Annotated in this window: 76 protein-coding genes and 1 pseudogene (2 of these 77 only partly in view); 13 read left to right on the forward strand and 64 right to left on the reverse strand. The window is 38.6% G+C overall.

Annotated features, from left to right (window positions below; translation table 11 throughout):
- The 5 genes from LVD47_RS00825 to LVD47_RS00845 all read left to right on the forward strand — a co-directional run.
- Positions 1 to 1469 carry the 3' portion of a metallophosphoesterase family protein gene (locus tag LVD47_RS00825; RefSeq protein ID WP_236973614.1) on the forward strand. It extends 28 nt beyond the left edge of the window, so only the last 1469 of its 1497 coding nucleotides appear in the window; the start codon falls outside the window, past its left edge; its stop codon occupies positions 1467 to 1469.
- 71 nt (positions 1470 to 1540) lie between these two features.
- On the forward strand, positions 1541 to 2863 hold the full coding sequence (locus LVD47_RS00830; RefSeq protein ID WP_236973615.1) for a purple acid phosphatase family protein: 1323 nt from the start codon (positions 1541 to 1543) through the stop codon (positions 2861 to 2863).
- A 474-nt stretch (positions 2864 to 3337) separates the two neighbouring features.
- Positions 3338 to 4111, forward strand: a complete 774-nt coding sequence (locus LVD47_RS00835) for an endonuclease/exonuclease/phosphatase family protein (RefSeq protein ID WP_236973616.1) — start codon at positions 3338 to 3340, stop codon at positions 4109 to 4111.
- Between the two features lie 458 nt (positions 4112 to 4569).
- Positions 4570 to 5136, forward strand: a complete 567-nt coding sequence (locus tag LVD47_RS00840; RefSeq protein ID WP_236973617.1) for a hypothetical protein — start codon at positions 4570 to 4572, stop codon at positions 5134 to 5136.
- Between the two features lie 17 nt (positions 5137 to 5153).
- Positions 5154 to 5675: a hypothetical protein gene (locus LVD47_RS00845; protein WP_236973618.1), complete on the forward strand. Its 522-nt coding sequence runs from the start codon at positions 5154 to 5156 to the stop codon at positions 5673 to 5675.
- A gap of 177 nt (positions 5676 to 5852) precedes the next feature.
- On the opposite strand, the gene LVD47_RS00850 is transcribed toward LVD47_RS00845, so the two are convergent.
- Both LVD47_RS00850 and LVD47_RS00855 read right to left on the reverse strand, forming a co-directional pair.
- On the reverse strand, positions 5853 to 6077 hold the full coding sequence (locus tag LVD47_RS00850; protein ID WP_236973619.1) for a hypothetical protein: 225 nt from the start codon (positions 6075 to 6077) through the stop codon (positions 5853 to 5855).
- Between the two features lie 458 nt (positions 6078 to 6535).
- Entirely contained in the window at positions 6536 to 7726 is a 1191-nt protein-coding gene (locus tag LVD47_RS00855) for a hypothetical protein (RefSeq protein ID WP_236973620.1), read from the reverse strand.
- 983 nt (positions 7727 to 8709) lie between these two features.
- Here LVD47_RS00855 and LVD47_RS00860 point away from each other — a divergent pair.
- Entirely contained in the window at positions 8710 to 9687 is a 978-nt protein-coding gene (locus LVD47_RS00860) for a c-type cytochrome (protein ID WP_236973621.1), read from the forward strand.
- A 173-nt stretch (positions 9688 to 9860) separates the two neighbouring features.
- Positions 9861 to 10790, forward strand: a complete 930-nt coding sequence (locus LVD47_RS00865) for a DUF6340 family protein (RefSeq protein ID WP_236973622.1) — start codon at positions 9861 to 9863, stop codon at positions 10788 to 10790.
- A 4-nt stretch (positions 10791 to 10794) separates the two neighbouring features.
- Here the strand turns inward: LVD47_RS00865 and nagA are convergent, their stop codons facing one another.
- From nagA to LVD47_RS00890, 5 genes are all read right to left on the reverse strand, one after another.
- Entirely contained in the window at positions 10795 to 11991 is a 1197-nt protein-coding gene (gene nagA, locus LVD47_RS00870; protein WP_236973623.1) for an N-acetylglucosamine-6-phosphate deacetylase, read from the reverse strand.
- Positions 11992 to 12054: 63 nt separating this feature from the next.
- On the reverse strand, positions 12055 to 12804 hold the full coding sequence (locus LVD47_RS00875) for a glucosamine-6-phosphate deaminase (RefSeq protein ID WP_236973624.1): 750 nt from the start codon (positions 12802 to 12804) through the stop codon (positions 12055 to 12057).
- 67 nt (positions 12805 to 12871) lie between these two features.
- Complete coding sequence (locus LVD47_RS00880; RefSeq protein WP_236973625.1) at positions 12872 to 14227, reverse strand: Gfo/Idh/MocA family protein; 1356 nt, start codon at positions 14225 to 14227, stop codon at positions 12872 to 12874.
- 16 nt (positions 14228 to 14243) lie between these two features.
- Positions 14244 to 14999, reverse strand: a complete 756-nt coding sequence (locus LVD47_RS00885) for a 3-keto-disaccharide hydrolase (RefSeq protein WP_236973626.1) — start codon at positions 14997 to 14999, stop codon at positions 14244 to 14246.
- Positions 15000 to 15005: 6 nt separating this feature from the next.
- Positions 15006 to 16052 carry a Gfo/Idh/MocA family protein gene (locus tag LVD47_RS00890; protein ID WP_236973627.1) on the reverse strand — a complete coding sequence of 349 codons (1047 nt, stop codon included), beginning with the start codon at positions 16050 to 16052 and terminating at the stop codon, positions 15006 to 15008.
- Positions 16053 to 16361: 309 nt separating this feature from the next.
- Here LVD47_RS00890 and LVD47_RS00895 point away from each other — a divergent pair, with 309 nt between their 5' ends.
- A complete protein-coding gene (locus LVD47_RS00895) occupies positions 16362 to 16769 on the forward strand; it encodes a CBS domain-containing protein (RefSeq protein WP_236973628.1) in 408 nt (135 codons plus the stop codon).
- Positions 16770 to 16811: 42 nt separating this feature from the next.
- Here LVD47_RS00895 and LVD47_RS00900 read toward each other — a convergent pair whose 3' ends face one another.
- Positions 16812 to 20153, reverse strand: a complete 3342-nt coding sequence (locus LVD47_RS00900; protein ID WP_236973629.1) for a transglutaminase family protein — start codon at positions 20151 to 20153, stop codon at positions 16812 to 16814.
- 486 nt (positions 20154 to 20639) lie between these two features.
- Between LVD47_RS00900 and LVD47_RS00905 the strand changes: the two genes are divergently transcribed.
- Genes LVD47_RS00905 through LVD47_RS00915 form a run of 3 tightly spaced genes read left to right on the forward strand, consistent with a single transcriptional unit; the run spans position 20640 to position 23831 of the window.
- Positions 20640 to 22097, forward strand: a complete 1458-nt coding sequence (locus tag LVD47_RS00905) for a circularly permuted type 2 ATP-grasp protein (RefSeq protein WP_236973630.1) — start codon at positions 20640 to 20642, stop codon at positions 22095 to 22097.
- Position 22098: 1 nt separating this feature from the next.
- The gene (locus LVD47_RS00910) at positions 22099 to 23031 is read left to right on the forward strand and encodes an alpha-E domain-containing protein (protein ID WP_236973631.1); all 933 of its coding nucleotides are present in this window, start codon (positions 22099 to 22101) and stop codon (positions 23029 to 23031) included.
- 38 nt (positions 23032 to 23069) lie between these two features.
- On the forward strand, positions 23070 to 23831 hold the full coding sequence (locus LVD47_RS00915; protein WP_236973632.1) for a proteasome-type protease: 762 nt from the start codon (positions 23070 to 23072) through the stop codon (positions 23829 to 23831).
- A 32-nt stretch (positions 23832 to 23863) separates the two neighbouring features.
- Here LVD47_RS00915 and LVD47_RS00920 read toward each other — a convergent pair whose 3' ends face one another.
- From LVD47_RS00920 to LVD47_RS01175, 52 genes are all read right to left on the reverse strand, one after another.
- A complete protein-coding gene (locus LVD47_RS00920) occupies positions 23864 to 25072 on the reverse strand; it encodes a Gfo/Idh/MocA family protein (protein ID WP_236973633.1) in 1209 nt (402 codons plus the stop codon).
- A 545-nt stretch (positions 25073 to 25617) separates the two neighbouring features.
- Positions 25618 to 26382, reverse strand: a complete 765-nt coding sequence (locus tag LVD47_RS00925) for a sialate O-acetylesterase (protein WP_236973634.1) — start codon at positions 26380 to 26382, stop codon at positions 25618 to 25620.
- On the reverse strand, positions 26379 to 27740 hold the full coding sequence (locus LVD47_RS00930) for a hypothetical protein (protein ID WP_236973635.1): 1362 nt from the start codon (positions 27738 to 27740) through the stop codon (positions 26379 to 26381). Before LVD47_RS00930 ends, LVD47_RS00925 begins: the two co-directional genes overlap by 4 nt.
- A gap of 9 nt (positions 27741 to 27749) precedes the next feature.
- The gene (locus LVD47_RS00935) at positions 27750 to 29189 is read right to left on the reverse strand and encodes a neutral/alkaline non-lysosomal ceramidase N-terminal domain-containing protein (protein WP_236973636.1); all 1440 of its coding nucleotides are present in this window, start codon (positions 29187 to 29189) and stop codon (positions 27750 to 27752) included.
- Positions 29190 to 29196: 7 nt separating this feature from the next.
- Positions 29197 to 30492 (reverse strand): hypothetical protein, encoded by a 1296-nt coding sequence (locus LVD47_RS00940; RefSeq protein ID WP_236973637.1) that lies wholly within the window; start codon positions 30490 to 30492, stop codon positions 29197 to 29199.
- 28 nt (positions 30493 to 30520) lie between these two features.
- Complete coding sequence (locus LVD47_RS00945; RefSeq protein WP_236973638.1) at positions 30521 to 31909, reverse strand: neutral/alkaline non-lysosomal ceramidase N-terminal domain-containing protein; 1389 nt, start codon at positions 31907 to 31909, stop codon at positions 30521 to 30523.
- 166 nt (positions 31910 to 32075) lie between these two features.
- The gene (locus tag LVD47_RS00950) at positions 32076 to 33449 is read right to left on the reverse strand and encodes a neutral/alkaline non-lysosomal ceramidase N-terminal domain-containing protein (protein ID WP_236973639.1); all 1374 of its coding nucleotides are present in this window, start codon (positions 33447 to 33449) and stop codon (positions 32076 to 32078) included.
- 28 nt (positions 33450 to 33477) lie between these two features.
- Positions 33478 to 33840: a high-potential iron-sulfur protein gene (locus tag LVD47_RS00955; RefSeq protein WP_236973640.1), complete on the reverse strand. Its 363-nt coding sequence runs from the start codon at positions 33838 to 33840 to the stop codon at positions 33478 to 33480.
- Positions 33841 to 33871: 31 nt separating this feature from the next.
- Positions 33872 to 35956: a PVC-type heme-binding CxxCH protein gene (locus LVD47_RS00960; protein ID WP_236973641.1), complete on the reverse strand. Its 2085-nt coding sequence runs from the start codon at positions 35954 to 35956 to the stop codon at positions 33872 to 33874.
- On the reverse strand, positions 35949 to 36737 hold the full coding sequence (locus LVD47_RS00965; RefSeq protein WP_236973642.1) for a ThuA domain-containing protein: 789 nt from the start codon (positions 36735 to 36737) through the stop codon (positions 35949 to 35951). The genes LVD47_RS00960 and LVD47_RS00965 overlap by 8 nt, the downstream gene beginning before the upstream one ends.
- Before the next feature lie 3 nt (positions 36738 to 36740).
- Positions 36741 to 38024, reverse strand: a complete 1284-nt coding sequence (locus LVD47_RS00970; protein ID WP_236973643.1) for a neutral/alkaline non-lysosomal ceramidase N-terminal domain-containing protein — start codon at positions 38022 to 38024, stop codon at positions 36741 to 36743.
- A gap of 124 nt (positions 38025 to 38148) precedes the next feature.
- A complete protein-coding gene (locus LVD47_RS00975; protein WP_236973644.1) occupies positions 38149 to 39282 on the reverse strand; it encodes an alpha/beta hydrolase in 1134 nt (377 codons plus the stop codon).
- 150 nt (positions 39283 to 39432) lie between these two features.
- Positions 39433 to 41250 (reverse strand): RagB/SusD family nutrient uptake outer membrane protein, encoded by a 1818-nt coding sequence (locus tag LVD47_RS00980; protein WP_236973645.1) that lies wholly within the window; start codon positions 41248 to 41250, stop codon positions 39433 to 39435.
- Between the two features lie 23 nt (positions 41251 to 41273).
- Entirely contained in the window at positions 41274 to 44438 is a 3165-nt protein-coding gene (locus tag LVD47_RS00985; RefSeq protein WP_236973646.1) for a SusC/RagA family TonB-linked outer membrane protein, read from the reverse strand.
- Positions 44439 to 44831: 393 nt separating this feature from the next.
- Positions 44832 to 45848 (reverse strand): Kelch repeat-containing protein, encoded by a 1017-nt coding sequence (locus LVD47_RS00990; protein ID WP_236973647.1) that lies wholly within the window; start codon positions 45846 to 45848, stop codon positions 44832 to 44834.
- 275 nt (positions 45849 to 46123) lie between these two features.
- Positions 46124 to 46924: a ThuA domain-containing protein gene (locus LVD47_RS00995; protein WP_236973648.1), complete on the reverse strand. Its 801-nt coding sequence runs from the start codon at positions 46922 to 46924 to the stop codon at positions 46124 to 46126.
- 2 nt (positions 46925 to 46926) lie between these two features.
- A complete protein-coding gene (locus LVD47_RS01000) occupies positions 46927 to 47715 on the reverse strand; it encodes a ThuA domain-containing protein (protein WP_236973649.1) in 789 nt (262 codons plus the stop codon).
- 90 nt (positions 47716 to 47805) lie between these two features.
- The gene (locus LVD47_RS01005; RefSeq protein WP_236973650.1) at positions 47806 to 49518 is read right to left on the reverse strand and encodes a RagB/SusD family nutrient uptake outer membrane protein; all 1713 of its coding nucleotides are present in this window, start codon (positions 49516 to 49518) and stop codon (positions 47806 to 47808) included.
- Between the two features lie 36 nt (positions 49519 to 49554).
- Positions 49555 to 52647 carry a SusC/RagA family TonB-linked outer membrane protein gene (locus LVD47_RS01010; protein ID WP_236973651.1) on the reverse strand — a complete coding sequence of 1031 codons (3093 nt, stop codon included), beginning with the start codon at positions 52645 to 52647 and terminating at the stop codon, positions 49555 to 49557.
- 312 nt (positions 52648 to 52959) lie between these two features.
- Positions 52960 to 54402, reverse strand: a complete 1443-nt coding sequence (locus tag LVD47_RS01015; RefSeq protein ID WP_236973652.1) for a hypothetical protein — start codon at positions 54400 to 54402, stop codon at positions 52960 to 52962.
- A 300-nt stretch (positions 54403 to 54702) separates the two neighbouring features.
- On the reverse strand, positions 54703 to 55815 hold the full coding sequence (locus LVD47_RS01020; protein WP_236973653.1) for an alpha/beta hydrolase: 1113 nt from the start codon (positions 55813 to 55815) through the stop codon (positions 54703 to 54705).
- A gap of 69 nt (positions 55816 to 55884) precedes the next feature.
- Positions 55885 to 57027, reverse strand: coding sequence for a dienelactone hydrolase family protein (locus tag LVD47_RS01025; protein ID WP_236973654.1), 1143 nt, complete (start codon positions 57025 to 57027; stop codon positions 55885 to 55887).
- Between the two features lies 1 nt (position 57028).
- Complete coding sequence (locus LVD47_RS01030; RefSeq protein ID WP_236973655.1) at positions 57029 to 58798, reverse strand: RagB/SusD family nutrient uptake outer membrane protein; 1770 nt, start codon at positions 58796 to 58798, stop codon at positions 57029 to 57031.
- Positions 58799 to 58813: 15 nt separating this feature from the next.
- Entirely contained in the window at positions 58814 to 62293 is a 3480-nt protein-coding gene (locus LVD47_RS01035) for a SusC/RagA family TonB-linked outer membrane protein (RefSeq protein WP_236973656.1), read from the reverse strand.
- Between the two features lie 41 nt (positions 62294 to 62334).
- On the reverse strand, positions 62335 to 63327 hold the full coding sequence (locus tag LVD47_RS01040) for a FecR family protein (RefSeq protein WP_236973657.1): 993 nt from the start codon (positions 63325 to 63327) through the stop codon (positions 62335 to 62337).
- Between the two features lie 1306 nt (positions 63328 to 64633).
- Complete coding sequence (locus LVD47_RS01045; RefSeq protein ID WP_236973658.1) at positions 64634 to 65239, reverse strand: RNA polymerase sigma factor; 606 nt, start codon at positions 65237 to 65239, stop codon at positions 64634 to 64636.
- Positions 65240 to 65465: 226 nt separating this feature from the next.
- Positions 65466 to 68576: a heparinase II/III domain-containing protein gene (locus LVD47_RS01050; RefSeq protein WP_236973659.1), complete on the reverse strand. Its 3111-nt coding sequence runs from the start codon at positions 68574 to 68576 to the stop codon at positions 65466 to 65468.
- Positions 68577 to 68589: 13 nt separating this feature from the next.
- Positions 68590 to 69456, reverse strand: coding sequence for an isochorismatase family protein (locus LVD47_RS01055; RefSeq protein WP_236973660.1), 867 nt, complete (start codon positions 69454 to 69456; stop codon positions 68590 to 68592).
- Between the two features lie 39 nt (positions 69457 to 69495).
- Positions 69496 to 71064, reverse strand: a complete 1569-nt coding sequence (locus tag LVD47_RS01060; RefSeq protein WP_236973661.1) for a hypothetical protein — start codon at positions 71062 to 71064, stop codon at positions 69496 to 69498.
- Positions 71064 to 72131 (reverse strand): DUF5017 domain-containing protein, encoded by a 1068-nt coding sequence (locus tag LVD47_RS01065; RefSeq protein ID WP_236973662.1) that lies wholly within the window; start codon positions 72129 to 72131, stop codon positions 71064 to 71066. The genes LVD47_RS01060 and LVD47_RS01065 overlap by 1 nt, the downstream gene beginning before the upstream one ends.
- Before the next feature lie 26 nt (positions 72132 to 72157).
- Entirely contained in the window at positions 72158 to 74005 is a 1848-nt protein-coding gene (locus LVD47_RS01070) for a RagB/SusD family nutrient uptake outer membrane protein (protein ID WP_236973663.1), read from the reverse strand.
- Positions 74006 to 74025: 20 nt separating this feature from the next.
- Positions 74026 to 77553 (reverse strand): SusC/RagA family TonB-linked outer membrane protein, encoded by a 3528-nt coding sequence (locus LVD47_RS01075; protein ID WP_236973664.1) that lies wholly within the window; start codon positions 77551 to 77553, stop codon positions 74026 to 74028.
- A 46-nt stretch (positions 77554 to 77599) separates the two neighbouring features.
- On the reverse strand, positions 77600 to 78580 hold the full coding sequence (locus LVD47_RS01080) for a FecR family protein (RefSeq protein ID WP_236973665.1): 981 nt from the start codon (positions 78578 to 78580) through the stop codon (positions 77600 to 77602).
- A 113-nt stretch (positions 78581 to 78693) separates the two neighbouring features.
- On the reverse strand, positions 78694 to 79287 hold the full coding sequence (locus LVD47_RS01085) for an RNA polymerase sigma factor (protein WP_236973666.1): 594 nt from the start codon (positions 79285 to 79287) through the stop codon (positions 78694 to 78696).
- Positions 79288 to 79625: 338 nt separating this feature from the next.
- Entirely contained in the window at positions 79626 to 81164 is a 1539-nt protein-coding gene (locus LVD47_RS01090; protein ID WP_236973667.1) for a sulfatase, read from the reverse strand.
- Positions 81164 to 82585 carry a sulfatase-like hydrolase/transferase gene (locus tag LVD47_RS01095; protein WP_236973668.1) on the reverse strand — a complete coding sequence of 474 codons (1422 nt, stop codon included), beginning with the start codon at positions 82583 to 82585 and terminating at the stop codon, positions 81164 to 81166. The genes LVD47_RS01090 and LVD47_RS01095 overlap by 1 nt, the downstream gene beginning before the upstream one ends.
- Before the next feature lie 19 nt (positions 82586 to 82604).
- Positions 82605 to 84029, reverse strand: a complete 1425-nt coding sequence (locus tag LVD47_RS01100) for a sulfatase-like hydrolase/transferase (RefSeq protein WP_236973669.1) — start codon at positions 84027 to 84029, stop codon at positions 82605 to 82607.
- A gap of 20 nt (positions 84030 to 84049) precedes the next feature.
- Entirely contained in the window at positions 84050 to 85507 is a 1458-nt protein-coding gene (locus tag LVD47_RS01105) for a sulfatase-like hydrolase/transferase (RefSeq protein WP_236973670.1), read from the reverse strand.
- A gap of 24 nt (positions 85508 to 85531) precedes the next feature.
- The gene (locus tag LVD47_RS01110; protein ID WP_236973671.1) at positions 85532 to 87298 is read right to left on the reverse strand and encodes a RagB/SusD family nutrient uptake outer membrane protein; all 1767 of its coding nucleotides are present in this window, start codon (positions 87296 to 87298) and stop codon (positions 85532 to 85534) included.
- An 18-nt stretch (positions 87299 to 87316) separates the two neighbouring features.
- The gene (locus LVD47_RS01115) at positions 87317 to 90787 is read right to left on the reverse strand and encodes a SusC/RagA family TonB-linked outer membrane protein (RefSeq protein ID WP_236973672.1); all 3471 of its coding nucleotides are present in this window, start codon (positions 90785 to 90787) and stop codon (positions 87317 to 87319) included.
- A gap of 161 nt (positions 90788 to 90948) precedes the next feature.
- Entirely contained in the window at positions 90949 to 91947 is a 999-nt protein-coding gene (locus LVD47_RS01120; RefSeq protein WP_236973673.1) for a FecR family protein, read from the reverse strand.
- 228 nt (positions 91948 to 92175) lie between these two features.
- On the reverse strand, positions 92176 to 92451 hold the full coding sequence (locus LVD47_RS01125; protein ID WP_236973674.1) for a hypothetical protein: 276 nt from the start codon (positions 92449 to 92451) through the stop codon (positions 92176 to 92178).
- Positions 92452 to 92763: 312 nt separating this feature from the next.
- Positions 92764 to 93357 (reverse strand): RNA polymerase sigma factor, encoded by a 594-nt coding sequence (locus LVD47_RS01130; protein WP_236973675.1) that lies wholly within the window; start codon positions 93355 to 93357, stop codon positions 92764 to 92766.
- 504 nt (positions 93358 to 93861) lie between these two features.
- Complete coding sequence (locus tag LVD47_RS01135; RefSeq protein ID WP_236973676.1) at positions 93862 to 94647, reverse strand: amidohydrolase family protein; 786 nt, start codon at positions 94645 to 94647, stop codon at positions 93862 to 93864.
- The gene (locus tag LVD47_RS01140; RefSeq protein WP_236973677.1) at positions 94637 to 95548 is read right to left on the reverse strand and encodes an amidohydrolase family protein; all 912 of its coding nucleotides are present in this window, start codon (positions 95546 to 95548) and stop codon (positions 94637 to 94639) included. The genes LVD47_RS01135 and LVD47_RS01140 overlap by 11 nt, the downstream gene beginning before the upstream one ends.
- A 48-nt stretch (positions 95549 to 95596) precedes the next feature.
- Positions 95597 to 96970 (reverse strand): neutral/alkaline non-lysosomal ceramidase N-terminal domain-containing protein, encoded by a 1374-nt coding sequence (locus LVD47_RS01145; RefSeq protein WP_236973843.1) that lies wholly within the window; start codon positions 96968 to 96970, stop codon positions 95597 to 95599.
- 96 nt (positions 96971 to 97066) lie between these two features.
- Entirely contained in the window at positions 97067 to 99730 is a 2664-nt protein-coding gene (locus LVD47_RS01150; RefSeq protein ID WP_236973678.1) for a heparinase II/III domain-containing protein, read from the reverse strand.
- 946 nt (positions 99731 to 100676) lie between these two features.
- On the reverse strand, positions 100677 to 102698 hold the full coding sequence (locus LVD47_RS01155) for a pyrroloquinoline quinone-dependent dehydrogenase (protein ID WP_236973679.1): 2022 nt from the start codon (positions 102696 to 102698) through the stop codon (positions 100677 to 100679).
- A 534-nt stretch (positions 102699 to 103232) separates the two neighbouring features.
- Positions 103233 to 104594 carry a DegT/DnrJ/EryC1/StrS family aminotransferase gene (locus tag LVD47_RS01160; protein WP_236973680.1) on the reverse strand — a complete coding sequence of 454 codons (1362 nt, stop codon included), beginning with the start codon at positions 104592 to 104594 and terminating at the stop codon, positions 103233 to 103235.
- Between the two features lie 17 nt (positions 104595 to 104611).
- On the reverse strand, positions 104612 to 106363 hold the full coding sequence (locus LVD47_RS01165; protein ID WP_236973681.1) for an amidohydrolase family protein: 1752 nt from the start codon (positions 106361 to 106363) through the stop codon (positions 104612 to 104614).
- A gap of 29 nt (positions 106364 to 106392) precedes the next feature.
- Positions 106393 to 107547 carry a right-handed parallel beta-helix repeat-containing protein gene (locus LVD47_RS01170; RefSeq protein WP_236973682.1) on the reverse strand — a complete coding sequence of 385 codons (1155 nt, stop codon included), beginning with the start codon at positions 107545 to 107547 and terminating at the stop codon, positions 106393 to 106395.
- 383 nt (positions 107548 to 107930) lie between these two features.
- The gene (locus LVD47_RS01175; RefSeq protein WP_236973683.1) at positions 107931 to 109190 is read right to left on the reverse strand and encodes a sialidase family protein; all 1260 of its coding nucleotides are present in this window, start codon (positions 109188 to 109190) and stop codon (positions 107931 to 107933) included.
- 480 nt (positions 109191 to 109670) lie between these two features.
- Between LVD47_RS01175 and LVD47_RS01180 the strand changes: the two are divergent.
- Positions 109671 to 109928 (forward strand): annotated as a pseudogene (locus LVD47_RS01180) (transposase); the annotation flags it as partial.
- On the forward strand, positions 109929 to 110114 hold the full coding sequence (locus LVD47_RS01185) for a hypothetical protein (protein ID WP_236973684.1): 186 nt from the start codon (positions 109929 to 109931) through the stop codon (positions 110112 to 110114).
- A 44-nt stretch (positions 110115 to 110158) separates the two neighbouring features.
- Here the strand turns inward: LVD47_RS01185 and LVD47_RS01190 are convergent, their stop codons facing one another.
- From LVD47_RS01190 to LVD47_RS01205, 4 genes are all read right to left on the reverse strand, one after another.
- The gene (locus LVD47_RS01190) at positions 110159 to 111340 is read right to left on the reverse strand and encodes a sialidase family protein (RefSeq protein WP_236973685.1); all 1182 of its coding nucleotides are present in this window, start codon (positions 111338 to 111340) and stop codon (positions 110159 to 110161) included.
- A gap of 233 nt (positions 111341 to 111573) precedes the next feature.
- Positions 111574 to 113007: a glycoside hydrolase family protein gene (locus LVD47_RS01195; protein WP_236973686.1), complete on the reverse strand. Its 1434-nt coding sequence runs from the start codon at positions 113005 to 113007 to the stop codon at positions 111574 to 111576.
- A gap of 11 nt (positions 113008 to 113018) precedes the next feature.
- Positions 113019 to 114479: a glycoside hydrolase family protein gene (locus LVD47_RS01200; RefSeq protein ID WP_236973687.1), complete on the reverse strand. Its 1461-nt coding sequence runs from the start codon at positions 114477 to 114479 to the stop codon at positions 113019 to 113021.
- Positions 114480 to 114491: 12 nt separating this feature from the next.
- A protein-coding gene (locus LVD47_RS01205) for an aminotransferase class III-fold pyridoxal phosphate-dependent enzyme (protein WP_236973688.1) crosses the window boundary here: on the reverse strand, positions 114492 to 115343 show its final stretch. The gene runs 1494 nt beyond the window's last position; 852 of the gene's 2346 nt are visible here — the last part of the coding sequence; its start codon lies off the right edge, out of view; its stop codon occupies positions 114492 to 114494.

The following is a 115343-nucleotide window of genomic DNA, read 5'->3' on the forward strand; positions in this document are numbered from 1 at the left end:
TCACCATTACTATAACATTCCTTCTTCTTTCTCTATTTCCTTCCTTTGGAAAGATTGTTTATCCCTGGCGTGCTGTTCCGGCCTTCGCGGAACAGAATAAAGGGTTTGTAATCCTGTTTAATAATACAACTTATTCCGATATAGATTCTGTGATTTTGTCCGGCCCATTCAACCGTGTTTTACTGAAAATAGATTCCATTTCGACAGGAAGATTTACATATGATCTTTTCACAAAAGAAGATGTCAACAACAAAATTTGGGTCCGTGTTCCGGAATCAACCCCTGAAGAATTATACGATTTAAAGGTTTTCAGTCATGGAGAAGTTTCTATATCGCGAAAGTCGGTAAAGGTTCTCAAAGAATTTAAATCACCCCATTTTTTTATACATATTTCTGACACTCATGTATCCCGACAATGGGAAGGAACCGGAGAAGCCGGATATGCTAAAGAATTGGAATTACTCGATAAATTTATTGAAGTGGCTAATATCATTAACCCTGATTTTACAATTGTTACCGGAGATATTATACATCATTATAGTCGCCTGGATGCTGACTCATTAGGTTGGGGAGGAAACAAGTTATACGAAGCAGATCAAAGACCTTTGGTAGAGGAAAAATACAGAAATTATTTTGAGGGATCTAAAGGATTTTCAGGAGTACAGGCATTGAATGGACCGGTCTTCAGCTTGCCGGGAAACCACGATTCGTATGGAGTTTCAAGGAAGGATCACTTAGCAATGGCGAGACAGTGGAATGCTTTGTGTGGGAAACGAGTCTATGGCTTTTCTTATGGTCAAACAAGAGTCCTCGCAGCAGATGACTATCTGGGAGATCCCGTAGTAGACATTCCGGATGCTTCCCCCATGTCCGGGCTGCAGGGAAAAATTCTCGATTCATTTCTTATAGAAAATGGTCCGGGAACTGTAAGAATCATGGCGCAACACAGACCGGACCGTATCGATACTTCTTTTTTGGATAAACGCAAAATCAACATATTATTAAACGGACACAGACACAACCCTCATCACGAATACGTAGGCTCCACACCTACCTTAAGCATTAGGCCGGGTACCGTTTGCAGAAGTGGAGAAATTGAACGTTGGAAAGAAAATTTGGGCTTTTTTCGCATCTTTTACATTAACGGCGACCAATTTGAATTTACATCCCCTTTAAGATTTTGCGAAGATCCAACCGCTCCACACGAAGAACTAAAACTTAATCTTACACTTGACTTCAAACAAGATAACAACGGAACTAATAGTAGAAATGAAGCCACCATAGAGAACCATTTTTCTGTAGATTTGCCACGTTGTAAAGTCCGCTTTGTGATGGGAAAGGCAAACTATCATATAGACGGTGGAGTAATTCAACAAATAATTCACACCGATGATAAAACAATCGTTGATGTGTTAACGGATGTGCAATCAAAATCCATAAAGAGAATAAATATTTATCCCGAACAATAAAAATCAATAGATGCCAGGTCAACATTGATATACTTATACTGGATGCCATTAAATTTTTCAAGTAATTGATCATGAAAAAGTTTCTATTCTTAGTTATTATACTCTCGAATTTTAATTCCTATATTATAGGAAACAATACGAAAGGTTTATTAAAGCAACCCCTGGGTATATTCCTTACCTGGCAACAGGATCCCACCACGACCATGACGATTGACTGGCATGTGGAGTCCGAAGAAACGCGGGAGTCCGTTTTTAGATATCGAATATCCGGGGAAAATAGTGCATGGACCCTGGATACAGCTAGTCAATATCCATTTCCCTTTTCAGAAAGGACTATTCAAAGGATAGAGGTTACAGGACTGAATGCAGGAACTGAATATGAATTTAAGTTAGGCGATTACCAGCGTATTTACAAATTCAGAACTATGCCTGAAAATAATTTCAGACCAATTCGATTCGTCGACGGTGGCGATGTGTCCACAGGCGAAAGATTTCGAACAATGAATAAAATCGCGATGAAATACGATCCCGATTTTATTATTTGGGGAGGGGACCTGGCCTATGCCAATGCCAAAAAGGATAACTTGAAAGCCTGGTATAAATGGTTTGACGGGATTAAGGAAGATCTGATAACGGAAGATGGACGGGTAGTGCCTATCGTTCTTACCATTGGGAATCACGATGTCACCAATCACCATTATCCATATGCCGAAAGTACAATGAAAGAAAAAGGTATGTGGTATGATTTTATAAAACAGGTAAAGAGCAACCAATTTCCCGAGTCAACAACAGAATGGCGTAATGAAAATGCACCTTTTTATTATGGTTTATTCGCTTTTCCGGGGCACCCGGGTTATGGAGTATTGGATTTTGGAAGCTACCTGAGTTTAATATGCCTGGATAGTTCTCACAGCAACCTGGTAAGTGGTAAACAGACGGATTGGCTGGAAAATGTATTGCAACAAAGGGCTGGAAAAATGGCACATATAATTCCCTTTTATCACAAACAGGCCTATCCTTCGAAACGAGTTCATCCCGGAGGAGTAAGAAGTCAATTTTGGTCCGTTCAAATATTTAAAAACTGGGTCCCGTTATTTGAAAAATACGGGGTAAAAGTGGCTCTTGAGCACGACGATCACACTTTCAAAAGAACCTATCCCCTATTGAAAGATAGAATAGCCCCCTCTGGTATTGTCTATATTGGAGATGGGGCATGGGGTGTCGATCCCGAAACTCCAAAGACTCCAGACGAAGTTTGGTATTTGGAAAAGACAGCGAGCATGAATCACGTAGTAGTAGTGACTCTACAGGGACCTTTCCAGCATTTTTTGATGATCAATAATGAAGGGAAAGCGATTGATGAGTATCCGGAGACACCGAAAGTTTCACAGTAAAAATTAGTACTGCCGGAATTCGATGCAATTTTTAGATTTCATACCAGTTGAAAACAGTAAGGTTCAACCGCAGAAAATGATTATATAGCAGACTTATAAAGTTCTTTAGTAAAAAAATCACCGAATTCAATAGGCAAGGATTTTCTGATAAAGACACATACTCAAGGGGGAAGGTGAATGCACTGCGTTGCCTTCCCTTTTTTTATCCCAATACAAATACGGTCAAGATTCCGCCATAGACCCCATACGTTCAGTCAGTGGGAAATACCTATATCCATAAATGTCAGGATGCAAACCCGGAACATTCACAGAACTCCTCATCCGATACCATAATCATTTGTTAAGTTCAGATTATTATTTCTATTTTATAATAAACAACTGTTGAAATATAAGATGTCAAAAGCTTAATATTTTAATTCACAAAAGAAATCAGTTAATTTGCATGAATTAGTTGAGATAAAATTACAATGAATTATGAAATTCATGTTGACATTATTCTTTATAGTGGGTTCTTTTTTTCTGCAAGCACAAGAAACTACAGACACCCTAAAAATCTTATGTTACAACATCCGATTTGGCGAAAAGGCTTCCCTGGAAGAATTAGCAAAATATATAAAAAGTGAAGATCCCGATTTAGTTGCACTTCAAGAAGTAGACTGCCGCACACATCGAGATCGTGCTCCTGCCCAGAATGGTAAAGATTTTATGTCGGAATTGGGCTATTTGACGGGTTTGATGCCTTCTTATGGAAAAACAATCCCTTATAAGGGAGGATATTATGGAATTGGTATTTTGTCACGGTTCCCTTCAGCCTCTATTCAAAGAATTTATCTTCCAATGACCAATGGCGGAAAAGAACAACGCGCTCTACTTATGGCAGATGTAGAGATAAAAGAAGGAAAATACATCACCTTCGCCTCCACCCATCTGGATTATATTAATTCAGATGTTCGTTGGGCTCAAGTCAGCAAATTGAATAAGGTATTAAAAGAAGCATCTTATCCCGTAATAGTAGCAGGTGATTTTAATGCCCGACCGGAATATACTGAAATATCTGAGGGTATGGGAGAGTGGAAATCGCTATCCAACACAGACCCCACAGCGTCAGCAGAATCGCCCAAATACAAGATTGATTATATTTTTGGGTATCCTGTAAATGCCTGGAAATTAATTGAAACGAAGACTCCTAAAATTCAATTATCTGACCATTTGCCAATAGTTACTTCCGTCTCATTGAGGATTAATTAAGCGTGCGAAGCAGTGCTTTCACCATCAACATATAATGCAAAATACCATCCAAACTAATGGCTGCATTATATTGATCCAAATTAGTTTATAAGTATTCTCATATAAATTCTACACCCTCGCATCTGCTAACCGTCGCCAGTAGCCGGACAATGGTTTTGGTCACCGGAGACCAAAGCCTTGTAACGCCTATTCTGAAGCTTTGGCCTATATAAACATAGGTCATATACGGAGGGAGACGTTATGAAATTCTATTTAAACTTATTCCTCTTACCCTTTTCCTATTGACATTCCCAAAGCAGGAATTTTTACACATCGTATTGAAAATCACCTTTTTAGGTGAGAATTTAATCTAATTTTTGTCACAACTTACCATCGTAGAAAACACTCCAAGGGATTCAATACCAAATAGATTACAAAATATTAAACGGTATAATTTATTAACCTTCAAATTTCTTACTATGAAAAGTTTAAACAAAATTATTTTGGGATTATCAGTTTTGCTTTTTTACAGTATACATGTATTCTGTCAGGAAGGCTACCAATCTACTATTATTCGAAATATAGAGATGTTGGATGTAGGGCCTGTCCAATTTTTTGATGAGGCAGATGCCATGTTTGATAAGGTAATGAAACCCGTTGTATTGAACAAGGGACAACTCAAAACCAGAAAAGACTTTGTATTCACGAAAGTAAAAGGCCTGGAAAAAACAAATCGAAATTGGCTAAAAAAGAACGGTTATACCGCTACGGATGACTTGTGGATCGTCGTACCGGAAATTATTTCTTCAAAAGGAACCATTGATATAAAATCCCTGATTGATGGAGTTGGTGGATTTCAGTTGAAATTGGATACGCCAAGTGCTAAACTGAGTTGTGGAATAGCATGTGAAGGCCACGAATGTGTGGAAAAAAAATGTGGCAACCTACCCAAAAGAAGATGTATTTCATGCTCCGGATGTTGTGAAAGCCATAATGGTATTGGGGGCTCTTCTTATTTAATTCCTTCTTACGAAACAATTAATTGACTACTAAACTTTTAATTATGAAAAATGTATTATTCTATTTCTTAATGCTTTTATGTACCACCCTATTTTCTCAAAGGAACACCTCAAATATTTCGTATTCAAGTTTTCTTAAAATCCCTGGAAAAGTATTAGAAAATATAGGTTCTAATGATATTCCAACTTATGTCACGAAGACCTCAAAGGGATTAAAATTGGGTAAGAAATATAGATTTGTTATTTTAGGGAACCATAGCCTGGTGGTTACTGCAGAATATGCTACAGCAGAATATGAAAATGACTACCAAACATTCTTTGCTATCGTATCAAAATCCAGAAAAGCGGACGGCTCCATGTTCGTGACCTATTGCAGCTGTGGAAGCAATACTTCCGTAAGCGAAGGAGATGGCTGTTTCTATGGAAAGGATGGGGAAGGCACACCTACCTGTACAGGTGGATGTTATGGTCCTGAGAATACAGGCAAGAACTGTTCTTTCACGCAGGTTCATTATCCTCCTGTTGGTTCAGGGGCTTCGCCTCGGGCAAGAGAAGTCTCATTTTAGGTTTTGAATTATACATTCAGTGTTTTACCATAAGAAAGACATCTTCTCAATAACGATTTATGGCAACACTTATACCAAATTTAATAAACCGCAAACAATATTACTAAGCCCCAAGCAAAACGAACAATTACATTGGGGCTTATTTTCCAGGCTTCCTTTCAATATTTCAACCCCCTTCTACTTCTCAATGCTGCAAATGTCTACCCGGCCAATTTTTTGTAAGATTAAATTGAGCCTTCCGAGGGACTTAAAATACAAAAAACGGTCATTGTCTTCATACTTATCAACACAAAGAATTATTGTTTGCTTAGGTTTCCCGCTATTTGTGCTTTTTAATCTTCCGCCACCGAGGTCAAATCCGGAAACTCCATTTACGTTTCCCATTTGAATGCCTTCTTGCACAATAAATTCATTTTGAGACTGGCTTTCTTGTGTGTAAGAATAACTAAACCCTATGAAAACCAAAATCAGCGATAAAGTTATTTCGATTCACATAATTCTAAACTCGGTTCGATGGATTTTTAGAATTCAGAGCACTTGAACATAGGCAGGTTCGACTATAAGAGGCGAATACATAGTGGACCATTTAGAGCTCCTTGTGAGAAGTGGATCACTGTTTTCAAGTGGGAATTCCATATTCCCTATTCTCAAACCTGGATCGAAAACGCGAATCTATTGCATTCCCTCCCTTCTTTTTATTCCGATTAAGCTTCAGGTAATTATCTTGTATACTCCCTTTCCGCTCCCTCTGAACCTACAACGACTCCTCAAGCTCAGATTAATTCTAATAATCCATCTAAAAGTAGAAGTAACAGTTGAATGCGAAAACACCTATGAAGATGGATTTGATCATTACTATATTACCGCATAAGGCAGGTAACATTGGCTACCGGTAGTAACTTTTTAAATTTTAAATTTTGATCCAGCCGGGTACGTAAAGAAAAGTTCAGGAGTATGCCGTTACTCAAACGAAAATCACCACCATACGTAAGGTTCCACTGAGAAACGCCCACCAGAGCTTCGTCAAATTTTGTCCAGCCATTTCCGAGATCCCTCGCATATTTATCAGCAAATAATTCATCCTCTGAAAACCCATTCTCACTTAAATTCTGAATAGATTCATATACTAATTCTCCATAAAAACTAAATCGATATCCACCAAAACGATAACTCAACCCAAGCATGAAATCCCGATTCTCTCCTATGGTTTTCAATTTTGCTATTCCGGTAAGCAATCCATTGTTTCCGATCCCTTTTGAACCGTTTATCCACATTCCAATACCAGCCTTTTCGATATTAAATGAGTCCAGATCATTGTTATATGTGCTGACCCTTCCAAAAGCAATGTCCACTGCATCACTATTCCAATTGGCCTCCATATATTCTCTTTGGATATCAATCAGACGCAACTTTTGATCTCTTCTCGCTACATTTAATAATTCACGAGCTTTAAAAATCTCTTCCCGAATTAATAAACGAATTGCACGTGATGAGGCCGTATCAAGCTCTGATTTTAGATTTTCAATATTTTCCTTGATAGGCCTTTCTATTTCAGCTAATTCATTGGCCATGTTTTTTATAAGTAAAGGGTCTGCAAGGGGGTCTTTTTCCCGGTACACATTTAATTTTACGGAATATGCGAAGTGATTGAGTCCATCCATTTTTGCGGTACCGAATGACAGGCTTAATGAAGATAGTGTTTTCATAAATGGTGTTGCTTTTCGATAAGCATCCAAGCCCTTTCGGTCATAATACAAGACCCAAAGTGGTTGTGCCTCCAGGGCAAGGTCAGGTGCCAGATTATAATTCTTTATTCTCCAGTCCACCTTAAAATCTTGTACCACACCGGGGCGGGTTACCATTTCAGGTGTTACACCTAGCAGGGAAAAAGCAGGTGTGGATGGAATATGAAATTCGGATTCTCTGATCATCTCTTCTGATGCGGATTCGACAACTTCATAGTAGTCATCGAACCCATCATCTTGTGCAAATAAAGGTTGTAGGATCACCGTAAAAAATATTACAGCAGCTATTGTAAACCAGTTTTTCATGACAATTCTGTTTTAATTTCAGACACATAAAATTAATTTTTAAGCTACCTCGAATTGCCACCTTAAGGGGTGATTTAGTTTTTACTTATTACATTGTAAAAAGTGCTTTGTACAAGCTACAGTGTTATTCCTTTTGAAATAAGACGATGCCATACCAAAGATTCTCTATGATTGTCGAGTGAACTTGGAAGAACCATTGTTATGCAATATCGAAAGTCCAGAAGCGCAATTTGCAAAAGTTTTATTCGCTGAATTACTCCCCACCACTTATTACCGTTCAATTATCACAGAAAACTTGATGGAATTGTTGACTATTTGACGTGCGTATTTATAACCCTGCTTGCTTGTTTTTTTTACAATTATTAACCCTCCAGATAACAAATCCCTGGGGTTCCCTGTTCAGCTACTGTAGGGTTATTATTACCTCTTTCTTACACTCAATAAAAAAAATATTGTGTTATTACTTCCAATTCTATTATTCTTCAAAACGCTTAAAATTTGAACAGTATCAATGTCGTAATAAACAGGTTCATGTAATAGATCTTTAGGTCTGCATTGCATCCTAAGCCACCATCTATATTTGCCGTCCAAATAAAATATTCGATGTAAATTTCATTGAAATTATTCTGTTTTAATCCACAAAGCTGAACAATTCAATTCTCAGTGGACTATATATGAGGTAGATTTTAAAATCACAGAAGGTAAATCTATCCAACTATACAGTTGTCATTTAAATCATTGAAATAGGTATATCCATGTGTATTTATTCTACTGTTATGTAAGATCTATGGATAATATTCAAATAAAACTAATTAAATCAGGAAATAGACTTCCTGCAAAAGAAATAATTTTTAAAATAATACATGTCTTTATAATATTAAATGATATTTAAATTCATTTTTCGTCTATATGTAAAATATAATTTTGCCTTTTAGCATTTTATTGCTAATTTGTACCAATTTTAATCCTTAAAATTAACCCTAATGAATCGCATTATTAAATATTTACTTATTGGATTAAGTGTAATTGCTCTTCTAATTGGAATTGGATTACTCTTCCTGGTTTTAAAAAAACCAAATGTGGGTCCTGCACAGGATATGACCATAGAAATCACTCCCGAAAGAGTAGAAAGGGGAGAATATCTGGCAAATCACATAATGTTGTGCATGGATTGTCATGCACAAAGAGATTTTTCGCTTTTTGCGGGGCCACCCAAACCGGGAACACTGGGCGTAGGTGGAGAGATTTTTGACCATTCAATGGGATTTCCAGGTACTTTTATTTCCCGGAATATTACACCAGCTGGCTTAAAAGACTGGACCGATGGAGAATTATTCCGCCTTATTACTACTGGAGTTAAAAAGGATGGAAGCGCCATATTTCCCGTAATGCCTTACCCAAGTTATGGAACTATTGACCCGGAAGATATTAAGTCTGTAATTGCATATATTCGGAGTCTGGATCCCATAGAGGCAGAGCACCCTGTTTCACAAGCAGATTTTCCTATGAATTTGATTATTAAAACAATGCCTAAAGAGGCTGAGTTTAGTACAATGCCTTCTCCTTCGGATAAAATATCTTATGGAAAATATTTGGTAAAGGCCGCTTCTTGTGGAGATTGCCATACAGACTTTGAAAAAGGAAAATATGTAGGTGAATTTTTGGGTGGAGGAAGAGAATTTAAATTTCCGGACGGTAGTATTTTACGATCATCAAACCTTACTCCTGATGAAACGGGTTTAGGAGCCTGGAGTAAAGCACAATTTATTAATACATTCAAAAAATATGTAGACTCCACCTATCTGCCTCAAAAAATAGAACCGGGGAGCTTCCAAACTATAATGCCCTGGATTATGTATGGTGGTATGAAAGAAGAAGATTTGGGGGCAATATATGAATACCTCGCGTCCCTGGATCCAGTTGAAAATGTAGTAATTAAATATGAACCGGCAGGAAATTAAATTTGAACCTAATTTAAAATTTAACTTTTAAAGCAATTTGTATTAATTTAACTCCCGAATAACCAAATAAAAATTTAATGAGATTTAACATTCTCCTTCTTTTTCTATTTTTTTGTGCAAGTATATTTATTTTTTCGTGTTCCTCTACAAGGACATATAAAAGGGTAAATAACGTGATATACCCAGAATATCGTTTACCAGACGACACTAAACAATTGGTTTTACTCAATTCTATCCAGGAAAAAACCCCCAGAAATTCTTATACCAGGGAACGCTTTGCCTCCACAGGAGATACAGAAGAAAGGACGGATTATGAATTTGGGGCTAAAGGGAAATCAGGATATATGATAGATCGTTTGGAATCTGCTATGAAGCGTGGTAATTTTTATCTAATAAAAGAAGCTTCATCATCAACAAATGAAACCGTAAAATGGGATAAAAACAATGTTGAAAATTATGCAGGGGATGGAGATGTTTTGGTAGTATTAGAGAATTTCACCTCTGACTACGATTTTAATTCAAAAAAGATTAGGAAACATCAGCTGGATCAATCTGGTAATGATTATTATGTTAATGCACAAGAGGCAAGCAGGCTTTACAAAGTTAATAGTCAATGGGGTGTATATGATGGTTCTACAGGAGAACAATTATTTGACCTTCATGATTCGGGCGAAAAGTTTATTAAAACACAAGGTCTTCAAAAGGATCAAACAATTGAAAAACTGGACAGCATTTCCCGGGGATTGGAGCGTTTTTTAATAGACTCTATCGCTCAATCATTTTCAAGAATGATAATGCCAGAGAAAATCTTTGATACCTGGAGTTATTACCGTAAAGGTTCAGATGCGTTGGAAGAAGGCAACAAGTATATGGAACTAGACAAACTGGAAGATGCAGAGTCAATATACCGACGTGGTATCAGGGGAGCCGATGAAGAAGAAAAAGCAAAATTATATTACAACATTGCAATTATAAAAGATATCATGGGTGATCTGGAAGCGGCCTTTAACTATGCCGAAAAGGCAGTGCTAACAGATGATAAGTCTCTTCATAAATCATTTTATGAAAAGGTGAAATTAAAAAAAGAGATCAGTGGGCGCTAGTAGCTCAGGTATTTTCTTTTTCATACACAATTGTTCCATTGACCATAGTCAAAGACACATTAATAGTATCGTCAAACAAAATAATATCAGCGTCTTTACCAGGCAACAAAGAGCCCTTTTGCTGGTCGATCCTCATGATTCTAGCTGGGGTCAGACTAGCCATTTTCACCGCATCTATGAGTGAGACATCAGCCTTCTGAATCATTGTACGGATTAAGCGGTCCGCAGTGGCCACACTTCCTGCAAAAGCGCTTCGATCAGGCAATTTAGCCACACCGTCTTCTACTATGACCTTCAGACCGTCTTCTTTTGTTCCCAAAATACTGGGCCCCTCAGGCATACCTGCTGCTCTCATGGCATCGGTGATCAAGGCGGTCCGGTCTGTCCCTTTGATCTTTAATATTAATTTTAATAAGGATTCCGGCAGATGTATACCATCCGCAATTATTTCTACATCAATGGCATCAAATAAATAGGTAGACTCAATTGATCCTGAATACCGATATGCATTTCGCCTTGTAACCCCTGACATCGCCGAATAAAAGTGCGTTGCCAGGTCGAATCCGGCCTCGTGAGCTTTCACCATATCTTCGTAGATAGCATCCGTATGGGCTATTGCAGCTAATACACCATTTTGACGCATGAAGATGGCAAATTCCAGTGCCCCAGGCAATTCCGGAGCTATACTCCATCTTTTAATAAAAGGATATTTCTCAATTGCATATTTGTATTCTGTCGGGTCTGGATTTCGAATATACCTTGGATCCTGAGCCCCTCTTTGGTTCATTGCCAAATAAGGGCCTTCTACATGAACACCCAAAAATTGGGATCCCTTCTTATTTGCTTTATCCGCTTTTTCATATTGATCAAGTGAATGGAGAAAATCTTCCCACTTACCAGATAAAGTAGTAGGATACATCCCCGTAGTACCGTATTGAGCATGGGTATTTGCAATTGTCAAGTATGATTCTACTGAGCCATCCATAAAATCACAATTACCTCCTCCATGAATGTGCAAATCAATAAACCCGGGTGAAATATACTTACCCTTAGCGTCTATTTCCAGTGCGTTCTCACATGAAATTTTGCCTTTTTCTACAGCCTTTATTATACCTTCTGAAATCAGGACGGAACCATTGGTTATTTTTCTATGCGAAGTAATGACCGTTCCATTGTATATTAATATTGGCTTATTGTACATTTTAAATGTGAATTATCCTTGCTAAAAGTATTATTTACAAACTCCTAAAATTACAAATATTATCTATGAACTCATTTGAGTTTCCCATACACTCGCTGATGCTTTATCCAAATACAAATAACAATTTGGATGAGATTGTAAGATACTGGCAGGTACTATCGGGTCAATTTCCCCTTCAATAGACTGGGCTACTGCCTCGGCCTTTCGTTCATCAGGCACACTACATATTACATTTTCGGATTTCATAATTTGGTGCACAGACATCGATATCGCTTTTGTAGGGACAGCCTCCAAAGACGGAAACCAACCTTCATTCATTTGTTGCATTCGGCAAGGTTCATCCAAATCAACAATAATATAAGGATCTTTGGTTTCAAAGTTGGCTGGAGGATCGTTGAAAGCCAGGTGACCATTTTCGCCTATTCCACACAAAACAACATCAATAGGATGATTGGAAATTAAGTCATTTAAACGTTTACATTCATCCTCAGGATTAGCCTCTCCATTGATTAAATAATAGTTTTTCAAAGGAGGAACTTTATCAATAAACCTTTCTTTCAGATACTTTCTAAAACTTGCAGGGTGCGTAATCGGAATGTCAAGATACTCATCCAGATGGAACATAGTTACCTTCCCCCAGTCAATGTCAGTGTCTTTTATTAAATAATCTATAGTTTGAAACTGGCTTGTGCCTGTTGCCATTATTATATTTGCATACCCTTTTTCAGAGATGGCTTGTTTGATAAACGCAGCAGCTTGCGATCCCGATAGTTCACCAAGTTGTTCTTTATCCTCTGCAATTTTGATATTCATAATTTGTTTTCATTTAAATGAGATAATTAGGTGATATATAACATAAATTGACCGACAGATCTCCCTACTAAAGTGTTGGCTCCCAACCCTTTTCATAATCTCTCGACCAAAGTTTTTTGGCTTTTTTATTGTTCTTTATATGGCCATTACTTGAATCAATATCTAGCGCTCCTCCGGATCGGGCAGCTATATTTCCCAATTGACAAAGCAAGGTACTGATATGTCCTCCATGAATTCCGGCATTCAATTTTTCTCCTGATGTAATGCCGCTAAAAAAGTTTTGGATATGCATTGCATCCAGTAATTGTGAAGGATTTGCTTTGTTCCGCGGATCCACTTCTATATCATTTTTTACATCTTTGACAAGATTATTCTTTAGGTCGTAAATTTGATACGAATTACCTCCTGTTATTTTCAAGGATCCTTCCTCCCCATAAAACATTACACCCACACTACTCCCTTCAATATTCCTGCCATTACAGCTTCTTCCTTCCCAGGTCATTAAAGTATTATTATCAAATGTAAGGTTGATTACTTGAGTATCAGGAGTTTCCCAATCATCATCATATCTATAGCGTCCTGCTGATGAAGTTACATTATTTGGAAATTCCACTTGAAGCCCCCATCTCATCAAGTCGATCATATGTGTACCATTATTCAATGCTTCACCTGTACCCCAATTCCAAAGCCAATGCCAGTTGTAGTGTATTAGGTTATCTTTTAGTGGTACACGTGGAGCCGGACCTTGCCACAATTCATAGTCCAACCAATCCGGTGGGGTAATTACTTTACCTACCCCAATTGGTCCCCGGTTATTAGAGTACCAACCCTTTGCAAAATATGGCCTTCCAATTACTCCATTGTGAAGTGAATTGATGGCTTCTTTCACATTGGGCCACGATCTCCGTTGATTTCCCATTTGGATTACATTGCCGTACTTTTCAGCGACCTTAACCAGTAATTCTCCTTCATGGGGATTGTGGCTACATGGTTTTTCCAGGTAAACATGTTTCCCTGCTTTTGAAGCTAAAATAGCGGCTGGAGCATGCCAGTGATCAGGGGCGGCAATTACCAGTGCATCCATTTCATCCTGCTCAAGTGCATTTCTAAAGTCAGGGATAGCTGTTGGTTTGGAATTTTGTATTTTATTTACTGTATCGATACATTTATCGGCTGCACGTACATCAACATCAGAAACAGAAATGATTTGGCAATTATCTTGCATAGCATAATTTTTTGCCAATGCAAGCCCTCTGCTATTTACTCCCATCATTCCAACCAAAATCTTTTCATTGGAACCGAGAATGTTATTATACGATCGGGCTGAAACTCCCGGAAGGGCGCCACCGATAGTAAATGCAGCAGTCCCCAATACAGAGTTTTTTATAAATGACCGTCTAGAATCTTTAATTTTATCTTTCATCTCTATAAGATTTTAATTACAGTTTTCGAATTTTTATATTTCTAAACCAGGCTTCACTAGTGTGGTCCTGGAGGACTATATGGCCTTTGCGTTTATGGTGAAAACCCGGGATGTCTTTAAACTTACTATTTTTATAAGCTTCTTCCAATTCCGGAGAATCAAATTCGTATTCTACCACTTTGTTTCCGTTTAACCAATGTTCTACTTTTCTACCTTCAATTTTTATCCTACTTGTATTGAAAGAACCAATCTGTGAAGGATGAGCGTTACTTGCCGGAAGCAAATCATAAAGCGAACCCGTATATTGAGAAGCTTTTAGTTTTCCACTGTATTTTTCATCTGCATCGTCCAACATTTGATATTCAAACCCCAGTGCGGAATGCCTAGAGCCGCTATTTATGGACATTTCTTCGGAAACATTGTATTTCAACCCGCTATTGCCTCCTTTAAAAATCTTCCAATCAAAAACCAATTCATAATTCTCAAAGGATTCAACGGTTATAAGATCTCCACCTTCCATAGGCTGGCCATCTTTTCTTTCAGGGACATTACCACGGTCTACTTTTTTTAGGATACCTTCTTCAATCTTCCAAAAATGAGTAAATACGGTATCACTTCCCAGCGTATTCCACCCGTTAAAAGTTTTCCCGTCAAAAAGCATGATCCATTCTTCGCTTTCTGATTTATCTTGACGGTCAGAATTTGAAGATTTACATCCCGGGAGTTGAACCGTTAAGACAATTAGCAATATGAGGCGAAATGCAATTTTCATTTGACCTTATTTCATGGCTGCCTTTTCCATAACCTCTTTTATAGAAACTGCCATACCGCTTCTCTTTTTGCTTTCGTCCGCCGCTGTCATAAATGCACAAATTTCAAGTGTCTCGTCAGGGGTTACAGGTACTTCTCCCGTTTCAAAGTACTTCATTACGTCTTTCAGCAAAGGAACATATCCATTGTACGGACCTAATTCTTTTTGACCATCTTCCCCAAATGCCATTCCGCCATAACCTCCTTTACCGTCTCGAATTCCCCGGAACACCCCAATTCGTCCACCTTGCCATACGCCGGTTATCACATCAGTGCCATCAGTATGTACTCTATAAACTTCCTGACATCCCGTACCCATTACCGTAAAGAGGGTCTCCACACCGTGGATTCCATACCAGTACATGTCAGGATGTGTTTTTTCCAGCTTGGCCGGACTAAATGTATTTGCTCCTAACACTTGACCTATTGCTCCGTTCCTTATTTCTTTGGCGCCTCCAATGTATCGAAGGGATGAAGCAGAGAATGTAGGAATCCCATGCTTGTCAGCGGCCTCATATATTTTGATTGCATCACTGAGGGATGCTGCAACCGGTTTATCGATAAAAACTCTTTTACCAGCTTCAAAAACTGGCAATGCCTGTTCCAGGTGCCTTCTTCCATCATTAGTCTCCAAAAGAATCACATCGGTTTTATCTAAAAGCTTATCTATAGAATCTACAATCTCAACACCCAACTCCTTAACATCTTTAGTATATCCGGGGATTCTACTGGTACTTGATTCGATATCTTTGCTACCATATGGATAGGCCGCAGTTACTTTATATCCCAATAATTCCGGATCCTGGTCTTCCGTATTGAGGGATTTCGCAAAGGCTATGCTATGGGATGTATCCAAACCTATAATACCAATGCGTTTACCTTTTTTAGCATTAAGCTGTTTCATATTATGAAATTTATTGGTGTTAATAAGGAATGGGGCAGTTGTCACTCCAACAGCTCCTATACCAGCTGTTTTGACAAAGTTCCTTCGATTGAATGATTTTTTATGTGTCATAATTTAAAATTTACGGTAACGTTACCGAATATAGATAATAATTATTTATGAACCAATATAAAGGAGGAAAAATATCTAGATTTAATTAAAATAAAAATAAAATTATTCTACAACCACGACCACTTATCATTGCTAATCAATTATTTACAAGCACACATTAGCTCGCTTAGCCATTCTTCTATTCTGTAAACCAAATGGACAAATCTTGCTAGAATATGAGGATTTTTGAATTAAAATATGCTTGAGCGATACAAAACTTTACGTACTTTTGGTTATTAGTATTTACACATATAAAAATAATATCCTTCTATGGAAATTTTAACGGCTCCTGTTTCAAGTATTATGACAAAGGATTTAATTACTATTGGTCCGGAAGATCCGTTGACGAAGGTAATTTCCATTTTCAAGCGGGAAAGGATTCACCATCTCCCCGTAATTGATGAAGGGAAAGTGGTTGGAATTGTAAGTAAAAGCGATGTACATTATTTTAAAAAGGGATTTTGCCATAGTGAAGGAGAAGATTCCCTTCCGGATGATTGCAGGGTTAAAAATATTATGACCACGGGATTGGCAAAGATGGAACCCGATGATCGAATAGAAGTAGCTTTGGAAGTGTTTAAAGAAAATTTATTTCATGCAATATTAGTTACAGAGGACAATCGGCTTAGAGGAATTGTTACTACTTTTGATATTATAAAAGCTGTATCCGAATCTTAAAAAAAACGGTATATTCATATTCGCAAGAAGTATTCTAATAATCTAAGTTCTTCTTAGATCAAGCGTATGGGGAAAATCCTTACTTACCGGAACCTCTTTAATGTCCATTTCCTCTTTAACTTCCTTATTTGTCGTTACATAATTAGCGTTTTTCGTTTGATCCTGAAATATATTCCTGGAAATATTCTGGGGGCTATGATTAAAGTCCCAAAACCGAGTAGCCCTCCTACTCTCTGCCTCAAGGTTATTTACCGGGAAAGTTTCGTAATTTCTGCCTCCCGGATGTATTACATGATAAGTACACCCCCCAATCGACCGGTCATTCCAGGTGTCATATATATCAAACACCAGTGGTGAGTTTATTCCAATCGTAGGATGGAGGGCAGATGGCGGCGCCCATGCTTTATACTTTACAGCCGCTACATATTTACCTGAATAAGAAGTTTTGATCAGGGGAACTTTTATAGAGTTACAAAGTACCAGATACCTTTCCGGATTAAAGTCTTCAACAAGAATTTCCAACTTCTCCACAGAAGAATCTACATATCTCGAAGTCCCGGAGTTGGACATTTCTTCGCCCAAAACAATCCAGGGTTCAATAGCCGCGCGCAAAGTCATATGAATTCCTTCAATTGTCACAGTCCCATGTATAGGAAACCTAAACTCCAAGAAGACGTCAAACCATGATTTGTCAAATGAAATGCCGGAATGGTTTAAATAATCTATCACCTCTGAAATATCCTCCTTAACAAATTGATGTAGCATAAACCTGTCGTGCAAATCGGTACCCCAATTTATAAGTTTGTTTTTATAAGGATTCCTCCAAAAGGCTGCCGTTAAAGACCGTATCAATAGAAGTTGTACAAGACACATTTCTTTGTGGGGGGGCATATCAAATCCCCTCAATTCTAGTATTCCCAGTCGACCGCTTGTGGAATCAGGGCTATATAGTTTGTCAATACAAAATTCTGCTCTGTGTGTATTGCCGGTAATATCGGTTAGTAAGTTTCTGAAAATACGATCTACAATCCAAAACGGAGGATCTGTAAAACGTTCCAATTCCCGAAAAGCAATATCCAATTCATACAAAATGTTTGCCCGACCTTCATCAACACGTGGCGCCTGGCTCGTTGGCCCTACAAAACGAGACGAAAACAGATATGAAAGACTCGGATGGTTTTGCCAAAAATTAACAAATGACCGTAATAAATCTGGCTTTCTCAATAAGGGGCTTTCCGCCGGAGTAACACCTCCCAAAGTAATATGATTTCCACCTCCGGTGCCGGAATGGATTCCATCGAGCATATATTTATTCGTTCCCAAACCGGTATTTTCAGCGGAAGAAAAAAGAACCTCATAAACCTCTAACAACTCTTGCCATGAATGAGCTGGGTGGATATTTACTTCTATTACTCCCGGATCCGGTGTAACTACTAATGTTGATATGTCCGGATGGAATGGAGGCTGATACCCTTCTAATATTATAGGAAGGTCCATTTTTTTTGAAGTAAATTCTATGGTTTGAATAAGGTCATAGAATACTCCGGGATCTTCAATAGGGGGTAAAAACAAATGTAAATTTCCATCAACCACCTGGGTACATAAAGCGGTTTTGAAGGGAGGGACTTTGTCAAAGCTTTCATTATCCTTGCTATTTTCTGTTCTTTGGAGAATTCTATCTTCGATTTCTGATCGTTCCGGAAGAGGTGAAACGCCTTCGAAATGATTGGGTGGAAGAACGACATCATCTTCAGAAGAAAGAGAGTCAATACGGTTAAGGGGTAATCTTAAACCTAATTGTGAATTCCCGGGAATTAGAAATAACTTCTTTCTTCGAAACCTCCAATGACAACTTATCCAGGACTTTTTAGAATACTCCCACCTTACAGGTAATACATATCCAGAAGGGTTTTCTAAACCTTTTTCCAAAAGTTCCAGAAGGGTTTTTCTTTCGATACTGGTTTTTTCTGAATTCTTATCATCGTCAAAATCAAAAGGTAAGTTATTTTTTTCCCAGAGGTAATAATATTTGTCTTCATATGCGGTAATTACATTTTCCGGATTTATACCCAGGTTAATAGATGCATTTTCCAAAAATTCTTGCGCGACATTATCAGCATTTTTTCCCTTTGTATTGGGGTCTGCAAATAAACCCTGATGGCTCCAAAGGGGTTGTTTCTTTTTATTCCAGAAAATCGCATATTGCCACCTGGGTATTGGTTCTCCGGGATACCATTTACCCTGGCCTAGATGCAAAAACCCATTGGATGCAAAGTGATTCTGTAGTTTTTGCGTAAATTTAAAGGCCAGTTTTCTTTTATCCTTTCCATCTGCAGCACTATTCCATTGGTCAGACTCCATATCCGTATTGGATATAAAAGTAGGTTCACCTCCCATAGTCAATTTAACTCCTCCAATTTTCAACATTTCATCTACCTGATGTCCAACCGCAAGAATTTTTTCCCATTGTGCCTTAGAATATGGTTTTGTAACTCGAGGGGACTCATATATTCGCTCTACTGAATTAAAAAACTCAAACTGAACCTTTGCCTGACTCGTCATTCCACTTACAGGTGCGGCACTTTCAAAGTGTGGAGTACATGCGAGAGGGATATGCCCCTCACCGGAAAAAAGGCCGCTGGTAGCGTCCAGTCCGATCCACCCTGCTCCGGGAATAAAAACCTCTGCCCAGGCATGTAGGTCCGTAAAATCTTCTTCGGGACCTGAAGGACCATCGATAGCCTTTACATCTGCCTTTAATTGTACAAGATACCCAGAAACAAAGCGAGCTGCTAATCCAAAGCTGCGAAGAAGTTGGACCAACAACCAGGCTGAATCCCTGCATGATCCTAATTTTTTTTCCAGCGTCTTTTCACAGGTCTGCACACCTGCTTCCATACGTATTGTATATTGAATACGGTTGTAGATTTTTTGGTTTATTGAAACTAAAAAATCTACGGTATTTTGATTTTCTAAATTTCTGCATTCCCGGATAAGTTCACTAAGAAGTGGTCCGGATTCCATGATTTCCAAATAAGGTTGCAATTCCTTTTCTAAATGAGGAAGATACGTAAAAGGAAATACCTCGGCGTAATCATCAAGGAAAAAGTCAAAAGGATTAATAGAAATCATATCTGCCTGTACTTCTACATCTATTCTGAACTCCTTTGTTTGCTCGGGAAATGAAACTCTCGCCTGGAAATTACCAAAAGGATCCTGCATCCAATTGATAAAATGATTTGCAGGATGTATATTCAGCGTATAAGAAAGAATTTTCGTACGAGAATGTGGAGCTGGTCTCAAACGAATAGTCTGAGGCCAAAGCTTTACATTTCGGTCATATATATATTTGGTTTGATGTCTGATGGCTACATGAATACTCATTGATTGACGATTGATATAATGAAAACAAGTAATCGGAAATATTTGAATTGAAATAGCATAATCTTCTAAATATCGGATTTGGAACAAACAAATTTAATTAAATTGAATAGGACCGTCTTTAAAATAGATATAAGAATTAAGAATTTCAACCTGCTTTATAAAATTTATTAAAAGATGTTGATTTCACAATCCAAAAATTTTAAAATAAAAAATAATTTTGTAAAAACTTGCATTTCAAAACCAACAGTTTAAATTATAATATTTTCAGAATATAGTTTCAAAACATTGGAGTTGCACAAGTGGCATATTTTTTTTATTTTAACAATTTATCAATTTAATAATAATCACAATACTAAAAGTATATTGGTTTTTGATTACTTTAGGATAATTCCCATTGACATATGTTTGAAGGGGAATTGCCAAACAGATAGTCCTTAAAGTTAACCTTGAATCTAAAACTATAATTTAAAAAGTTGTCCCAAATAGATGATAGACCTCCTGAATAATTACAGCGCCAATTCCGAATTCTACGATGAAGTAGTTGTTGACCGGGAAAATGAGAGTCACACGTATAAAGATTTTTTGAACCTGCTTTCAGGGATACAATTGGAAGAGTTTAAATCACTTAATGAAAATGCCAAAGTAACCTTTTTAAATCAGGGAATTACCTATGCTTTATATAATAAGACAGAAAGTGTGGAACAAATATTTCCGTTTGACCTTATTCCCAGAATTATTAACCATTCGGACTGGATAAAACTTCAACACGGAGTAATTCAAAGGAATCTGGCACTAAACTTATTCATTAAGGACGTATACAACGAAGGTAAAATTTTAAAGGATAAAGTAATTCCTGAGAAATTGATTAAATCGTCAAAGCATTACTGTAAATATATAGAAGGGTTTGTACCCAAAAAAGAAGTTTACTGCCATATCTGTGGTACCGATATTATACAGCATTCTGATGGAAATTTTTATGTTTTGGAAGATAATCTGAGAAGTCCATCCGGAGTAAGTTATGTATTGACCAACCGTATGGCTATGAGTAAAGTACTACCGGCCGCTTTTGATCGCACTACGATCGAACCGGTTTCAGAATATACCGATCGTTTACTGGAGATGTTATGGAATGTTTCAGGACGCAGCCTGGGTGATATATTTTGTGTTTTATTGACCCCGGGATCTTACAACTCAGCTTATTTTGAACATACATATCTGGCTCAAAAAATGGGCATCGAATTAGTGGAGGGACGGGATCTTTATGTAGAAAACGACCTGGTTTACCTCAAAACCATCGGGGGGAAAATACGCGTTGATGTCATTTTACGTCGAATTGATGATGATTTTTTAGATCCGGAGGTCTTTCGTTCAGATTCAATGTTAGGTGTTAAAGGCTTAATGAAAGCATATGTCAACGGCAATGTAACCATTGCCAATGCACCTGGAACCGGAATCTCTGATGACAAGGCCGTATGCGCATATGTACCGGATATGATAAGGTATTACCTGGGTGAAGATCCTATTCTTAGTAATGTCCCTACCTATATATGTGAGCGACCGGATGAATTGCAATATGTCTTAGAAAATATTGAAAAACTGGTAGTAAAACCGGTAGATATGTCCGGGGGATACGGGGTGTGTATTTGTGATCGGATGTCTAAAAGGGAAATAGAGGTTTTGAAAGAAGAACTGAAAAAAAATCCAAGGAATTATATTGCACAACCTAAAATGAACCTCAGTACGCATATGACTTATATAGAGGATGAAGATTCGGTTCAACCCAGACATATAGATTTGAGGACATTTACTATTCTTGGCGGGAATGAACCATTCGTTCTGAAAGGTGGGCTCACACGGACCGCCTTGGTAAAAGGAAGCATAATCGTTAATTCTTCTCAAGGTGGTGGTTCTAAAGATACTTGGGTACTTAAAAATAAAATTTGAAATGCTAGCCAGAGTTGCTGATAGTTTATATTGGATTGGACGATATGTAGAAAGGACTGAACATTGTGCAAGATATTTAAACGTACAATATTATTCTACTCTTGAAGCCCCTATGTCACAAAATAAAGATTTTAATCTCCGGTCTATTATGTTTATGGCAGGGTCCGAATTTACTTTTGAAACGGATCTTGTAGAGAAAGATGTTTGGCAAAAGGTGATTTTTGACGGGAATAATCCTGATAGTATTATTGGAATTGCTAAAAGTGCGCGTGAAAATGCCAGGAGCATCCGTAATAACATTTCAGCAGAACTATGGGAATCCATTAATCGGTATTATTTATTTTGTAATTCCATTCGGGAAAGTAAATTCAATTATGGTAAGATCTTTTCGTTTACTGAGGACATCAATATAAACATGGCTCTTATTAAATCTAATATTCACAATACACTATTGCATGATGATCCGTGGAGCTTTATATGTCTGGGTATCTATGTAGAAAGATCGCTTCAGGTTTTGAGAATATTTAAAAGTAAAATCTCTGATAGTATCATACTAAGCGACAATGGAGCCAATCAATCTTTACTACAATATCAATGGATTACCCTGCTAAAATGCCTGGAGGCGTTTGATATTCACAAAAATTATTATAAAGGATTTCTTTCGCTCAAATCAATATCTGAGTTAATCTTGAGCAACGCTGCTTTTCCCAGGTCTTTGAAGTATTCTACATTGAAATTATTAAATACCCTTTCCAGGATTTCTGTAAAACCGGAAGGATATAGTGCAATGTATGAAAGAATTGAATCGAAAATAACTGAGCGATTAAATTTCGACAAATTCTCAGAAGAAGAAAGTGTACTAACTTTTATTACCGAAATGTATGCAGACATCTCTGTTTTCCATAGTGAAATAAATAACCTGTATTTCCGATAAAAAAATTTCGTTAAATTAGCATGCTAAATTATTAAAAGATGACCTATTGTTTGGGAATACGCGTCAAGGAGGGTCTGGTCGCTATAGCAGATACACGAATAACATCCGGCTCTGAAACAACCACAGCAAAAAAGATATCTTTGCATTCTAATAAACATGGTTCTTTATTTTTAATGACCTCCGGACTCCGGTCAATTAGAGATAAAGCAGTCACCTATTTTGAAGAAGTCCTCGATGAGAAAGGGCATGAATACGAAAAAATGTATAATGTAGTAAATGCTTTTGGCGCCCAATTAAGAAGAGTGGCTTCGGAGGACAAAGAAGCATTAGCTGCATCCGGATTGAGTTTCAATCTATTCACCATTGTTGGTGGTCGTCTTCTTCAGGATAAAGAACATAAATTATATCTTTTGTATCCTGAAGGAAACTGGATCGAAATAGGAAAATCCTACCCGTTCGCGATTATTGGGAATAGTGGATATGGCAAACCGGTTTTGAAAAGAGCTTTGAATTACGAGTCTTCTTTAAGATTTGCACTTAAGACCGGATTTTTATCTTTTGACTCTACCCGGGTTAGTGCTAATGATGTTGGCTACCCTATAGATGTAGTAATATATAATAACCAATCGGGTGAAATGATAGAAAGAAGGTATGAAGAATCTGATTTGAAAGGTATTTCTTCGCTTTGGGCCGAAAAACTTCAAACAATCATCAAAGAAATCCCGGAGGATTGGATAGATGATATCAATTCCTTGTCTAAAAACTCAAAGGACCAAATGTTTATCTCTTATGATCAATAAAAAGTAGTGTGGTAATTTTCGTACTCATTATTTTATAATTTCACTACCTTATCCCAATATTGTGTTGTCTCTGTTCGCATAGCCTCGTTGGCCATGTGTACGGCTATAGCCGTTTCTTTCCCTGTAGTAATATTTGAGGCGGGTAGTTTGCCCTCTGTAATGGATACGGAAAACTGTTCAAGGGCGTGTTCTGTAGGAGCTTTTCCACCATCATCATATTCAAGAACTTCCCCCTCGGTATTAGAATCCATAGGAATCGTAGCTCCTGTCACACCATCTACCGTACCAATTTCCCGGGTAACCGGCTCCCGGTAAATAGTTGTTTTGCTTCTGTTGACAACCATTGTTCCATCCGTACCCAGGATGCGAATTAAATAACCGTTGTAACCATTAGTCAATATACTACTTACATTGGATTTTATTCCTCCGTCATATTCGTATATAGCTCTAACGTTGTCATATGTCTCCCTTCCGTCTTTCCAATAATCTATTCCTCCAAAGCCATTCACTTTCATCGGCGGTGCCCCAACCAGCAAATTAACCACGTCGATTTGATGAGCTGCTAATTCAGCCATCAACCCCCCAGAGAATTCTCGATACATCCTCCAGTTAATAGTTTTTTCGAGTTTCGGATCCGGAACAGGTCTCCGCCAATCAGCGTTTCTGTGATATTGGCTTTCGTAATGTAGCACCTTTCCAATCCACCCTTCGTCTATCGCTTTTTTGATTTGGTAGTACATATCAAAATAACGATACTGATGCCCTACCTGAAGAATTTTTCCGTACTTATTGACAAGTTTTTCTATTTCCAACGTTTCTTCAATGGAATACGCCATTGTTTTCTCTACATATACGTGTTTTCCAGCCTCCAGGGCATATTTGACCATAGGGAAATGCAAATGGAGAGGGGTAGCAATTACCACTCCATCGATATTCTTGTCAGAAATAAGTTCTTCATACTCCGAAAACGCTTCAATATTCTGATCCAACTTTTTAACCTCATTTGTTTTCTCAGGAAAGATATCGCAACAGGAAATAAAATTAATATTGGAAGTTGAATCCAGAATTCTAGCCAATCCCATCCCTCTGCTTCCACATCCTATAAGGCCAATGTTGGGTTTGGAAAGATTATTAATTTTCATTCCTGATGAAAAAAATGATGGCATCAACGACACGCCCAATCCCAGAACTGAACTTTCTCTAATAAATTTCCTTCTCCCTAAATAATTTTTAGCCTTCATACGATATATACTTTTCGGTAACGTTACCGAAAAGTAGGAAATCTTTGATAAGAATGCAAACAATTGCTTTGCTATTTTTAAAATCGTTTCAATTCAAATAATAAAGTGGTAACTAATTATCTCCAGTAGTGCTATTTTCTTTTCCTTTTTTAGGGGAATTGTGGGGGGGGGGTAATAAAAGATGACTGCTTCGACCTCATCTATAAAAAATTTCTAAATTTTATAGTGTTGAAATGAATCAAGAGCGTTTTCAAAATTAGCTTTTGAAGCAATGCAGAGCCATTTATTTCCAGTTTGAGGTCGAAGGAGGCGACAAATAACGTGCCTGGTAAAACACTTCCGAAAGAAAATGTAGTGCAATCGGTGAAGAGCCGGCAGATACTTTTTCCGGTTGGGTTCCAGTTATAGCTATGTGACCGAGAGACAACTAAGTTCAGGATAAAATCTACCTGCAAAAGGCCCAAGTATTTAATTTCATCATACTCTAGGATAAAAGGTCGCTATACAACCTATTATTTCGTGAACCAGAATAGTGTGCCATCTCACTATTTTTGCAACTTCCTCATTTTTTTGGCGAGTCGAGACCCGAACTTTTGTGATGATCCAGCAGAATAATGAGTTCCATCCCCTTTATCCGTCAAGCCCTTCGAGGAAGCAATTGCAGTATGTGGAATCTCCTGAGGCACTTCTTTTAAAACTTTATTGATATTTTGGTATTGCTCTTTATACCGGGGTAGCTGGCCTATAGCAATAGGTAAATTAGCATTCCCTACCAAAACCCTTGTTCTTAGAATGAGATCTTCCAGGTCTTGTAAATAATGTTCCGCTTTATCGGGGGCACTATCTGATTCTCCCTGTTGCCATACAATCCCTTTAATAACACCGTACTTCATAGCTTCCAGAATTCTTATTTTAGCATCTTCCCAAGGATGCGTATTTGTTCGATCATCATATGCTCCGGGTTTCCAATGCTGAATTGAAGAACCTCCAACAGCACAGGGGACCAAACCTATTTTTACATTTTTATTTGCCTTCGCCATAGAAATACCGAATGCCAACCCAGGTCCTACTCCTACAACTTTTGGCTTGTCAAAATGCAACGGATGCTTTGCCAACACCCAATTATTATCTTTATTCAATGTTAAAACCCTTTCATGTTCTACTTTTTCAAATTCTTCCGTTATTACCCCCCTACCGGCCATATTTGACTGTCCCATCAGGATATAAATGTGGAAATCAGGGTCAGGATTTTGGGCATTTGTTAATAAATTTGTCGAGAGTATTAATAAAAACGATAGCAGGATCTTCATTTTAAAACTTTTTCAATAGCGTTCAATAATACTTTTTCGGATTCAGGACTTACGCGTGAGGCCCGTTTTGATGTTTCATAACCACCCTGGGAATAAGCAATTTTTGTACCGATATAACCAGGGCCATATTCTTCGTAGGCTGCTGTACAAATATGCTGTTTGGGCTGAAATTTCTGAGCAGCTAATTGGTATTCTACAAAAATTTCTCCGGGTAAATTTAATAATTGCACATCCCCGATTTTCAGCGCAGAAATCGTAACCCGATGTCCTTTCGTAGTCCTTTGCCACCAGGCTAAGTGTTTTGCAGCTGATAACCTGGGCAATTCCGGATCTTCCAATTCGCCCGACACCCTTTTTGCCAATTCTGCTTCGACCATATAATCGGCAAGAGGAAGTGCAATGTTGGTGGTCTTCCATTTTACATCATCTCGGTTAATCTTATATTTTTTGGTTTTTTCCCATGCTTTATTCATCCCCATTTTAATGCGAGAAGCCAGTATTGGCCGCATTTCTCTTGAACCATCATTGTATTTACCCGCTGCAATATTCCCGGCAGCTCCTGTAAAATGAATATGTGGAAAACCAAGGTCATTTTCCTGCTGATTCCTGGCGATTCCCACAAACTCACATGTAACATCACCATCCCCATAGTAACTCTGCGGATGGGTGGCATAATATGTCAATGCGACTACAGGAGTTTTACCATTCCAAAAGGAAACAGATTTTAAATACGGGTCAATTGTTCCTTCAGGAGCAGCGATAGCGTCGGGATCAGTCATTTTACTCCACCGAATGATTTCAACTTTGCCGTCAGCCCCTAAAATTCTCCGATTTGAGGCCACTTTTTCTACTTTTGCTTGCCCAAAACCGACGTGAGTTATCGGTTTCATATTCATTCTCGCCTCTTTGACCGCCAAGGCAACATTATTAATTGTAGTATGCAGGAATGCAGTATCAAAATGTTTTTCACTCAATCCATATTCATCAAGTATGGCAGCAGTAGTAAAATCACAACGTACACCATCGTGCTGATGTAATGCATGAACACTTACATTTTGTGGAATAGTGCCTGCAGCACTAGCTAATTTTTCTCGAAAGACGTCCTGACTCCTATTGGCAATTCCAATCCAATCTACTGCACAAAGTACTACGGTTTCATCACCTGTAGATATAACAATCCCCCTTGCACTCAAAGGGTCCTGGATAGAACGAGCTGGTGCATATGCTACCGGACTTCCAATAGGAGGAGTAGCGTCTACATCGAAATACCCTATGGAAACTCCCGATTGAGCCATTGATCCTGTCGGCAATAAAAATCCGGATAAAAAGATCAATATAGAAAAGCAGATATCCCTCATGATTCAAAATTATTTTGCTAATGACCTTTGGATTAAAGGGATATTATTCTCACGAGCTAATTGAGTAACAGCATTCAATATATCCAATTCAACTGAAGATTCCCAAACTGAAGGAAATCCTTTGTGATATTGTGATGTTTTCCCTTCATATCCTCCCTCTTCTAATATTCTTGAACTTGGAATATATGCACAATTTGCATCATTCGAATACCCAAAAACAAAGGTATTTCTCCCTAAAATTTCTTTAATCCGTATGGAATATTCGATTACTGTCTCCCCTCCTAATCCTACAATTTTCTGATCTCCTAGGTTCCATATTTGTACCGGGTAAGGATATGATTCTATTAGCGATTCTCCCCGATCAAGTTTTTCGATCATAAAATCGGCCCATGTATCAAAATATTTATTTTCATTTTGCGTCCTGAATTCCTTTAGCTCTGACATCGACGGGGGGTTAGATAATTTAAGATCAATTTCTTTATATGCTGTGGTAAGTTTTGGCTCCAGGTGAGTCATGTCCTCTTGCAGTGCCTGAACCACAGAAGCTGCTAACGTCTTGCCATACTGTAGGGCCAGGGATTCCTTCCTTCTGGGCAAAGGGTTTTGATCTCCACCACAACCCTGGAAGAACATTACCGTTGCATCGGGAAACTCTTTTTGCAATTCTAATTGGGCAAATCCTGGATAATCACCAGACCATTCATATCCGCTTAAAACGGTAGCATGACAGGCATACCCGAATAGAACCGTTTTGACATTACCCGATTCATCTTCTACCTTAAGGACCGGCACGGCATAATCATTCGGCCCATTGAGATCCGATTGTTGCCATAGTGTTGATTCTGTATTATTTCTTCTATTTACCTGAAAACGAGCCGTTCCTTCCCCAGAATAAATTTGAGACGGTGCCAGATTTTCCATCGCATCCCCCACTAGTGCGATTATTTTATTAACCAGGACTTCGTTATACAATTTTACTTTTTCAATCTCCTTTTCCGGCATAGTATAAGAGGAAGGCCTGAACGGATCAAACATATAGGGACCTGAATGTGTATGTGAACTATTAATAATAATTTGATTTTTTGAAAGACCAAATTTATCATTGATTTTGTCTCGCATCCGATCTGAAAGATGCTTCGGTATTCCGACCAGGTCAGCTGAAATAAAAACTCCGATATTCTCCTGTTGGTCTTTAACTACCAGAGCTTTGGCCCACAAACTATGCATTTTGACGTTTGTCGGCTTTGTGCGGGATGCATAACCTGCCATCCACAATGATCCCTCTGGTGTAATATCTACTTGAGCACTTCCTGTCATCCAGGCAGATCCTTCAATAGGACATCCAATTGTCGGTATAAAATTTCCAAGGATTAAACTGAATGAACTCAGAAAAAGTATTAAAATCCTTTTTCTTAATTGATTGTACGTTTGGTGTGTGTGCATGATCATACGTTTATTATTTAAAGGGATTTGGAATTTTTACTAAATCTTGAATTTCGCTTCCCTTATGTTCCATTCGTGCCAGGGTATACACTTCTCCCGTTTTACCAATAGCAATGGCATTGACATAGGTCGGGATCTCACCATTGGAATACGTAATCGGCCCGTGATCAATATATTTTCCCGAAGGGATATGAAATGTTATTAAATGAAGGTTCTCCAGTCCTCTTGCTGCACCTTTCGCTATTTGGTCAACTCCCTTTATTCGTTTCCCATCCTTATAAATTGGTCCTCCAGTAAGATAGTAAATGGTTTCATTATCAGGTCCCAGGTCAAACCCCAGGTATCCATAGCTAAACTGATCATACATTCCACTTTTTCGAGATGGTTCGGAAGTAATTCTTTCTACAATTTCCACCCTCTTATTATCCGGAGAAAAACGGAATAAATAACCCGAATTACCATGTACTCCATAAATCACATTTTCATCTGGGTACCAGAAGACTTTTCTCCAATTGTACCCCATACTTCCAGGACGAGTTGGATCGTATTGCCCAAAATAATCCAACCTCAAATCCGCATCTTCCATTTTTTGAACCTTTGTTAATTGGGGATGATAATACAGGATATCTCCTTCTGCATTTGAAAAATATACAGTGCCATCTCTGGGGTCTACAACAAGTGACCTACAAAGCACTCTAAAGTCATCTCCGGGTGTTCCACCCTCTCCTTTGAATGCTACAGGACCTAAATCATTCAACTGATCGTTCTGCACGTTGTAGTGGACAAAATGACCTGTTGGCCAGGTAATACCAAATATTTCACCCCTTTGCGTATCCATCGTCATGGAGACCATACCCTCGCCTCCCGGAATAGTTACAAGATCTTCACATTTCCCCGTCTTCATATCATAAGAAAGTATATGGCCTCCCGGATATAAGCCAAAATTATTCGGTGGATTTTCAGGGAGTCGATCCATACCGTCAATCAATTCGTAATATCCAACATGTGTAGAAAAATATAATTTACCCCTGGATTCATAGAATTGGACATGGCTTTTTCCCTGTCCAATAGTTTTATTTCCTTTTTCACCGCAAATTTCTGTTAAGTCACCAATAAAATCTACTTTATCACTTTGAGGATCATAAACATAAAAGTGTCCCCCAATTTCCAGATCTTCAGAGGAGAGTATATAGTAGATTTTTCCATCACTGGCAGGTGAAAGTGCATTATAGGTATCATGTGCCAGTGGAAACCCCGAATAATAGGAAGTAGCTATTAATTTGTTTTGGGGAAGTACAGTTTGTTCCATATTCATAATATTGAATGTATTTTATATTTTAATTATCAAGCAAAGGGTTGGGCGGTGTTTGAATAGAAAGGGTTTTAGCAAGTTCAACGATGTTACTTACAATTGAGTTTTCAATATCAAACGCCCAGGTAGAGGGTTGTCCAAATGCAAATTGAGAAGTAGCTCCTTCATATCCCCCTTCATGGAGAATTCTTGCCGATGGTATATAAGCCATTACATCATTGTTGTATCCCATAACAAAAACATCATGGCCAAAAATATTTTTTATGGTAATTGCATAATCTATAACAGGCTCACCACCCAGTCCAAAAATAGATTGGCTTCCTATTTTCCATACCTGTATGGGATAGGGATAGCTCTCCGGGAGGGGATCCTTGTTTTCCAGTTTATTTATCATTTTTTGTCCCCATTTCAACTGATATCCTTTTGCCATTCCACAATGTTCCTTTAAATCCTGCCATGACGGAGGAGCATTGAGACGTAGGTCAATTTCCCGATAAGCTGTTTCCAGCGAAGGTGCAAGTTCAATCATTGCTTCTTCAATTACCCTGTCAACAGCGGCAGCCAATGTCCTCCCGTATTGACGAGCCAAAGGTACAGACCTTCGTGGGAGAGGATTCTGATCCCCACCTGCTCCCTGAAAAAACATAGCTATAGTTCCCGGGTGGTCTGCTTCCAATTCTATTTGGGCAAATCCAGGGTAATCACCAGACCAGAAGTTAATTCCAAGAACTGTTGCATGGCACGCATAACCAAATACAATCCCCTTAAGATGCCCCTTGAGAGTCTCTACTTTCAATACGGGAACCGAGTATTCATTAGGACCATTGAGAGATCTTTGATTATTCAGTGTTGACTCGCCATTATTCCTCCGATTCACCTGAAATCGTGCCTGTCCATTTGCAGAAAACACTTTACACGGCTCCCGATCATTTAATGCTTTTTCTACTAGATTGATGATTGCACGTACCAGAAATTGAGAATATTCCTCTACTTTTTTTAATCCGCTTTCGTCTAGAGGATAAATATTCACCAGGTCTCCGATCGCAAGTGGAGCAGAATGCGTATGGGAAGTATTAATAATTATTTGTGCTTTTTCAAAACCGAACCTTGACTGCAGCTGATTTCGAATAGTATCTGAAAGTTCCTTTTGGATGGAAGCGAGATCTGTTGTAATCAACACACCTTTATTTCCATTCTCATCCTCCAGAACAAGAGCTTTTGCCCATATGGAGTGAAGCGTTCCTTCTGATGGCCCCGTTCTTGCTGCATACCCAGCCATCCACATACTGGTTTGCGGAGTTATATCAATTTTGGCAATACCCGCCTTCCAAATACCAGCATCTTCAAAAGGACTTGAGATAAGGGTAACAGTGCAAAATAAAATTTGAATAACAGCACCAAATAATTTTCTCATAGATCATTATTTTACTACGGGTAAATTATGTGTAATAGTCCCAATCCTTAATTTACAAACAATGCAATTATCTCATTTAGATTACTAATAGATTTGCTCGTATTAAGCAAACGCATTGTTTTATTTTAATCGTTGTATATAACCCTGTTTTACACTTTGCAACCTTTCAATTACCAATCAATGGATTTTCAGGTGTTTCCATTTCAATACTTTTAGCCAGTTTCACTATGTTACTTATAATATCTGTTTCAATGTCGAATGCCCATGTAGAAGGTAAGCCATATACTGTTTGAGATGAAGCTCCTTCATATCCCCCTTCATGTAGGATTTGGGCTGTAGGGATATAAGCCATAACATCATTTGAATACCCCATTACAAAAACATCATGTCCAAATATTTTCTTCAATTGAATAGCATAACCTACTACCAATTCACCCCCCAGGGTAAATATAGATTGTTCTCCCAATTTCCATACCTGGAGAGGATAGGGATACTTATCCAAAAAAGATTTACCACTTTGAAGTTCGCCTAATAGTCTCTTCCCCCACCTCAATTGATACCCCCCAGCAGTTTCACAGTGTTTCATTAAATCCTGTTCGGAAGGAGGAGCATTAAGATTGAGGTCTATTTCAGTATAGGCCGTTTGTAGCTTAGGAGTGAGTTCTTGCATTTCTTCTTCCAGCACACGGTCTACAGCTGCCGCCAATGTTCTTCCATATTGTTTCGCGAGAGGAACAGTTCTTCTGGGAATGGGATTCTGGTCAGCCCCGGCACCCTGAAAGAACAAAGCCATTGTCCCAGGATGATCCTTTTCAAGCTCAATTTGAGCAAAACCTGGATAATCACCTGACCATTGATTCAATCCTAAAACAGTAGGGTGACAGGCATATCCAAAAGCGATAGCCATTAGGTCTCCGCCTTCAGTTTCAACTTTTATTACAGGTACCGCGTAATCATTAGGGCCGTTGAGATGCGTTTGCTCGATAATTGTACGCTCTGAATTATTTCTTCTATTAACCTGAAAACGTGCCTGTCCGTTTTCCGAATAAATCCTGACTTTTTCCAGATTATCAAAGGCTTCAGTTATTAAACCAACCATTTTGATAACCAGTTGATCAGAATATTTTTCAATCTTGTTCAATTCCTCCTCATTCAATGGATAAACATCAAACAAGGCGTGGCTTAGAACGGGTGCAGAATGTGTATGCGAACTATTAAGAATAATTTGGGATTTATCAAGATCCAACTTTTGTTTTAGCTGAGCCCTGATATCGTCTGAAATACCCTTTGGAAAACCCAATAAGTCCGATGTCACTAATACAGATCTATTCCCTTCTGCATCTTCAAGGGCAAGTGCCTTTGCCCAAATATCATGCAAAGTTCCATCGGAAGGAGAGGTTCTGGCTCCATAGCCAGCTAACCACATTGAGTATTCTGGAGTGATATTTAATTTGGCGACTCCGGCTTTCCAATTTCCATCCATCGAAAATAAATTTGTACAAATAAGAAAGATTCCAATTAAAGAAATTAAATGTTTCATTGTCACATTTTTAGCATAATTAAATTGATTATCCGGCCTGGGGTGCCCAATATGTACAATAACCATCTTCAAATACAGGGCCCTTAAATAAAATACATCCTCCACAATTTCTCCCTTCTTTTGGCGGAATATATAATTGACAATTACTGCAGTGTTTGTCCGGAATAGGAGTTGTTTCTTCATACCCCAGACTTTTACGCTTTTTTAAATCAGCTTCCCCTACTTTAGATAAGTCGTCACAAGATTCAACATCCAGAGTATCTATTTCTTCTTCACTTTCCTCCTTTTTTTCATCACTACACCCAGTCGTTAAAAATGCCCCCGCTACAACAGAGGTACTGCCCATGATAGCTAATTGCAAGAATTTTCTTCTATTTTTAATATCTGACATTCTGTTTGCTTTTGTTTCTATAATCTTATCATTAATTGGAGGAAAAGGATTCGAGTTTTGTTTTAACAGCATCCTTAAGTTCAATTTTGGCTCTCTTTGCTCCACTTAATATTCCTTTTGAGATACTTGATTTCAGTTCTTCCGGAAAACCACTTGATATATCCAGCAGTTTTGCCGTTTCGCCTTCAGCGCCACGGGCAGCAATGATATATCCGAGTTGGCTAACTAATTCATTCTTATTGTCATCTGAATTTTTAAAAAACCCGTCTTTTGATAAAACCTGAACTAAATTCAAAGAAGATCCGGCTTCTGAACTTAAAACCCCTAATCTGATCCAGTGGTCGTCGTAATGATTTTTTAAGATATCACCAAGGGCAGGAATGACATTCTTTGATGAAAATTCTCCGAGGCTTAACGCTACTTGCAGCACAATTCGAGCTGAAGGGTCATCCTTCAATGCAAGAACCTGAGGCAATAATTCAGGGTATTTTTCGGCCTCTATAAGTGCATACTCTTTGATACCCGGGTGAGAATCTGACAATGCTTTTTTCACTATTGTTTTATCTAGTGCTCCCAATCCTTCCAGAACATAAAATGCATGCAATCGAACTACTGCGTCACTATTACTTTCGAAAAGAGAGCGAACCGGTGAAATAACTGATTCATCATTGGCTTCGATAAGTTTTCTCTGTGCGTGAAGTCGGTACCATTGGTTGGGCTTGGCAAGCCATTCTACATATTTCTGAAGGGATTTTTCTCCTTTTACCTCTGCAGGAACTACTGATGGAGAACTTCCTTTGGGCACGATTCTATATATTCTTCCCATATCCTCCCCTCGCATAAAATCCATTTCTTCCTTGAGGTCCTCTGGAATAGACAAAGGCGTTTCGATATGTTGACGGTACATATCTATTACATAGAGAGCACCATCAGGCCCCACAGTAAAATGATCCGGTCGGAACCACATATCCGTAGATGCTAGAAACTCTTTTGTTTGTTCGGAGGCTGCTCTCTGGGCGGTATAGAACGGTTGGTCATCAGGCATAGACAAAACATCTCTGTGGACAAGTCCACCCATTACTTCCCCGGTAAAAATATTTCCCCGGTATTCTTCAGGAAATAAATCTCCTCCGTAGTGTGTGCCTCCTGAAGCACCAGTAAAATGATTATCAATATATTCAGTTCTATTTAATCCTTGTTCGTCGTATTTTTTTTGTCTTCGATTAGATCGCTCAATACGCCAGTACGGTGCTTCTGTCAATTGATACATTCTCAAATCGTGATCTGAAATATTTAAAATTCCTTTGGTAGAAGGCATAAATTCCTGCCTGTGTAAATATCGATATGGTATTACCATTTGCTGGATGTGAATCGTATTTTGTGTTACAAATCGATGTCCCCACTTGTTGAGGGCCTGACCAAATTGACCTGGTGAAGTTTCTCTTTCAAACTTATTGTTATCCAGCCGGAATCTAAAGTCGGCACCACCTACAGATAATGGATCTGCATCTGGATCCAATTTGGATTCTACTTCCCCGTCGTGCCCATGATTATTAGCATAAATCCAGTTATCAATATTAAATCTTAAATTGGTGATTTGCGCTTCCTGGTTGTCGCGAAAGAATCCTGAAAAAAGAACTTCTTTTTCATCAGCAATGAAATCTCCGTCCGTATCTTTCATATAGTAAATATAAGGTGCTGCTGTTACCAGTAAACCATCTTTCCAGGGTTGTAAACTCGTTGCATCTTTTATTCCATCGGCGAATATAGTAAAATCATCAATTTGACCATCTCCGTCAGTATCATGCAATACTTTTATTCGTCCCCGACCTTCAGACCCTTCGGGCTGGAAGGGATAGTCCGGCATTTCAACAACATATATATTACCATCTTCATCAAATATCATTTCTACGGGATCCAACACGTGTGGTTCCGATGCAAATAGCTGAATTTCAAATTTTTCATCTAATTCAAAACTATTTAATGCTTCTTCCGGAGTCATCGGTTCCGGATACTTACTTTCCTCTCCACAGGAAAAAAGTAATATCGAAATTACAAGTGTTGTAAACAAATAATAATTCTGTACCATTCTGTTTGATTTATTTATTCTATTCATTAATTGCCCAATTTATACCATTTATTAACAAGGTAATAAATTCCGGTTTTTTAAAATCCGAAGGATGCCCTAACGAAGTATAAAAAACCTTCCCATTATTCTTGGTCTTTCGCGTCCATGCAATCGGTTCTTGCTTACCATCGGAAGTCCCCTCTAAAAGGACCTTAATATTAGGGTCCAATAGTGGAGCTACCAGGTAAACATTCCCATCACTATGCCATTCTCTGGTTTTATATCTTTGTATAATAGCGTGGTTATCTTGTTCTACATTTACTTCTACGTCCGTCCCCGGACCTACAGGGCCATATCCACGATTTTCGCAACCAAGTATTTCAGGAACAAACTCCTTCCAATCGATATATCCATCCTTTATTTCTTCACGAACTGAAAATGCATGATTGGCCGTGCGAATACCAACTAAGGGTTTACCCGCTTCCAAATACTCTTTGATCATGTTCATCTGGTCTGATTTCAAGGCTACTCTCCGGCTAAACACTACCAAAAGATCTGCATTTTTGATTTTATGTAGCCCCGGGTATTTAAAGCCCGTCCTTTCTCCTTTACCCAAAATGACCGTTGCTTTCAATCCGTACTCCTTCTCCAATTGTTTAGCGAATGGAGGAATTGTCAAATGCGCTTCATAATTATTCTCGTCCTCACTAATTAGAAAGACAATATGGGGCTTTGCCGGGTCACCGAAACTTACAGTAGGTACGGTTTCAGCCTTTACCATTATCGTCAGTATTCCGAATATCACGGAAAAGATCATTTCTATGTTCATAACCTATTCGCTTTCAAAAATTGAGTTCAATAATTCAATGGCAGATTTTACCATAAATAATCCTGAGTTATCTGTTCCGAGATTGGTTCGTTCACCGGTTTCGTATCCCCCGTATTCCTTTTCCCCGGGCATGCCACAATAATGACCTCCATTTCCATTCGAATACCCCAGTACAATGGTATGGGGAAATGGGGAAGCCGAACGGATAGCCATTCCTAATTCGGTCATAGGTTCGCCAGGTAATGTAACAATTGCCAAGGGTCCTACGGAAACAACCTGAACTTCCGCAGGAAGAACATTCAGCCCCGTTCTTTCTCTACCGTAATCAGTCAAAGGAAGTCCCATTCCTTTTGTTCCCACTTTTAAAGGAGAAGACTGAATTCTAGCGCTGAATGAGTAAGCTGTGGAAATGTAAGAAGACAATCCTTCAGCCATTTCATCAACAGCTTCAGGTCCACGGCGCCAGGGATTAATATCACCTGCGGTCCCTTGTAGAAACAAGTTTTCACCGCCCAGCTTTTCATTTAATTCTTCTGTAGCTTGACCAGACCAATCACCGGACAGATCATCGGAAAAAGGATAGATTGAGACTGCATGGCATGACATATGGAAAATGGTAGAAATGTTATTCCCTTCAGTATCCCTGAAAGAAATAGCTGTCAATGTGCGGTCCAATGGTCCAAAAGTGCTTTCACCACTGAGTACATTGGGATCCCAATCTTCATGTTTGTAATTAAATCCATCCGGAGTACCGGTCTTTTCTACACCCCAGGTGACGGGTCTTGGGCGTCGGTTTCGCATATACTTCGAAGCATCATACCTTCCAATCCACAGGGAAGCGGGCTGAAGATTTTCATTTGCCTCTTCAACGGCCTGAACAGTTTCGGCGATCAGAACTTCCATCCATTTTTTGAAATATGGATCTTCATTTTGCCTCGGCATATGTCGGGTTACCCACCATGGGTCCAGTTCTTTACCTCTATTGTTATCATTGCCGTACACAGGTGACCATGGGGCAGAATGATTATGGGCTGCGTTTAACATGATATTATTTTCGGGTATACCCAGTTTTTCTGCAATTTTTTCTCTTACTTGCTTTGTAGCCGATTCCCCTGCATCTACCAATTCCCAATGGATAATGACTGCTTTATCGACTCCATCTGAAAGGACCAGTGCCCGACTGAATATAGGACTACTAATTCCGGTATATGATTTTCCCGTCACCCAATTTTTAACTTCTACCGGAGGAGTAATATCCTTTTTTGCCACTCCTACTTGCAGATTCATGTCTTGAATATTAGAAGAAATGTAATTTGTTGCAACCATCGTACTTGCTGAAATGCAAAATAACGCTATAAACAATAACATTTTTAGTAAAAAGATTCTATGTAACCTATTCATTGTATATATTTTATTCCATTGTATGTTTATTCGGGATATGGCTTAATATTTTATCAATAAACTCATATGATTCTCTTCGCACCGAAGTAGGAAAATCATGTCCTGCATCCGGATACCGCACTTGTAATTGAGATTCTGACCGGTAAAAAGAGTATAATTCTTTTACTTTAGAAATACCCTCTTCCACACCTTTAAAATCAAAGTTCGCATCACCTGTAGGTGAATTGGAGAAAAATGCACGCGGAGCCATTAAAGCAATGACCTCGTGAAAATTAAAGGGAAGTTGATCACCCTCCAAATCATATTTCGTACGAATGAGTGGCATATATCGCTCCTGTGCCCACGGTCCCAATCTTCCACCGTATCTTTCAATAGCTGATTCTCCGATGTCATAATTTTCAAACTGGGTCCATCCACAACTAGATACAACAACTTTCACTCTTGGGTCAAAAGCACCAAGAAACATGGCATTGTGTCCACCCAATGAATGCCCAATTGCACCGATGCGGTTAATATCAACCTCTTCTAATTGGGTAAGAAAATCAATACACTTCATATGGTAATAAATACCAGCTATGGTACCGGATTTGTATTGTGGATTATCGAGATCAAAATCTTTTAAATCCCCAAAAGTAATATAGTCCGGTGCAATAACAATATATCCTCGTTCAGCCAATTCCTTTGCATACCCCCGATTGGCCTTCCCCTGGCCATCTACTATTTTTTTCCCTTCCGCGCCCGTCGGATGCAAAGCAACTAAAGCTGGAAGTTTGCCAGAGGTACTCGTGCGTTTGGGTAAATATAAATATACCGGTATTTTTTCTTTCCGGGATTCCTCCAATATTACCTCCATCCTAATGTAAGAGTCCGTTTCAAAGGTATCTAAAACCTGGAATACAACTTTCTCTGCTTCAATACCCACGGGGAGTGGCCCCATAACCTCTTGAAGATTCTGAAGAATGGAATACCTGTACGTTTCCCATTCTGCAGGAGAAGAAAATGAAATTTCTTTTTTTTCCGAAGTGGAATAGAAGTTAAAAGTCTCCGATGATAATTGACAAATTCCTTTATTGAATGAAATAAAAACCATAACAGCCGCTAAAAGCAGAGTGCATGTTTTTATAACATTTTGATCAATTCGCATTATTGGTGACTTCCTTTTCAATTTAATTTAGATCATTTTCTCTTACAAAATAACCATGGCAGACTTACTTTTAAGTCGGCCATGGCATAAAACAATTTCAATGGATTTATTTTCCTGATATAACTATCAATTTTTACAATTCAATTAGCATTACTCTATAGTTTCTAATGGTGGCTGATTGTTCTGGGCGCCAGCATACCCAATATTTTGATTTATAGTTCCGAGCGTATTGGCGTTAATTAAACGGTCATCAATAGGCCACAAAAAGTGATGCGGTTCAATCGTCGGTGATTGCCCAATGACAATAAACTTATCTCCTATAGGCAAGTCCAATCCCAGGAATGTTTGGGTTCTGGGCCCGGAGTATTGTGGATAAAAGAAATTTAATCCTGTTACCCTGTCGTAGTACCAATTGTTATCCGCAAGGGTTTCTTCAGAATATCCATTGATTCCCATAGCTGCCATAGTAAACGAGACTCTTACCAATTCATTTTGTCTCGGCGTTTCGGCAAATAATTCTCGAGCCCTTTCATCAAAGATATAATCTATCGTGACTTCATCCGGAGAGATGGGTTCGGCTTGCGCCCGCTCCCGAATCATATTTATATCATTGGCCGCAGACGCCAAGTCTCCATTCCAGAAATAGGCTTCTGCCCGGATCAAGTAGGTTTCGGCCAATCTGTATACATACCAATCGCCGTTCCCTCCGCTAGGTCTTGTAGCAGGATCCCCTTCAAATACCATAGTTTTGTAAATCGGCATCGCATACATTGAGCTAAGCACACTGTAGGGATCTCCCGTCATATATTCCAGTCTCCATGGCTCGCCGTAGTCTACCGATTCCGTATTATTATAAAACATTTCATTGATATCCTTCCAATTAATATCAGCCCTACGCAAATCTGGTGTATTACTCCATTCAAAATCATCCTCTTCCCATACATCATATTGATACCATTCGGAAAGGGCAGCATCCGGATTTCCTCTACCAAGTGAATCATACAGAGGTCCGGCATCAATCATTCCTCTATTCCCTTCACTGTCCCTGTGTCGGGAATGCCACCATGCGGGGTGATACGTTCTCATGGAATATGTACCAACACTCTTAGCAGCATCCGGGGCTTCAAACCGGTCTACAATCGAAAGAATATTTTCAGTATTCGTTGATAAATTTTTGTTTTGGGGTCTGTGCAAATCCCAAATTACATTTTTGCTTGCATCACCCGCATCCACACCAAACCGCTCAGTCATAAGCGCATATGGACCATTAATAACTTCCGAGGAAGCCGAAATGGCTCTGTCAAAATCCATATTCGCCAGTGCAATTTTGGATAATAAATGATTGCCGGCACCTAAGGTGACTGCTCCGGGAATTGCCGTTTCTGGTAAATGTTGTACAGCAAATTCCATATCGGATTGAATTTTATCTAGTATAGCCCATCGGCTGTGGGTGTTAAAATCCAAACGAGCACTTTGCACTTCTTCCCCGATGAACGGTACATCTCCGTAATTGTGGACCAATCGATAGTACCAGTAAGATCTGTGCCAATAAGCTTCAGCCAGTATTTGATTCCTATCTTCCTGATTTTCCCATTCGATGTCGTCAATTCTAGAAATGGCTACATTGGCATTTTTAATAAATTCATAGATGTTATTTATTTGTCCCACATAATTGGAATACCGATCCGTACTGGGAGTTAGTTGAGTCATGTCCAACTGAACATTGGGTACAGCAGCTTCGGAAGTATTCCACTGATGGTGCATTAAATCCCGGTTACCGGTATTTTCAGACACTAAGGCCTTTCTCATAGTGATCAACAAGGCTTCAAATCCTTCTTTATTTACATAAATGTTTTCCGGCGCAAAGAAAGAAAGTGGTTCCGGTTTTAGAAAATCATCGTCGGAACAAGAAGTTGCAAGCACAATGATTATTAATGTATATATATTGATTTTTATTAATCGTTTCATGATTATATCTTTTAAGTTTGAAACTATAATGACATACTTAAACCGACGGTATACGTCCTTGGCATCGGCGAATTAATTCCTGACTCCGGATCCCAACCTGGCCATTCCGTAAAGGTGGCAAGGTTCCTGATCGATGCAAAAACCCGCAAACTCTGAAAGTTAGCAACCTGTGCTATTTCAGATGGCAACGTATAGTTCAAAGTAACATCCTGGATTCGTACAAATTCACGGGATTTGAAGACCATAATTCCACCTCCGTAAGGTGCGTCATTTTGGCCAAGGCGAGGCCATTCATTGGATCGGTTTTCAGCAGTCCAATACGGTGTAGGCGGAGTATTTCTTCTGTCGTATGTTGAGTGTCTGTGGATGGCATGAGAAAATGCACCGATATGACCAAGGTCCGCTCTTAAGAAAATGGAAGCGGAAAAGTTTTGTAAGAAATTAAATTCATTACGCAAGCCCAGTCTATATCGGGGTTGTTCGTAACCGATAAAAGTCTTATCATCCAGAGCCTCATAGGTCCCATTGTTATTGAGGTCAGCACCCTTCAAATCACCTGGCTCCAAACCATACGTTTCTGCTTCATCCGCTTCCTCTTCTTGCCAAACACCTACAATATCGTAGTTCCATACAGCATCAATAGGACGACCAATGAACCATTCATTTTCAAAGTCTGGAATCTCTCCTTCGTATTGTTGACCTTCCAACGTATAGTTTCCACTTTCCCCAAATAGTGAGATGATTTCATTTCGGTTCAATGAAAGATTAAAAGTCGTTCTCCAATTAAAGTTTTCTGAACTTATATTAACAGAGTTAATCATCATTTCAAACCCTTTATTTCCTAACTCTCCAATATTCGTAGTAATATCAGAAAAACCTGTTATTCTAGGCAAGGTACGGTTTACCAGGAGGTTTTGAGTTGTCATATCGTAGTAATCCAGAGAAACATTGATCCTGTTTTCCAATATACCCAGGTCAATTCCGACATTAAAAGATTCTGTTTCCTCCCAAATTAATCCGGGGTTGGCAAGTGAAGAAGTAAATACCCCAATTTGCACTTGCGATCCGTCGTAATATTGATTTGATGTCAGCTGGGCTAACGCAGAATATGCCCCGATATCTCTGTTACCATTTACACCATAGGATAATCGCACTTTCGCCTGGTCAATGCCGTTGATATTAAAGAAATCTTCTTCTGATAGCTTCCAGGCAAAGGCTCCTGCAGGAAAATTAGCACGCGGATTCAATTGACCAAATGCTGAAAATCCATCCCTTCTGATAGAAGCGGTAATTAAATACTTATCCATCAATGTATAGTTCAACCTTGCCATCATGGCATCACCCGTAATTTTGGTATCATTTGCATCTAATGCAGGGTTAATACCGAATTGTATGCCTGAATATCCCAATACCGGACTGGGTTGAAAAGTATTGTTTACCGAATAACTATTCCAGGTTCTGTTTTGCTCCTTATTATATAATAGGGTGACGTCAAAATTGTGGATGCCGAATGTCTTATTCCATTTCACGAGATTATCAATCATCCACTCATACCTGGCAAAGTCAGTTCTGTCTGCTCTTCCTCCAGAGACGTTTTGCCCTCCAACAATGGTTTGTGGAGACCAATAGTTGTAATCACGCAAATCTTCTATTCGAGGTTGGAATGAAAGCTTATAGGTTATTCCAAAAGGCAATGTAACCTTGGCATATAATGAAGTAAATAAATTATTGAGTTTACGATCTCTATCTTGCCCCAAAGTATTTATTAATGGATTTTGCCCTCCTATGTAATCACCGGGATACCATTTTAATGTACCGTCCTCATTACGCATTTGAGCAAATGGGCTTGTGGTCTGCATTCCACCGATACTTGCTGTAACTGAACTTTCATCTCGGACTGAAAATTGCGTATTTGCACCAGCGTTTAACCAATTGGTAACCTTAAAATCGACATTTAACCGGGAACGGATGGTAGAGTATTCATCTCCACGGATAATTCCCTCGTTATTAACATAGCCTACAGACCAGTAATACGAAGAATTTTCCGTTCCACCACTAATACTCAAATCGTACTCCTGCCTCAACCCGGTTCTCATGGTTTCATCAAACCAATCGATGGTTTCACCTGCCAGATAGGCATCTATTTCCGTTGGAAAAAAGTTTAACCTTGACAGGTATTCCCTTGTATTATCGGGTAGTGGATTGGGATTGAGGTTTCTCCATTCGTCTAAAGAAACTCCCTCACTTAGGTTTGCCGGGTCATCCCAGTAATAATCCGGAAAAGGTTGAACATTCCCACGGTAATAAGCTTTTCGAAAATCAATGTATTCATCCGGTCCACGAACGCCATAAGCATCCGATGTAGCTTCTGTAAGACCCAATTTTGTTGAGAAATTAATGGTTGGTTTCCCTGTTTTTCCTTTGGTTGTAGTTATAAGAATTACCCCTGATGCCGCTTTTGATCCAAAAACCGCAGCCGAACTGGCGTCTTTCAGAATATCAATGGTTTCTACATCATTGGGGTTGATATCTCGCAAACTACCGTTGAAAATGACACCATCCAGCACAATCAATGGCTCCGTATTCGCAGTTAAGGAAGTAGGTCCTCTCACTTCCAGTGAACTACCACCTGCTGCCGATGTACTTTGATTAGCATTGAAACCTGCCACAGAGCCCGTTAACATATCCGTCAACTGTGTCATAGATTGGTCTTTGAACTTAGCGGCATCAACGCGCTGAACAGATCCTGTCAAATCACTTTTCTTTACAGTTCCATACCCGACGACTACGAGTTCGTCCAACATTTGAGCATCAGATTGAAGGCGAATGTCAATACTAGTCCTTCCTTCTAATTCAATTTCTTGCTTTTGGTACCCGACATAGGTTACTACAAGAATAGCATCTTCTGCTACATCCTGCAAGGTAAATGAACCGTCAAAATCCGTTGACGTCCCGTTATCCGTACCTTTCACTAAAATATTTACGCCGATTAAAGGCTCTCCATTTTCATCAGTTACCATACCGGTAACGTTCACGTTTTTTTCTAAAGCCAACACCTTATAAGTTGTACTTGCTTCATTTAATAATGTCTCTCCTTCAAAACCATTATTAGCGATCATTGCTGAGAAAGGACTCGCAATTAGCCAGGAATTGAGAAGAATGGTTTGAGTAAACTTTTTCCATTTCATCTTTAACAATTTAATATTTGATCAATTTTCACAATCTGTTTTTCGAAATTTTGTTTTCATGAATGAAGTTTGAAGTCGAAATCCATACGCCCCTCCTTACATTCATAGAGAGTTAAATTACCTAAGTGATATTCAGGGTTTAGCCAAATATCTTGTTAAATATTAGTGCACTATTTTTACTCCCCAAGCAAACGCCTTTACTTGGGCAATTATATTTTTTCGGTAACGTTACCGAATATAGTAATAAATTTGAAAACATCCATTATTTAGGATATAATAATTTTAAATTTTCCATTTAGGGAAGAATTGAAGTTAACAAATCAAATAGGGTAAAATTGTTGTAGATCAATAAATTGTAATCGAAATAATTACATTGAAGCTCATTCTTTTATTTTATTCTTTGATATTAATATTTGAAGGCTGAAGTAATTCAATTGACCAAACATCATTTACCAATGGAGGTGTCATTCCTCCGGCAATCCACAATCTATTTTTAAAAACATATGCAGAATGTTCGTGTCGTCCTTTCCACATTGGTCCCTTTGTATTTAATTTATTCCAATTTCTCCCATCTGAAGAATACCAGGCATCTTCCCAATTTATATATGGATTATTGGACCAACCACCTAGAACCCACATATTCCCCCGATAAACCACCGAAGAAAACCAAATTCGTTCATGCCACGGGGATGACTCCGTTTCCTGCACCCAGTGGATCCCGTCTTCACTGCTCCAAACATCATTATACGCTTTATATTCGGGGTCGTAGTTTCCGCCTCCCATTAGGTATATTTTGTTGTTTAAAACAACTGCCTGGTGAAAAGCACGGGGTGGCCAACCTGCATTATCCGTAGCTAATTTCCAGTCTTTACCATCTTCTGAGTACCAAACATCATTTAATAAGCTTTCTTCATCCCCATAGTAATAATCATTTGTACCGCCCAGTAACCAAATTTTGCCTTTAAACTCTACAATTGCAGCAGCACATCTGGGATCCCAATTTGCGCTTTCTACTACTAAATCCCAATTTTCTCCATTCTCTGAAGACCATACCTGATTACTAGCAGAGCGACCTTCGAGTCTTCCATTGTACCAACCACCCATAAACCACATTTTACCCCTAAATGTAGTGACCATAGGCAAATCACTATGAATCCACGGTGCTTTATCGGTAACTTTCTTCCACCTTTTTCCATTTTTTGATTTCCAAACATCACGGGGAGGCGCTTCGTATGAACTGTGCCACCCCCCGAATATCCAAAGATGGTCTTTAAATACTAATTCACCCTGAGAATCCCTTGGTAACCATGCAACACTGTCTTTAACCAACTCCCATTGGGGAAGATCCTGGCTTTGACACGGGGTAAGAAATACTAGAAATGGCAATAAAAAAAAGGTAAAGTTTTTCATAGTTTATGCTGATTTCGATGATTTTTAAGGAATCAGACCCCTTGAGAATAGTGAGATTCAACTATAAAGAGTGAATATATTGTAGACTATTTAGGAAGAAATTCACTGTTAACAAGTGGAAACTGTATCTCCATGGTGACTATTTTCAATCTTGGATTGACAAGCCTAATCTACCTTGCTCCTTTCTTTTCCTTTATCCCGATAAAGCTTCTGAAGTCTACCTCGTAACATCCCCTGCCACAGAACCAATAAATATTCGTCGAGCTCAGGTCAATTTATTGTATTGCCCATTCAATCCCATTAGTGATTAACTTAATAAAGTTATCATTCTCAAAATCATCTGGATACCCCAGGGCTGTATAAAAAACTTTCCCTCCGAATTTGGTAGTGCGTATCCAGGCAAATGGCTCTGTTACATTTTCTGTACTGCCAGTAAGAAGAATTTTGGCATTTTGATCTATTAGTGGGGCGACTTTATAAACCTGACCATTGCTTCTCCATCCATCGCTTTCAATTCCGTCTAAAATCTGGTGGGTCTTATTTTTGTCAACTGTCCGCACAATCGTACCCAGTTCTTCCGGTTCGTATCCTCTATTTTCACAACCGAGGACATCCGGCACGAAATCCCACCAGTCGACATATCCTTCCGGAAGCGAGTCTCTAATGGAAAAGGCGTGATTCGCCGTTCTCAACCCTACCACAGGATTTCCCTTTCGGACATAGTCTTTCAAAATCTTCATTTGTTTAGGTTTAAAAGCCAACCGCCTACAAAATACCACTAAGAGGTCTGCTTTTTTTATAGCTTTAATATCTGGCAAATGGGCTTTCCTCCTTTCCCCGATTGCTTCTATTACCTGTACCTGGTATTTACCTTGTTCTTCCAACCATCCGGCATACTTGGGAATAGTATTGTACGCTTCATAATTCAATGGGTCATTACTCACTATGAATACAATTGAGGGTTTTGGGTCTGAATCCAAATGGCTTTTTTCTGAAATGCCTTCCTTTGGGAATAATATTATAGCGATTGCAAGTAATAAACCACCTTCCCAGATCTTTTTTAAATGCTGTTTCATTTTCATTTTTTATTTTCATTTAATATCCACTGAACGGTATTTTCCAATAATATAACAAATTGCGGATTAATAAAGTCATCAGGCACCCCCAGGGAGGTATAAAAAACCATTCCCCCAAAATCAGTATATCTTGTCCATGCCACCGGTTCTTTTAATCCACCAGTCTTTCCTTCAAGTAGGATATCAGCATCAGGATCTAATAACGGAAGGGATTTATATAAATGTCCCGGGGTAGTCCAGGCATTGAAATTTATACCATCGGTGGCCGGGTGCCGGGGAAGCATTCGCGAGGGTAGTATCTTTACAGGTTCCGGGTTGGGACTATGTCCCCTATTCTCGCATCCAAGGACATCCGGAACAAATTCCCACCAATCCACATACCCTTGGGCAAGTGAGTCCCTAATGGAAAATGCATGATTGGCACTTCGTATGCCCATCACCGGTTTTCCGGATTCTATATATTCTTTGATTATTTTCATCTGACCGGGTCGCAAAGCAAGTCTCCTGCAGAATACGACAAGTAGATCGGATTTTTTGATGGAACGAATACCCGGGAGCTTCGCTTTCTTACGAATCCCTTTAGCTTCGATTACTTTTACTTTGTACCCCTTTTCTTGTTGTAGTTTTTTAGCAAAGCGCGGTATGGTTACGTGCGCTTCGTAATTTAATGGGTCATTACTAACAATAAATACAATTGTAGGATCGGGAGAATCCTGTGAAATAGGTTCAGATAATGCATTTAATGAATAAAAGGCAAAAAATAGAAATGGTATTAAAAACCTAATTTTCATAACTTAAAAGTAAAAGCCCACTCCACGCGCCAACCCTTTTTTGTATAAATTTAAACTCTTTCCAAGGGGCACAGAGTGGGCTTTATTATTTTAGTAACCCGTGTTTTGCGGGAATTCCGCATCCACATTCAAGTCAATCTGGCTTTGAGGAATTGGCCACACAACATTGTGAGGTTCTATGGCTGCTCCAGGAACCAATGGATTATCATTATATTTCTGTACTCTTTCAATCAGCTTACCTGTGCGGCGAAGCGTTATCAATCGCCACTCTTCACCGTACAATTCACGTGCTCTTTCATCAAGGATATAATCAATATTAACCTGATCTGCAGTAACGGGTGTTGCCTGAGCTCGGTTGCGGACAACATTTACATCAGCTGCCGCAGCTGCCGCATTATTAATCCCCAGATAAGCTTCTGCTCTTAATAAAAGTGTCTCAGCAAAACGCAATGCATACCAGTCTTTATGAGTTACACCCCCTCCGGCTCTGTTGGGCTGGAGATAATAATTCTGCGGATCCAAAAATTTGGTGTGCATAGGGTAGAGATTTTTAGTCGTATCCTGCAGAGGGTTTGGACGCGGAGGATTGTACAAACTAAAATCAATTTTCTGCCTGTGATATGCAGATTCCGGATTATCAAAGTAATAATTGCGCTTCAGGTTGTGCTCAGCATTCCGGATATCAATATCCCAGTCCCCCTGCCAAATTTTGTGGTAGACTAAACTAGAGCCCCTGATATTTGCAGTTCCACGACTCATCGTGTCATTGTATCCGGTGAATCTACCATCAAATCTTATGCCCAGGATTTCTTCATACCCATCAGGTGTAAGCCCAATATCAAAATACCGGGGACCAAAAATATAGGCACTACCAATCTGTCCACCTCCCTGGATTAATGGTTCTACCTGTATTACCCACATACCTTCCGTATTCACCGAGAGGTTATGATTTTCAAATCCGAATAAATCGTAAAAAGCATCCCCTGAACCGAAAACGTCATTATCCAGGTGATTACCGAATCGCTCGTTCATCAACCCATATCCAAAATCATCAATAACAGTCGTCAATACATCTACAGCAGCTTGAGCGTTACCCTGTTCCAAATAGGTTTCACCCAAATAGTGGAGGGCAGGACCTTTTGTAATTCTTCCCGGTGAAGCCTCATCGCCCGGATCCGGCAAGTGTTCAGCAGCAAAGGAAAAATCTTCCACCATTAAAGAGTGTATTTCAGAGGCAGGATCTCTCACAAAATCAGCCTTGGCAGATTTCACCGGCTCGGTAAGCAAAGGGATGTCACCATAAGTAGACACCAGGTAGCGGTATACAAAAGACCTGAAGAAACGGGCTTCTCCCAGATATAAATTTTTACCTTCTTCCCCGTTCTCAAATACTTCACTATCCAGTTCTCCAATCTTTTCAATCAATACATTGGCTCTTTGAATCATTTCAAACCCGGTATTCCAGGTATCCACCACATACCTGGCAATGGGTGTAATATTTGCATAACTGGTAAGATAAGATTGGGTGTTCGGTACTTCACCCACATACCCGAGGTCACTACCGTGAACACGCCAGTTCATTGTGCCAAAACTCTGAAAAGAATAATACACAAAACGCACTCTTTCGTGAAGAGAGATAATTCCCTGTAAAACACCCTCCTCCGTTAAATAAGCATTATCAGGAGAGAAAAAATCTAGTGGGCGCTCTTCAAGTATGTCGTCGTTACAGGCTGTTATTGACAACAGCAATGTCCCCAAAAGGAGGGCTAATTTTTTATGGAAAGTATGAATGAAATTTTTCATTTCTAGTGTTTTTAAATTTAAAATTGAATTCATCAATTAAAAGCTGAATTTAATACCGCCTATTACATTTCTCATCAACGGAGTATCACTTGTCCCTGTTTCAGGATCCCAGCCTTGCCACTGTGTCCATACATATGGATTTTTACTTGATATATAAATTTGACAATTGTCCAAACCTATAGAACTAAGCAGGTTTTGACTAAATGAATACGATAATGTAATATCCTGCAGCCTTACAAAAGACCTGCTTTGATAAATTCCACTTTGTTGGGGTGGTTCATTGTAAATACCTGTTGTATTGCTAGTAGGTGCATCTGGCCTCCAATAGTCATTTATCAGTGAATTATTCATACGATTGGGGAAATAATACCTGGGATTGATATTATCCGCGTTGTCTGCCCTGTAAAACTTATCTCCACCCTGGATAGAATTGATAATTATATTAAGCCCAAAGTTTTTATACGATAAATTATTACTTACACTGAATCGATAACTCGGAGCAGAATACCCGATAATTGTTCTATCGAAGTCTGGAGTTATAGCGTTGTCCCCATTTAGATCCGCATATCTGAATTGACCAGGATACCATCCATCATAAGGAATTTGCCCGGCAAAAAATTCTTGCTCCGTCCATACGCCACCAGTCATTTGGTAATCATACAAAGCACTTATAGGTTCCCCAACAAACCATTCATTCCCCAGGTCTGCGTCGTCATTATCACCGTACAACCTAGTGATCTTACTTCTGTTGAGAGAGAATACAAATCCGGTTTCCCAACGAAGTTCGTTATCGATATTTATACTATTGACCTTTAGGTTAACACCTTTGTTTTCAAGTCCTCCTATATTAGCCCAGACACTGCTATATCCTGCTGCCCTGGGAAGTTGTCGTTGTACGAGCACATCTTGTGTCTCAGAAGTATACAAATCAAGGGATCCAGTCAGTCGATTGTTCAAGAACCCAAGATCCAATCCAAGGTTATATGATTTTGTAGTTTCCCAGCTCAAATCTGAATTACCCAGGGTTGAAGGATATAACCCAATGACTGTTGCCTGATCAAATGTGTAATACGTAGTGGACATTCTTGACAAACTGGAATATCTTCCGATTCCCTGATTTCCATTTTTACCATAGGAAAGCCTCAATTTTCCGTAGTATCCTCCCGCATTATTAAAAAGATCTTCCTCTGAAAAAACCCAGGCCAATGAAACCGACGGGAAGGTAGCCCATTTATTTTCTGCACCGAAACCTGAGTACCCGTCCCTTCTAACTGTACCCGTGACCATATATCTGGATTTGAAACTATAATTCAACCGCGCCATATAAGCCAGGCTGTTTTCTTCCCATGCAGAACTCGATATTGTAGATATTTCAGCAAGCCCGACATTATTATATCCCAATGCCTGGTTATCAAACCCCTGTGCCTCTAATGAGGATGCCTCCCCCATTCTACCTTCTCTACTTAATAATAGTGTCCCGTTGAAACTGTGGTCGTCAAAAGTCCTAAGGTAGGTAACAATATTATTCAAGATCCAATCTCTGCTTTTGTACGGATTCTTCGTTGCTAACCCACGGTTCGAAACACCAGATGGGGTATTGTAATTATGGTAGGAATTGTTATCTCCATTTATGAAAATATTGGAGTAATTGAACTCATACGAAAGTCCTTCCACCCATGGAACTTGAATTTTGGCACTACCGCTTAATTGCAATTGATTCCTTTTATCAGAGTTATCAATATATGTATGAACCAAAGGGTAGGGTTGAAAGAGTTCACCTCCAAGGTAAATATCATATGATGATTGACCTATATAGTTATTGACCAGAGGGCTGGCAACCCGCGCATTGGACAGGGAAGCTGGAATTCCGGATTCATCTACACTGGAAAAGGAGGAATTGACAGACAAATTCAACCAGTCATTGACATCACTGGACACATTACTTCTTAGGGTCAACCTTTTGAACCGGTCGTTGATTTGGATCCCTTCCGCATCAGTATAGGAACCAGAAACAAAATAGCTAAGTTTTTCATTACTTTTCCCTGACAAACTAAGATTATAATTCTGCAAAGGAGCTACTTGCAGGACCTGGTCTACCCAGTCTATTTCATTTCCCGCCAGGTAATTGTCTTTTTCTTCCTGGGTTAACAAGTAGGAGGATACCAATTCACGATTGGTTACATCAGGACGCTGAGGCCTACTGTCAACACTTTCAGGGTCGGTAGCGTACCACTGGTACAATTTACTTTGATAATCCCAATCAACCAGGCGGACAGCAAATTCCTCTGCATTCATAACCCGCATCGGGTTGTTGGTCATGTCCTGGAAACCATAATAAGAATTAAAAGAAATTTTCGGTTTGTCTGAGCTTCCTTTTTTGGTGGTAATAATTACAACACCGTTGGCTGACCGGGAACCGTACACTGCGGCAGCACTGGCATCCTTTAAGACATCAATGGTTTCTACATCATTGATATTAATATCTGCCAATGATCCGTTGTAAATTATTCCATCTATAACAATTAGAGGGGAATTACTGGCTGACAGAGAATTCTGCCCCCTAATCGAAAATAAAGGTTGTCCGGCTGCTCCCCCTCTTCCTTCTATGTTTATTCCAGAGGAACTTCCCGATAAAGCCTGAAGAATATTGACATTGGCCTGGGTAGTTTTTTCATCCATTTCCAACCGGTCTACAGATCCTGTCAAGTCACTCTTCTTCACAGTTCCGTATCCGACTACAACCAGTTCATCCAGCAATTGCGCATCAGATAAGAGCTCAACCTTAATAGATTCCCTTCCTTGAACAGCAATTTCCTGTGACTGATACCCGACATAGGAGAATACTAATATCGCATCTTCTTCAACATTCTGAAGCTCAAAATTACCATCAAAATCTGTCGAAGTACCATTATTCGTTCCTTTCACAATTACATTAACCCCGATCAATGGTTCACCATCTTTATCGGTTACGTTACCGGAAACGGGGATAGCCAGATTGGCAATCTCCCAATTCTTAGTAGCTTTAACATCCAACGTGTTTGGAGGCAAGGCTGCACCTATTGCCCATCCCAGGAAAGCCACCAGGTTAATACCTGTATAACTTATCCTTTTCAACCATTTTACATTCATCTTACTAACTTTTTTTGTCCTATAATAATTTAAAATCAATTACACCCAGATTACTCAATGCGATAATACTCCTGAAATACTCATAAGTATATCGCTGTGAATAATACTACAGAAACTCTTCGGCTTTTTGGGTTTCAAAAATTCCAAAGAATTCAGTTGTTAAATACAGTAAATTGTTGCCGGAAGGACCTTTATTTAATTACTAATTGGTGATAGTCATAAAGACCACTTAACGGTAACGTTACCGAAAATTAACAATTATTTTTAAAACGCCAATATTTTTGTAAATACATTTAGAAAATTCTCCTAATTCTAACCTTCAATTGGCTTATACATCTTGTCTAACAATTCTTTGGCTAAATCAGCTAATATCAAGCCCGCATTATCAAGACCTAAATTTCTCTTTTCACTAACTTCATATCCGCCATAAGCCTTTTCCCCCGGCCTTCCCACATATTGAGTTCCGACTCCATTTGAATATCCCAATACTAAAGTGTGAGGAAAAGGAGAAGCCTTTTTGATAGCTAGTCCAATGTCAGTCATGGGCTCTCCTGGCAATGCTACAATAGCTATACTTCCTAAAGTGATTACCTGAACTTCTACCTCCATAGATTTGAGTCCTGACCTTTCTATACCATATTCGGTGAGCGGAAGCCCAACAAAAGCACTTTCACATTGTAACGGTTGCAATAATATTTCCGCCGAATGCTTGAAGGATCTTTTTGCGAGATTTAATAATTTATTTGCCATAACATTTACGGCTTTTTCACCTCTCTTCCAGGGATTAATATCCCCTGTAGTTCCCTGAACAAAAAAACTTTCGCCCCCAAATTCATCTTTAAAAAGGCGGACTGTTTTACCAGGCCAATCTCCGGATAAACCATCAGAATAAGGATAAATAGATACAGGGTGAGCAGAAAGATTAAAGAGTGTTGAAATTCCTGAGGAATCAGTCTTTTCAAAAAATAATACGCTCATTACCCGGTCCACAGGTCCGAAGTCCATATTTCCACTAATTACTAATGGATCCCAATCTGGATGCTTATAGTAAAAATTTTCCGGGGTTTTAGCCTTTTCATATTTAATTGACACAGGCCTCGGCCGCCTATTATGAACCAATTCAGATATATCCGATTTACCGATATGTATTTTACAAGGCTTCAGGGAGCGGATAGCTTCCGAAGCAGTATATAGCGTTTTGGTAATCAAATCACTTTTCCATTGGATATATTCAGGTAATTCTTCCTGATGGGACAATTTATCCAAAGAACCCCAGGATAAGTCTCTCTCAACACGTCTCAATTCTTCAAAATAGACCGGAGAGAACGGGGCTGAGTGATTGTGAGTGGCAGTTATCAGAATATTATTATGAGGTATTCCGAATTTATCTTGAATTTTATCTTTTATCAATTTGGTGATAGATTCTCCTACATATACAAGTTCCATACTTATGATAAGTACTTGCTGCGAATGATCATTCAATGCTAACACTCTTACATTGATAGGGTCCTCGACGGCCGAATATTGTCTCCCGGTTACCCAGTTCAGTATTTTAGGCGACGGTGTAATATCACTTTGGAATATTCCAAATGAAATAGAGGCAGGGTCTTCCTTATATTCATTTCCATTGATTTCATTTGATGGATTCCCTGTTTTAGAGTTTTTATATTCTGGAACGGCACCCAATGAAAAACCCGCACTTAATAATGAACTTTTTTGTATAAAATTTCGGCGATTTAATGAATTATTTTTCATAGTTAGTGCGGGTTGATGGAGAATACTTTATTCAATTGTTTCTAAAGGAGGTTGATTATTTTGATATCCTTCGTATCCAAAATTTTGATTGATATGTCCTTGTGTATTAGGGGGATTAAATATTTTGCAATACATGTATGAACACCCCTTAATTGCTGGTCATCTGGCCCCTCTCTGCTTTCCTGCCTTGGCAGAAAATAATAACGCGAATAAAAACCTGACAGGGTTCTTTTTATCCCTTTGTTTTTTACCAATATTCCGGTCATTGTAAATAGGGATAAATCAAGGCTACACTATTCATTACTCAAAGTTCTTTAAAGCCTTATCAATAAATTGGTATGCGTTCAAACGAACTGAATCAGGAAAAGAATGTCCAGCTATTGGATAACGAATCTTTAGATTATTCTCTGCATCATACAATTTATAGACCTCCATTACATTTGCAACTCCTTTTCTCACTCCTTCCACGCTAAAGTTAGGATCATGTATCGGTGAGTTTGAATAAAAAAACCTTGGTGCTAAAGTAGCAATTAATTCATCAAAATTAAAAGGAAACCTGCTATCATCAAGATCGTATTTCGACTTAAAAAGAGGTGCATACAAATCCTGACTCCATGGCCCTAAACGCCCTCCATATTTTGAAGTTCTTTCTTCTCCAACATAGTAATATTCCATCAATGTCCAACCAACGCTTGATACTATAACCTTAAGCCTGGAATCAAAGACACCTAAAAAAATAGCACTGTGCCCTCCCAAAGAATGTCCGATAACCCCAATCCTTTCTGGATCCACTTCTTGTCTTACTTGTAAAAAGTCAACACATCTAATATGATTGAATATTGCTTTCATTATACCTGAGTCATATCTATCCTTTTCAAAATCATAGTCTTTTAATTCACCAATACCAGGATATTCCGTAGCCAGAACGACATATCCGCGATCAGCCAACTCCCTTGCATATGGGACTTTTCCATCTACCAAAATTCGTCCTGTAGTAGGCGGTAAGGCAAGCATAGCTGGTCGTTTGGTCCCAAACACATTTTTATGGGGAATGTACAGATATGCCAATACTTTTTCACCTTCTGCTACATTAAAACAAATATTATACCTTACATGCTTATTCCTAACCAGACTATCTAATATTGTAACATCAAAAGGAGGAAAAGTAAAATTATACTTGCGATATGGTGGAAGAGTTGGTATCTCAGGTAAAGCTCCAATGAGTGCCTCTACACTATCAATAACCTGTCGTTTTTTTATTTCCCAGTCATATAAGCTTTCTACCGGTACATTTTGCCCTTCCAATCCCTTATAATATAAAAGACCACACTCTTCTTGTGCTTCCAACCTTAATTGACTAAAAATTAAGAAAAATGTAAAAATTAAAATTGGCTGATGAATACAATATCTCATAGAATGCATATCGATTAATTAGCAATCCGCCGGTTGGCTCCAGGTCAAGGATTTTAAAATCAAAAATTTCTAAGGTCTGCTATTTTTGAGTATTTTGTCTATAAATTCATAGGCGTTTTGCCTAATCTCGTATGGAAAATCATGTTCTGCTTCAGGATACTCAATATGAAGATTATTACAGACCCCCATAGCCTCGTAAACTTCCTTTGACAATTCATATCCCCTCAGCACTCCTTTTACTTGAAAATTACTATCATTAATTGGAGAATTGGAGAAAAAGCCACGAGGCGCTATAAGGGCAATTATTTCATGAAAGTCAAATGGGATGTTTTCACCTACCAATTGATACTTATCACGGAACAATGGCATATAAACCTCTTGTGCAAACGGACCAAGTCTCCCACCGTACCTCTTGTTGACAGCTTCCCCTCGTTCATAATAGTTTAATTGAGTCCAACCACAACTAGAGACTGTTACTTTAAGTCTTTCGTCAAATGCAGCTGTAAACATAGCATTATGACCTCCCAATGAGTGCCCTATTACACCTATTCTATCTGGATCCACATCCGTAAAATCCAATAATAAATCAATACATCTCATGTTATAAAATATTGCTGCCATTGTACCCGATGCATATGGATCGTTCTCAAAGTTATAGTGAGATAGACCACCAAAACCAGGATAGTCCGGAGCAATAACTATATATCCTCTCTCAGCTAATTCTCTGCCATATTCTCGATTTTTCAAACCCTGTCCATCAATAATAAGCTTTCCTAACTTTCCTGTTGGATGAAGAGCTAAAATTCCTGGAAGTTTTCCGGAGATCCCATTTTTTTTAGGAATGTATAACAATGCGGGTACTTGTTCATCCTTATTGGCCAAGAATATAATATTATACCTTATATATTTTTCTGCTTCAAGAGTATCAATGAATCGTACGGTTATTGGTGGTAAAGAAGACCAATCTGGAATTGGCCCCATAACTTCTTGTAAAGATTCTAATATCCTATATCTTTGTTCTTCCCAATCATGGATGTTTTGAATTTTAACTTCCTTTTTTTTTGCTGCCGAATAAAAAAGAAACTGATTAGATAAATTCTGAGTAAATATTGATTCAGTTTTTGAAAATCCAATTAGCAGGAATATCCATAGATATATAACTCTAAACCTAATAATAAGCCTTCCCGATTTATCGAAGATATCATTACGCATATTATTCTATTTCTTCTAATGGAGGCAAATTTTGTTCATACCCTTCGTATCCATAATTCTGATTAATCTTTCCTAAGGTATTTGCTGTGATTATATTTTGCGAAATAGGCCAATAAATATTATGTGGAGCAATACTAACATTTTGTGACCTCCACCAAGTGTTTGCCGGTCTATGGTAAAGCTCATTTACACGCATAACCCTATCATACCACCAACTATTTTGCTCTAGGTTTTCAAGGCTATATCCATTTAAGTTCATTTGTGCCATTATATTAGAAACTCTAACCAATTCCGTATGGCGAGGTTCTTCCATATACAATTCTCTCGCCCGTTCATCAAAAATATAATCAATAGTTACTTTGCTTTGATCAATTAATGGGGCATGAGCTCTGGACCTAACCATATTAATATCATTAGCTGCCATTTCTAATTGTCCTTTCCAAAAATATGCCTCGGCTCTTAACAGGAATGTTTCTGCAAGACGGAAAACATAAGAGTCTCCATTCCCACCACCCCAGGTACTCTCTTCCTGGCTTTCAGGGTTATAAGTTTTGTAGTGGGGCCAAGAATACCATCGAAGTGTAGTGTCAGCATCTGTAGCCCATCTTTTTTGAATTGGTTCTCCTAAGTTGGGGGAATCTTCTCTATTATATACTATCTCAGACATTTCAATCCAGTTGATATCCGATCTTCTTAAATCAGGAGTTGTATTCCATGAATATTGATCATCTTCCCAAATATCAAAACGATAATATCGGGAGGATACCGTAATTCCTTGTCCCCTCATTAATGTATCCATCATATCAGAAGGGTAAACTACTCCCCTTGAACCACTTTCATCAGGCACATCCCACCAATGAGGCATAAAATTAGCAGCAAAGTTCTGGAAGGTTTTAGCTCCATCCGGTGCTTCTTCCCTATCTACTTGCCCCAAAATAGTTTCAGTATTCTGACCATTATGAATATTTCTATGTCTATGGAGATCCCAAATAACATTTCTGTTTTCATCTCCGGACCAGCTTCCAAATCGATCTGTCATTAAAGCAAACGGACCATCAATGACTTCACTTGACGCCTCTATCGCTTTGTCAAATTCTGAGTTGGCTAAATAAATTTTAGCCAGGAGATGATATCCGGCATATTTAGTGGGTACCCTAGGTGAAGCTGTTTCAGGCATCCATTGTACCGCCCACTCCATATCTTCCTGAATTTTATTTAAAATGGTCCATCTCGAATAAGTATAAAAATCAAGTTTGGCTCCCTTCAGTTCTTCACCAATAAAAGGAACATCCCCATATGAATGAATAAGACGATAATATAAATATGCCCGATGCCAATATGCTTCAGCTAAAAGACGATTTCTTACACTTTCATCTTCCCATTCAACATTATCAATTCGGGAAATCAATACATTTGGGTTCTTTAAAAATTCATAAATTTTCCCAAACATTGAAGCCACAGGATATCTTTCAGGAGTTCCAGTTGGGGTTAAAAAGGAAAAATCAGGACCATATCCACCAATTGCCAAGTCCGACGACACGAATTCTGCTGTTGCCCAACTAAAAAAACCATAATACTCCGCCTTAAGGTTTTTGCGCATTGTAACCAATAAGGATTCAAAACCTTCTTCATCTACATAAACATTTTCTGGAGCATAAAATGAAAGTGGTTCGGGATCCAACCACTCTTCATTACACGATGAAAACACAACAACGACAAATGTTGCTGCATACTTAATTATATTTATTATTCTTGGTGCTATTTTTTTCATTGCAATATTTTTATATTATAAGGAAATATCTACTCCCAAAGTCATTATTCTCGGCATTGGTGTCATACGGGATTCAGGATCCCAACCTGGCCAATTATCTATAGTAAGCAAATTTCGTCCTGACAAATAAGTACTGAGACCTTTAATATTAAGACGCTGTAATAATGCACTATCAAAAGAATATGACAATGTCAAATCTTGTATTCGTACAAAAGATCCAGGCTTATATATATTTAACCCACCTCCATAAGCAGAGTGAATGGGGCGTAACCTTGCAAACTCATTATTCCTGTTTTCTGGGGTCCAATATGGTAATGGACCCAAATCATAATTACGCCTATCATGAGATAGTGTTCCTCTTAGTGCCTCATTTAGTTGAATCTTATGTCCCAGGTCCCCTCTTATAAACATAGAAAGACTAAATGGACCAAAATCAAAATTATTTCGAAACCCCACCAAATATCTGGGAGTTGTAAAACCTATGAACTGTTTATCTTCTACATCTATATATTTTCCATCACCATTTACATCCTCACCTTTATAATCTCCGGGAGACATGTTAAAAACTCCTGCTTCGTCTTTTTCATCAATTTGCCATACCCCTGTAACATTGTAGTCCCAAATGGCATCAACCGCATAACCGGGGAACCAATTATTAGTAAAATCAGGTAGTTCTCCATTATGAGTCTCTCCTAGTAGAGTATATTCTCCTACATCCCCGAATAAAGAAACTATTTTATTGCGGTTAAGTGAAAATACTAAGTTAGAATTCCAGCTGAATTTGGAAGAATTAAAATTAATACTTCGAACACTCATTTCGAAACCTCGATTTTCCAATCGACCGAGATTGGATGTGACACTTGAAAATCCTGTGATAATAGGCAGCAGTCTATTCATCAATAGGTCACGGGTCTCTCCTACATAATAATCAAGACTCAAATCGATTCGATTTTCCCAAATACCAATATCCGCTCCAAAATTTAACGAGGTTGTTTTTTCCCAAACCAATCCCGGATTAGCAAGGGAGGAGTTTTGAACACCAACTACCGTGTTTATTCCGTCATAATCTAAAGAAGAACTAAGTCGTGCCAAAGCTGAATAAGCCCCAATATCACGATTTCCATTGATTCCCCAGGAAGCTCTTAATTTAACCCGATTTACAAAACCTGATCCTGGGAAAAAATTTTCATCAGATAATTTCCATGCAAAAGCCAAAGCTGGAAAAATAGCCCGAGGTTGTTCCTGTCCAAAAGCTGAATAGCCATCCCGGCGGACTGAAGCCGTAATAAGGTAGCGGTCTAGTAATGTATAATTTACTCGTCCCATTAAAGCATCTCCAGTCTGCTTTGAATCGTCATTATTTAAAGAAGGATTAGTACCAAATTGCAACCCATTATAACCCAAATTTTGGTTGGGGTTAAAAGTCTGGTTTGATTGAAGTTCCGACCAACTTTGATATTTTTCTGAATTATACAAAAATGTAAGATCTAATAAATGATTACCAATTTGTTTCTGCCATTTCAATAAATTGTCAATCATCCATTCGCTAATGCGGGCATTATATCGGGTAGCGTACCCTCCCTGATAGGTCTGACTTCCAGTAATAGTCTGATCATTCCAAAAATTCAACTCATTTGTAAATGACATTCTTGGTTGGAAAGATAGCTTATATTCTATGCCAAAAGGAAGTGAAATATTTGAGTATAAACTCGAAAAGAGAGAATTTATCTTGCGATCTTTTTCCTGACCATAGTAATCCATCAAGGGGTTATATGTTCCAGGATCTCCATAGGGTCTGAGATTAATAGTTCCATCTTCATTATATTCTTCTCCGAAAGGACTATTTATATACATCTGTCCCAAATTTGCCTGAACAGCTCCTTCATCTCTATTTGTAAATTGAGTATTTGTCCCGACAGATAGCCAATCTGTTATTTTAAAATCAACGTTTAATCGCGTTTGGATTGATGAATATTCATCTCCTTTGATAACACCTTCATTATCCAGGTAGCCCATAGACCAGTAGTATTTTACTCTTTCTGTACCCCCACTCAGATTAAGATCATATCTTTGTCGAATTCCGGTATTTACCACTTTGGGATACCAATCTATCGTTTGATTAGCAAGAGCATTTTTTTGCTCAATCGGATATAGATTTAGTCTTTGTAGATACTCGGAATACGGATCTGTTGAAGGATTTTCCCTAAAGCTTAACCATTGTTCCAAACTTAATGAAGATGGTAATGCATTGGGGTTTGTATAAAAATACTGTGGAATGTCAGGGTTGTCTATTGATATTTCTCGAAGATAATCCTGTCGAAATTGCAAAAATTGTTCGGCATTTAGAGGCTCTCTATTTTGAGTTGGTTGTGCAATACCCAGTTTTGTCGAGAAATTAATCCTCGGTGCACCCTCTGTTCCCCGATTTGTTGTTATTAAAATCACTCCTGAGGCAGCCCTGGCACCATAAATAGCCGCTGAACTCGCGTCTTTGAGGATATCAATCGATTCAATATCAGAAGGATTAATTTCTTGCAAACTTCCATTGAAAATAACACCATCCAGAACGATCATTGGATCAGTTTGAGCACTTAATGAATTCTGTCCCCTAATCTGCATGCTTCCTCCTCCGGCTGCCGATGCAGATTGTCTGGAGTAAAATCCAGGAACCGTCCCCGAGAGCATTTCAGTAAGTTGTGTAATCGGTTGTCTTTTGAAATCATCACCGTCAATACGAGCTACAGATCCTGTCAAATCACTTTTTTTGACAGTACCATAGCCTACCACCACCAATTCATCCAATAATTGAGCATCCGATAACAATTCTACCTGTATGGATTCCCTGCCTTCCACAGCCACTTCCTGCGTTTGGTAACCAACATAGGAAAACACCAATGTAGCATCTTCATCTACATTCTGCAATTCGAAGCTCCCATTAAAGTCAGTAGAAGTTCCATTGTTCTCCCCTTTAACCAGGACATTGACACCTATTAATGGCTCCCCTTTGTCATCAGTAACAGTTCCCCTTACCACCATTGCCGTTTCGAGTTGTAAAACCGCCCTTTTCACGCTGTTTAGCCTATGAACCTTTTGTAAGTTCTTAGTTATATTATTCTTTTTCCCGGATAAATCAATCGTTTCGATCTGGTTGAGTTTTTTCCGAATCTTTTTCATCGACTTGTTCCCTTTCCAGGTGTCGCGGTATATAATATAATACCGATTTCTCATGTTTTCATATTGCAATCCTGTCTGCTCCATTATGGATTCGATCATCCCTTCAAGATCTTTCTTATTCAACTCACCAACCTGCACTTCAATATCTTTCAATATGTTTGTATCATAGGTAATGACCACCTGATATTTCTCACTGAGCTCCCGAAGCACCTCAATTAATTGGCGCTTTTCATCATCGATCGGGTACGCCTGTGCAGGTTCAGAGAACAAAAACGACATGCTCACAATCTGAACGAGTATTAGTTTAATCCATAAATTCATGATATAATTTTTTAGTATAAAATTCTTCCTAATCTTCCATTTTATTTAATAATCAGCTTCTTGTCCACAAGGTCTATTTCCAGGCCATACATCTTTCGCAGTGTTCGGATACATAGATCCAAACTGTCGCTGGGAACTCCTCCATTTAGTATTTTGTCAGCAATCGCTGCGTCTCCATATATAATTTCAACACCGTAAATGTCCGCCAGCTTGGATAAAACAATTTTCAAAGGTTTACTATCAAACAAAAGCATACCATCTTTCCAGGATGTATGGTTCTCAGTCTTAACAGCCTCGCGTTTAGCAATTATTTTATCTCTGGATGAAAAAGTAACCTGCTCTCCGGGTTCCATTAATAATGACCCGCTCTCCTCGGTATTCAGTTTCACACTCCCTTCCTGCAGGACTACTTCGGTCTTCTCGTGTCGACTATTAACATTAAATTTTGTTCCCAAAACTTCTATTCCGAGGTCTGGGGTAATGACCTCGAAAGTCTCCTTGGTTTCATACCTCTTATCTACATTAAAATACACCTCACCTTCCATCCATACTTTTCTCGGTTCTTTTCGAATGTATCGAAGCGAAGAATTGGCATTGACTACTACTTTTGTTCCATCATCCAACTCCATGTGCATTTTTTCACCAAAATCAGTGGTATAAACCAATTCAACATTCCAGTACCAATGGTATGCACCTCCTGTCGCCAGAATCAAAAAAGCAACGGAAGCAGCGACTTTCACCCAACTTCCGATTTTACGTAAAGCCAACTGTTTCTTCTTTTCTTCTCGTGTATCCAAATAATGGTTTAACCGATCTAATTCCGTTTTCACCAAAGTGTCGGAAAGATATTCTGGATTTAATTTGACGCCTCTTACAACCAAGGCCGCCTTTTCGACCAAATCGGCTTTTTCAGGATTTTCAATCAGCCACGACTCCCAGCTTATTGCTGATTCGGAATTCGGGTCCTGAATCCAATTAATAAATGTTTCATCCTTTAAGAAATCTTCTATATTTCGATATTGGCCTTTTTGCATAGACATTATACTTGCGTCATTTCCGCTATAGAGGCAAAACACATGAATTGGTCATCATTTTTTTATGATTTTTTTCAAAAAAAAATTAAAAATTCGCTTTAGCACCTTGAATTTTAATAGGTTTTGCAAATGGACTTGTGCAGAATTTTATTGTTACTGCCATGTACTTATGCATGGCATGGAAGAATTAGTTTTAATTAATGAGAGGTTGGTTGAGGAAGTATCGATAGACTTTAAGAGAGATCTTTATGATATTATCGACTGAAGAAACAAACTCAATGGAATCAAAGGAGCTTGGGGAACAGGTAAGACTACGCTGGTGCTGCAGTGGCTGAAGGAACTATCGCTTCCCCCTACACAAGCTATATGTTTTTCACTGGGTGAAATATAATTTACTGCAAACACATTATTAGATACCGCAAACGCATTTTACCAGCGGGGTGGAAAAATCCTGGCTCTGGACAAAGTTCATAAGTATCCGATGTGGGCCAGAGAGATTAAAAATCTTTATGCCCGGTATATTGATTTGAAAATAATTTTATTCGAGTCTTAAATTAACGTCAGTTCGACGAATATTTGATTCTGTCATTATTTTTGCTGAAAATGCAATGCCAAAGATACTATGTAAAAAACCAAATACTTTATAGAATATTTTTGTCATTTTTTTAAGTTTAAGGTACCGAAAGAAGGCATCGCTATGCGGAAAAAGCAATGCCAGAATAGACAATTTCACTTGTTTTCCGCCCTGGGTTTCCACCCAGAGTTATTTATTTTTCGCTTCCCACCGATTTCATGTCGGAAAAGGTACTTTAGAGCTCTTATTTTCTCTGTCGAACTCATGTTACATTAAAAACATCTCAAAAAAGGAAGATCTCCGTCCCAGAATATTTTGATATATGAGCTAAAAGAAATGTCTTACCATGTATTTACGGTGCTACTCCACCATTACGTTTCCCGTATTGGATTTGTAACAAATAACAGCCGGGTCTGCAACCAAATGACATATTAAATAACCTGAGTTCGAAGAATTTTTAGGATTCAGAGCACTTAAGAATAGTCAGGGTCGACTAAAAGGGGAGAATACATTGTGGACTATTTAGAGATCCATTTAGGAAGAAAATCGCTGTTTACAAGTGGTATCTGTAAAATACTAATTCTCAAGTTTGGATCGAGAAGGAGGATCTACTGCGTTCCCATCCTTTGCTTTATCCCGATAAAGCTTCAGCAAGCTACCTTGTATACTCTCCTTACGTTCCCTCTGAATCAATATCTATTTTTCGACCTCAGGTTAATGAAAGATATTGAATTAAATCAAGCAGTAGTATAGGACAGGGAATAAAAAATATTCCAGTTTTCGAAGTGCAGGTTGGTCCTGCCGCAACCTCGTCATTGCCCTGTATAAGGTATTTACAACGCTGCGATAGGACATGGAAAGTATTTTGGCAATTTCTTCAAGTGGCATTTCTTTATAATACCGCAAATAAATAAGCTCTTTCTGCCTCGCCGGTAATTTATTGATCATTTTTGTCAACAATTCTTTTCTTCGGATCTCTTCATTCTTGTCTATTTCAACTTCAGATGGTTTCAGGTAGACTTCAAGGCTTTGATGATCCCTGTAAGACCACCGTCTGTTTTTTTGCAATTGATCCATCAATCTTCTACGGAAGGCTTTGAAGAGGTAATATCGAATGACTTCTACATCCGAAAGGTTTTCCCGATTATCATAAATATATATAAATAAGTCCTGGAGGCAATCCTTGACCAGGGATTCATCCTTGCATAATTTAACGCCATAGTGATACAATGAAAGATAGTGCGAATTAAAGATCGAATTCAATGCATCTCTATCGCCGCGTTTTAATGCAGTCCAGACTTGACGGTCATCTTCGCTCTTTTCTGATTGGCGTATCATTCCATCCTTTTTTTATTTAAAGAGCCCCGAAGTAAGTTTTATATTCGGTAACGTTACCGAAATATAGGTATAAATTTCATCCTAAGCAAGATTGTCGATAGGTCATTTAGAAAATAATCAATATACAGCATTTTGGAAACAAAACATTACCGAGAAGTAACCAATTAGTTTTTAGAATATTACATTTAAATCACAGGGCTTGAAATACAATTTTTAGATACTGGAATTATTTCGATTGCCATTCAAAATTCGTTTGCAACCAAGCCTTTTCACCTTTGGCAATATTAGCAATCCAAATATTAGCCGCCTCTTTATTTTTAAATATGGTTGATACATCACCTGAAAATACAATTTTATCTCCATGAATCGATTCAACTTTACCTATCACCTGATATTTTTCGTCAAGTATGTATGCCCCAATATAGGTTTCTTCAAATACGAGTACATTATTACTTTCCAATACATTCTTATCATCATCAACAAGTGATACATTAATACGTCCGATTAATAAATCATCCGATGGTCTGACTATCAATTCATTCTTTCCTACTTCCAAAGTATTAACCGGATGTTCGGTTTTCCTCAAACCATTGGAAAAAAATACCACGCCTTTATTCAGGGATTCAATATTTGATGGGGTATTTAAGTCTTCAGGAGCCAAATGAATTCTTTTGTTATTGTAATCTACTTTCTCCACAGTCCCTTTCCATGCAGTAGAATTAAATGTCTGGTTTCCTACCGAAAGAAAAGTACCATCAGCGAAAAAAACCCTTTTCAATTTATTGTCCTTACCCAAAGTAATTACGGCAGCGCGCGCATCCGTTTTCAAGGAATACTTTTCAAGACTTTTTCGAAAGTTTTCTGTGTCACTTATGATGATATCCGTTTCACTGTCCCTAACCACTTCTACTGCCCGGCTCCAAATCCCGCCTTCCAGCTTTAAATTTTGGACGGAAGATATAAAGCTTTTATCATTATATAATTCCATTATTCCTGTAAAAGTACTCTTAAGGGAGTCGCCGGAAATACCTGCTTCCGAATGGCTAATAAGGTGTTGAATACGGTGAACCTTAGATCTTGGATGATCAAATGAAGTAGCCATTGATAATTGTTGCCCGTTGGCAGACAATATTCTCAGTTTCAACCTGGCATCAGGATCATTTATATGACTAAATTCTAAAACGCCTTCCCCTTTCAGGCTTTTCCTTACATTAAACAAATGTTGAAATCCCGAACCATTATATCCGGTGTACCCACCAGAGTACCCTTCCGCACTCATTGCATTATTATCATATATTTCCCCCCGTTGAACATTTTCTCCGGCATATGTTCCAGGCTGGGCATCGCTCCATTCATTTTCATTGTATTTTACTTCCCCCGGGGGACCGTGTAAAATATAGTCATGTCTTTCACCTCCCTGGACTCTGAAAAAATCTATTGTATAACTGTTCCCCCCATCTGTGTCGATCATCATAAGATGTCTACGGTACTTCTCAGTGCTTGAGTAGGCAGGTGATGAAGCATCAATGGACTGGACAAAAGTGCCCGAATTAAATTGGTGCAAAGTACCGGGGAGGTTATTTTCTTGTTTACTGGCATTTACGACTACTGTATTGTGGGCAATTGTATTTTTTGACCAGGTATATATACCTGGAACATAAGCATTCATTGCATCTGGATACCCGAAATCAGGCATCATTTTTTGACCGTGGGAAAACAATTCAAAATTCAAAAAGTCCCAATGGTAATGTGAGCCATGCATTCCATAAGTAAGAGCCAAAGAGCTAGAGCTATTTTTTGATTGTAATAGCCCCATGCCATAGCCTGCAAAGAGTTTTGATTCCCTTTTTTCAATAGCTTTGGTTTTAACTTTAATATCCGGATGAAATAAAGTTTCAAATCTTGATTTATCTGCTAATTGTTCAGTACTTTTTCCCTCGAGCAAAGGTCCAATCCATGTTAGGAATGCAGAATCACCATAGTTTCGAAAAGCTGTAGCATAGGTGTTCTCATCTCTCCCAATTACACCTCCCAGGGTAGAACCTGAATCTCCGATGTCTACCGTATATTTGTTGTCTACGGTTATCTCCAGAGGACTTCTCAATATTGATTCGACCCTTTCATCTTTAAATAGATTGATATCAAAATCTTTTAGGTTTTCAAATAACCGTGTAATTGATTTGAGCCACAAAAAATTATACCCGGGTGACTCCATTGGCATACCATCCCGAAAAACAAAATTATACAGTGCGTAATTGACTCCTGTTTGTAGGTATTCTTTACTAGTATGATTAATTAAACGATCAATAAGTTCGGCATTATTCATATTTTGGCGGGCCATAAGTACGTATAATAGTGCAATTTGATGCATGCCAAAGTTTCCCTGGATTTTTCTTTCCAAATAAGCTTCCACTGCTTCTTCCAGTAAGTTGGACTCAATGAAAGATTGAATCTCGATACCATTTTTGGAAAGTAGGTTCTGTAATTCCTGATCCTTTGATATGGAACTCCACACCATATCATAACACTCTGCGGCATCCTGGATAAACCAGGTTTCCCATATCCTGTTAAGTACTTTCCCCGGATATATACTTCCATTTTTCTTTTGCATTTGACCGTATCGTGATTGATCCTCATAATCCATTGCAGGATATACCTCCGCAAGACGATGTAAAAGAACCAAAGCTTTGTGCGCATAAATCTCTTTCCCTGTTAGTAAATATGCACGTCCCAGATCCTGTATTGCAGGTTGGACATAATCCCTGAAAAACCATTGGTTGGCATAAGCCACAAACCAATATTTTTCTCCGTCCGGTGCTAGCCAACCCCATCCTTTATCTACATACTTCTTTTCATTAGATAGTAAGAGAGGGTCTTTCTCAACTTCTGAGGGTTCAAAATCATTGGAAGGATAGTATTCCTTTCCAATAGGACATTGGACTTTGAATTGTTTTTTCGGGTCCAGAATCCAGGGATATTTATCTCCTACTTTAAAGATGCTATCTCCGTGAACAGGACAACCATTTACATTCAAATCAAATGACCGGGGTACACTTGCTTCCGGTATAAGCTTAATTAAATCCTTATCTGCCCAACGCGACCATTCTTCGGCAGATTGAATAATAGCATCCGCTATTTGACGAGCGGTTTCATTGTTTTCAATTTTTTCACGAGCATATGCAATGTCCTTTTCTGAGTAAATTAAACTTTGGCTTTTTGGCGGAAATGCTAACGTATTATCTTTAGAACTAACTCCCTGTGTATAGGATAGTGAAAAAGATACTGCAATTAATAAAAGAATCGAAGTAATCTTATTGAATATTTTGGAATAGGACATAGTTGTTAATTTTTTATGATGTAAAACCATTAATTACTTCCTGGGATTCGATGGAATATTGTCCAAACATTTCAAAAAAGAGTATGGCATTGTTTGTCTGGGCCAAAGTTTCGTGAGTTGTAGATGATTCCATTCCCGTGGTACAATCCCGGACTACAATTATCTCGTATCCGTATTTACTCATTTCCAGGACACCATAGTCCCGGGTTATCATACAGGCATTGGTATTAAATCCCACATAAAACAAGAATAGTATCCCTTCTTTTCGGCAAAGATCGTGTAGTTCCCGGCCCGATACAACAATGGGCTCATCTTTTAAGGGCACAACCTTAGGGTGGATTGTCAGTGGAGGTAAGTTTTGTTTTTCCACTTCTCTGGGTTCGTTCGGTCTTGCGAACTTTTCGTACTGACCTTTTTTAGTTCGAAAATCAAGGGGAGGCCAGGGAAGTTGGTCTGGCTCACTTTTTTCAGGACCGGTATAATTTTCTTCTGTATAAAATTGACGGGCCACTTTCGGAGAAGGAGCATGAATAATTTTCATTCCATTATTCCGGCAGCTCTCAAGAAGCGGTACAAGATTTTGATTAATGATTTTTTCAGATCGCCGTTCAGTATCTTTCAGGTAATGCCTTTGCCATACATCTACCAATACCAATGCCGTATTGGGCACTGGAATACTCCAATCGAGATAATGGTATTCCGTGTTGGATTCCAGCCATTCAACTCCCGGGTCTACATGCCATCGGTGATAGCGAGGGGCTATAGATAGCATCTTTTTCGGTTTATCAAAGGTGGAACCTGGGAGTAGAATAGAAAAACTGGTTAAGGTGTTTGTTTTTATAAAAGCTCTTCGCGTCCATTCATTATTACACTGACTCATCCAAGTAGTATTTAGAAACAATAAATAGATAAATCAATACTAGTTATATCCCAATTTAGTTTTCCATTTTAAAAGATTAGCAGAGAAAAAAAAGTTTTCTTCACCACGTTTAAAATAGGCTTTTTCAATATGTTCATAAACATCAGGCACTACCTTCGCAAGTGGGAGCCAACGGTGTAAAGCATTAAAATATCCTGGATATTCCCCCTTTCCATCTACCCACCGACTTACACCGATGTAATTTTCGAGTATCACATTTTTTATTAAAGTATTAGCAAATCTCGAAACATCTTTTTTTGAAAACTCAATCCCCATAGAATATGCATTCATCACTAAGGCGATATCTAAAGCTCCATGAGATATGTCTTCAGTACGAGCTTTTCCGGGAAAGACTTTAACATTATAGGATATACTGTCTTCGGGCTTCCAGCCTACAGTAGTCATAGGCTCATACCAATAGTTCCAAATGTACAAATCCTTCTGTGCATCATACTCCAATCGGTTTTTAAAAAGATTCGCCATTTTCTCAGCACGAATTCTATAATCAATTTTACCTGTGATGCGATATAATGCCAATTCTACGGAAACATGCTTTCCAAGATAGTTAAATGGCTGACCTACATTATCTGCAGGCATAGACTCCCCTTTTTCACACATTAGATAGTAGCCCTCATTGGAATTAGGTCCATTAACCCAAAGCCTTTGAGAAGCATCCATATAAGATTCTTCTGCTGATCGAATGAATAATTTTGACGAAGAATCAAACTGATCTAAATCTGAATTATTGGCTACTATTTCTGAAAATCTAATTAAAGGTTCATAAATAATTCCTATATATCCCATAAAGGCCAATGGAATAGGATCAAGTTCAATGGATTGCTTCATAATTTCACCTATTCGCGGATTCACATATTCTACTCTTACTAAATTTGATTTCTCATAATATGTGCCAGATCTTGTGGAATATGGAGCCAGGGGGTCGTTAACAATCTTTTCGATATACCTACTGGAATTGGAATTCAAATTGATATTTTCAAAGTGTTCTTCTCTTTTAAAGTGTTCATTAACCACTGTCATATCAAAAGTATTCTGGTCCGGGCGTGGCTTAACATAAATTTTCGTTTGATTGTTGTAAGCAGATGGTGTGGATTGTAATACCATCACCGTGTCTCCCTGGGCATTTCTCAAAATTCCCGTAGCCACTACATATTTTGAAGCCATACTCCAAGCCGGCCTACTTTTTCCCGATCCATCTACCACTCCTCTTTTGTCATCTCTATGAGACAACAATCTTTTTCCTCGTGATTCCACTTCTTTAAGGTATTTTATATCTCCTGTAGCCTCATATAAATCCATAAAAGCATTGAGCGTATAGGATTCTCTCCAGCTCAGAGCACTGGCATCCTTGGTTTTTTCCCATGGATCGTCTTTGGGAAAACTTTCGAATAGAGAATCCAACCGGCCTTCAGTTATAATAATTTCAGGAACAGTGTCCCGATAGTATGTTTCAAAATACAGGTTTCTACTATCACTAAAAACCTTGTTTACGTATGCAAAAGCGAAAAAAAACAACATTACTTTTAATAAGTATTTTGATTTATTACTCATTAAGGTTCTATTGTAATATCAACTTCTTTAACAATGGATACACTTTCATCTTTTGTGGCATTTTTACCTACAAATACAGCTTTATAATTTCCAGGATTGGAATAAGAATAAGTATACTCAACTAGTTTCTGGTCCTGTATCCCACGAATTCCAACAGCTCTATCAGGTCCAAGATCCACTTCATTTGTAAATATGGGCTTTGTAATAACCCAAGTTTCCCTCATTGGGTCATTATTTGGATTATTGGGGTCATAAGGTTCATATTCTGGTAATTCAGCAGAAGGATCATACACGTCACTATCGGGATCATAGATTGGATTCTCCGGGTCGTAAATTGGGTTTTCAGGGTCATATTTCGGATCTTCCGGATCTTCATAACTATTCCCCAATATACTCAATCTCGTACTAGTTACTGTACTTCTAGATGGTGTATTGATGGGATCTTCATCTACAGCATAAAATCCGGCAGTATTTTGGTTGACAAAATTCAGTTGACTCCCATTGAAGGAATCTTTACTTTTAACTGCAAAATTTTCGATCATCCAGATCCGGGCATCTCCGTTTTCCAACTGTGGTCTTGTAATGTATTTGAAAGCTACATAAATCGGATTACCCTCAGTGTATTCAGAAATATCAAAATTCCCTGACGATGTGAAATCTTCAGAATCTCCTAAAGTCAAACTGTCTGTAATATCTATCCAGTTGGATGATTTTACGCTTTCTAAGCTACTTGTATCTCCATCAAAGTCGTTGGATATAAGTACAGAAAGCTGATTTTCCTGAGTTCCTTCACGAACCCCACTTTGAAAGGATAGTATCGCACTTTGATCCGGAAATTCTATTACCCGTCCATCTTTGTAGTCATAGTCATTAAATACTTCTCCGGAATAAAAAGAAACTATCTCAGCGTATCCTGTAAATGTGAATACAACTTCTTCATCCACTTTAAAATTAGATTTTTCCAAACTCACATTTAGATCAGGTGTATCTGTTATCGACAGGTCTTTCTCACATGAAAGGGCAACTATCGAGATAAAAGCCAATATGATAAAATTATTAAACTTCATTTCTATTCGATTTTTTTCGTTAAATATTACCATCCCGGATTTTGCTCCATGGCTTGATTTACTGTCATTTCATTGGATGGAATGGGCCACAATAAACTCTTTTCACTTACATTCGAGTAATTAATTATATACCAAGCACCCGGGGCATCTTGTGCAATATCATCAGCCATTTCCTGATGTACTTCTAGAAATTTACCCCAGCGTAAAAGATCAAATTTTCTCAAAGATTCAAAGCTAAATTCACGCATTCTTTCTTCCTGAATGACTTTTAGGAAGTTTTCTTTAGTTGTTATTTCCCCAGTATTGAGGTTAGCGTCTTCTTTGTAGTGAATTGTAGCAATTGCAGACGCTCCGGAACCACCGCCACCTTCAAGACTTATTACAGGAGGAGCTGTATAATGGCCTTCTTCATAATAAGTAATCGCATCTAAATCTCTGTCCATTACAATATCAACCACCTGCCCGGTTGTAGTATCTATAATTGCTGTAGCAGAAGCACCGTTTCCTGTTTCTTCAGAAAAAACCACTTCAGGAGCCTCAGTGTACCCACTTCCTCCATTGGTCAGTTCAATTTCTTTAACACCATCTGACCACCCTCTTTGCCTGATGCTATTTACAATGTCTATAATTTCCTGAGAAGGACCATTTATTGCATTTTCTGCCTCTGCATACATTAAAAGGACATCCGTAAATCTCAGTATTGGCATATTCATTGGAGTACGTGTTTCGGACTTAGGTAAAACCGCTTCATATTCTCTTCTCCATTTAGCAGGTTTGAGATTATATTTAGCAGCTTCTGTAGTTGGAAGGCGATCAAAATCGAACCACTTTTCTCCATTAACATCAGTGTTTGCATACCGAAACAAAGCCACTGACCACCATTTCCTTGCATCCCCTTCTTCAAATGAATTATAAAATTTGGCCGTAATATTCATATAATAAACCATTCTTCCCGTTCCTGAACCTGCATACCCAATAGGACCATTAATCCAACCTATATACCCTGTTTCATTATATTCATCCAATCCATTACCATAAAGTTCACCTTCCCAAATACTTTCTTTAATATCGTACTGATCTGAGGCCAGTTTAATAAAAATGTCCGGAAAACTCGAATTAATTTCATGTTGTGCAACCTGGTCATCTATTACCATTTTAGCCCAATTGCGAGCTTCTTCATAGCGACTTTCATCCTGCAAAGGATATCCTGCCATTGCAAGATTCACTCTTGCCAAAATACCCCGGACGGCTGATTTATTAACCGCCCCTCCGAAACCCAGTTCTGTAATACCTTCTACCAAAGGTTCTGAAGTTTCCATATCGCTTAGTATCTGATCATAAATTTCCCGGATTGTATTTCTTGGAACATTGACATCATCAACAGACGCGGTAGGTTCTATAAGCAAAGGCACTCCACCATAAGTCTGTACCAATAGAAAATAAAAATATCCTCTCAAAAACAATACTTCTCCTCTCACTCTGTCTCTGAATTCCTGACTGATTTCCAAATTCTTATCAAGGTTTGCCAATACAACATTTGCTCTGTTAATTCCTCGATATAAATATGTCCAAAAATTTGAGCTATAGGGATCCGCTGATGAAAAATTATAATTCCAGGGACCAGTGGTCAATGTAGATCGATTCATATATCCTATGTCCGCTTCCCAGGCCAAAAGATACTGACCATAAACACCATATACTGGTGATGAAGTCAGGATATCATACACGCTGGCACGGGCAAAATCTAGATGTTCAGCAGTTTCGTAATAATTTGCCGGGCTCAAAAAGTCAGTAGGTTTAGTTTCCAAGAAATCTTTACATGAAAAAAAACTTAAAACTATTATGGAGCTTATGACTAAATATTTCGTTTTCATTTTTTCTTTTTTAATTGTTATTAAAAAACAGCTTTGAGCCCAAAGGTTACTGTCTTTACCTGTGGATAACCTGAAAAGTCATAACTTGGAGCTAATACCGGATTCAGTATAGAAACTTCAGGATCTAACCCCGTATACTTAGTCCATGTCAATAGGTTCTGAGCTGCTATAGAAAAAGTCAATCCACTTAAAGGGGTTCGGCCAATTACTGATTGGGGAAGGGCATAATCCAGAGACAAAGTTTTTAATCTCAAATATGATCCATCTTCCACCGTTTTGGAAGAATAAAAACCAATAGGACCTTGTCCTCTTGTCCTATAATTTTCATTAGTAGGATTTTCGGGCGTCCAACGGTTAACATATGATGCAAATTGATTAACTAGATTTCTTCCATTACTATTTCCTTCTAACGCTAGCCGATTTGCATTGAATATATTGTTTCCATATGCCCATTGAAAAAATAAATTCAAACTAAGTCCCTTATAGTGAAAATTATTCGATAAACCTCCGACATGTAGTGGCTGGCCTCGGCCTATAATAGTCAAATCATTATTATCTATTGTACCGTCTCCGTTTAAATCTTTGTATTTTATATCTCCAGGTCTTATCGTGTTCCGTATAGCTCCATTCGATGGAATTTCATCCTTAAGAATGTAAACACCATCTGAAGGATTTTCAAAATCTTCAAATTGATAATTTCCTTCCCATACAAAGCCAATCATCGTTCCCGCAGGTTTTCCAATTTCAGCCATGTAAAGGGGTTTGTTAAATTGAGATTCATATCTTCCATTTGTATATAACGCTTGCTGGTTTTCTGTCAGTTCCAGAATTGTATTTTTGTTAAAACTGATATTAAAGCTACTTGTCCATCCAAAGTTTTTCCTTTCAAAGTTGATTGTATTTAGCGTTATTTCCAGCCCTTCATTTTTCAACTTTCCAATATTTTTGAATGCAGAACTAAATCCAGTTGTAGGTGGTAATTGTGTATTCAATAACATATCTTCCGTACTCCTTCTATAGACATCTAATTCTAATAGGACTCTGTTACGGAAAGCACCTAATTCCAAACCGAAATCGACAGTATTAACCTTTTCCCATCTCAAAGTTGAATTTCCAACTGAAGAAACATACACCATCTGAGTGGGAGTAGCATTATTAAAAGAATAGCCGTTTAAACTTTGTGACAAGCTGGGGAAGCGAGAAAAATCACCAACTCTATTGTTCCCAGTACTTCCGTAGCTTGTTCTTATTTTTGCTTTCGAAAGAAATGGGAATAATTCATTAAAAATTTCTTCTTGATCTAAATTCCAGCCGATTGCCGCACTAGGAAAATATCCCCATGGATCCATAAATTTTGAAGAAGCATCCGCCCTATATGTCAATGTAAGAAGATATTTCGACATATAAGTATAGTCGAGTCTTCCTGCATAAGAAACCATTGTGTTGAGACTGGATGAAGAGCCAGGATTGTATGCAAGTCCTTGGTCCAATCCATCGATACCCAATTCCTCATTGGGCAATAATCGACCTCCGTATCCGTTCTCAGCAAATTTATATTGATTAATTCCAAAAAGTGCCAATCCTTTAATTTGATGTTCACCTATATTCTTCTCATAGTTTAGAGTGTTTTCGTTGGAAAGATATTGGTAATTTAGATTACTTACAGATCCATTTACACCGTTGATATTGTATGGGTTACGATCACTTCCCTGGGAAGTATTCGAATTATAAAATCTCTCCAACTCCCTTCTTCTTTCTCTGAACCCTGCCACTGATTTAAATGTCAATCCATCAAGAATCTTGATATTGGCACTGATATTTGCATTTAATATATTGTTTCCATCTTTTTGATGCTGATTATCCAGATCAATAAACGGGTTAACTCTGAAATCCGAAGTAGTAACAGCATCATCATCCACAATACTGCTAAAAAATTCATCAGGATCTTCTCCTGATGGCAAAACCGGCCTGTATACCCAGGTACGCATCAGTACATAAGCAGAAGGACTAGAACTCCCTGCTCCGGTGCTAATGACCTGGCCCGACTTATTCGTTCCAGCATAGTCTGCACTAACACCAATGTCGATACTCCTTCCTACCTTTTGATTAAGTGTGAACCGACCTGAATAACGGTTATAACCAGTGTTAATAATCACTCCATTCTGATCGTACATTGAACCGGAGATTGAATATTTAGTCTCATCATTCCCACCTCGTATTGACAGGTCATGGATCTGAACGGCACCGTTTTGAAAAACCTTGTCTTGCCAATCAATAGGTTCAACATTTCTATAATCATCCAGGGTTTCTCCATTTTCAAAGTAAGATAATGTTGAGGAATGATTGGGGTTTAATTCCATTTGATATTTAAGAAATTCATAAGGACTCATTAGTTCCATTTTTTCGGGCTTCCCCTGAAATCCAACTGAACTCGACAACGTAACAACAGGCTTCCCTACACTTCCACGTTTGGTCTGAATCAATACTACTCCATTCGCAGCTCTTGACCCATAAATAGCTGTCGAAGAAGCGTCTTTTAAAACTGAAATTGACTCTATATCTTCCGGATTTAGTGTAGCAGGGTCAAGACCTTCTATAGGAAACCCGTCCACTACAAATAAAGGTGCTGTACTTTGCGTAAGTGAACCTACCCCTCTGATCATAATATCTATACCTCCTCCAGGTTGCCCATCTGATGATATGACCCTCACACCTGATACTCTACCTGCCAAAGCCTCCGCAAATGACCCCACAGGAGCTTTTTCAAGGTCTTTCATTTCTACTGTCCCAACAGATCCTGTCAGATCACTTTTCCTTACTGTTCCGTATCCTACGACTACCAGTTCATCTAATAACTGTGCATCGGAAAGGAGTTCTACCTGGATCGACTCTCTGCCTTCCACAGCCACTTCCTGCGTTTGGTATCCAACATATGAAAAAACCAAAGTGGCATCTTCTTCCACATTCAGCAACTCAAAATTACCGTCAAAATCCGTAGAAGTACCATTGTTCCCACCTTTTACCAGGACGTTTACGCCAATTAATGGTTCTCCCTCATCATCTGTCACAGTTCCGCTTACGGTTATACCTTGTAAGTATACAGCCAACGCTCTATTGATTTCACTTAACTTTTCCGTGGTTTGAGAAGGATTAATTTTCACCTTGACTTTACCCTTTTCTTCAATTTGGCGTATTTGCTTAAGCTTTCTCTTTAATTTGCGTATCGTCTTGGCTTCAGTCAGCTTTTGGCTATAAATTACATAATACCGAGTTCCCAGGTATTCGTACTTCAGATCTGTTTGTGACAAAACGGCTTCTATCGCTTTATTGGCATTTACCATTTCAGCTTTTTCAACCCGCACCTTTACATTTTTCAACAATTCCGTATCATAATTGATGACGATTTTGTAGTGCTCACTTATTTCTTCTAACACTTCAATTAGCAACCGTTCTTCCAATTGAGCTTCCGCCTTTAAAAAGTCAGGACTGCACAATGCTATGATAATAGCCAAGCAGCCCATCCATTTAGTGTAAACAGATGAATTCATATTCTATTTTTTACATTTAAAAAATCCTTAAGCTTTGCTTTCGAGGTTATTTAATAATCAATTTATTTTCATTGCGCTCAATGTTTAATCCATACATTTTTCTTAGAATATCCAGGCTCAAATTCAAGTCGTTACCTGGGATCCCCCCTTTAATCGTGCGTTTAATCATAGAGCTATCTCTGAATATTACTTCAACACCATATGTTTCTTCCATGATTTCCAGTGCCCGGCCAACCGTAATATTTTCCAACATTATTATTCCTTTCTTCCACGATGTATACTTTTTTGATGATACATTTTCTTCACGTACTACTTTCTGATCCTGTAATGAATATGTTACCAGGTCGCCTGGCTTCATGGATACGTCACCATAGTCCTTTATTTTTAATTGAACGGCTCCCCTCTCTAACATAACTCTGGTCTTCTCTTGCCTTGTATTCACATTAAAGGCAGTACCCAAAACTTCTATATCCAGGTCTGGAGTATTAACTGTGAAAAGAGAATGATTAATTGAATCTTTGCGAACATCGAAAAAAACTTCACCTATTACTTTGACATTTCTCGGAGCTTTGCGCACAAAACTAATTTCAGAATTGGCATTGAGTTCAGCTGAGGACCCGTCAGGTAAATCTATTGTTTTGCGTTCACCAAAGTCACTGGCATATACCACTTCTGCATTCCAATATTGATTATACCCATACAATCCGCCTATGATCAGAACGACTATAATAGATGCAACCCTCATGAGATTTTTTATAGAAAAAAACGTATTCCTTTCTTTCTCCAAAATGTGACCTTGAATGATGTCCCACTTCTCAGCTACTTCCTTTTGAGACAAATAGCCCGACCTTAAATTAATCCCTTCTACGATTAATTTAGCCCTATCCATTACCTCCCTGTATTCCGGATGGGTTCTCCGCCATTCTTCCCAGCGTGTTACTGCTTCGTCATTCGTTCCCTTCACCCAGTGAACGAATGACTCGTCATCTACTAATTTTTCAACAGTCCATTTCCCTTTACCGGTCATACAGTTTTGTGTTACTATTTATATAGAGGAATTATTTCAGTGAAAATCACCTGGATTTTCAATTTTTTTTACTTTTTATTAAAAATATCTTTGAATCGAGAAAAAAGGAATGACTAAAAATTGCCAAAAACAATAAGTATTGCCAGCGTTATTAATTTTTCCAGCTTAAGTAATGATATTTTATCACTTTTTAATTTGAGCATAGCTTTGTAAAGCATATTAGTTATTCCCCGGGGAGCTACTGATATAGTCTTGGATATTTCCTGAACAGACATTTCCTGGTAATAACGCAAATAGATTAATTCCTTCTGTCGGGGGGAAAGACTATTTAACATGTCGGATAGAACCTCATTCCTGAATACTTCCCGGTCGGTCAGTCCGGTTTCTTCAGGAGTAAAGCGGAGTTCCACATCATCACTGGCAACGATCTTATTATTGTATTGCTTAATCCTGTACAACAAATTCCTTCTGAATGCGGTAAACAGATAGGATCTTATATATTTTACTTCTCCGAGATTTTTTCTGTTTTCATAAATGTGCAAAAACAGGTCCTGCAAGCAATCTTCAACAAGGTCAACATTATTGACCATTTTCAAGCCATAATTATGCAGGTATGCATAATGGGATTTGAAAACTTTTTCCAGTGCATTTAAATTACCGGATTTAAGTGATTTCCATAATTTACCATCTTCGACATCTTGCTTCATTGGTCAACATGTTTTTCTTCGCTTCTGAGGAAAATTTAATCCGAACCTTTTTCTTAATTGAGTCGAAATAAACTCTTTTCACAACCTCAGATACCCGTAACCTTTATATAAGACTACGGTAACGTTACCAATAATACATATAATCTTTGGAATTTGATAAAAAAATTAGGATTTTTTTCTAATCATTACAGAAAAGAATAGCATAAAGAATCACAAAACAAAGCTATTCAAGTTATTATATTTCAGCACTTTGCATAAAATTTATTTGGTTTGAAAATCAAGTTGTTACCCGAACTAACACCCATATCCGATGATCTGCCAGTCGGGTAATCCACAAGTTAATTACTACCACTATATTTGATATTTAGGTCATTTGTCTTAACGTCTATTAATTTTTCATTCAACCTTTTTTGCATTTCATCTACCATACTTTTATACCTTGGGTGATTGGCAAGGTTGTTAAATTGTTTCGAGTCGAGTTGCATGTCGTATAATTCCATTCCCCCGCTTCCATCGTCCCCATATTGCATATACGCCCATTTGTCAGTGCGGACCAGATATCCCATTCTACCGTTTCTTTGCGAGACAGAGAAAGCCATATCCTTTACTTCAGATTCAGGATTGTCAAAAAGGGGAGCTAAACTAGTTCCCTGAATACCTACCGGAACTTCCAACCCAGCCAACTCCGCGATGGTAGGATATAAGTCTATTAACTCGGCAAAAGAATTACAAACCGCGGGTTCCTTTCCAGGTACCTTGATGATAAGGGGTACTCTGACTGATTCTTCCATGAGACTCACCTTCATCCAGAATCGGTGTTCCCCTAACAAATACCCGTGATCAGATGTCATAATAACTATGGTGTTATCATCCAGTCCTTCTTCCTCCAGTGTACTTAATATTTTTCCCACCTGCTCGTCCATAAACTCCGTAGAGGCATAATACGCTGCAATAGCTTTTTTCTCCTGTTCTTCGGTCATCTGTCCATTGACACTGGTAACGTAATTGATACCCTGTTCCGGAATATCATCCCAGTCATTTATTACTTTCGGTGGTAATACCATTTCTTCATGCGGATAAGGCTCAAATGATGTTTTCGGTGCAACGAAAGGAACGTGTGGACGGAATAGTCCGGCTGCTATAAAAAAGGGTTCATTTTTGTGCTCACGCAACAGTTCTGAGATCTTTTCTGCTGTTTTCACATCGGTATGCTCCACTCCGGGTTCTGTCTTGACGATATTCATCAGGTTACCTCCATTGACATCTTCACCTTTCAGGATGGGGCGGGTGCCGAATGGATTTTTTTGTACCAGTTCGGATTCTCCCCTGGCATTAACTTCCGGGGCCGGACTATTATACCTTTCATCCCAGGAAGCAGGATCGTCTTGTCCATTTCTTCCTTTCATAATATCCACAGACCCCATATGAAAAATCTTCCCAACCCTTGCCGTAAAATACCCATTGTTCCTGAAAAATTGTGCCCAGGATTCCTTTTCCGGACCTACGTTTTCTCTCCCACTGACATATCCGTAAGTAGTAGTAGCGGTTGGATAATAACCAAACATTAGCGAAGCCCTTGAGGGGCCGCAGACAGGGTATTGGCAATACGCTCTGTTAAACCGGGTCCCTTCTGAAGCCAACTTATCAATATTCGGAGTACTACAGGCGGAATTCTCATAACTGGACAATGCGGTTGTTGTCAAATCATCAGAAATAATAAACAGAACATTGGGCTTATCATTTGGATCATTCCCCTCCACTTGTTGGGAATATGCAGGAAAAATATACAACAATGAAAAAGCAAAAAATAAGGGAATCAAACCCTTTGTGCTCTCTTTTCTATTCCAATCATCCCTGTAAAATTTAAAACTTATCATTAATTTTCTTTTTGAAACATATGTTCTATTTTGAGATAATTATTGATCTCATCTTTTTTTTGTTCGAATGCGGCGCTTAGTTTAATCACTTTTTCCTCATTATCAGCAGCTATGTTATTGCTTTCGGATAAATCTTCATTCAGGTTATACAATTGCCAATCTTCATCGTCACCTTCCCTGAGTATTTTCCAATCCCCCCAATGCAATGCCGAAAAATTCCTATATTCAAAAAACAAGGTGGAGTGTGGTGAATGAATTGTTTCACCCGTTAAATTGGGTAACAGGTTTTTCCCGTCAATAAAACGATCCTCTGGCATTTTGGCATTGGCTAATTTAGCACATGTAGGGAACAAATCCAAAGACCATAAGCGGGTATCTATTACCGAGCCTTCCCGGATCTTCCCTGGCCATCGGGCCAATGCAGGTATTCTAATTCCTCCTTCCCATAGCGTTACCCCTGCACCTTTCAACGGGGCATTGGACTGAATTCCACTTTCAATGTACGGATAAAAAGCCCCATTATCCGAATAAAAGAAAATAAATGTATTTTCAGCCACCCCTAATTCTTCAAGTTTTTTCATAACTCTACCTATAGCCATATCAACCGCTGTAACCACCGCATTAAATCTTTTTTGGGGGTCTTCTTCCCTGGGAGATAGTCCATAGGGCTCAAAAGCATAGTCGGGAGCCTGCCAGATATTTTCTGCATCTGGATCAATATTCCGGTCTCCCGGATGGTGGGGAGCATCGAATGGCAGGTATACAAACCAGGGGATGGATTGATCTGTATTTTTTTCGATAAAGTCTATTGCAGCATTAGCAAATAGGTCTGTACTGTATTCACCCGTTCGGTTAATAGACTCCGTATTGTGATACAAGTCCTTTTTACCGGCATATACATGGGTGAAATGGTCTGCATTACCCGATGCAATGCCCAGGTATTCATCAAAGCCCCGATCTGTAGGTCTTGATCCGGGGGCGAAACCAATATTCCACTTTCCGAAGGCTCCGGTGGCATATTGGTGCGGTGAACTTTCCAACATCCTGGGAATAATCACTTCCGATTGCCTAAGTCCGACCCCGTAATTACCGGAAATACCTCCAAGCTGGTTGACGAGTTGATGCCTTCTTGGGATACGGCCTGTTAGTAAAGAAGCTCTCGAAACGGTACATGTTGCGCCGGCAGTGTAAAAACTAGTCAGTTTTGCCCCATCAGCTGCCAATTGTTCCAAATTGGGGGTTATGATCGGAGAATCCTTATTATACATGGGAAGATCCCCGTATCCTATATTATCGACAGTGATAATGAGGATGTTGGGTGGATTTTTCTCATTATTCTTTGTTTGGGCAAATACAGTAATAGTAAAAAGAAAAAATGCGGTAATTATGTTAATTCCCGCATGAATTGGTAAATATTTCATTTTTATATCGGTTTATCTATTAATAATCTTTTCCAAGTATACTTTTTACAACGCTTTGTTGCCAGGTTGATAACTCATTCTTCATGTGATCTACCCGATCAGGAAATTTTTTTGCAAGGTTTTTTTCTTCACCAGGGTCTTCAGAAAGATTGTATAATTCATATGATTCACCACTTTGGTGTAGTTTCCAATTGTTCTCTATCCACACTAAGGAGCCAGGGTAAGGATAAGAATCTAGTCCGGGATAATCCCGGTCAGGGGTATTTAGTAAGCCTTCGTTCAAGTCTTTTACATCCATGTCTCCAGCCAATACTTTTTGATAATTCATAATGATTTCGTCACTTTTCATTCCCTGACCTTTGATTTCCGGGTAGCTCCAAAACCCGAGTGGCTTTGGTCTTGAGTTCATTTCTCCTTCAAGAAGGGGAACCAGGCTAATTCCATCCAACGGATGGGCTGCATCTGAGGAATTTACCCCGGCCAATTCCAGGAATGTAGGAAATACATCAACTGTACTCGCTGTTACATTAGATGAATTGGTACGAATTGTATTAGGCCACTCAATCAATGCAGGTATACGAATTCCCCCTTCGTATAATGTTCCTTTTTGTTCTTTTAGATTCCCATTATTCCCTTCTGGGAATTTGCCCCCGTTGTCACTTGAAAACCACAAAAGAGTTTCTTCATCAATATTCATTTCCTTTAATTTGCTTCTTAATTTCCCTATAGCAAGGTCAATGCCTGTTATTTCTCCCAGATAATTTTTCATATTTTCCGGTTCATCAGGATAGAGGTTTTTTAGATAATCCTCTGCCTCATGAGGGAGATGGGGTGATCCCAGCCAAATGAAAACCAGGAATGGCTCATCATTATCTTTAATATCATTTATATACTCCAATGCCAATTCAATTGTCACATCAGAGCTTTCTCCTTCAAGTTTTACAGGTATTCCATTTTTACTCATCCAGGGATCGTTTTCATAAAAATTAGCAGCTGCATACCAGGTTTCAAATCCGTGTGCCCCTGGACTAGTAGGCTGCCCTGAACGGATGGATCCCAAATGCCATTTTCCGAAAAATCCCGTTTGATATCCATTTTCTTTTAGAACGCTTGCAATAGTTTGTTCCTGAGGTCTAAGTGAATGGCCCCAAGAAAAAACACCTAATCGGGTAGGGTATCGTCCTGTAAGAATACTTGCCCTTGTAGGCGAGCATACAGGCGCACTGTAGTAACGATCCAAACGCAAACCGGTCTTTGCCAGATTATCCAGATTAGGTGTTATCGCTCTATCGTTGCCGGAATATCCAGCGTCACCATATCCCTGATCATCTGTGACAACAACAATAAAATTTGGGCGGTAATTTACTATTTGTGCAGTTCCTCTCGTACTATAACCTGTCAAAATGAAAAGGAATAGCCATATAAACATTATTTTATTCTTCATTTGTAACTTCAAATTTATAATTACTTACAATTGCATTCGCAATTATTTTGCTGAATTTTATGGTAAGATATTATTTCATTTTTCTTTTGCTCAAAAGCAGCATTTAGCTTATAAACCAAATCTGGTCGTTCAGAGGCGAGATTATTAACCTCTGAAATATCTTCTTTTAAATTGTACAGTTGCCAAGGTTGTTCTGATTTTTCCCTAACAATTTTCCAATCTGCCCAAAACAATGCATCATCCTCGCCGTCTTCAAAATACAATGTAGCATGAGGAGAATGTTGAGTTTTTCCTATCAATACTGGTAGTGGATTGTGCCCATCAAAAAATCGATCCTGGGGTAATGTCGAGTGCGCTATATTTACACAGGCTCTAAAAAGATCCGGAGACCACAAGCGTGTTTTTATAACAGTTTTTGCAGGAATGGTTCCTTTCCACATAGCCAGTGCAGGAACTCTAATTCCACCCTCATATAGAGTCGAACGGCCGCCCCTTAATGGTGCATTAGTACTAAACTGAGTTCCTGTAATTCTCTTTTGAACATCACTTACGTTGGCTCCGTTATCTGAATAAAAGAAAATAAAAGTATTCTCTAAAGCACCCATAGAATCCAGCGCATTTAAGACTCTTCCTATAGCATTGTCAATTGCTGTGACAACGGCTTTGTACCTATTTTGGGGATTGGTTTCTTCCGGAGTAAAGTCATAAGGCTTAAATGCATACTCCGGAGCCTGAAACTTATTGATTTCACCAGGTGGTACATTTCGTTCTCCAGGTGAATGCGGGGCATCAAAGGGTAAATACACAAACCATGGTCTTGATTGATTATTACTCTTCCTAATAAATTCTATAGTAGCATCAGCAAATATATCTGTACTGTATTCACCATTTCTGTTGATAGTTTCATTATTCTGATACAAATCATGTTTCCCGGCATATACATGAGAAAAATGATCCGCATTGCCAGAGGCAATACCTAAATACTCGTCAAATCCGCGGTCTATTGGTCTGGATCCGGGGGCAAAGCCTATATTCCATTTTCCAAATGCAGCCGTAGCATAGTTGCCCGGACTATTTTTGATTACTTCAGGTAATAGAATTTCGGAATGTCGCAACCCAATACCATAATTCCCCTCCAGCCCTGAGAGTTGATAGTCAAGTCTATTTCGTTGAGGTATTCTACCCGTTAATAATGTAGCCCTCGAAACAGTACAGGTAGCACCAGCAGAATAAAAATCGGTAAGAATAGCACCCTCTTTCGCCATCCTATCAAGGGTAGGAGTTACAATTTTTGATTCTGCATTAAACAACGAGTAATCACCATACCCTACATTATCTACTGTAATAATCAGAATATTAGGGTAATCTTTTTCATCTGAATCGCCAATATGTTGACTTGTGTGCTGGGCTTGTATTGAATTTAAAGAACACAATAAAGCCAAACAAAATAGAGGTCTAATTTTGAATAGTATAAACATAGTAGATTGTCAATTCAATGGTATTTATTCAATGGTCTCAAGTGGAGGTTGATTATTCCCGGCTCCTGAGTATCCTTCGTTTTGATTGATAACCCCCAAAGTATTTGCCGCAATAACAGACTCAGGAATAGGCCAAAGTGCATTATATGGTGCCAACCGATAAGATTGAGACCCCCATTGCAATTCTATCTGAAAAAATAAATTTTTGTCCATTGTTCTGTCGAAAAACCAGTTATTATCACTGAAGTTATCCAATGAATAACCATTCATATTCCCCTGGGCCATAATATACGACACTCTGACCATTTCCCCATGGCGTGGTTCTTCTGCAAAAAGTTCACGGGCTCGTTCATCAAAAATAAAATCAATGTCAACCTCATTTTCCGATATCGGAAGTGCACCGGCTCGCTGACGGACAATATTCAAGTCAGACGCCGCTTCGGAAAGATTTCCCTGCCAAAAATAGGCTTCTGCTCTTAATAAATATGTTTCTGCTAATCTAAAAATATAAAAATCACCATTACCTCCTGTTGGTCTGGTAACTTGTATTTGCTCGGGAACAAATACAATGTAGTTTGGGAAAGAGTAACTATGTTGGAATGTGTCTGTTGGTGTAGCAAAATTGGACCTGTTTACCGGCTCTCCAAAATCAACTGATGCAGGGTTATTATACAACAATTCATCCCATTCAACCCAATTGATATCACTTCTCCTGATATCGTTTTCAAAATCCCAGATCCTGTAAAGATAATAAGGAGTAGGTCTGGCATTTCCATTCCCTCTGAATAGTGTATCATATTGCGGACCAGAGTCAATCATCCCATTATTCCCTTCACTGTCACGTACTCTGGAATGCCACCAGGCTGGTGTATAAGCCTGCGCCAGAAAGTGGCCATCAGCAACCTTGGCTCCTTCTGGGTCTTCAAACCGGTCAATTACACTAAAAATGGTTTCAGTATTAGCTGAATGATTAATATTCTCTGTCCGGTGAAGGTCCCAAATAACATTTCTTTTAGGGTCACTTGCATCAATGCCAAATCTTTCGGTTACGAGTTCATAGGGACCATTTATGACATCTGTCGCTGCTTGGATTGAACGATCGTAATCCATATTGGCCAAAGCAATTTTTGCTAATAAATGATTACCTGCGCCAACGGTTTCTGCACCGGGGTCATTGGTCTCAGGAAGCCATTCCACTGCCCACTCCATATCTTCCTGGATTTTATCTAAAATTGCCCATCTTGAATGTGTAAAAAAATCAAGTTTAGCTCCTGTAATTTCTTCTCCGATAAAAGGAACATTTCCGTAAGAATTTACCAACCTATAATACCAATACGATCTGTAGAAATATCCAGCTGCAAGCAGTCGATTGCGAACTGCTTCATCTTCCCACTCTATATTGTCCACTCTGGAAACCAGTACGTTTGCACTTCGGATAGAGTTGTAAGCTAAGTCAAACAATCGACTATGAAAATCGTGAACACCTCCATCGCCTGCTGGAGTCAAAACGCTCGGAAAATCCTTTACCACCCTATTTGACTGAGCTCCGGGCACTCCAATATCAGACATAGCATATTCATTTACTATAGGACTCCTTCCATGGTAATGTTCTGACTTTATATCTTTTCTCATAGTAATTAATAAAGATTCAAATCCTTCTTCATTTACGTAGACATTTTCAGGGGCATAAAAGGAAAGAGCTTTTGTATCTAACCATTCTGGGTCAGTACACGAATTGGCAAAAAGAATGAAGAATATTCCAAAGTAGATTGATTTATGTAAAGATTTCATATTCTTTGCTTTTTGAGTTTAAAGAGATAAGTTAAGTCCAAGTGTGTATATTCTAGGCATGGGATTGTTTCCTGATTCCGGATCCCAGTACTCCCATTTATTAAAACTATAAATGTTTCTGATAGACGTATAAATCCTTAAGCTTTGTAGGTTGAGTCTTTGAATGGCAGTATTGGGAACTTGATATGATAGAGACAAATCCTGGATTCTTATAAATGACCGATCAAAATAAACATTATAACCTCCACCATATGCACCAGAAGTTACCGTTAAAGATCCATATTCATTGGAAGGATTTGCCTCTGTCCAGTAAGGAATATTCCGCATTCCGAGTCTATCATATAAATTACTTGTAGTGTGTTCAAAATCATTAATATTACCCATATGCCCCAAGTCACTTCGAATGAAAATAGACGCAGAAAAATTTTGAAAGAAGGTAAAGTTGTTTCTCAAACCAATTCTATATCTCGGTTGTCGATATCCAATAAATTGCTTATCCTCCAATTGAGAGTATGTCCCATCTCCATTTACATCCTCGGCTTTGTAATCTCCCGGGTTTAATCCATACTTTTCAGCTTCATCACTTTCGTCCGTTTGCCAAATCCCAATCATATTGTAATCCCAGATTCTATCTATTGCTTGTCCAATAAACCATCCATTTGAAATATCTGAAATTTCCCTGCGAACTATTTCACCATTGATTTCTACTTCTTCGTAATCACCAAACAAGTGAATAATTTTATTTCGGTTTAAAGAGAAAACCAAGTCAGAGTTCCATTTAAAGTTTGAATTATCCACATTAAAACTATTTAAAGTAAGTTCAAATCCCCTGTTTTGCAATTCCCCTAGATTTGTTGTGACATTATCAAATCCAGTTATTCGAGGCAGGATCCTTTCCATTAACAGATCATTCGTAGTCATATCATATAGGTCTACACTACCACTTATGCGACCTTCCATTATGCCAAAATCTATGCCTACATTAAATGCTTCTGTTCTCTCCCAAGCTAGTGAAGGATTTGCCAGAGAGTTATTAAAAACACCAACCAAAACCCTAGATCCATTTGAATAAATATTCTGTGCCAAGCGAGCTAATGCAGCATATCTTCCAATCTCTCGATTCCCATTTACCCCCCAGGATAATCTGAGTTTTAATTGGTTGAAAAAATCTATTCCACTAAAAAAACCCTCGTTAGATATTTTCCAGGCAAATGCACCTGCAGGAAATACTGCCCTGGGATTACCTTGGCCAAAGGCTGAATATCCATCTCTGCGAATAGAAAAGGTAAAGAGATATTTATCATCCAAAGTATAATTTAATCTTCCCATTAAAGCATCTCCAGTGGAATAGTCATCTGAATTCGATAAGACTTGATTGGTAGCAAATTGTAAAGCATTATACGATAAATTTTCATTGGGAGCAAAACCTTCACCTGTTTGATCAGATTGCCATTGTTGGAACTTTTCAAGATTGTATAGGAATGTGATATCAAATGAGTGAATACCAAAAGATTTGTTCCAACTCAATAGATTGTCAACCATCCATTCATAAGTTTTAGCTTCTCTTCTTGTTCCTCTCCCTTGCACGTCCGATCCTGTAGGTGTCGACGAAGGCCAGAAATTATAGTTATTTAGATATGAAAATCTAGGTTGAAATGATAATTTATAATTTATTTCAAAAGGAAGTTTGACATTTGCATAAATAGAACTGAATATAGAATTTATTTTGGCGTTCCTGTGTTGCAAAAGAGTATTAATCAATGGATTTGTAAACCCGGAATAATCATTAGGGAACCATTTGACAGTCCCATCCTCTTCATAAAAAGAACTGAAAGGACTACTTCTGAATACTTGTCCCAAATTAGCCTGGATAGCATCTTGATTTCTATTGGAAAATTGTGCATTAATTCCCGCATCTAGAAAGTCAGTAATTTTTGCATTGACATTTAACCTTGTCCTTAAAGTTTTGAACTGATCGCCTACAATTACCCCTTCATTATTAGTATACCCCATTGACCAGTAATAAGAGATTCTATCAGTACCACCATTTATACTTAAATCATAATTTTGTCTCATTCCTTTTTGAATAGTTCTATCTATCCAATCGATTGAATTTCCTTCCAGGTAATTTTCCACTTCAGTGGGGAAGAATAAAAGTCTATTTAACCATTCTGTTGTAATATCTGCATTAGGATTGTCATTTAAGTTATACCACTCCTCAGTACTTATAGTGCTGGGCAGATCCTCAGGATTATGATAATAATAATTTGGCTGATTGGGATTTTCTGTAATTAATAGATCTCTTCTAAAATTGGTATATTCTTCCCCATTGAGTGGTCTAATATCAGTATTTGTCACTTCGGAAAACCCTAAATCTGTAGTAAAACTTATTGTCGGTTTACCAGAAATTCCTTGTTTAGTTGTAATAATAATTACTCCAGAAGCTGCTCGTGAACCATATATTGCGGTAGAACTGGCATCTTTAAGAACATCTATAGACTCAATATCATTTGGAGAAATGTCAGCTAAATTACCGTTAAAAATTACTCCGTCCAATACAATCAAAGGTTCGGTTTCTGCATTAAGGGAGGTTGGCCCTCTGACTTCTAATGAACTTCCACCCTCCGCAGATGGATTTTGACTGGCATTAAACCCTGCTATGGTCCCGGTAAGCATTTCTCCGATTTGTGTTGGATTTTGATTTTTAAAATCTTCACCATCAATTCTTTGAACCGACCCTGTTAAATCACTTTTTTTGACCGTTCCATATCCCACGACTACCAGCTCATCCAACGTTTGTGCATCAGTCACCATCTCCACATTCACCAATTCTTGTCCTTCAAGGGTTATCTCCTGGGTTTGGTACCCGATATATGAAAACACCAATTTAGCGTCTTCTTCCACGTTATTGAGCGTGAAATTACCATCAAAGTCTGTTGATGTACCATTTGTAGTTCCTTTGACCAATACATTTACACCGATTAAAGGTTGCCCTTCAGAATCCGTTACCGTACCTGACACCGTTATCGCATCGTAAAACGAATTGAGGGCATTGACCAGGCTCAATGTTTTGTCCTTTTTGTCGGGACTTGAAATACCCAAACTTACAGCACCGGAAGATTCAATTGAACTTATCTGGTTGAGCTTCCGCTTTATTTTTCTCATGGATTTTTTCCCTTTTCGGGTATCCTTGTAAATAACATAGTATTTGGTTCCCAAATATTTATAGTCCAAATTGGTTTGTGATATAACTTTCTCAATTGCCAGGTTGAGATCGGCTATTTCTTCATCTGCAATTTCTATCTTAATATCGCTCAGCATATTAACATCATATGTAATAACCACCTGATGCTTTTCGCAAATTTCTTTAAGAACTTCAACCAAAGGCCTTTTTTCCGGCTGGGCTTCATTTGCCGATATGACCGGGGGTGTAATTGTGAATAATAAGATCCACAATGCTATGCATTTTATGTAAATAAGTACATTCATCTTTTATGATTTTAAATCAGAAATTAATGTTCAAATCCTTCTTTCTATTTAGGTGAGTAGAAGTAAATTACAACGCTACCAATGGAATATAATGGCCTTTTATATTCAGCGTATATTTGTTGTTGTTATTTGCTCTTACCTTCTACTCATTCAACTAATGTTTATCTAATGATTACAGTATCTTCAATCTTTTCGATCTCCAAGTCATAGATATTACTTAATGTCTTTAAACTCAGCTCTAAATTGTCATTCGGAATTCCACCCACCAAAATTTTCTCTGCGGTGGTTTGATTTTCATATTTCACTTTTATATTATAGATGTTTTCCAGAAGTTTTAGAGCTTCCCGCAAAGGTGTGTTGTCAAATATTAAAATACCGTCTTTCCAGGAAGTAACTATATCTGTTTTTACTTTCTCCTGACGAACAAGCGTATTCGTTTCTTCAGAATAAGAAATTAAATCCCCGGGGTGCATTAAAACACTTTCTTGCTGGACCATATGCAATTGCACAGAGCCTTCTTCCAATAAAACTTCCGTTTTTTCAGATCTGGTATTGACATTGAACACGGTTCCCAGTACTTCGATATCAAGATCTGATGTTTGAACCGTAAACTTTTCTCCGGTTTCAGTTTTTTTTTGAACGTTAAAAAAGACTTCCCCATTCATTTTAATATTTCGGGGTCTTTTCCGCACAAACTCAATAGTAGAATTAGCATTCATTACTACTTCAGTCCCATCAGAAAGGGTAATTTCCTGGCGTTCTCCAAAGTCAGTATGGTAAGTTTGGACTCCATTCATGTATATTTCCCGTATTCCCCAAAAACCTGCCATAATTAAGACTAGCAACGACGCTGCAATCTTCCACGGAGACCAGTTACTTTTCACCTGGTTAATAGTGGGAAGAATGCTTCCCTTTTTGTCAATGGTAGCATTTAGCTTGGATAGTTCTTTCTCGATTTTAGAGGCTTCTACCTTATTCTTATTGAAACGAATACCGGTAACAATCAATTTGGCTCTGGATACAAGTTCTTCTTGTTCCGGGTTTTCTTCCATCCAACGATCCCATTTCTGCGATGATTCGGTTTTAGAACCATTTGCCCAATCAATAAAAGATGAATCTTCAATTAATTGCTTTAATAATATATATTGGTCTTTTGACATCTACAAATTCATTGTAATTACTTTCATTTCAACTATCTATATGTATAGAGACGATATTTTAGGTTTGGTCTACCAATTTTTTAGACTTTTTATTGAAAAAAATTATTTCAGATTTACACCAGGGTACTTACGCGCTACTTAATCCATATGCTTCAAGAAAAAAATGGCCAGGATTGATTGCACTAGATTAATTTGAAATTATGCGAATGAGGCCTGTGACAATAGTTTTCAGGAGACCACATGTCCCACAGATACTGTTCCTATAAAGTCTGTACCGATTGACATCGCCGGGGGGGATCTATGAGGTGACACAAAATTATTCATGTCCAACTTGAAGGACATTACAAAGTGGTCTACTTTCTCAGACCGGGCACCACCATTAATATTAAACATCCTGAAATCAGGCAGGCCCTGGCGTGCATTCCCGGTCAGGCCTTCATAATACTTGTCTTCTCGATACCACCACATCCAGAGATACTCGTAAATATCAATCTTTGTGATCACTTGTAAACCAAAACGTTTGTATACTTGATGCAGACTGATAAGGCAGTACGGGAAATTAATGATTTTTGCGGATTAATATGGCAAAAGTATCTTCGAATGGTAGTTATAAAACTCCCGGGTAAATGTTTCAGTTTCTTTAATATGGACCTTGTAAATTGGTAAAACAAATTCCTAAATCCTATCCACATTATCCCGAGATCCCGGGACTTCTAGTATGAATAATTAGAATTGATACCAGGTAATTTCTGCTGCAAAGTAAAAACCTGCGAGATAGTATTACCTATCTATCAGGCAAGGAGTTTATCCCCTTATTTATATAGAAAACAAAATTAATAAAATAGGAAATAACAAATGCTCAATCTTTCGCAAACCTGATTGGTCTTTGCGCAATCTTATCATTGCTTTGTACAGTGTATTAATAACACTTCGATAGGAAATGGATAGCGTTTCTGAAATTTCATCAATGGACAGGTCGCTATAATATCTGAGAAATATTAGTTCTCGCTGTCGCGGAGGCAATTTATTGATCATTGACGCGATAATCTTCTTTCGAACAGCATCTTCATCCGGGAGGACATAAATTTCTTGTGGTTCAACAACCAATTTCTCATGCGATTGGTTTACTGTTTCACCCTTGGCTATTTGCATTTCTTTGAGCAATCGTCTCCGGTAAGATTTGAAAAGATAGGATTTAATGTATGTAACATCTCCCAGTGTCTTCCTGGTCTCATAAAGGTATAGGAAAAGATCCTGAATGCAATCTTCTACCAATTGACTATTACCACAAATTTTGTACCCGTATTGGTATAGAAATGAATAATGTGACCGAAAAATTGTGGACAATGCCTCTCTGTCTCCATTCCTAAATGAATTCCAAAGGGCAATTTCTGTTTCTTTCATACTCATATTCAGCCATTTACCAAAAGGGAACCATCGAATATTGTAGTTTGCCCAAAGGCAATGACAATTTCATATTCTTTCGGAATAGATTACAAAATAGAGTCGTCTTTCCACAATAATAATTCACCCAATCAATAGATATTCGGTAACGTTACCGAATATAGGGAATGTTTTGCAAAGTCAGAAAATTAAGGTTAAGTATTTTTCATTCTCACCAAAATACTTCTATTTATGTCTCATTAAAAGTGAAGATTCAATAATTATTGGTTCTAAAGAATGAAAAAATCAATAATATAAATACTATTGCACAATTTCAATAAAAACAAAATTTAATTTCGAAACAACCGTACTGGCATTAAAGCAATTAGACAATTCAGATTATTGGGATATAATAAGAACGCAAATTTATTTTGGCCAAATCCTTCCAAGTTGAAGTAGTTTTACATTGCCCCATCATTCATAATTGTATTTACACCTTGCATTCCAACTATACAAATAATTATCTCCTGATCATAAATTAAGCATTTTTATGATATTTCCAGACCGCAATAAATCTTTTGTAATTTCCTTTGCTTCATTTTCTCTCAGGGATTCAATTCTCAACAACCCAGTACAATAGTCCAGAATAGGGGAATGGCTTCCGAAGCAAAATTTATCAGCACCGTATTTTGAAAACAATTCGGCCCAATTAGTTAGGTTCCTTCCTGATGAATCGATTAAAATACTGGTTTGCTTTAATAGCGATGTATCCTCATCATTTAGATTTGAACTATTAGCCACATTACAAATTATGTATTTTGCATCCGGAACGGTTCTTATTATCGGAATAATATCTTTCAGCGCCCATTCATTTTCTATGTCCATCCAGGAACTGGTTCGTTTATCAACCATTCGCAATGAAAAGGCCACAGGAACCCCTTTATCGCGACACATTTTAACAAGTTCAATACAAGAAGGATTTGTTATATCATATAAATGATATTTTGGGTAAAGCCTGACTCCTTTCATCCCCAAAACAGTTGTACATCTTTCAAAATCTTCCCGCCACCCCCCATATATAGGATTAATTACTGCAAAGGGAATAAATTTGTCTTTGAACGCTTTTTTACTGCGTATTACTTCTTGTAACTCCTCATTAGCATTTTGTGTATTCTTGTAAAAAATTCCGTTGAGATTACTTACCACAGATAGATCTGTGCCAAATTCATTCATTCTATTTAATAGTGCTTCTGGATTATTATCCTCAAACTTTCTAAATGGCCAGTGCCCAATATATGCATTACTGTCAATCAACATGGTTACCTGATTTTTTGAGAATGTTATTGTAGTTGTCAAAAAATATTTTTCTTCGTTGTTTATCGGTCAATTTTGCCGAAAGCATATGTCCGACTCCCTGATAAAAACTATTATCGCACCCGAAAAAAATCCTGTCTTCTCCCAAATATTCTAAAGCAAACTCAATTATTTTAGATTCGTTATTACTTCCTGAAACATCTACATAAATATTAGGGCAGTTTTGTATTGTCTTGCAGGCATACTCCCAATCAATGCCTCCTCCCAGGTGCGCAAACTGAAACATAGCCTCAGGGTAACGCATGGCAATATCCACAAAATCTTCAGGAAGGGAAATATTTTTCGGTTCACGGGAATTAAGTTTTACACGTGAATAGCCAATGGCAGAATGCATATGAATAATCATTTTTAAATCAATGTATTTTTCAATAATGGGATAATACAATGGATCATTAATTTTTATGTGGTTGTATAGCTCACCAATACCAACCATCCCTAAATCAAGACATCTGTCGATTTCTTCCAGTGATTCTTTTGCGTAGACTGGATTCACTACAGGCATTCCAATAAACCGGTCAGGGTATTGATTCATGCTTTTAAGTACTAGGTCATTACATTTTTTGAATTCTTCAGGAGTCCCTTTACTATGGGGAGCCATTGCTCGTGAAATCATTAACTTATCGATATGTAACCTATCCGCAAAGTCAATTTGAATTCCGGGGCTTTCATCTGTAAAATATACATGAGCGTGAGCGTCTATCTTCCTATATTTTTTTACCTCCTTCATGATATCATAAGATTCATCCCCCTTAGGTTTTTGTTCCGAAACCGGAATCAACTGATTGGAAATGAAAAGTCCTGTTCCGGAATAAGTGGTATTTTTGATAAACTTCCTTCTATTCATAAATTTTATTTCTAAAAAAACTATCAATCGGGATAATCATGTGGATAGTTATTGCATTTCAACTCCCACTTTTTTGGCTAATATTTTTGATTCTTTAATTATCAGATATTCGATATTAGGTTCCCATGAGTACATTTTCAAATACGGAGCCCGATTGGCCTCATACCCCCCTTCCCGAAGGACTTCCACTGTGGGTATATATCCCATTACATCATTACAATAACCAAACACAAAAATATCATCACCGAAAATACGCTTTAATTCTATCGCATACCCAACCAGTAGTTCCCCACCCAAAGCAAAAATCGCTTGTTCTCCGACCTTCCACACCTCAACCGGATACGGATAATGGGGAGGAAATTTAACTCCGCCATTCATTTTATTAAGAACTATACGGACCCGCTGCTTTTGATACGAAGGATAGGAATCATCGCGAACAATTGATTCTAGCTCTTTCCGGGAGAGAGGCTCCTTCTGCAACCCTATCTCAATTTCGGAATAAGAAAATACTAATTCTGATGACAACGGTCGCATCTCTCTTTTTAATACCCGATCTACAGCCGCAGATAATTCCAGGCCATATTGTTCGGCTAACCCTTCTTCACGACGAGGTAAAGGATTTTGGTCGCCTCCTGCACCCTGGAAGAAAAGAGCTGTTGTTCCCGGATACTTTTCTTCCAATACTTTTTGAGCATATCCTGGATAATCTCCTGAGATTAAATAATCGGATAAAACGGTTGCGTGACAAGCATAACCAAATACAATGGCTTTAATATTATTTTTGTCCATTATTTTAATCACAGGTACAGCATAATCGTTTGGGCCCTTTAATTCTGAATAGCTTTTTAATTCGTGTTCTTTATTATTCCGTCGATTGACTTGAAATCTCGTAAGTCCATTACCAGCATACAGCTGGGCGGGTTTCAAATCATTTAGCGCTTTACCGACCAATTGAACTGTTTTGGATTCAAGTTCCCTGGCAAAAGAGCGAACCTTTTCTCTTTCCTTATCGTCCATGTTCCATTCTTGGTAATTTAACTCAGGCCCCGAATGTGTGTGTGATACATTAAGAATGATTTGTTCTTTATCCAGACCATATTGATTTTTTATTTGGTTGCGAATCCGGTCTGATATTTTTTTAGTAATTAAGACCAGGTCCATAGCGACCAATACTCCTTTCCTGCCACTTCTATCTTCCAGCGCCACTGCTTTAATCCAAACATCCTGACGTATTCCTTCCGAAGGATGATTGCGGGATGCATACCCACCCATCCATATTGATTCATCGGGAGTGATATTGATTCGGGCTGTTCCCGCTTTCCATAGCATTTCATCCCCGGACTCCCCAATAGCTATAGCCGGACAAAAAATAGTTAACAGCAGAATAATGTAAAATTGGTTACTAAGCAATGTAAGTGGCATTTTTTTCACATTTATATTTTTTAAGCTTATCACTACATTTTTATCATCAATACCTGTACACTCATTAAAGAGAAATAAATAAACCAGTTCAGTAATTCATGGTTGTACAGAAGATCTAAATAAGATTTCATCATCCCGGACCGAAACAGCTGCAAAATGCCCTTCTAATATTTCTGACTTTGATCCCACAGGTACCTCTAATTTCTTATAATCTAAAGCGGACATAATATAATCTTTACTTTCATTTGTATCAATTATTAAAAGATTTTGGTCTGTATCATAAGACACATTGCGTATAAAAAACTCACCCGAATCACTTCCTTCGAAAACCGATACAAATGTTTTTAAAGTTTTTCCCCGGGATCGTCGGACTATATAGGTAGCCTTTGCCCCAAAATCTGAATTTTCCCAGTCTTTTTGTCCCCATCCGCGTCCAATAAAAGAAGTCTCATTTGGATGACTTAGCATCCATCCGCGGGATTTCATATTCTCACCCGCAGTCCAAATAAGTTGCCAGGACCCCTTATTACTATTATTTTGAACCTTGTCAAAATCATATAATGACTCCTGATACGTACTCCAACTAGACGGTGTCGAAGTTTCAAAATTTAGCGTGTCAAGGTGAAATACATAATCCTGGATATCACCTCCTCTGACCCTAAAGAAATCTATTATATAATTTCGCCCTTTACCGTGATCAATAATAGCAGTAGTTCTTCTATACAATGATGTCTCCATGTAAGCCGAAGATTCCGCTTCCATCATCTTTACATTTGTAGAAGCACTGAAATGCCTCATGTTCCCGCCTCTTTCTACAGAAATTTGATCTTTTTCGTCAATCAATACAGTATTATGGGCTAGAGTCCGACTGCTCATTTTCTTTTGAGGATGATCCCAGAGATAACCAAAATCGGACAAGATCTCAGAACCATTCTTCCAGTAATATAGATTTAGACTATCTGAATGATTGTGTCCACGCCAGTGGCTTGCGTTAAGTAATAGTAAACTTTCACGTCCATATTTTCCAGTTCTCAAGTGTCCGATTCGAAGATTTGGAGGATTCCAGTCAGTAAACTGAATAGGGGGACTATACCTGTCAACTGATTTCGGCTTCCTGTAATACAAAGAAAAAGAAGAAGGGCTGCTTGCCCGGCTTAAATCGTATGGAAATGCCAGCGTCATCATTTTTACTTTTTCTATATCTTCTTCAAAATAGGAATCCGGGACCGGACCGGTTGGTAATGAAAGATCTGTCCCACAAGCTTTCTTCAACAGAGAGAGATACAGCTTATTTTCCGGGTAATTAGCGACCATAAGTTCTAAATATGACGGGTCTAATATCAGATTGTGGAAAGAATCGGCAAAAGGAGGGTACGTAAGATCCCCTCTCAGACCTTTATAAAATGCTTCCCAAATCTGTTGGTAGGCCGGTTCTTCATAAAGGTTTTTTCCGTCAATCCTGTTTCCATTAATATCTGTAAAACCATGGGGATCACTATAATCTCGCATGGTTTGCGCAAGATCCCAAATGCCTCCCAGAGCCATTAAACCGTAAAAGGGAGATTCTTTTGTGGTTCCATCTTTCAAAAACCATTCTTTAGTTGCTTTTTCAAATCCTTCCAATCCAAATCGAACCAACTCCGGATGCCCAACACACATACCTACCAACCCGACTGCCGGCCGATTGTTAATCGATTTATTATTGTTACCCTTATCACAAACAAGAAGAATCGTACTCTCCAGAAGTAGGTCTTTTTCAATTTGTATTTTTTCTCCATTTGAATAGACAGGAGATCTGTCGTCGCGATATGCGGAGCAGGTCAGGTCATAGGCTTCTACTACTTTTCGCACAAAAGTAGCCTCAAATCCTCTCCCGATTGATCGACCGGCAGACCAATATCCTGTCCATAATTGGCGATCGGGCTTGTTAGGAGGGGGCGTCAATTCATCTTCAGGCAAATCCTTGATCCGTAAGGAAGCTATTTTCGGATCCATATCCGCAAACTCTCCATACCCCACATGAACCATCCAATTGGGATAACACGTGGCAAGACGTAATAGGATTTTTCTACATGCATCCGCATATTGAGGTTGGTCCGTTAAGACATATGCTTCTGCAAGTAGTCGACTGTAATTTGCTGCCCAACGGACTTTCCGAGCCCTGATATTTGCGGAAAAACTAGGACGCCCTTTTTTGAATCCAAATATTTCAAAAGGTTCTCCCCCGAAATAACTAATCGTCTGTGGGGCGCCCCAGGTGGCATGGAGATGAATGGTCTCAGGATAATCTTTATTGGGAAATATGGTGTTGCAAACTTCGCACTTTAATTCTTCAGGAGTGTCAATATCCCAAATCCAAAATCCTCCGGGGTGATTTGGCAAATTCTTATCGCGACAAGCCGGACAAGGTGTCATACGACTGTGCCCCGGGGTCGTCTTAGTGATTAATGTATTCAGTGACTCACCTTCGATATAGGGAAGGTAGTATTTTGCTGTCTTCTCAATATTAGAAGAATAATTTCTTGCCCATTTGTATTTTTCTATGTTTCTATGGGCATTTTCAATGTCTACAGGTTTTATAGTGAGACAAGGATGTTTGACGGTTTCCCGGTATTTTTTCCATAATGACCAATCAAATAAGGGTTCATTTCTATACATACCCGGCTTCGATAAGACCTTCCAAAACCCATCGCTCATCAACAGTCCACTTCCTACTGTTAATTGCCCTAAAAACTGCCTACGCTTATATTTCTTTTTCATTCCTATTAATATTGATATTGTAATTTGATTTCGAAGAATTTAAGAGTTCAGAGCATTTTTGAAGAGGGAGGTTTAATAAAAGCGTGATTATATAGTAGCCAATTTAGAGCCTCATTTAGGAGGAGGATCACAATTTTTAAGTGGTAACTCCATAATAAAAAAATTCTCAAGCCCGTATTGACAAGTCGAATCTACTATGCTCCCGCCCGTTGTTTTATACCGACAAAACTTCAACAAGTTGTCTTGTATTTTCCACTTTTGTTCCCTCTGAATCAATAACTATTCGTCGAGTTCAGATAATTTTATGCACTTAATTCCAATATCTTCTGTTAATAATACTGGATTGTCTCGAAATCGAAGCAATCTGTACTACAAATAGAATTTCCATTAAATCAGTTGTTTTAAATCCATTGTTTTTCTCAATGACGAGTGTCACTAAATTTCAACTATCTGCCAAAGTATATTTTTTCCGCATGAACAACTTTGGGATTGTGGTGTGGTTCTATATATAAATCAATATCTTTTATCGGATTTCACGCCTTCTTTTCTTCACCAGCTATGGCAAATAACTGGCCAATACATATAAAACTAAATTATAACTTCAGTCAAGCTTTATTTTTTTCTATAAAAATGATATCCATAGGTTCTCTCCGCTTGCAGTGCTTATTTTATTTCTTTCCTTGCCTTTATGAGGTTATTCTATTCATGTTTATTGCAATCAAATAACCAGACAAACTCCTTGTTGAATTCGTCAGAATAAAATTTCGCTGGTAACGTTACCGAATATAGTAAATATTCAAATTATAATAAAATATTTCGATTAAATATTTTATTATACAAAAAACTTCAATTTTTCAATTGAACAATCAAAAGAATTGTATTTGTTTGAATTTTAATTATTTAATTGGTTAGTATGGTATTTGAATTTAGCATTTTCGAATTCAGATTAAGGTAATGCAAAAGCTACAATTGCATCACCTTTAGGAGCATCCGCTTTAGTCCCTCCACATACAATCACTATGTATTGCTTACCATCAATTCTATAAGTGCTTGGTGTGGCAAAACCGGGGTAAGGCAGATCTGTTTCCCAAATTACTTGTCCGGAAGACTTATCAATTGCCCGAAACTTTTTATCTGTGGTAGCTGCTAAGAATATCAAACCATTTTTAGTAACTAGTGGTCCCCCGTAATTGGGTGTGCCGGTATTTTCAATTCCTTTTTCTTTCAATTCCGGGTATTCACCAATTGGTATTTGCCATTTATGAAGCCCTGTATTGAGATCAATTGCAGTCAAAGTTCCCCAGGGAGGTGAAATTCCCGGAAAACCAGCCTTATCTTTGAACCGAGTATACCCATTAAACTTCCACTGAATTGGACCATTTGCCTGTTTTTCAACTGGATGTGTTGAAGGTTCTATCTCTTCGGAAAAAAGAAATCCTAATAATTGGACCATTTCCCTTTCGGTTAGTTGGGGGAACCCCGGCATCATTCCTTTCCCTCTTTGTACTATTGTCCCGACATCTTCCTTTGACAACCGATCCTGTAGATTAATTAGAGAAGGATAACCGCTAGAAGGAATCCCTTTCCTGTCGGGACGATGACAAGATTCGCAGTTGATAGCATACAGGCGTTCACCGAAGCTCATCGAGTTGCTACTTTGAGTGGTAGTATTTTTGCTCAAACTAAAAACACAAGCCATTTCATTGGAATTAATATACATTATACCTTCCGGGTCAATTGCTGCACCGCCCCATTCCGCCCCACCATGGCTCCCCGGTAAAATGAAAGTGGGTTCTTCACTTAGGGGCGTATAAGCTGGCTTATTGGCCTGACGAAAAACTGCGTGTAGTGAATCCCTATCTTGCGAATAAGGATTTATTTCTGATTCAGTTATCACCTGACGGCTAAAGGGTTGGGGTAATTCAGGAACAGGTTGGGTCGGCCAGGCTTCTTCACCGGGAATGGAAGAAGACGGTACTTGAATTTCATTAATTGGAAAAATCGGTTCACCTGTGAGTCGGTTTAATACAAACACATGTCCCGATTTGGTAATTTGAGCAAGAGCTGGAATTTCCTGACCATCTTTACGGACGGAAAACAAGTTAGGTGGAGCCGGTAAATCACGATCCCAAATATCGTGATGAACCACCTGGTAATGCCAAATTCTTTTACCGGTTCGTACGTCCAATGCAATAATACAATTGGCAAATAAATTTTCACCTTTTCGCTCACCACCATAAAAATCGGGTGAAGCAGACCCCGTAGGAATAAACAAGATTTCATTCTTTTCATCAAGGGACATTCCGCTCCAACTATTGGCACCTCCCCCTACAGAATTACTTTTATAGGCGTTTTCGGGCCAGGTTTCGTATCCATACTCACCTGGCCTGGGAATCGTATGAAAAACCCATTCCAGTTCTCCTGTTACCGTATTAAAAGCCTGAATATACCCAGGGGCAGCTCCATTCCCTTCACTAACGACCAAAGGCATAATTATCAAATTGTCAAAAACAGTACCCGGAGTCCTGGATGTAACGAATTTCTCTTTTGAATTCTCTCCCATGCCGGATTTAAGGTGAACCCTGCCATTTTCTCCAAAAGTTGCAATCTTGTTTCCTGTGTAAAAGTCCAATGCATACAACCATTCCCCATAGGCCGTAAAAATTCTTTTATCATCACCATTTTTCCAAAAAGAAATTCCGCGGTTTACTAAAAAAGATTTATCCTCTGATGCTGAAAACTTCCAAATAAATTGGCCTGTAGTCGCATCCAGAGAAATAACCTCATTCGTCGCAGTTGTAGAAAATAAATGCCGGTCAATAATTAATGGATTACATTGCATTTCCCCCTTATCTCCTGTATTGTACTCCCATACCTTCTCCAGCAGGTTTACATTCTCTGCATTGATCTCATCAAGAATGGAATAGTGATTTCGATCCAGGCCTCCAAGATATTCAGCCCAATCCACATCTTGTTCAGTTTTCTTACACGAAGACAGGCAAAGGATGAAAAAGAGTAATAAAATATATAACCTTTGATATTGGTTCAATTGGGTTTGGATTTAAATTTATCAACAAAAACCTAATGTTTTACACAAAAAACAATAGAGACAATCTTCCTCTTACCCCATACGGGCAGGGACATTACAATCAATGCTTCCAATTCTCAACATACTTCGGATGCTGGCGTTTCAGCCTGGACATTTCCACACGGGCTTTCCTATTAATCCCATCCCCAACGGGAACATTTTGCGAAGGGAGTAGATTGCAGTAGCCCTACATTGGATTTCAAAACAACCTTGCCACTGCACCCCTTAAGAGACTTTGGTCGTCGTCGGCCAAAGCCTCTGGCGACAGCTAGCAATCGGAAAGTGTCGAATCAAAGCTGGAAAACATATACAATATTTATTGCTCCAAAATACTAATATAAGTTTTCTTTATGACTTATTGAGCTCTTGATACAAACCACTAAAACATTCAATCTTTACCCTGTCACAGTGCTATTATTTTATCTTCTCCGCATTTTTATATATTTTTTCTATGGCATTGGCAATATTATTCATATCCTCTTTACTTCCCAACAATAAATTTTGCGTAAACCAAACTGCTTCATCACACAATTGATCATTTAGGGGACATTCATTGACTTCAGCATATGAATCGTAATCCAGGCGCTCTGAGGGGTAAAACTTCTTATAGAATTTGGAGTTAAAAGCATTTTCCAGATACGGCATCTTATTCAGCGGTCTATATCCACTTGAGCAAGGAACTCCTTCTGCTCTAAGAGCCTCCAGGAATTTACTTCTCGAAAGCCCTTTAAATTCTTCCTCTTTATATCGGAATGGAAACAGGTGAAAAGCTGCCCGATTTGTTTTGTCGTATAAACGATACGGCAGGATTCCGGGAACATCTTTGATTTTACCTTTGAGAAGTTCTGCATTCTTACTTCGTAATTCAGTTTGATCTTCCAGTCTTTTGAGTTGGGCCAGTCCAATGGCAGCCTGATATTCTGTAATTCTCAGCTTGGTACCGATACGAATTGTTCCTGCACCTACTTCACCGGAAACTGACCCGTATGGATTCCCATAGTTGTGAAAAGAAGTACAACGATCCATAAACTCGTCGTCGTTGCTTACGATAGCCCCTCCTTCCCCCATTGGAAGGTTTTTGGAATTTTGAAAACTGAAACATCCGGCATCACCGATTGTACCCAATTTTTTATTATCGTATTCAGCCAACCAACCCTGGCAAGCATCTTCGATTACCTTGAGTTTATGCTTTTTGGCAATTTTCATAATAGGATCCATATCACAGGGTAAACCCAATATATGAACCGGCAATATAGCCGCCGTATTCGAAGTTATTTTTTCTTCAATTTTTGCGGGATCCATTTGAAAAGTTTCCGGATCTACATCTACAAATACGGGAATAGCTCCATTAAAGAGGATACAAGAAACAGATGCAATGAAGGTGTATGGAGTTACTAGAACTTCATCTCCCCATCCTATTTCATATTGAGCAAGAGCTGCATTTAATGCATTTGTTCCATTGACTACGGTAAGGCACCGTTTCACCCCGAGGGTTTCTGCCCATTTTTCCTCAAATTCCTTGACAACTGCAGCTCTGGACCAAACCCCACTTCGTATAACCTCTATCACGCGCTCTTCATCAATTTGTGGTTTCCATATAGGCCAGTCGGGCCAATCGTGCCCCATGGATGGAGTCCCTCCCAAAATTGCCGGAGTAGAGGATGAATTTTTCCCGATGTTGAATACGTCTCCGGTGATCTGAAGACCTGCAGCTGTTCCTAAACCCGCTACAGAATTGTATTTTACGAAATTTCTTCTAGATATTTTCTTTTTCATCTTTATCTGATTTTTATTTAATTAATGGTAGGTCGAGACTTTGCCGGAAGACGGTTCCAACAAGGTTCAATAACATTTATAGCATTTTGAGTCAGGATTTTCTTTTTAATTTCCAGTGACAAATCGGAGAAAACTACCCATCCCAATTGCGGACGGGGGTCTCTCATAGGAAGGTCTGATCCATAAAGAATTCGATCTGCACCAGCTTCCTCTACAAGATATTCTACTGCACCTAGTGGAACCGTCGTATAGGTTACTTCCGCAAAGACATTGGAATGCTTTTTCATTATTTCAATGGATTTCTCCGCCATGGAAAAGCTATTGCCTGCATGGGCAATAATCCAACGGACATTCGGATATTTCCCAGCAAGCACATCCGTCTCCAAAAGGTCGGATCGTGAATTATGGAGAAGCCCGTAGAAATGGTTTTTGTTTCCGTATTCCCACCATACATCGTAAGACGGATGATGGTACTCGCGCCCGTATAACAAATACGGTTTCATCCCGATAAACCTTGGGTCACTATATACATTCTCAATCATCTTCTTCATCTCACTTTGGGTAAATTGTGTGGGGTCAAATGTTCCCAAACCCCAATACCCTCCAGGAGAGGAGTCCAATGCAGCTTTCGTCGTATGATTTCCGGAACGGGCATCCTGGCTGACAACACCATCCCAACTCATAATTCCTCCTCCAGCATATCCAAGTTTATTGATTAGCGAAAAAACCGCTGAAGGACCTCCATTTTTCATCCTGTAATGCCTTCCTGCACCATGGAGGCCTTCATGAAGAATATGCATATGCATATCAATAATAGGTATAGGAAGCGCTAATCCCCGACGGATGGATTTCATAAGAATGTCTTCATTCCTGTTATTCTTTTCTTTGGGTGGCTTTTGCCCTTGTAAAAGGCGAATGAGATTTCCACTCGCAATTTTTTCCCTTGCAGTTCTTGGAATCTGGGCATAGTCCACATAGGTTCTATGTGCTCCGGCTGACATTGTAGGGGTATTGGATGCAAATACCAATTGGTCAGTCAAACCTTCCTCGTGAAAATATTCCAGTCCTTCATTTATTTGAAAGGTTTCAAAACTGATATGTAGATTGGAGTGTCTTTTTACCAAAGGAATAACATATCGCTGCGCCGCCCAGGAAATATTTTTTAATAAGACCGGGAGTTGGGAGTATTTTTTAAGGAAAATGTCGACATCATTCCATGTTCCTAATTCCCCAAAATTGGGAATAATGGTCAGGATTTTTTGATCACTCAACCAATTAAACAATTCATCACAATGGCTTCCTTTCCAATCCCAGGAATTGGATTTTGGGTGAATCATTACAGCCCTTACATTGTGCTCCTTCATATGTTTTCCCAATTCTTCGGGATTTGGAAATTCACCAGTTATATGAGGCATTACATTCCAAATCGCAAATAAATAAGGATATGGTTCCAGATCTTTGCTCAACCTCAAATTAGAAAAATGGGCGTCATAACTTAATGACATGGTGGAAGCCACCAAGGCACCCGAAATCGAGCAGTAATCCATTTCTTTTATTAAGTCTCCAAGTTTTTTCCTTTCTTTGGAATGTGATACCCTCTGAGGACCAACTTCCGTATAACCATCAAAAAATAGCACCGGGGTTTCACCTTCGGATTCAATTTTATTGTAATAACTTTGAGCAATTCTATCCATAGAAGGTCCTATGGCAGATAATCCCAATCCCAGGGTTGAAAAATGCTTAATAAATTTTCTTCTTTGTATTTCCATTAGACAATTATTGTCATTCCGTTTATAACTTATTTCGCAGCAGTTGGTTCCTTTCCGTAAATATTGTCAAATACAGTGATGTTATCAAAGCCATATGGTCTCACAGCTTCGTCCGTAAGTTGATGCTTAACAAACCAATTTTGGTAAATGTGACTTTCATTTTCCGGTTTTCCACGAATTCCAATTGCAAACTCGGGGGCCCTGAAAGTGTTATTGTATATTTCTATATTGGTACCTGCGATTTGTGTACCATCTTTGCGATCCCTACCTCCATGCATATCAAAGCAATGGCTGAGAGAAGTTCCCATTTCCACATTGTGACGAGCTATATAACTACAACCTATTTTCCCAGTACCGGCAATGGAGTGTCGGTTTTCATCAAAAAGGTTATATTCTATGGTTGAAGAGGCTACATCGTGACTGATTCCATACCCCAACCCATTATATTGACATTTGTGTATCATGTTGTGATGAACCATATGATCTTCTCCCTTTTTCAAACTAATTGCAGCCCGGGAGAATCCGGACAAGTCACAGTTGTCAATTTCTACCTTCGGAAAATGACATTCAATGCCTACAGATGTAGGGAATTTGTAATAATATTCATGTCTTTGTCCCCCTGGTCCAAATGATTTGGCATGGTGCTCCAAATACCGTTTGGGGTTAGGTCCTTCTATCCTGAATCCTGAAATTCTCACATTAGGTCCTTGGGGGCGTATCATGACAGGCGTTTTTAGGGCATCGCTGGTTAATAGGGCTCCGAGCGAGCCATTGATTCCCCTATCGCTGGCTATAGTTACCCCTTCTGGAATTTCCAATACGAATTGATCGATATAAATATAGGTGGTGAAATCGATGATTGCGTTCCCGGGTACAAATACGATCTGTCCGGATTTCGCCTCTCCCACAGCTTTAATAAACTCATCAAGGTTATTGGCTATAACTGTACCCGTTGATATGGCCTGTTTGTAACCGACTCCTCCTCCCAAAGGTCCCAATCCACCAGGCTTTGCACCATAAATTTTATCCTGAATTTCAATCCAGGTCTGATTTGATTTGGGGCAATATTCTTCTTCCCTTTTTGTAAGAAAAGTTAAAGAATTATAGGGGCTAAAGGCCATAAAAGCTGCTGTTGACAAACTACTTTGGATAAATTTCCGACGATCTTTTTTACGAACTGTCATAAACTAATTAGTATTTGTGAATTGCTAATCCAACCCCTATTATATCAATATAAAGTTTAAAATCTAACAAATTCGGTAACGTTACCGGAATATAGAAAAAAATATTAATTATTCATTGATTTTGAAAAAATAATCGGTCGAATTTATTTGAAATCCAAAATAACCATCACTATTTATTATATAAGATTGACTACAATAGCCCTTGATTCTTAAAGATTTTTCCCTTCACTCCTCTGCCAAATGCATCATATCCAACAGAAGATTACTGTATTGATTCCTGCAGCTTTCCCTGGTGGGGAATTCCCAAAAGAACAACGGATTTATTAGATTGAGTGCTAATTATCAGCCAGAGATATTTATTTTGATGAGGATTTTTGAGTGAATTAAAAGGTAAATAAATGATTCTTACGGTCCCAATGAATTCGTGCAATCCATACACTCCCGTCACTACCATATTTTTCCACACCTTCCGGCTGCATCCACTCTGATACCGTCACCCAGGTCTCATCCGGACTCACATCTACCACACCAAAATTCCCCAGCCGAGCCCCTTTTTCAGGCACAAGCACTCTCTCTGTTTCTCGTAAAACACATAGCTTTTCAGGATCAACACGCGCCATAAACAACGGAGCCCTATGCCTGAAAACGTGATCATTATTCGCTCCTCTACGGGTGTAAACCAAAAACAAACCGTCACTATGGGTCACCCAATGCTGTTGGGTATTATAACTTCCCAATTCTGATCCATCGTCAAATTTCCAGGGCTGGATAGGGGTAAAATTCATACCATCCATACTAGTCGAGACAAATCCTAATTTGTCATTCCGAATTGTCATGTAATACCTGCCGTCGAAATAAGTAATTGATGCCTCGTGTAATCCACGGGTACTATTATCTATCCCTAATTGATTGCCTTGGTCCTTGTACGCCAATGTATTACCATCAAAAGAACATTTTAATACCGTTATATGGGAATTCCTTCCTTTAGGGTACAAGGACACAGGCAAGAGTATATCGCCATCAGGTAAGTCAAATCGTTGAGCACATCCCGCCCCGGAATTAAAAAATTTTTCGACATTAGGCATATCCAGTTTTGACCATTTGCTCCATCCTCCTTTATTTGAGTTATAAATAGAATAAGAAGTATGTCTGGGCCGGGGCATTGTCACTTTCCAGTCTTTTGTATAAACTACTGTGTGACCGATCCCTAATAAGGATTTTGTTTTCTTGTGGTATTTAGGCCAGAAATCACTTGCAGCTATTGGTCTCTCTTCTCCATCAAAAACCTCAAATCGGGGAGCAAGATTGTCTATTTTTTCGACATTCGTCCAGTGTTCTCCCATATCATTAGAATACAATCCAAACATACCCTTGAACACATCACTTCCCTCCAGGTCCAACGTGTTCATAGTCATTACCACTCTTGGGAATGATCCATGTCCCAGATTAGGAACTATACCCGCTCTGGGATGAACCCAACATTTTGTCCCATCAAATAGTCGGGTAGGAATTGTATGGCTTATAGTATACCCTAATTGTCCGGATAATTGGCCAAAAGTGGATGGAATACATAAATACGAAATGCCACCGACAAGTGACTTCCTGAGGAAGGATCTTCTGTCTTTTGTATTGAATAATTGCATATTGTAAGATATAAAAATTTTGTATTTTAAGTGTCAATATTGTCAGAACAGGAATAAATTGATTATAAGATAGTCAGGATTGAAGAGGAAATAAACCAATTGACTCACAAGGTTATAGGATGCGCTATGACTGTACATAATACCCTGGGTAATACCTGCCTAAAAGCAAGGTAAGGGTTTATAGGCTCAATGTGATTCTTGTCAGCCCCGAATGCTTTCTGGGTCTCCTGACAATATCGACAACTCCCGAATCTATAGTATATTTGATGATAATTAGAAGTATAAAACAAGGAATTTAAAGATATTGGTGCATCAGGTCATGAGACACTGATGCCAACCGGAGGAGAAGTGTTATAATTTCTAAATGATTATTGGAAATAATTCAATATCTTCAATATTCCATGGGATACCATTACTCCAGGGATATATTCTTTACAACTTGTACGTTAAAAAACCTGGCTTGCTGTTTTAAAAAATGATTCGTATAAAGGTGTCATAACCAATTCGTTTAACTTCCTGGTTAATGATCATAGTGTAACCATTTATGGTTTTGTAATAATGTCCAATCATATCCACGTACTTTGGCAAATAGAATCATCTAAAGGGTTGTCATCTGTTCAAAATCGATTTCTGAAATTTACGGCTAATCAGTTATTGCAAAAGTTGAGGGAAGACAATGCTGTAGATATCTTTTCATTACTAAAAGCATCCCGGAAGGATCGGGAGTATCAAGTGTGAATGGATCGATCAAAATCATTGGATATTCATTCTGAGAACTTCTTTTATCAAAAATTAGATTATATTCATTACAATCCGGTAAGGGCTGGATATGCGGAATTTCCTGAGCAATATAAATATTTATCGGCTTGTTCTTATTTTGAGGAATGTAATCAATATAAATGGGAATTTTTGACCTTGTTTTGATTTAGGGATATCAGGTCGGGCGACCTGACAAGAACCTGAAAATCCTATTTAATCTCCAAAATAGTACCGGCTATATGCCTGGTTCCGTTTTTTAGGTTATAGTAATAGGTGACCAGTACCTGATTATCGTCAATTACTGTAGCCCAGGGATAGCCAATATCCGATCCTCCCCCATCTGTTCGAAGGATAATCTCTTCGGCTGTTTCGTAATCCGTACATTCAGGATTAAGAATTCGCGCTCTGATGCCATAAGGCTCATGACGATATCCATAGACTAATAATACCCGATTATCCGGTAGCCTTGTTGCCTGAAGCGGGTGTCCCTGAAAGCCCATCTTTTTCCAGGGTCCAAAGGAATTTCCACCATCCGTAGAACGAGCAATACATGCCTGGTCGTCAAGTCCAGCAGTTCTTAGAAAAGCTACTAAATCTCCCTTAGGTGTTTCATAAATGGATGTTTCATTAAACGCAGCTCTTTCATCTGTCGCCACAGGACAAGAATATTTCCACGACATTCCTTTATCTTCGGATATGAGCAAACAAGTAGCCGTCTTGCGAGTATTTTCCGGGTCATCACTTCCCGCCACTACCCAAAATATTCTACCATCCTTACCTTCATACATAGCTCCCCGATTGTAAGCAGGAATTGGATCGCCCATTGGTGTCAACTTCATTTCCTGGGGAACTGTCGGCGGATAATACGGACCTTCCCAGGATTCCCCACCATCTGTAGAACGCAAATAATATCCTCCTAAAAATACCGATCCATGTTTATTTTTAAAAACCGGCTCTTTCAATTTATCCATTCCGGATTCTCGTACAAATGCCCAGCCATAGCTTGCACAAATGAGCGTTCCATCCTTTAGTTGCAAAAGACATGGGTCTTGTGATCCCCCATATGGATGTGCATATAACAATTCCGGTTCCTTTGTCCAGGAATGACCATTGTCCCGGGATCTTACATAGACCAAATAACTATTGGGATCAACATGATTCGTTCCGGGTTCATTAAAAATAGCACGATTAGGAGCCCTTCTGAAGGCAACAATTATTTCGCCATCCTCCTTTTTTACAACGGAAGGAAATGCCGAGTGAAAGTCAGCATTTTCGTAAATTATTATATCTGTTAGTTTTTTGACGCCTATCGATTCCTGACCGAAACTCTTACCTATCGGAATTACGAAAAAAGCAATTAATAACAAGATAAGGCCATTTATATTCTTCAATGTAAAATTGATTTGATTAGATGATTTAAAAATGGCAAATTAACAAATACTGCAATGCATAGCTTATATTTTTTTTCACTTATGATATATTATTTTGCGGTATACACATCCGTTTATACGTAGATCTAGTAACGTAGATATTAAGAAATCATTCTTCAGGTACGAAATACCTTGTAACCAAAAAACATTAGACCTGACAATAATCAGAGAAAAGTATTATTTCTAATAAAACTTTATTCATTAAATTTAAAAGAATATAAATTAGCATCCTTCATGTTTATTTTCAGTTGGATGGTTTTCCCTTCAAGCCTGCTTAGATCCCGATTTCCTCCCCAGCTCAGAACCCTTTTGACCTCATTTCCAATAATTTCCTGGCAGTCTTCCATACCAAAACCTGGTATTTCATTCCCATCTTCATCTAGCAATGCAATTTTTATACTGCCTGCAGCTGATGTAGAATAATTGATTTCTAATTCTTTTCCTTCAAAGGTAAAGGGTTTTGTCAATACCATACCCCCATTATAATCCGCTTCCAAAGAAGCAAAACCATCCAATCGCATGGAATACCGTTTCAAATGAGCGGTAGGTTGAGCATAGTTTTCATTCACATACACTGACATTTCTGTCTCCCCCGTCCGTACGACATTCAGTGCCGGATAATTGGATCGTGAGACCCAGTTTTGAAGGCCAATTCCCGGCTTTATATACGACTCCATAAAAGTTCGGTCATATTGATTGCCTCCTCTACTGGTCATAATAATGGCATCCGAACAATCTTTGAAATATTTGGGATTGACATTCAGCTCTTCGGCCTGTTGATCCGTTAGTACCTGCCGGTTGGGCATAAATCGAGCTCCTATAGCCACATATATTTGCGGTGCCCGAAAATACGGACTCGTTTGCTGAGTATAGAGATGTTCTAAAGGGGTATTGCCAAACTCCATAATGACCGGATCGGTCCAATGTATTAAGTCTTTCGAAGTTGCTCTGCTGACGGATCGGAATCCGTCTCTCAAGGTTCGAAAATAGCAAATATATTGTTGTTCAGATTCAGACCAAAAAGCAACATTCTGTGAATCAAAAGGTCCTTCAGTAATTACCGGATCCGGATGATACCTTTCCCATCGAAACCCATCAGGTGAAGTGTAAATAAATAATCCTCCCTCTCGAATATGGCCACCAATAGCCTTATACTTTTCATTGGGATTAACACCTGGATTCTTATCGATAAAAGGACTAAAATTATGTGTAACCCAATCTTCATTAGCCAATACCACATTATTGTCCCTGTTTCCCGAAATCTCAAATAATCCTAAATTAGGTTTCTTCCAGTGGATCCCATCGATGGATAAGGCGACACAAGTAGTTTCTTCCGCCCCCCCGTGTGCCGAAGCATCGCGCAATCCACGATAATAAGCCCGGTAGTAAACATCATCGTGAATAATTGTCGTATACCCAGAAAAATGGCCTTCCCACTCATTATCAAAAGTCAACACCGGGCCTTCATTTTTAGGCTGATGTAAAACCATCTCCACTTGATCAAGATTCTCAATTATATAGCTATCTAAAAATAATTGACGCTCATGTTTGACATCTATAGTCTGCTGAGCTTTACCCCAATTAAAAGACACAAAAATCAAAAGGAATAAGTAGAATCGGGTTTTCATATTTTGTGTTTTTAATTATTGAACTTTACAGCATATACATTTGCATCCTTTAAATGCATTCTTATTTGAATAGTCTTTCCTGCTAAAACACTAACATCTGTTCCATTATCCCACGCAACGATTCTTGCAATTTCATTTCCAATAATTTCCTGGCAGTCTTCCATACCAAAACCTGGTATTTCATTCCCATCTTCATCTAGCAATGCAATTTTTACACTGCCTGCAGCCGATGTAGAATAATTGATTTCTAATTCTTTTCCTTCAAAGGTAAAGGGTTTTGTCAATACCATACCCCCATTATAACCCGCTTCCAAAGAAGCAAAACCATCCAATCGCATGGAATACCGTTTCAAATGAGCGGTAGGTTGGGCATAGTTTTCATTTACATACACTGACATTTCTGTCTCCCCCGTTCGTACTACATTCAGTGCCGGATAATTGGATCGTGAAACCCAGTTTTGAAGGCCAATTCCCGGCTTTATATACGACTCCATAAAAGTTCGGTCATATTGATTGCCTCCTCTACTGGTCATAATAATGGCATCCGAACAATCTTTGAAATATTTGGGATTGACATTCAGCTCTTCGGCCTGTTGATCCGTTAGTACCTGCCGGTTGGGCATAAATCGAGCTCCTATAGCCACATATATTTGCGGTGCCCGAAAATACGGACTCGTTTGCTGAGTATAGAGATGTTCATAGGGGGTACCTCCAAACTCCATTTTTACTGGATCCGTCCAATTAATAAAATCCTTAGACGTAGTTCTGCTTACAGAACGGAATCCTTTATATTCTGTAAATCCCCCTTCTGTCCAGGTTCGAAAATAGCATATATACTGCTTTTCACTTTCAGACCAAAAAACCACATTTTGGGAATCGAAGACACCATTGGAATAAACGGCTTTTTCTTGTAGTCTATTCCAATGTATACCGTCTGGAGAAGCATAGGCGACCAAACCGCTTTTCTTCGTTCCTCCTAATGCCTTATATTTTTGATCCGGTTTGCAATCGGGATTTTTATCAATAAAAGGACTGAAGTTGTGAGTTACCGGTGCGGCATGAGCCAGTATAACATTGTTATCCTTCGTACCATCTACTTCATAAATTCCCAGATCAGGTTTTGTCCAGTGAGTACCATCAGTCGAGATGGCAATACAAGTGGTTTCCGAATCCCTTCCATCACTCCCGGCATCTCGTACCCCTCGATAATACGCTTTGTAAATCGGTCCGTCTTTCAAAATCGTACAATACGCACTAAAGTTACCTTCCCATGTTTTGTCAAAGGTTAATACCGGACCTTCATTGACCGGGTGATGAAGCCTCAGCTCTACATCATTCAATTCTTCAAGGATGTAATGGTCAAGGAAGAGCTGGCGACGATTTTCAATAGAAATAGGAACTTGTCCAAAGGTTTGAAAATATACCGCCAATAAAAAAAAGCCACATAAAAACGTTTTCAAATTTCCATTCATTTTCATAGTATTTTAAGCTAGTCGAGCAAATCCTTTTTTGTTATTTTTATTTTGGAAAACTTCATTTTCTATTTCTCCATTGATTACCATATCATTCAATTCACAAAGCACTGCATCCATAGAAATTAGAAGTTTCCTGATATGTTCCTCTTGGTGTGCATGCATTAGATAAAACAATGAGGACACTAAAAAACCTTGTTTAAGCATCTTTCTAATAAAAAGAACTTTCATAATCTGCGAGTGTTCTCCTGATAAAAAAGTCATCGTAGGAGAAACCGGCATTCCTCCAATTTTTATTTCACACTCGGGGTATTTTTGTGCTAATTCTTTAAGCTGTTTTTGAAACGCCTCACCTTTTTTCCAAAGCGTTGCTTGAATATTCAATTCCTGTATCTTATTTAATACTGCCAAGGCAGCTGACGTACCTACTCCATCAGTCCAATAGCTTGAAGAGATAAAACTATTTTCTGATCCTTCCATGACTTCCTTTTTTCCAACAATGGCACCGAAAGGATACCCGTTACTCATTGCTTTAGCATAAACCACTATATCCGGATGTAGATTAATGTTCATATGCGCTCCGGGATAGCCATACCGCAACCCACTGGTAATTTCATCAACAATCAAAATAATTCCTTTGTCCCTACAAGTTCGAACAATATGTTCTATAAAATTCGGATCAGGATACTGGGATCTCATGGGTTCCATAACCACGGCAGCCAGATTGGAACCATGTTGATCAATTGCATTGTCGAAACTCTCAAGGTCATTATATTTAAAAGGAGCTGAAGTTCCTTTTAACTCTCTCGGAACACCTGTAGGTTCTAGTCCGGGTATAAGGTGACCGTCAAGGGCACTGGTTTC

Source organism: Membranihabitans maritimus, from assembly GCF_021729145.1.
GTDB lineage: Bacteria > Bacteroidota > Bacteroidia > Chitinophagales > Saprospiraceae > Membranihabitans > Membranihabitans maritimus.

Bases quoted from the DNA above. Each gene is read 5' to 3' on its own strand.
- LVD47_RS00930 (WP_236973635.1), bottom strand. From the start codon at position 27,740: ATGAGGGATATCTGCTTTTCTATATTGATCTTTTTATCCGGATTTTTA.
- LVD47_RS00985 (WP_236973646.1), bottom strand. From the start codon at position 44,438: ATGAAATGGAAAAAGTTTACTCAAACCATTCTTCTCAATTCCTGGCTA.
- LVD47_RS01105 (WP_236973670.1), bottom strand. From the start codon at position 85,507: ATGTTTATACTATTCAAAATTAGACCTCTATTTTGTTTGGCTTTATTG.
- LVD47_RS00945 (WP_236973638.1), bottom strand. From the start codon at position 31,909: ATGAGAAAATTATTTGGTGCTGTTATTCAAATTTTATTTTGCACTGTT.
- LVD47_RS01015 (WP_236973652.1), bottom strand. From the start codon at position 54,402: ATGAAAAATAATTCATTAAATCGCCGAAATTTTATACAAAAAAGTTCA.
- LVD47_RS01165 (WP_236973681.1), bottom strand. From the start codon at position 106,363: ATGGAAATACAAAGAAGAAAATTTATTAAGCATTTTTCAACCCTGGGA.
- LVD47_RS01065 (WP_236973662.1), bottom strand. From the start codon at position 72,131: ATGAAGTTTAATAATTTTATCATATTGGCTTTTATCTCGATAGTTGCC.
- LVD47_RS01020 (WP_236973653.1), bottom strand. From the start codon at position 55,815: ATGAGATATTGTATTCATCAGCCAATTTTAATTTTTACATTTTTCTTA.
- LVD47_RS00990 (WP_236973647.1), bottom strand. From the start codon at position 45,848: ATGAAAAACTTTACCTTTTTTTTATTGCCATTTCTAGTATTTCTTACC.
- LVD47_RS00915 (WP_236973632.1), top strand. From the start codon at position 23,070: ATGACCTATTGTTTGGGAATACGCGTCAAGGAGGGTCTGGTCGCTATA.
- LVD47_RS00885 (WP_236973626.1), bottom strand. From the start codon at position 14,999: ATGAAAATTGCATTTCGCCTCATATTGCTAATTGTCTTAACGGTTCAA.
- LVD47_RS00830 (WP_236973615.1), top strand. From the start codon at position 1,541: ATGAAAAAGTTTCTATTCTTAGTTATTATACTCTCGAATTTTAATTCC.
- LVD47_RS01110 (WP_236973671.1), bottom strand. From the start codon at position 87,298: ATGAAATCTTTACATAAATCAATCTACTTTGGAATATTCTTCATTCTT.
- LVD47_RS00845 (WP_236973618.1), top strand. From the start codon at position 5,154: ATGAAAAATGTATTATTCTATTTCTTAATGCTTTTATGTACCACCCTA.
- LVD47_RS01030 (WP_236973655.1), bottom strand. From the start codon at position 58,798: ATGAAAAAAATAGCACCAAGAATAATAAATATAATTAAGTATGCAGCA.
- nagA (WP_236973623.1), bottom strand. From the start codon at position 11,991: ATGTACAATAAGCCAATATTAATATACAATGGAACGGTCATTACTTCG.
- LVD47_RS00890 (WP_236973627.1), bottom strand. From the start codon at position 16,052: ATGACACATAAAAAATCATTCAATCGAAGGAACTTTGTCAAAACAGCT.
- LVD47_RS00940 (WP_236973637.1), bottom strand. From the start codon at position 30,492: ATGGAACAAACTGTACTTCCCCAAAACAAATTAATAGCTACTTCCTAT.
- LVD47_RS01120 (WP_236973673.1), bottom strand. From the start codon at position 91,947: ATGTCAAAAGACCAATATATATTATTAAAGCAATTAATTGAAGATTCA.
- LVD47_RS00835 (WP_236973616.1), top strand. From the start codon at position 3,338: ATGAAATTCATGTTGACATTATTCTTTATAGTGGGTTCTTTTTTTCTG.
- LVD47_RS00875 (WP_236973624.1), bottom strand. From the start codon at position 12,804: ATGAATATCAAAATTGCAGAGGATAAAGAACAACTTGGTGAACTATCG.
- LVD47_RS00960 (WP_236973641.1), bottom strand. From the start codon at position 35,956: ATGAATAGAATAAATAAATCAAACAGAATGGTACAGAATTATTATTTG.
- LVD47_RS01175 (WP_236973683.1), bottom strand. From the start codon at position 109,190: ATGCAATTATTCAATACAAAAGACAGAAGATCCTTCCTCAGGAAGTCA.
- LVD47_RS01150 (WP_236973678.1), bottom strand. From the start codon at position 99,730: ATGAAAAAGAAATATAAGCGTAGGCAGTTTTTAGGGCAATTAACAGTA.
- LVD47_RS00970 (WP_236973643.1), bottom strand. From the start codon at position 38,024: ATGAATCTGCAAGTAGGAGTGGCAAAAAAGGATATTACTCCTCCGGTA.
- LVD47_RS00840 (WP_236973617.1), top strand. From the start codon at position 4,570: ATGAAAAGTTTAAACAAAATTATTTTGGGATTATCAGTTTTGCTTTTT.
- LVD47_RS01200 (WP_236973687.1), bottom strand. From the start codon at position 114,479: ATGAATGGAAATTTGAAAACGTTTTTATGTGGCTTTTTTTTATTGGCG.
- LVD47_RS01060 (WP_236973661.1), bottom strand. From the start codon at position 71,064: ATGAGTAATAAATCAAAATACTTATTAAAAGTAATGTTGTTTTTTTTC.
- LVD47_RS01185 (WP_236973684.1), top strand. From the start codon at position 109,929: ATGGATCGATCAAAATCATTGGATATTCATTCTGAGAACTTCTTTTAT.
- LVD47_RS01195 (WP_236973686.1), bottom strand. From the start codon at position 113,007: ATGAAAACCCGATTCTACTTATTCCTTTTGATTTTTGTGTCTTTTAAT.
- LVD47_RS00860 (WP_236973621.1), top strand. From the start codon at position 8,710: ATGAATCGCATTATTAAATATTTACTTATTGGATTAAGTGTAATTGCT.
- LVD47_RS01000 (WP_236973649.1), bottom strand. From the start codon at position 47,715: ATGAAAATTAGGTTTTTAATACCATTTCTATTTTTTGCCTTTTATTCA.
- LVD47_RS00965 (WP_236973642.1), bottom strand. From the start codon at position 36,737: ATGAACATAGAAATGATCTTTTCCGTGATATTCGGAATACTGACGATA.
- LVD47_RS00995 (WP_236973648.1), bottom strand. From the start codon at position 46,924: ATGAAACAGCATTTAAAAAAGATCTGGGAAGGTGGTTTATTACTTGCA.
- LVD47_RS01145 (WP_236973843.1), bottom strand. From the start codon at position 96,970: ATGCCACTTACATTGCTTAGTAACCAATTTTACATTATTCTGCTGTTA.
- LVD47_RS01100 (WP_236973669.1), bottom strand. From the start codon at position 84,029: ATGAAGAATAAAATAATGTTTATATGGCTATTCCTTTTCATTTTGACA.
- LVD47_RS01135 (WP_236973676.1), bottom strand. From the start codon at position 94,647: ATGTTGATTGACAGTAATGCATATATTGGGCACTGGCCATTTAGAAAG.
- LVD47_RS01090 (WP_236973667.1), bottom strand. From the start codon at position 81,164: ATGATAAGTTTTAAATTTTACAGGGATGATTGGAATAGAAAAGAGAGC.
- LVD47_RS01080 (WP_236973665.1), bottom strand. From the start codon at position 78,580: ATGACCGGTAAAGGGAAATGGACTGTTGAAAAATTAGTAGATGACGAG.
- LVD47_RS00975 (WP_236973644.1), bottom strand. From the start codon at position 39,282: ATGCGAATTGATCAAAATGTTATAAAAACATGCACTCTGCTTTTAGCG.
- LVD47_RS01010 (WP_236973651.1), bottom strand. From the start codon at position 52,647: ATGAATGTAAAATGGTTGAAAAGGATAAGTTATACAGGTATTAACCTG.
- LVD47_RS01055 (WP_236973660.1), bottom strand. From the start codon at position 69,456: ATGAGTCAGTGTAATAATGAATGGACGCGAAGAGCTTTTATAAAAACA.
- LVD47_RS01025 (WP_236973654.1), bottom strand. From the start codon at position 57,027: ATGCGTAATGATATCTTCGATAAATCGGGAAGGCTTATTATTAGGTTT.
- LVD47_RS01130 (WP_236973675.1), bottom strand. From the start codon at position 93,357: ATGAGTATGAAAGAAACAGAAATTGCCCTTTGGAATTCATTTAGGAAT.
- LVD47_RS00855 (WP_236973620.1), bottom strand. From the start codon at position 7,726: ATGAAAAACTGGTTTACAATAGCTGCTGTAATATTTTTTACGGTGATC.
- LVD47_RS01170 (WP_236973682.1), bottom strand. From the start codon at position 107,547: ATGACAGTTCGTAAAAAAGATCGTCGGAAATTTATCCAAAGTAGTTTG.
- LVD47_RS00895 (WP_236973628.1), top strand. From the start codon at position 16,362: ATGGAAATTTTAACGGCTCCTGTTTCAAGTATTATGACAAAGGATTTA.
- LVD47_RS00935 (WP_236973636.1), bottom strand. From the start codon at position 29,189: ATGATCATGCACACACACCAAACGTACAATCAATTAAGAAAAAGGATT.
- LVD47_RS01140 (WP_236973677.1), bottom strand. From the start codon at position 95,548: ATGAATAGAAGGAAGTTTATCAAAAATACCACTTATTCCGGAACAGGA.
- LVD47_RS01040 (WP_236973657.1), bottom strand. From the start codon at position 63,327: ATGCAAAAAGGCCAATATCGAAATATAGAAGATTTCTTAAAGGATGAA.
- LVD47_RS01045 (WP_236973658.1), bottom strand. From the start codon at position 65,239: ATGATACGCCAATCAGAAAAGAGCGAAGATGACCGTCAAGTCTGGACT.
- LVD47_RS00980 (WP_236973645.1), bottom strand. From the start codon at position 41,250: ATGAAACGATTAATAAAAATCAATATATATACATTAATAATCATTGTG.
- LVD47_RS01005 (WP_236973650.1), bottom strand. From the start codon at position 49,518: ATGAAAAATTTCATTCATACTTTCCATAAAAAATTAGCCCTCCTTTTG.
- LVD47_RS01070 (WP_236973663.1), bottom strand. From the start codon at position 74,005: ATGAAAACGAAATATTTAGTCATAAGCTCCATAATAGTTTTAAGTTTT.
- LVD47_RS01115 (WP_236973672.1), bottom strand. From the start codon at position 90,787: ATGAATGTACTTATTTACATAAAATGCATAGCATTGTGGATCTTATTA.
- LVD47_RS00900 (WP_236973629.1), bottom strand. From the start codon at position 20,153: ATGAGTATTCATGTAGCCATCAGACATCAAACCAAATATATATATGAC.
- LVD47_RS00880 (WP_236973625.1), bottom strand. From the start codon at position 14,227: ATGAAAGATAAAATTAAAGATTCTAGACGGTCATTTATAAAAAACTCT.
- LVD47_RS01085 (WP_236973666.1), bottom strand. From the start codon at position 79,287: ATGAAGCAAGATGTCGAAGATGGTAAATTATGGAAATCACTTAAATCC.
- LVD47_RS01050 (WP_236973659.1), bottom strand. From the start codon at position 68,576: ATGTCCTATTCCAAAATATTCAATAAGATTACTTCGATTCTTTTATTA.
- LVD47_RS00920 (WP_236973633.1), bottom strand. From the start codon at position 25,072: ATGAAGGCTAAAAATTATTTAGGGAGAAGGAAATTTATTAGAGAAAGT.
- LVD47_RS00910 (WP_236973631.1), top strand. From the start codon at position 22,099: ATGCTAGCCAGAGTTGCTGATAGTTTATATTGGATTGGACGATATGTA.
- LVD47_RS00950 (WP_236973639.1), bottom strand. From the start codon at position 33,449: ATGAAACATTTAATTTCTTTAATTGGAATCTTTCTTATTTGTACAAAT.
- LVD47_RS01075 (WP_236973664.1), bottom strand. From the start codon at position 77,553: ATGAATTCATCTGTTTACACTAAATGGATGGGCTGCTTGGCTATTATC.
- LVD47_RS00955 (WP_236973640.1), bottom strand. From the start codon at position 33,840: ATGTCAGATATTAAAAATAGAAGAAAATTCTTGCAATTAGCTATCATG.
- LVD47_RS01095 (WP_236973668.1), bottom strand. From the start codon at position 82,585: ATGAAATATTTACCAATTCATGCGGGAATTAACATAATTACCGCATTT.
- LVD47_RS00925 (WP_236973634.1), bottom strand. From the start codon at position 26,382: ATGAAGATCCTGCTATCGTTTTTATTAATACTCTCGACAAATTTATTA.
- LVD47_RS01035 (WP_236973656.1), bottom strand. From the start codon at position 62,293: ATGAATTTATGGATTAAACTAATACTCGTTCAGATTGTGAGCATGTCG.
- LVD47_RS00905 (WP_236973630.1), top strand. From the start codon at position 20,640: ATGATAGACCTCCTGAATAATTACAGCGCCAATTCCGAATTCTACGAT.
- LVD47_RS01160 (WP_236973680.1), bottom strand. From the start codon at position 104,594: ATGAAAAAGAAAATATCTAGAAGAAATTTCGTAAAATACAATTCTGTA.